The sequence below is a fragment of the Pseudonocardia kujensis genome, from assembly GCF_021283305.1.
Lineage (GTDB): Bacteria > Actinomycetota > Actinomycetes > Mycobacteriales > Pseudonocardiaceae > Pseudonocardia > Pseudonocardia kujensis.
Genome location: NZ_JAJSOK010000028.1, coordinates 1 through 86,181, shown reverse-complemented (window position 1 = coordinate 86,181; position 86,181 = coordinate 1). Strand labels below are relative to the sequence as shown.

The window sequence follows — 86,181 nt, the reverse complement described above, 5'->3', positions numbered from 1 at the left end:
GATGCCCGGCCACGGACTCGACATCGAGCAGCTCACGCTGCGGATCAGACCGACCCTGCACACGGGCATCGTCCCAGCGGCCCGAGATCGACTGGCGGTCCGACACCCGAGCTTTTCAGCAGTCTCCCAGAGAGGCTCCGCCTCGGACCGCCGAGGTGATGGCTCGTCAGGCGGATGAGCTGCGGTCACGCTGGTGGCCGTGGCCAAGCCGGTGACCGTGAATGACGTGCTCGACGGGCAGGTAGCGCTGGATCTGGAGTGCTTGGACCGGGTCTACCTCAACGCCTACGTGCCGAACCTGCAGGCGGGCGGGCAGGTGGTGAGTTTCCTGACCGCGCACCTGGGCTATCCGATCCCGTCGCCGGCGATCTTCAACAAGCTCGGGGCGGCATTCCGCAAGGCCGTCGCCCGGTTCGCCGCCGCCGAGCACGTCCCGGTGGTGCGCTTCGCCAAGACCGACCGCAAGATCGATCGGATGCGCCCGTATCTGGCCGCGCAGGCCGCCACCGGGCACTCCGGGGTGGCCGCGATCGGCACGGCGCAGGAGTTCGCGTCGGTGTTCGTCGGGGTGCAACGCGAGGGCTCGACCGGCGCGCCCTGGTACACCTTCCCCCGCACACAGCGGCGGGTGAGCTGCTTTTACTTCTACCTCTGGGACGACGAGTTCGGCCCGGCGTTCATCAAGATCTGCGCCTACTTCCCCTACCCGGCCAAAATCTGGATCAACGGACACGAGTGGGCCAAACGCCAGGCCGCCAAGGCCGGGATCGGGTACACCGAGCTGTCCAACGGGTTCGCCGCCACCGACGACCCCGCCGCGCTGCAAGCGATCTGCGATCGGCTCGGCCCGGCCACCATCGACGCCTTCGCCCAGCGCTGGCTGGCGGTGCTGCCGCGCCCGCTCACCGACGCCGATCGCGCCGGCGGGTACTGGTGGGAGCTGTCGATGCGCCAGGTCGAGGTCTCACGCACCCTGGTGTTCAGCGCGCCCCGCCATGCCCGCGGGTTCTTCGAGGCCCTGGTCGCCGACAACCTCGACATCGGCCGCCCCGAACACGTCGAGCTGATCTTCACCGGCAAGCACGAACGCCGGGGCCGCCCGCGCACCCACCCACTGACCTTCAACACCCAGGTCGTCACCCGCGGCGTCGAGGTCACCGTCAACGCCTTCTACAAGCACTCCCGAATCAAGCAGTACCTCAAAGACGGCCACGCGCTGCGCGTCGAGACCGTCGTCAACGACCCCTACGACCTGGGCTGTCAGCGCCGGCTGCACAACCTGCCCGCGCTGCAGGCCAAAGCCCGTGCCGTCAACCGGCGCCTGCTCGATACTGAACGCGTCGGCCAGGGCTGCATCCTCGCGAGTCCAGCCTTTGAGCGGATCGCGCACCCCACCCGCACCCGGGAGGGGCGGCGGGCCCCGGCCCTACGGTTCGGCGACCCTCGGGTCCAAGCCCTGGCCGGCGCCCTGAGCGTCTCCCTGCTCGCCGTCACCGGCATCACCAACAAGAGCCTGCGCGCCTTGATGACCGGACTGCTCGGCCAGCCCTACCCCACCAGCCGGGCCAGCTACGACCTGACCCGCCTACGCCGCAACGGCCTGATCACCCGCGTCGAAGGCCGCAACCTCTACCGGCTCACCGACGACGGCCTCGCCTTCGCCATCTTCTACACCAAGGTCCACAACCGCCTGCTCAGGCCGCTCATGGCCAGCGCACCACCCACCCCGCCGCCCCTTCGGGCCGCGCTGCGCACCATCGACCAGCACATCAACGCCCGCTTCGCCGAAGCCCGACTACCGTCGGCGGCCGCCTGAAACCCTGGACAACTGCCAAACCCCTAGCGACCAAGGATTGCTAGCGGGTCGTCGGCCATCGTTCCGCTCTTGCCGCCGTCGTACAGCTGGTCGACGATCAGGTCGGTCTCCGCGAGAGCCTCGAAAGGGACGACCTTCTCGTCATGTGGCACGTTCGGAGGCTATCGATCACCGACTGGGCGGAGCGGCGCAAGGGTAGTTCAGGAGGTTTTCAAGATCATATTCCGGGCCGTCTGTGGGCCGTCTGGGCCGTCGCTGGGCCGTGAGAGCACCCCCGACAACGAAAAACGACGCTGACCTACGAGGAGCTATCCCCGCTGGTCAGCGCCGCTTTCAGTGCCCGGATCAGGCAGCCTGCTTGGTCTCCCAGAAGATCTTGTCGATCTGGGCGATGTAGTCCAGCAGCTCCTGGCCGTCCTTCGGGTCGACCGAGGACTTGGTGCCACCGGGGCCGCCGCCGGCCTTCTTGGTGGCCTTGTTGAACAGCTCGTGCAGCTCCGGGTACTTCTCGAAGTGCGGCGGCTTGAAGTAGTCCGTCCACAGCACCCACAGGTGGTGCTTCACGAGGTCGGAGCGCTGCTCCTTGATCTCGATGGCCCGCTCCCGGAACACCGGGTCCTCGTTGCCCTGGTACTTCTCCTGGATGGCCTTGACCGACTCGGCCTCGATGCGCGCCTGGGCCGGGTCGTACACGCCGCAGGGGAGGTCGCAGTGCGCGGTGGCCTCCAGCCGCGGGCGGAGAATGCGGGACAGCCGCATGGGTCCTCCCTGGTGGTGATCGTTCTGGCGTGCCCGACCCTACTCCCGGGGGCGGGGGGCCAGCAGGCCGGAAGGTGTGGTCAACACGGTGTTTCGGACGCGGATCACAGGGCATCACCGCGGGTGGCGGGCGGTGACCGTCCGGGGCCCCTCCATGTCGACCACCCTCTCCGACGACGACGTCGTCCTGGTCCGGTTCGGCCGGTCCGCCCGGCCGGGTGACGTGGTCCTGGTGCGCTGGCCCGTCCGGCCCGCGCAGCTCTCGGTGAAGCGCGCGGTGCGGCCGGAGGGCGGGCTGTGGTGGGTGGAGGGCGACAACCCCTTCGGCTCCACCGACTCCCGCACGCTCGGCCCGGCCGAGGTGGTGGCCGTCGTCACGCGGCGGTTGTGGCCCCGACCCCGGCGCCTCTGAGGTACGGTCGTCACCCAGTACCCGACAGCCGATCCCTCGGCCCGCCCCGCCGCATCCCGCGGGGCCGGATCGAGGGGGCCGTCCGGCACCGACCCGGCGAGACCTGCCCCCGGTGCACGGCGAGTAGGGACGCCCGACGGCGTCCACCGCACCCGTACCGGAGTTCTTCCATGACCGTCTCCCCCGAGCGCACCCTGTCCTCGGACCTGTCCACGAGCACGCCCGCCCCCACCCGCGAGGAGATCTTCGCCTCGCACGAGGGCGGCAAGTTGGCCACCGGGCTGTCCACCCCGCTGCGCGACGCCCGTGACCTGGCCATCGCCTACACCCCCGGCGTGGCCGAGGTGAGCCGGGCGATCGCCGCCGAGCCCGCGCTGGCCCGCCGGTACACCTGGACCGACCGGCTGGTCGCGGTGGTCAGCGACGGCACCGCCGTCCTCGGCCTCGGCGACATCGGCCCGCGCGCGTCGCTGCCGGTGATGGAGGGCAAGTCGGCGCTGTTCAAGACCTTCGGCGGGCTCGACTCGATCCCGCTGGTCCTCGACACCACGAACGTCGACGAGATCGTCGAGACCCTGGTCCGGCTGCGGCCGAGCTTCGGTGCGGTCAACCTCGAGGACGTCGCCGCGCCGCGCTGCTTCGAGCTGGAGCGCCGGCTGGTCGAGGCGCTCGACTGCCCGGTCATGCACGACGACCAGCACGGCACCGCGATCGTGCTGCTCGCCGCTCTGCAGGGCGCCTGCGCCACCACCGGCCGGGCCCTGTCGTCGCTGCGCATCGTGGTCTCCGGCGCCGGTGCGGCGGGGGTGGCCTGCGCCCGGATCCTGGTCGCGGCCGGGGCCAGGGACGTCGTCGTCCTCGACTCCCGCGGGGTGATCGACGCCGCCCGTGGCGGGATCAAAGCCGAGCTCGCCGCCGAGACGAACCCGCGCGGGGTGACCGGCGGTCCGGCAGACGCGCTGCGCGGCGCCGACGTCTTCGTCGGGCTCTCCAGCGCCACCCTGCCCGAGGAGGTCCTGGCCACGATGGCGCCGGACCCCTTCGTGTTCGCGCTGTCCAACCCGGACCCGGAGGTCCACCCGGAGATCGCCGCGCGGTACGCCGCCGTCGTCGCCACCGGGCGCAGCGACTTCCCGAACCAGATCAACAACGTGCTTGCCTTCCCGGGGGTGTTCCGCGGGGCGCTCGACGTGGGCGCGCGCCGGATCACCGAGTCCATGAAGCTGGCCGCGGCGAACGCGATCTTCTCGGTGGCCACGGACGATCTCGCGGCCGACCGGATCGTCCCCAGCCCGTTCGACCCGCGGGTCGCGCCCGAGGTGGCGGCCGCCGTCGCCGAGGCGGCCCGGCAGGATCCGGCGGCGGGTGTCACGGAGGGTGACCGCTGACAGGCGTCTCACCTGGCGTTCTTCCGCCGCTCGGTGCACATGATCACCGAGCGTGCGGCACCGTGCGGTAACTCACTCGGGTCGGAGTAGTCCGTTCGAGCGGTATCCCCGGATCGAGTGGAGCAGTCGCTCGTTGTGCTCCGTGACGGGGCCCGACGCGGCCCCGGAACACACGGCGAGCACGTGGGGGGCACGGTGAGCGGCTTCGGAGGGCGCGGCGAGGCGGCGGACGAGCCTGCCCGGTCGGGCGTCCCCGACGCCTTCGCCGTCGACCCGGTCGACGAGGAGGACCTCGCCGACCTGTCCGCCGACCTGTCCGCCGGCCCGTCCGACGGCCCGTCCGACGGCGGGCCGGGCGGCCCGCCCGGCGGTCCGGGGGGCACGGGCCTGCCGGACTCGGTCCGTCGTGCCGACCGGCGCCGGGCGGACAACGTCCCGCCGCGCCCGGAGCAGGCCCGCTTCGCCGACCGCCTCGCCCGGGCGATCTCCGCGCCCTCCGGCGGCCAGGTGCCGGGCCAGACCCGGCGCCCGGCGTCGAGCTCCCTCGGCCGCCCGCTGCCGGAACGCGAGGAGCCGGGCGAGCCCGAGGTGCGCACCGATCCCGGCGCCGTGCAGCTCGCCGCGCCTCCGGAGCAGGTCAGCGGCCCGCACGCGCTCCCGCTCGACCAGGGAACGACCGACCCGGGCGGGCTTCCGGCGGTGCCGCCCACGCTGCGCGACGCCGCCTTCGGCACCGCGGCCCTGCCGCCGTCCGCCCTGTTCGGCGAGAGGATCGACGTCGTGCCGCTGCCGGCCGCACCCGCGGTGGTCTGCGACGGTGCCGACCGGATCCTCCGCGTCAACGACGCCTTCCTGCAGCTCGCCGGCCGCCCCGCGGAACCGTTGGGCGTGCGGCTGGGCGGGCTGCTCGCGGGGCCCGACGCCGACGCGCGCCTGCTGCGCGCCGACGGCACCACGGTCCGGGTGCGCGCGGTCCGCTGGGACCTGCCCGGCGACCTGCACACCGTCGTCCTCGTGGAGCTGGGCGAGCCGCAGCGCGTGGACCGGCGCTGGACCGCGGAGCTGGAGCGGCTCGCCCGGGTCGGCACCTGGACGTTCGAGCTGGCCACGGCCACCTTCCGGCGCAGCGCGTCGCTCCAGGAGCTCTACCGTGACGTCGGCGTGGTCCCCGACGGCCCGCACGGCCCGGTCGAGGGCGAGCAGGTGGCGGCGCTCTGCCGGGCGCTGCGCACCGGGTCGGGCCCGACCGACCACCACGTCGAGCTGCGGCTGCCCGGCGACCGGGTGCTCAGCTGCCGGGCGGGCGTCGAGCGCGGGCCCGACGGGGTCCCCGTGCGGCTCGCCGGCATGGTCCGCGACGTCACCGCGCAGCGGCTCGCCGAGGGCGGCCGGCACTCCGCGCGGCGCTTCGCCGACCTGCTGTCCACGGTGCCCGACGGGGTCGGGCTGTTCGACGCGGCGGGCCGGCTCGTCGACGCCAACGAGGCCTTCTGCACGCTCCTCGGCCGGCCGCTCGCGGAGCTGCGCGGGCGCACCGCGCTCGACCTGACCGCCGACGCCGAGCCGCAGCCCGACGCCGCACCGGCCGTCCTGCCGGGCTGGCTGCGCCGCATCCCCACGGGTGGCGGGCACGGGTACCGGCTCCAGGCCGTCACGCTGCTGCGCGGCGACGGCACCCGGGTCACGGTCGCGCTCGCCGTCACCGCCTCGACCACCGACGACGGCGACCCGTTCTGGCTGGTCGTGGCCACCGAGGTCGCGCCGCCCGCGCCGCAGCGCGACGCCGGTACCGCCGTCGACGTCCTGACCCGGCTGCCGAACCGCGCGGCCGCGCTCGACCTCGTCGCGGACCTGCTCGCGGGGCCCGACGGCGACCGGGTCGCGGTGGTCTGCGGCGACCTCGACGACTTCGCGCGGGTCAACTCCTCGCTCGGCCACGAGGCGGGCGACGAGCTCCTGGTCAGCACGGCCGCACGGCTGCGCCGGGAGCTGCCCGTCGGCTGCACGCCGGCCCGGCTGGCCGGCGACGAGTTCGTCGTGATCTGCGCCGACCACACTCTCACCGGTGGTCCCGAGGCCCTGGCCCGTACCGTCGCCCGGCTGATGGGCGGCACGGTGGGCGTGCACGGGCGGCCGGTCCAGCTCACCGCCACCGTCGGCGTCGCCACCCCGGACGTGCACCCGGACGCGCCCGTGGAGGCCGGCGACCTGCTGCGCTACGCCGAGGTGGCGATGCACGAGGCCAAGCGCACGGACCGGGGCGGGATCGCCACCGCGTCGCCCGCGGTGGTGGGGTCGGCCGACCGGCAGCTCGAGCTGGAGGGCGAGCTTCGTGCCGCGCTGGTCGAGGACCGGCTCGTGCTGCACTACCAGCCCGTCGTCGGGCCGGACGGCTCGGTGGTCTCCGCGGAGGCGCTGGTCCGCTGGCCGCACCCGGAGCGCGGGATGATCTCGCCGGGCGAGTTCCTGCCGGTCGCCGAGCGCGCCGGCATGCTGCGCGACCTCGACCTGTGGGTGCTGCGGACCGCCGTGAACGAGGCCGCGACCTGGCCCGGCCGCGCCGCGGTCGCCGTCAACCTCGCCGGCCTCCTGCCCAGCGAGCCCGGGTTCCTCGACGAGGTGACGCGGATCGTCGGCGCCTCCGGATTGCCCTGGGACCGGCTCATCCTCGAGCTGGTCGAGACCAGCCTCGTCGCCCTGCCGCGCGCGGCGCGCGCGGTCATGGCCGAGCTCACGGCGCGCGGGGTCCGGTTCGCCGTCGACGACTTCGGCACCGGCTACTCCTCGCTCGCCCGGCTCAAGGAGCTGCCCACCCAGACGGTCAAGGTGGACAGGGCGTTCGTCACCGGCGTCGGGACCGACCCGGCGGACTTCGCGGTCGCCCGGGCCGTCGTCGACATGGCCCGCGCGATGGGGCGGACCACGGTGGCCGAGGGGGTCGAGACGGCCGAGCAGTTCCACGTGCTGCGCGGCCTCGGCGTCGACGCCTACCAGGGCTGGCTGTTCTCCCGGCCGCTGCCGCCCGAGGATCTGCACCGGGTGCTCGCGGGCGGTCGGCTGCCCACGCCCGCCCGCGCCGCGGGAGCCTGACCCCCGAATGACCGGACGGGTCGCGAGGGGATCACACTTCATCATCCGGCTCGCTCCCGTCGGTGCCTCCGGATAGCCTCGTCGCACCATGGCGCCCGGAAGGCGGGCGCCGGGACGAGGGGAAACCCCGCGTGATCGAGTTCCGCGGCGTGACGAAGCGGTTCCCGGACGGGACCGTCGCGGTCGACGGGCTTGACCTGACCGTGGACGCCGGCAGGATCACCGTGTTCGTCGGGCCGTCCGGGTGCGGCAAGACCACGTCGCTCCGGATGATCAACAGGATGATCGCGCCGACCGAGGGCACGGTGACCGTCGACGGCCGGGACGTGATGTCCGGCGACGCGGCGGACCTGCGCCGCGGCATCGGCTACGTGATCCAGCAGGCCGGGCTGTTCCCGCACAAGACGATCCGCGACAACATCGCCACCGTCCCGCTGCTGCTCGGCTGGAGCAAGCGCAGGGCGCGGGCCCGGGCGGACGAGCTGATGGAGGTCGTGGGCCTGGCGCCGGAGATGGCGGCGCGCTATCCCGCGCAGCTCTCCGGCGGCCAGCAGCAGCGCGTCGGCGTCGCCCGGGCGCTCGCCGCGGACCCGCCCGTGCTGCTGATGGACGAGCCGTTCAGCGCCGTCGACCCGGTGGTGCGGGAGTCCCTGCAGGAGGAGCTGCTGCGGCTGCAGGGCGAGCTGGGCAAGACGATCGTGTTCGTCACGCACGACATCGACGAGGCCGTCAAGCTCGGCGACAAGGTCGCGGTGTTCCGCACCGGCGGCGTCCTCGCGCAGTACGACGAGCCGGGCGTGCTGCTCGACCGCCCGGCCGACGGGTTCGTCGACGGGTTCGTCGGACGCGACCGCGGTTACCGCAAGCTGGGCTTCCTCTCCGACGAGCTGCCGCTCGCCGAGCTGCCCACGGTGCGCGTGGGCGAGTCGGCGCCCGACGGGTGGTCGCTCGTCGTCGATCCCGAGGGCCGGCCGCTCGGCTGGGTGCAGGGCGGGGGCAGCGTCGAGGAGGCGACCGTCGTGCCCGGCGGGTCGCTCTACGAGGTCGGGTCCGGCTCGCTGCGCAGCGCGCTCGACGCGGCGCTGTCCTCGCCGTCCGGCCGCGGCGTCGCGGTCGACGGGGACGGTCGCGTCGCGGGCGCGCTGAGCGCCGACGACGTGCTGCGGGCGCTCGCCGCCTCCCGGGCGGACGAGGCGGCCTGATGGTCTGGGACTGGATCCCGCGCAACCTCGGCATGATCGGCGGGCTGCTGGGCGAGCACGTGGTCCTGGCGCTGGTCCCCGTCCTGATCGGACTGGTCCTCGCCGTCCCGATCGGGTGGGCCGCCGCCGGCAACCGCGCGCTGCGCGGGGTGCTCGTGCCGGCCGCCAGCGTGCTGTACACGATCCCGTCGCTGGCGCTGTTCATCGTGTTGCCGGCGATCATCGGCACCCGGATCCTCGACCCGCTCAACGTCGTCGTCGCGCTGACGATCTACACCGTCGCCCTGTTGGTCCGCTCGGTGGCCGACGCGCTCGGCGCCGTCCCGTCCATGGTCGTCGCCGCGGCCACGGCCATGGGGTACCGGCCCGGCCGCCGGTTCGTGTCGGTCGAGCTGCCGCTGGCCGTCCCCGTGTTGATCGCGGGGCTGCGGGTGGCCGCGGTGTCGAACATCAGCCTGGTCTCGGTCGGCGCGCTCATCGGCGTCGGCGGGCTGGGGCAGCTGTTCACGGACGGCTACCAGCGGAACTTCCCGCTCGAGATCCTCACGGGCATCGTGATGGTCCTGCTGCTGGCGCTCGTCGTCGACGGGCTGCTGGTGTTGATCGGGCGGTTCAGCACCCCCTGGACCCGCGTGGGAGCGAACGCGTGAACGCCCTGTTCTCCTGGCTCGCCGACCCCGCGCACTGGAGCGGCTCGGCCGGCATCCCCGCCCGGCTCGTCGAGCACCTCTGGTACTCGGTGCTGGCGCTCGCCCTCGGTGCGGTCGTGGCGCTGCCGATCGGCGCGCTCGTCGGGCACGGGCGCCGCGGCGGGTTCCTCATCGTGGGGTCGGCCAACGGCATGCGCGCGCTGCCCGAGCTCGGCCTGCTCACCCTGCTGGTGCTGCTGATGGGGATCGGGCTGCTCCCGGTCACCCTCGCCCTGGCCGTGCTGGCGATCCCGCCGCTGCTCGCCGGCACGTACTCGGGCGTGCGCAACGTCGACCCCGGCGCGGTCGACGCCGCCCGCGGCATGGGGATGCGCGAGTGGCAGGTGCTGTTCAAGGTCGAGCTTCCCAACGCGCTCCCGCTGATCCTCGGCGGCCTGCGCGGCGCGGCGCTGCAGGTCATCGCGACCGCCGCCGTCGCCGCCTACGTGAGCTTCGGCGGCCTCGGCCGCTTCCTGATCGACGGGCTGCGCACCCGCGACTACCCGCAGATGGCCGCCGGGGCGGTCCTCGTGGCCGTGCTCGCGCTCGTCGTCGAGGGGCTGCTCGCGCTGCTGCAGCGCGCGGTCGTCTCCCCCGGGCTGCGCGGCGGCGGCCGCCGCTCGCCCACCGCCACCGTCGGGCGTCCCGCCCCCGCGCCCGCGAACCCCGAACCCGTCCCCGTCCGAGAGCCCGCAGGAGCCGAACCGTGAAACTGATCCGTCCCCTCACCCTCGTCGCCGCCGGGGCGGCCCTGGTCCTCGGGCTCACCGCCTGCGGTGGCGGCGGGGGCTCGAACGACCCGCTGGCCTCCGGCAACAGCCAGGCCCCGGCCGCGGCGGACACCGTCCGCATCGGGTCGGCGGACTTCCCCGAGAACCAGGTGCTCGCCGAGATCTACGCCCAGGCCCTCGAGGCCAAGGGCGTGAAGGTCGAGCGGAACTTCAACATCGGCAGCCGCGAGGTCTACTTCCCGGCGCTCACCGACGGTTCCATCGACCTCATCCCGGACTACACCGGCGTGCTGCTGCAGTACATCAACAAGAACGCGACCGAGACCGAGGGCGACGCGGTCTACGCCGCCCTGCAGAAGGCCGTGCCGGCACCGCTCACGGTGCTCGACAAGGCGGCGGCCGAGAACAAGGACGCCGTCGTCGTCACGGGCCAGTACGCCCAGCAGAACAACCTGAAGAACATCGGCGACCTCGCCCCCATCGCCGGCCAGGCGTCGTTCGGCGGCCCGTCGGAGTTCCAGACCCGGCCGGACGGGATCCCCGGCATCGAGAAGACCTACGGGGTGAAGTTCAAGGAGTTCAAGGCCCTCGACACGGGCGGCCCGCTCACCGTCGCCGCCCTGAAGGACGGCACCATCCAGGCGGCCGACCTGTTCACCACCGACCCGACGATCGAGGACAGCGGGTTCGTGGTGCTCGGCGACCCGGACAACAACTTCGCCGCGCAGAACGTCGTGCCGCTGATCAACTCCAGCAAGGCGAACGACACCGTCAAGCAGGCGCTGAACGCGGTCCAGGCCAAGCTGACGACCGAAGGCCTCATCGAGCTCAACCGCACCCTCTCGGGCGCGGACAAGCCCGACGTCGGCACCGTCGCCAAGAACTGGCTCGCGCAGCAGGGGCTGTAGGGCGCCGTAGGTAGGCTCGGGCGATGACAGCAGGCACCGTCGCCGCCCTCTACCGCTACCCGGTCAAGTCGATGCTGGGCGAGCCGGTCGCGGAGATCGCGGTCGGCCCGCTCGGCGTCGCCGGGGACCGCCGGTTCGCGCTCCTCGACGAGGAGACCGGCCGGGTGGCCACGGCCAAGCACCCGCGGCGCTGGCGGCAGCTGCTGCAGTGCCGCTCCGCCACCGCGTCCGACGGCGTGCGCGTCACGCTGCCGGACGGGCGCTCGCTCGACGCGTCGGACGCGGACGAGGAGCTGTCCGCGCTGCTCGGGCGCCGGGTCCGGATGGCGGGGGAGCGTCCCGAGGGCGCCGAGGTCGAGCGGCCGGACCCGGTCGACGTGCTCGCCGAGGGCGTCGACGCCGAGGTGGACTACGCGATCCTGGAGATCGCGCAGGGCACCCCGGGCGGCGCGTTCGTCGACCACTCGCCGGTGCACCTGATCACCACCGCGACGCTCGACGCGATCGGCGTCGGCGCGGCAGAGGCGATCCGCTACCGGCCCAACGTCGTCGTCCGGACGCCCGAGGGCTACCCGCCGTTCTCGGAGAACGACTGGCCGGGCCGCGAGATCACCCTCGGTGAGGTACGGCTGCGCGCCACCCTGCCGACCCCGCGGTGCTCCGTCCCCACGCTGGAGCACGGCGCGCTCGGCCGCGCACCCGGCGCGGTCCGCCCGCTCCTCGAGCACCGGGTCGAGGTCCCCGGCTTCGGCGTCCTCCCCTGCGCGGGGGTGTACGCCGAGGTGGTCGCCGGCGGCACCGTGCGGGCGGGGGACGAGGTGCGGGTGGGGGAGTAGGTCCACCCGTCCCCGATCACGTCCGGCGGGGACGGGTGGCGGCCCCACCCCGAGACCCCGACCCGGGTGCTCAGGGAGGGGCCGGGGTTCGTCCCGGATCCCGCGGGTGCGGAGGATTCCTAGCGTCCCTCCCGTGGACACCACCCTCCCCGGCCCGGGGCACGCACCGGGTCCCGTACGCCCGCCCGACACCCGCCGGCCGCGCGCGACGCTGTGGATCCTGCGGGTGCTGCTGACCGTGCACGTGCTCGCCGTGCTGGGTCAGCCGGTGCTGGCCGGGCTGTACCTGTCCGGCGACGTCGACGCGATCACGGTGCACGGGATCGTCGGGTCAGCGCTGGCGGGGCTCGGGCTGGTGCTGATCGGGGGCGCGGCCGCCTACGTGCTGGTCGGCCGCGGGCGGTGGTGGGTGCTCGCCGCCGCGGTGCTGCTGTTCTTCGCGGAGGGTCTGCAGGTCGGGTTCGGGTACGCCCGGGAGCTCGACCTGCACGTCCCGCTCGGGGTGCTGATCGTGACGGTGTCGATCCTGCTGGCCGCCTGGATCTGGACCCCCGCCGCCCGCCGGGGCCGACGATGAGGCGCCCACCCACCCCGTACCTCTCCCGCCGCGCCTTCCTCGGCGCCCTCGCCACCACGGTGGGGGCGGCCGCGCTCACCGGCTGCGGAGCCCTCGGCATCGACACCCCGCCCGGTCAGACCGGCGACGCGCTCCGCACCGCCCGCCCCCTGCCCGCGCCGTTCCGGGTGCCGTTGCCGCGCCCGGTCGTCGCCCGACCGACCGGCACGACCACGCTCCCCGACGGCACCGCGGCCGACCTGTACGAGATCACCCAGCGCGCGGCCGACGTCGAGATCCTGCCGGGCGTCCGCACCACCGTCTGGGGCTACGAGGGCACCTTCCCCGGGCCGACGCTGGAGACGCGGACCGGCCGCCCCGTCGTCGTCCGGCACCGCAACGAGCTGCCGGTCCCGACCGTCACGCACCTGCACGGCGGCCACACCCCGGCCGACTCCGACGGCTGGCCGCTCGACCTGCTGCTCCCCGTCGAGGGTGGGCCGCCGGTGCACCACGGCATGCCCGGTGACCTGGCCGTCGGCACCCGCGACCACCACTACCCGATGACCCAGCGGGCCGCGACGCTCTGGTACCACGACCACCGCATGGACTTCACCGGCCCGGCCGTCTACCGCGGACTGTTGGGCCTGCACCTGGTGCGCGACCCCGTCGAGGACGACCTCCCGCTGCCGCGCGGCGACCGGGAGATCCCGCTCGTGCTCTGCGACCGCGCCTTCGACGCCGACGGCCAGTTCGCCTACCCCTCCCTCGACCGCAGCCTGCGCCGCGTCCCCGGCGTGGCGGCCGCATGGACGGAGGGGGTGCTGGGCGACGTCGTGCTGGTCAACGGCGCCCCGTGGCCCGTCGCGGAGGTCGACGCCGTCCGGCACCGGTTACGGGTCCTCAACGGCGCGAACGCCCGCCGCTTCTCCCTCGCCTTCCAGGTCCCGGGCGCGCCCGACCTCCCGGTCACCCAGATCGGTTCCGACGGCGGTCTGCTCGCCGCCCCGGTCGAGCGCCCGACCGTCGATCTCGCGCCGGGGGAGCGGTGCGACGTCGTCGTGGACCTCGGCCGCGTCCCGGTCGGTACCGAGGTCACGGTCGTCGACCTGCTGAGCGCGGGACCGACCAGGAACGTGCTGCGGTTCCGGGTCGTCCGCGCCGGGCGTGACGACAGCGCCGTCCCGGCCGTGCTGTCGGAGATCGAGCGCCTGGTCCCCGGCCCGGTGCGCCGTGAGTTCGTGTTCCGCCGCGGTGCGGTCGGCGGCCACTCCGGTTGGACGATCAACGACCGGTCCTTCGACCCCGACACCGCGCTGGCCGACGTCCCGCTCGGCGCGACGGAGACCTGGCGGTTCCGCACCGACGTCCACCACCCCGTGCACCTGCACCTCGATCCCGTGCAGGTCCTCGCGCGCGGCGGCCGCGGACCCGGACCGTCCGACGCCGGGTGGAAGGACACGGTCGACCTGCGGCCGGGCGAGATCGTGGACGTCGCCGTGCGCTTCACGGACTTCGCGGGCCGGTTCGTGCTGCACTGCCACAACCTCGAGCACGAGGACATGGCGATGATGGCGACGATCCGGACCGTCGCCGGCGCGAACGGAGCGTGAGACGCCCGGCCGGCGACACGAGGACGGTGGTCACCCCGAGTGGGTACCCGCCTACGGTATGGATTCCGTTGCTCCGATCTGCCTACGCTTCCGGGCGACCGACGAGTCCGCAGGAGCGAGGGAGTCGACCTTCACATGGCCTGGTTCAACGCCCTCCTCGCCTGTGTGTCGCTCGGCCTCGGGCTGGTTCACCTCGTCCGCCTCGCCACCGCGCGCCGTGACGGTCGTCCGGTCGCCGGGGAGGCCGCGCACGTCGTGATGGGGTTCGGCATGGCGGCGATGTTCTCGCCGGTCGGCGACCCCGTCCCGCCCGCGGTGTGGATCGCCGCCTTCGGCCTGAGCGCCGCCTGGTTCGCGGCCCTCGCCCTGCGCACCGGCCCCGCCTCCGACGACGCCGGGCACCACGTCGTGTGCGGCGTCGCGATGCTGTTCATGCTCTCCCTGGGCCTGGGGGAGCAGGCGGCGTCGGGCGGCGGGCACGCCCACCACGCGGCGGGAGCCGGCCCGGCCGCCTGGACCTCGGTCGTCGCGATCGTGCTCGCCGGCTACTTCGGCTGGCACGTCATGCGCTGCGGGGACCGCTTCGCCGCCGCCCGCCGGGCCCGGATCGCGCTCACCGACCCCGTGCCGGCCGGGGGGCCCGCCGAGATCGCCGTGCCCGTGGTCGACAGGGGCAGCTGCGGCCACGCCGCCGGCCGTGTCGAGGGGCGCCTCGCCGCCCTGCGCGCGCCGCAAGCGGCGGCCGTCGCGCACCTGGTCATGGCGTCGTCGATGGCCGTGATGCTGCTCGGGATGATCTAGAAGCGGTTGACGACGTCCGTCACGAGCAGCGCGAGGAACAGCACCGACGCGGCGCCGAGGAACAGGTTCGACAGCCAGCCCGAGCGGCCCTTCCCGGTGACCCGCTTCGAGTTGAGCAGCAGCATCAGGGTGAGGGCCAGGAACGGCATGAAGACCGAGCCCAGCACGCCGTAGACGAGCGTGAGGCCGAAGGGCTTGTCGATGAAGAGCAGGGCCATCGGCGGGATCGTCAGCCAGAGGAGGTAGCCGCGGAAGGGCAGCGACCGCTCGGTCTCGCCCGAGGCGAACCGCTCGACGGTGGAACCCGACTCCGCCGCCTTGCCGTGCGGCAGCCGGATCGCCCGGGTCCAGTCGGCGAACAGGAACGAGACGCCGTTCCACACCCCGAGCAGCGACGTCGAGGTCACGGCCAGGAACCCGACCAGGAAGAGGATCCGGGCCCAGGCGCCGTAGCGCTCGTCGAGCGCGGTGCCCAGCGTGAGCAGGCCGCTGTCGGACTCGGTGAGGTTCTGCCCGAACAGCAGGGTGGAGCCGACGATCAGCATCGCGATCACGAAGATGCCGGTCATGACGTAGCCGATGGCGTTGTCCAGCCGCATCATCGACAGCCAGCCGCTTCCCCGCCAGCCCTTGGCGAACATCCAGTAGCCGTAGGCGGCCATCGTGATGGTGCCGCCGACGCCGCCGATCAGGCCGAGGACGTAGATCGTCGAGCCCTCCGGCAGCCGCGGGGCCAGCCCGGACGCCAGGTTGCCGAGGTCCGGCGCGACCAGCACGGCGACCGCGACCACGGTGCAGAACTTGATCAGCACCAGCACGGTCATGAACTTCTCGAAGAAGGCGTAGCGCTGCGTCCACACCAGCACCAGCCCGACGACGCCGGCGATCATGGCCCAGTACCGCACGGACAGGCCGCCGAACAGGGCGTTGAGCGGCAGCCCGACCGCGGACATCGCCGTCGCGCCGTACACGAAGCCCCACACCACGATGTAGACGCCGAAGAAGCCGGTGGCCCACCGCCCGAGCCGGCGCCAGCCGTCGAGCAGGGTCGTGCCGGAGGCCAGGTGCCAGCGGCCGACGCCCTCGCCGAGCGCGAGCTTCAGCACGGTGCCGAGGATCGCCGCCCACAGCAGCACGGTGCCGAAGCGGGCGCCCGCGACCATCGTCGCCACGAGATCGCCCGCGCCGACGCCGGTCGCCGCGGCCAGGAGGCCGGGCCCAACCTGCCGGAGCTTCGCCCCGGCACCGACAGGGGCTGTGCGCTGCGCGGTCCGGTCCGCTCCCTGCTGCGTACTCACGGTGACCTCCCCGCTCCGGCGACTTCGTCGACTCCGTCCCGGAAACGGTAGGGATGTCCGCTCCGTCCCGCAGCGTCTGGCGTGCGACCGGCCTCACCGATCGTGCAGGGGTGCGGACTGTAGGTTTCCGCTTTACCGTCGTAGCGGGTTCAACGAGAGAGGCGAGAAGCGGCCGTGGCGAGCATCGAAGAGGTCAGGGACGGCATCGCGCAGGCCAACGACAAGGCGTCCGAGAGCATGGGGGCGCTGGACCAGGCGCGCTCCGGCATCGAGGAGGCCCAGCGTGCCCTGCAGCAGGTGACCGAGGGCAGCTCGCAGAGCGACGTCGAGCAGGCCAACGCGTACTACGCCGAGGCGGCCAGCAAGATCGACGACGTCCAGCAGGCCATCAACGCGGCGATCGAGGCGGCCGAGGGCGTCGCCGCCCGGCTGTAGGTGCGGGTGCGCCCCGACCGGAGGACACCGGAGTGAGCATCGCCGAGTTGCGCGCCGCGCTCGAGGGCGTCGGCGGCACCACCGGTGAGGCGCGCGCCCATGCGCAACGCGCCGCGGAACGGCTGGGCGAGGCCGCCGCCCTGCTGGCCGAGCTCACCGAGCGGAGCGGCGCCGACCTGCCGGTGGCGGCGCTGCAGAAGGCCCGGGAGGAGGTCGACCAGCTGGTGGCGACGGTGGCCCTGGCGGGCGACGCGATCGCCGACCTGGGCGGTCGGCTGTAGTCGTGGCACCGGGGAGGAAGGCGCGCCGGGATCGCATCACGGCGGCGTTCGACGCGTTCCACGCCGCAGCTGCGCGCGCCCTCGGCGCGGCCGCGCGGCAGCGGGAGTCGGCCGTCCGCGCGCAGGCCGAGGCCATGTTCGAGCTGTGGTTGCGGCGCGAGGGCGTCGCGGCCGTGCACGGCGACCCGTCGATGGCGCCGGCGTTCCGGTCGCCGGTCCTCGCCGCGGCCGTCGAACGGGCCGAGCGCGACCGGCTGGCCGGGCTCTCCGGCTGGCTGCCGGACGGGCCGCGCGCGCTCGCCGACGTCGTCGCCGAGGCTGCCCGCGGGCCGGCCGGGGCGCGCGGCACCGCGTGGCTCGACGAGGTGGTGCGCGCGGCCGACCCGGACGCGTCGGGCTCGGACCTGCTGCGCAACGAGGGCGTCAAGGACCACCCGGAGCTGTGGCGGATCGGCGCGGGGCACCTCGAGATCGGCGACGCGTTCCCCGTCGCCCTGCCCCTGCTCGACGAGTCCCACCTGCGGATCGACTCCGTGCCGGAGGCCCGTCCCGCCGCGGAGGCGCTGGTCGAGCAGCTGCTCATGCGCATGCTCGCGTGCTTCCGGCCGGGCATCCTGACCGTCGACGTCTGGGACGTCGGCCAGTACGGGCTGATGCCCGCGCTCTACCCGCTGGCCCGCACCGGCCTGGTCACCTCGCACGACCCCAACCGACTCGGCGACCTGCTCGACGAGCTGTCCGAGCGGATCCGCAAGGTGCACAGCCGGGTGCTCGTCGGCGGCTTCCCGTCGCTGCGGGCGCACGCCGCGCACGAGGGCCGGCGCAGCGAGCCGTGGGTCGTGGTGGTGCTGGCCGGCAACCGGACCGCGCTGCCCGAGGACCAGCAGCGGCAGCTGCAGCGGATCGCGCGCAGCGGTCTGGCCTGCGGCATCCACCTCGTGATGCTCGACGTGCCGGTGACCGTCGCCGCGCCCGTCGAGACCGTGCGGTTCACGAAACAGGGCGTGCGCTGCTCGATGACCGGCCCGCACGTGCGCGTGGAGCCGGACCCGCCGCTGCCCCGTCAGCAGGTCACGGACGCGTGCAGCGCGATCGTCCGCGCGCACGAGGCCTGGCGGGCCAAGGTCTCCACGTTCGCCGACCTCCTGCCCCAGGACCGGGACCGCCTGCTGACGTCGGAGGCCGGGATCGTGGCGCCGATCGGGTTCACCGACGGGATGCCGGTCGAGATGGCGCTCGACGACGCCTCCCCGCACGCGTTGATCGGCGGCCCGAGCGGCTCGGGCAAGACCAATCTGCTGCTGGCCATGATCGGGTCGATGGCGGCCCGGTACGACCCCGACGAGCTGCACTTCTACCTGCTGGACTTCAAGGAGGGCGTGTCCTTCGCCCAGTTCGCGCCCGGCCGCCGGGACGCCAGCTGGCTGCCGCACGCCCAGCTGATCGGGATCAACGTCAACACCGACCGCGAGTTCGGGCTGGCGTTGCTGCAGTTCCTCGCCGACGAGATGCGGCGCCGGGCCGAGGCGGCCAAGGCAGCCGAGGTGACGAAGCTGGAGGAGCTGCGGAAGGCCGAGGTCCCCGGTCCCTGGCCCCGGATCGTCGCGGTGGTCGACGAGTTCCAGTACCTGTTCGCCGAGAAGGACCAGGTCACGCGGCAGGCCACGGCCTTGCTGGAGGACGTCGCCCGGCGCGGCCGCTCGCAGGGCATCCACCTGGTCTTCGCCAGTCAGGACGTCTCCGGGATCGAGGCCTTCTGGGGCCGTCCGGCGATCTTCGAGCAGTTCGTGCTGCGGATCGCGCTGCCCCGCGCGCGGCGCGTGCTGGCCAACCTCAACGACGCCGCGCTCGCCCTGCCGCGCTGGCACGCGGTGGTCAACCACGAGTCCGGGATGAAGCACGGCAACGAGATCGCCCGGATCCCCGACGCCGGCGCGGGCTCGGACCTCGACGAGGTGCAGCGAGCCGCCCACGAGCGCTACGCCGGACCCCCGCCCCGGCTGTTCGACGGTGCCCGCTCACCCGCGGTGCGCGACCTGCTCGCCGCGGTGCCGGCCGGCGGCACCCCGCGTGCCCTGCTCGGCCAGGTGATCGACATGGCGGGCAGTGCGGCGGCCGTCGAGCTGCCCGACGCGCCGGGCCGCAACGTGGCCGTCCTCGCGTCGGCGTCGGTGGAGGCGCTCCGGGTGATGGGCGCCGCCACGGCGGGGCTGGCGCGGAGCGCCCCCGCGGAGGCCCGGTTCGTCGTCGCGCCGCTGGTGGGGGAGCTGCCCGCGGCCGCGCTGGCCGGTCGGGAGGTCGAGACCGTCGGGCTCGACGGGATCCGGGCGCGGGTCGAGGAGTTGGCGCGCGAGGTGAAGGAGCGGGTGGCGAGCGGCGACCGGCGGCCGGTGTTCGTGCTGCTCCTGGGCGCCGACGCCGCCGATCCGCTACTGGAGCGGTCCGGCACCGAGGCACTGCGCACGGTGCTGCGGTTCGGGCCGGAGGTCGGTCTCCACGTCGTCGGGTGGTGGCGCTCCGCGACGCGCCTGCGGCAGCTGCTGACCCTCTCCGCCGGGGTCGACGACGTCGGCGCGTGGATCGGGCTCGACGTCCAGGGCTCCGAGCTGGGCGCCCTCGCCCCGGGGCTGGGCACGACCTGGGCGCCGCGCCCGGGCCGCGGCCTGTTCTTCGACCGCGCCGTACACGCGCGGCCGGAGGTCGTGATCGTGCCGGGGCCGCTGGAGGAGGAGGCATGAGCACGCCCGACGAGCCGGAGTCGCCTGCTGCCGCGTACCGCCGCATCGCGAGCGGGATCGAGCAGGCGGTCGGGGCGGTCCGGCGCCAGGACGAGCAGCGCGCGACCCGCCTCGAGCAGGCGCTGGCCCGGATCGACGCGCGGATGCGGCGGGTGGGCGAGCGCGCCGCCCTGACCCGCTTCTCCGTGGAGCTGCACTGGGAGTCGGCGCTGGAGGCGCTGTGGGCGGAGCCGTGGATGACGGTCCGCCCCTTCCCACGCCCCGACGCCGAGGCCGACCCCGCGCAGCTGGAGCGCTACGAGCGCGAGGTCGACCGGACGTACACGGAGCTCATGGACCTCGTCGGCCGCCGCCGCTTCGGCTTCCGCCGCTGAGGTCGCGTCATGGATCCACAATGCTGCTCGGTCGGGGGATTTTTGAGCAGTATGGTTCCCTGACGCGCTCAGGTGGGATGGAGCGGCCGTGCGGCGGTCGTGGTGGCGGCGGTGGTGACGGCGGTCGTGATCGCACTATGGAACCATAATGCGCTGGTCGGCCGTCGATTTGCGCGTTATGGAACCATATTGCGCTGGCTGACTCTCAATCAACGCGTTATGGAACCATATTGCGCTGGCTGACCCTCAATCAACGCGTTATGGAACCATACTGCGCTTGTCGGAGCTCCCAACGCACACTGTGGATCCATAATGCAAGAGGTGGCCGAGAGCTGTGGACGGGCGGGGTGGGGTGTGGATCACGCGGCCCGAGCGTGCCGCGGCGGGGCGCTCACGACAGCCGGCTCGTCGATCGTGGCGTCATGCAGAGAACTCAGCGCGGCGGGATCGCCCACTTGGAGCTCTTCCGAGGGTCGGAGGCTGTCGGCGCCGGCTTCCTCACGGCTGCGGAGCTACGTGGTGACCGGGTGGTCAGGTTGTTCCGCGACGTCTACACCTGGGCAGGCATACCGCTCACCCACCAACTGCGGGCGATGGCGGCCGCACTGGCGCTCCCGGCCGGCGCCGTCGTCACGGGCCGGTCGGCTGCGACGGTCAGAGGCGCACAGATCTGCTGGACCGACGACCCGGTCCATGTCGTCGCCCCGCTCGAACTCCGTATCGGACGTCGCAGCGGCGTGCTGCTGAGACGGACCGCGCTCCGGCCCGACGACTACGCGCCCTGGGAACAGGGCCTGATCGCCTCGCCCCAGCGCATGGCCCTCGATCTGCTGCTCGGGCGGCCGTTGGTGGAGTCGGTCGCCGACCTCGACCAGGCGCTGAAGGCGGGGTTGATCGACCGGGACGAGCTCGTCGCCGTTCTCCGGGCGAGGCGCGACAACGGGATCGTCGTGGCGCGGCAGGCGGAGCGACTGGCAACCGGTGTCGCCGACTCCATTCCCGAGTCGCAGCTCCGCGTGCATCTCGTGCTGGCCGGGCTGGACCCCGTCGCGCAGCACTGGATCGAGGTCGACGGCGAACAGGTCGCACAGGTGGACTTCGCCTTCCCCGCCCGGAAGGTCGCGGTCGAGTACGACGGCGGGTGGCGCAACAACGAGATGTGGGCGTTGAACCACGACCGGGTCCGTCTCAACCGGATCCAGGCTGCCGGCTGGGACGTCGTGTTCGTGACGGCGGCGCTGCTCCGGCAGCCGCGGAAGCTGATCGCCGAGATCCGCGGCGCGCTGGCCCGGTGAGCCCCCACAGTATGGAACCATAATGCGCCCAGACGCCCCGGGACCGCACACTATGGAACCATAATGCGCCAAAACGTCGCCCTGGGCAGCAATATGGTTCCATAACGCGATCGAGTGCCGACCTGGACGGCGTTATGGTTCCATAATGCGATCAGGTGCCATTCCTCGGCGCGCGCGTTAGGCAACCATGCTGCGGTCAGTCGTCCTCGTCGTCGCGGGCGAGGAAGGTCGCCAGGCGTTCGACGGCGTCCTCGTAGGCGGGGTGGGAGTCGACGAAGGCCCGGAGCCGGGCGGCCAGCCACTCGACGCTGACCGCCTCGTCCCCGCGGCGTTCGACCAGTTCCTCGATGCCCCGGTCGGTGAAGTACACCTTCTTACGAGAAGGCCTTGTCGATCAGCTCGCGCTGCTCGACCTCGTGCACCTTCGACGAGCCGGCGGCGGGCGCGGCCATCCGGCGACGGCTGACCCGCTTGAGGCCCGAGAGCCGCTCCGGCAGCTTGTCCGGCAGCTCGAGGCCCATGTGCGGCCAGGCGCCCTGGTTGGCCGGCTCCTCCTGGACCCAGCGGATGTCCTGCGCGTTCGGGTAGCGCTCCAGGACCGAGGCCAGCTGGCGGTCCGGCACCGGGTAGAGCTGCTCGACGCGGACGATCGCGGTGTCCGTGATCTCGCGCTTCTGCCGCTGCTGGTGGAGCTCCCAGAAGATCTTGCCGCTGCACAGCAGGACCTTCTTGACCGACGAGGAGGGCCCGTCCGCGGAGCGGAACTCCGGGTCGTCGATCACCGGGCGGAACCGGCCGCCGGTGAAGTCCGAGATCTGGCTGACGACCGCCTTGTTCCGCAGCATCGACTTCGGGGTGAAGACGACGAGCGGGCGGCGGACGCCGTCGAGCGCGTGCCGGCGCAGCAGGTGGAAGTAGTTCGCCGGCTCCGACGGCAGCGCGACCGTCATCGAGCCCTCGGCGCACAGCTGCAGGAACCGCTCGATGCGGCCGGAGCTGTGGTCCGGGCCCTGGCCCTCGAGGCCGTGCGGCAGCAGCAGCACGACGTCGGAGAACTGGCCCCACTTCGCCTCACCGGACGAGATGAACTCGTCGATGATCGACTGGGCGCCGTTGACGAAGTCGCCGAACTGCGCCTCCCACATGACCAGCGCGTCCGGGTTGGCGACCGAGTAGCCGTACTCGAAGCCGACCGCCGCGAACTCCGAGAGCGCCGAGTCGTAGGGCAGGAACCGGCCCTGGCCCTCGGCCAGGTTGCGCAGCGGGTAGTACTCCTCGCCGGTCTTCCGGTCGATCAGCACCGAGTGCCGCTGCACGAACGTGCCGCGCCGGGAGTCCTGGCCGGAGAGCCGGACCAGCTTGCCGTCCATCGCCAGCGAGCCGAAGGCGAGCAGCTCGCCGAAGGCCCAGTCGATGTCGCCGTCGCGGGACATCTTCATGCGCTTGGCCAGCACCGGCTTGACGCGCTGGTGCGGGGTGAAGCCCTCGGGCAGCTGCTCGTGCACGTCGCCGACCCGGTGCACGACCTCGAGCGGGATCGAGGTGTCCAGGTCCATCGGCACGAGCTGTTCCTTCTCGACCGAGGCGGAGACGGCGGGCGGGGTCTTCTCCAGCTCGCGGACCTCGTTGAACACGTGCTCGAGCTGGTTGGAGAAGTCCTTGAGAGCGTGCTCGGCCTCTTCCATCGTGATGTCGCCGCGGCCGATCAGCGACTCGGTGTAGATCTTGCGCACCGAGCGCTTGGCGTCGATCACGTCGTACATCGCCGGCTGGGTCATCGAGGGGTCGTCGCCCTCGTTGTGGCCGCGGCGGCGGTAGCAGATCATGTCGATCACGACGTCGTTGTTCCACCGCTGCCGGTACTCGACGGCCAGCTTGGCCACCCAGACGCAGGCCTCGGGGTCGTCGCCGTTCACGTGGAAGACCGGCGCGCCGATCATCTTCGCCACGTCGGTGCAGTACTGCGACGAGCGCGAGTGCTCCGGCGCGGTGGTGAAGCCGACCTGGTTGTTGACGACGACGTGCACGGTGCCGCCGGTGCGGTAGCCGCGCAGCAGCGCCAGGTTCAGCGTCTCCGCGACCACACCCTGCCCGGCGAACGCCGCGTCGCCGTGCATCATCAGCGGCAGGACGGTGAAGCCGCCCTCGCCCTTGTCGAGCAGGTCCTGCTTGGCCCGGACGATGCCCTCGAGGACCGGGTCGACGGCCTCCAGGTGCGACGGGTTCGAGGCCAGCGACACGACCGTCTCGCCGTCGCCGAACATCCGGAAGTACTTGCCCTCGGCGCCCAGGTGGTACTTGACGTCGCCGGAGCCGTGCGCCTGGCCCGGGTCGAGGTTGCCCTCGAACTCGCGGAAGATCTGGCTGATCGGCTTGCCGACGATGTTGGCCAGCACGTTGAGCCGGCCGCGGTGCGGCATGCCGATGACGACCTCGTCGAGCTCGTTCTCGGCGGCCTTGTCCAGCACGGCGTCGAGCAGCGGGATGACGGTCTCGCCGCCCTCCAGCGAGAACCGCTTCTGCCCGACGTACTTGGTCTGCAGGAAGGTCTCGAACGCCTCGGCGGCGTTGAGCTTCGACAGGATGTACTTCTGCTCGACCACCGAGGGCTTCTGGTGCGGCACCTCGATGCGCTCCTGCAGCCAGGCGCGCTGCTCGGGGTCGGCGATGTGCATGTACTCCGTGCCGACGGTGCGGCAGTAGGAGTCGCGCAGCAGGCCGAGGACGTCGCGCAGCTTCATGTGCGCCTCGCCGCCGAACCCGCCGACGGCGAAGTCGCGGTCGAGGTCCCACAGGGTCAGGCCGTGGGACAGCACGTCGAGGTCGGGGTGGCGGCGCTGGCGGTAGTTCAGCGGGTCCGTGTCGGCCATCAGGTGGCCGCGGGTGCGGTAGGACTCGATCAGCTCGAGGACGCGCGCGGTCTTGTCGACCTCGCCCTCGGGGAAGTCCTGCACCCAGCGGACCGGCTCGTACGGCACCCGCAGCGAGGTGAAGATGTCGTCGTAGAAGCCGTCGTCGCCCAGCAGCAGGCGGTGCACGCGGCGCAGGAAGTCGCCGGACTCGGCGCCCTGGATGATCCGGTGGTCGTAGGTCGAGGTCAGCGTGATGATCTTGCTGACGCCGATCTGGGCGAGCCGCTCCTCGGACGCGCCCTGGAACTCCGCCGGGTACTCCATCGCACCGACGCCGACGATCGTGCCCTGGCCCTGCATCAGCCGCGGCACCGAGTGGTTGGTGCCGAGCGTGCCCGGGTTGGTCAGCGAGATCGTGGTGCCCTGGAAGTCCTCGGCGGTGAGCGAGCCGTTGCGCGCCTTGTGGACCATGCCCTCGTAGGCGGACCAGAACTGCGCGAACGTCATGCGCTCACAGCCCTTGATCGACACCACCACGAGCGAGCGCTGCCCGTTCTTGCCCGGCAGGTCGATGGCCAGGCCGAGGTTGACGTGCTCGGGCTGGACGACGGTGGGCTTGCCGTCCGTCTCGACGAAGTGGCGGTTCATCGTCGGGAAGTCGGCGAGGGCCTTCACCACGGCGTAGCCGATGAGGTGGGTGAAGGAGATCTTGCCGCCGCGCGTGCGCTTCAGCTGGTTGTTGATGACGATGCGGTTGTCCGCGAGCAGCTTCGCCGGGACCGCGCGCACGCTCGTCGCCGTGGGGACGGCGAGCGAGGCGTTCATGTTCTTGACGACGGCGTTGGCCGCGCCGCGGATCGGGAGGACCTGGTCCTGGCTCTCCGCGGCCGGCTTGGCGGCGGCCTTGGAGGTGCTGCCGGCGGCGGGCTTCGCCGCGGGCGGGGCGGCGCCGTTGCCGTTGGTCGCGGCGCGATCGCCCGCGCGGCGCACCTCGGTCGGCTCGGCGGGGCTGGTCGTGGGTGTGCTGGCGGGGGGCACGTCCTGCTTTCCGGTGCGAGAGGAGCCGTTGGTGGTGGCGGAGCGGTCGGGAGCGGTCTTCGTGGCGCTCTTCGCGTCGGCGCGCGCGGCGTCGGCGGAGCCGCGGCCGGCCTCCGCGCGCTCGGCCTCGCCCTGCGCGGTCGGGCTGTCCTCGGCGGGCGCGGCGCCGGACAGCGAACCGCCGGGCTTGTAGTCCTCGAAGAAGTCGTGCCAGGCCGGGTCGACCGCCTTCGGGTCCTCGAGGAAGCGCTGGTACATCTCCTCGACGAGCCACTCGTTCGGGCCGAACTGGTTGGCGCCGAACTCCCCGGTATGGCCGGTCGTACTACTGGTGGACACGCGCTCTCAACCGCCTTGGTTCGCTTGAAGCTTCTCAGTCGCCGATGACCGCCCTCCCAGGGTAGTCCTCCCGGGGACGGCGCCGGTATGTGCTCGGTCGCGTTGTGACCTCCGTCCGGCGGGTGCCCTTCCGGCCCCGTCGGAAAACCGTCAGAAGACCGGGAGGGCGCCGATCGCGGGCACCACGGCGGTGCGCACCGAGGCCTCGGCGATGACGGTGCCCTCGACCAGCCCGCACGAGGAGTCGCGCCGCAGGGTGTCCCGCTCGCCGGCGTACTGCCCGTCGACCGGGTCGACGAGGAGCTCGGTGCGGGTGGGGCCGGTGTCGTGAACCAGGGCGAGGCAGAGGTTGCCGTCGAGGTCCTTGACCTCGTCGACGAGCGTGACGGCCGGGAGCTCCAGCAGCGCCGCGTAGAGCGGCGCGCGCAGGTCGGCCGGGACCGAACAGGTGCGCAGCGCGTCGACGGCGCTGCGGAAGGGCCCGGTGTAGGTGCGCCCCTGCGGCGCGTCGGCCAGCAGCCGGGCGAGCAGCTCGCCGGGGTCGCGGGGCAGCAGGGCCAGGAACTCGGGGGTGGGCGTGGCCCAGCTCCCGGCGCGCCGGTGCGGGGCGGAGTCGTGCAGCTCGGCGTAGAAGTCGCCGTACTTCGCGCGGAACCGCCCCGTCGGCCACGCCTCCCGCAGGTCGAAGCCGGCGTCGTCCGCGGCCTCGCCGGAGCCGGCCAGCCAGGTGATCCGCCCGGTCAGCTCGCGGTCGAGCAGCCAGTCGGCGTCCTGCACCGCGGGCGTCCACTGCTGGAGCAGGTGCTCGGACAGGTGCACGTACACCGGCTCGGCCGGGTCGGGGCCCATGAACGTCCCCATCCACCACGCGTGCGTCGCGATGTACCGGTACTGGTCCGGTTCCATCGGTTCGTCGGACGTGCGCACGGGCAGGTCGGGCACCACGCAGCTCCCGGAGGTCGGCAGGTTCACCCGGCATTGTGGAACGGGCCCGACACGGCCCGTGACGCCACCCCCGGTTCGCGTGACCGAGCGCTGCTCAGGGCCGAGTTCCGCCCCGCGAGCGCCCTCGGTCGCGGCTCACGGCAGCCACTCCCGCACCTGGCCGAGGAGCTTGGGTGCGTCGTCGGTGACCGGGCTGACCTGCAGGTGCGTGACGCCGGCCTCGTGCAGCGCCGCGATCCGCTCCTTGACGAAGGAGGGCGGCCCGATGAGCGTCGAGGACTCGATGAACTCGTCGGGCAGCGCGGCCGCGGCCTCCTCCTTGCGGCCGTCGAGGTAGAGGTCCTGGACCGTCCTCGCCGCGTCGGCCCACCCCTGGCGCTGCATCACGGTGTTGTAGAAGTTCTTCCCACGCGCGCCCATGCCCCCGATGTAGAGCGCGAACATCGCCCGTGCCGCCTGCCGGGCCGGCTCCCACATCTCCTCCTCGATCGCGAGGAAGCCGCCGCCGGTGATCTGCAGCGGGCCGAGCTCGGGGGCCCGCTTGGCCAGGCCGGCGGCCAGCGGCGCGCCGAACGCCTCCTGCATCCGCTCGGGGACGACGACGTGCGGCAGCCAGCCCTCGGCCAGCTCGGCCGTCATCTCGACGTTCTTGTCGCCCAGCGCCGCGATCCAGATCGGGATGTCGGCCCGCCGCGGGTGGTTGATCAGCTTGAGCGGCTTGCCGAGCCCCGTGCCCCGGCCCTCCGGCACGGGGATCGTGTAGATGCCCTCGTGCTGGATGCGCTCGCGCCGCCAGACCGCGCGGCAGATCTCGATGACCTCGCGCGTGCGACCGATGGGCTTGTCGAACGGCACGCCGTGGAAGCCCTCGATCACCTGCGGCCCCGAGGTGCCGAGGCCGAGGATCGCCCGCCCACCGGACAGGGCGTCGAGGCCCGCGGCCGTCATCGCCGTGAGCGTGGGCGTGCGGCTGTAGATCGGCAGGATGCCGGAGCCGATCTCGATCCGCTCGGTGCGCGCGGCGAGGTAGCCCATGAGGGACACGGCGTCGTAGCTGTAGGCCTCGGCGACCCACACGACGTCGAGTCCGGCCTTCTCGAGCTCGACGATGCGGGTGGCGCCCGCCACCGGGTCGTCGCTGTACGGCAGCTGGGTCGAGAGCTTCACGACAGCGAGACTGTCACATGACCGGCCCCGATCACACCGTGCGCCGCTCCCGGTCCGCCCAGAAGGGGGCCCGCAGGTCCTTCTTGAGGATCTTGCCGGTGGGGTTGCGGGGCAGCTCGGCGACGACGTCCATGCCCTTCGGGCACTTGTACGAGGCAAGGTGCGCGCGGCAGTGGGCGAGCACGGCGGCCTCGTCGAGCTCGGTGCCGTCGGCCGGGACGACGATCGCGCGGGGCACCTCGCCCCACCGCTCGTCGGGCACGCCGATCACCGCCACGTCGGCGATCCCCGGGTACTCGGCCAGCACGCGCTCGATCTCCGCCGGGTACACGTTCTCCCCGCCGCTGACGATCATGTCCTTGACCCGGTCGGTCACGTAGACGTAGCCGTCGGGGTCGAGGTGCCCGCCGTCGCCGGAGCGCAGCCAGCCGTCGGGCGTGATCGCCGCGGCGGTCGCCTCGGGCTGCCGCCAGTACCCGGCCATGAGCTGTGCCGTGCGCACCCAGATCTCGCCCGGCTCGCCGGTCGGCACCGGCGCGCCCGTCGCCGGGTCGCGGACCTCGATCTCGACGCCGTGGATCGGCGTCCCGGCCGAGACCAGCCGGTGCGCCACCGCCGGGTCCTCGTGGTCGGCGGCGGACAGCGCGGTGACCACGCCGCACGCCTCGGTCATGCCGTAGACCTGGTGCATCCGCCCCGGGAAGAGGGGCAGGCAGGCCCGCATCACCGGCAGCGGCATCGGCGAGGCGCCGTAGGAGAGGACCTTGATCGCCGACAGGTCGCGGGACCCGACGTCCGGGACCTGCGCGATCGCGGCGAGCAACGCCGGCACCAGGAAGGTGTGGGTGATGCGCTCGGTCTCCAGCTGCTCGACGACCGCGGCCGGGTCGGGCACGCGCAGCATCACGATCCGGGCGCCGAAGTGGACCGCCAGCAGCGCGTAGCTGGTGCCGCCCACGTGGAACAGCGGCATCGCCACCTGGACGACGGCGTCGTGGTCCACCTCGAAGCTCTCGGCGACGTTGGCCGAGTGCGCCAGCATCGCCCGGTGGGTGAGCAGCACGCCCTTCGGGAGGCCGGTCGTGCCCGAGGTGTAGAGCTGCACGAAGCAGGCGTCGGGATCCACCTCGGCCGGACCGGTGTCGGGCTCGTGCGCGGCCAGCCAGGCCTCGTACTCGTCCGTGCCGGCGTCGTCCGCGTCCGCCCCACCGACCCGGACGAGCCGGCGCAGCGCCGGCGCCTTGTCCCGCAGCGCCTCGGCCGCCTGCGCGAACTCCGGTCCGACGAGCAGGAGCGCGGCGCCGGAGTCGTTGAGCACGTGGACGATCTCCGGCGGCGCCAGCCGGAAGTTGACGACGGCGTTGGCCGCCCCGATCCGCGCGCAGGCCAGGGTGAGCTCGAGGCAGGAGGGGTGGTTGAGGTCGAGCACGGCCACCCGGTCGCCGGGTCCGACCCCCTCGGCCCGCAGGGCCGTGGCGAGCCGGCGGACCCGCTCGTCGAGCTCGGCCCAGGTGCGCCGCACGCCGGCGAACCGCAGCGCCTCGGCGTCGGGGCGCTCGGCGGCCCAGCGGCCCAGCAGGCCGGACACGTCGGCGGGACGGTCGGGGGACAGCGTCATCGGTGCTCCCGGGGTGCGTGAGGGGGATCACGGGCCGCGTCACTCTAGCGTCGGGGAGAACCGGAATCGAGGGACGAACCAGGCGGGTGCACCCCCGGGCCCACGGCGTGCGGGACGGGGGCAGGATGGGGCCCGGCGAGCGTGAGGAGAGGTGTGGGACGCGAACCCGACGGCAGCGGCCGGATCGAGGTGTCCGGCCTGGCCAAGCGGTTCGGCACGGTCGAGGCCGTGCGCGGGCTGTCGTTCACGGTCGGGCCGGGCGCGGTCACGGGTTTCCTGGGGCCCAACGGCTCGGGCAAGACGACGACGCTGCGCGCGATCCTCGGCCTGGTCGCCCCGACCGCGGGGTCGGCCCTGGTCGAGGGCGCCCCGTACGCCGAGCTGACCGGGCCCGGCCGGGTCGTGGGCGCGCTGCTGGAGGCCCACGGCGCCCATCCGGCCCGCACCGCCCGCCGGCACCTGCAGAGCGGCGCCTCGGCGATCGGCGCGCCGGAGCAGCGGGTCGACGAGGTGCTGGGGCTCGTCGGGCTCACCGACGCCGCCGACCGGCCCGCCGGCGGCTACTCGCTCGGCATGGCCCAGCGGCTCGCGCTGGCGACCGCGCTGCTCGGCGACCCGCGGATCCTGGTGCTCGACGAGCCGGGCAACGGCCTCGACCCCCAGGGCATCGCCTGGCTGCGGGAGTTCCTGCGCGGCTTCGCCCGCTCCGGGCGGAGCGTGCTGGTGTCCAGCCACCAGCTCGCGGAGATCGCGCAGACCGCGGACCGGCTCGTCGTGATCTCGGCCGGGACCTGCGTGTACCAGGGCCCGGCCGACGGGCTGCACGGCCGGCCCGCCGTCCGGGTCCGCTGCTCCGATCCCGTCCGGCTGGCCGAGGCCCTCGCGGCGCGCGGCGTGCTGGAGATCGACCACGTCGCCGACGGCGGGCTCGCCGTGGCCGCCGACGCGGTGCTCGTCGGCGACACCGCGCTCGCCGCCGGCGTGGCGCTGTACGGGCTGGTCGAGGAGCGCGCGGACCTCGAGGCGATGTTCCTGCGGCTGACCGGCGGAGGTGTGGCGTGACGCCCGACCTGCTCCCCACCGCGGGCGTCCTGCGCGCCGAGGCCCTCAAGGCCCTGTCCGTGCGCACCTGGTGGGCGCTCGCGATCCCGGTGGGCCTGCTCGCGGTGATGGTGAACCTGTTCGGCGGGCTGTTCAGCTCGGCGGTCGCCGGGGTCGGCGACGGCCTGCCCGGGATCCTGCTCGCCTCGCTGGCCTACGCCCTGTCGCTGACCTCGGTGTTCGCGGCGCTGCACGGCGTGGTGCTGGCCACGGCGGAGTTCCGGCACCGCACCGTGGCCACCACCTACCTGCTGGCCGGCCGGGTGCCCACGCTGCTGGCGAAGGCCGCGGTGGCCGCCGGTGTCGGAGCGGCGTACGCCCTGCTGGCGATCGTGCTCGGCCTGCTGGCGGGCCTGCTCGGGCAGGGCGCGGCGCCGCTGCCGTCCGTCGGCGGCATCGTGGCGCTGAGCGTCATCGGGATCGTCGTGTCCGCGCTCTGGGCGGTCCTCGGCGTGGCGCTCGGGACGGTCCTCGTGAACCAGGCCGGCGCCGTCGTCGTGCTGCTGGTCTACGTGCTGGCGGCGGAGAACCTCGTCTCGCTGATCCTTCGCTCGGGCACCGAGGACGGCAGCGCACCCACGGCGATCGCCCGGCTCACCTCGTTCCTGCCCGCCAACGCCGGCGACGTCGCGCTCTACGGCCTGCCCGCGCAGGAGCTCGGCGGGCGGTTCGCGTCGTCGATCGTCGAGGGGCTGGCGGGGGTCGCCGGGCCGCCGCCGGTGTGGGGTGCGCTGCTCGTGCTCCTCGTCTGGACCGGGGCCGGGCTGGCCGTGGCGTGGGTCGTCGGCGGCCGCCGGGACGTGACCTGAGTGCGGCTGTGACCGGGGCCGGCGTCATCGGGCGGCGGAGTGTCGGACCCGCGTCCTAACCTGGATCCGTGCCCGACCCGCTCCCCACCACCTCGCCCGACCAGGGCACCCGGCCCGCCGGATGGCTGCGCCGGCTCACCCGTGAGTGCCTGCGGCACCGCGGGGTCACGATCGGCGCACTCGTCGCGTCGGTGTTCGGGGTGAGCCTCGACGCCGCGGGTCCGCTGCTCACCCGGGTCGCGGTCGACGACGCGGTGCAGGGCGTCACGGACGTGCTGCTGCCGATCGTGCTGGCCATCCTGGGTCTGGCAGTCGTCCGCTTCACCGCGTCCTTCCTGCGCCGCTACCTCGCCGGGCGGATGGCGCTCGACGTGCAGCACGACCTGCGCCGCCAGGTGTTCGCCTCGGTCCAGCGGCTGGACGGTCGCCGGCAGGACGCGCTGCGCACCGGCCAGGTCGCCTCGCGCGCGATCACCGACCTCCAGCAGGTCCAGTCGCTGCTGTCGATGGTGCCGCTGTCCGCGGGCACGGTCGCGCTCGTGATCGCGTCCGTCGCGGCGATGCTGTGGCTGTCCCCGCTGCTCACGGTGGTGTCGCTGGTCATGCTGCCGCTGGCGGCCTACATCACCGGCCGCACCCGGCGTTCGCTGTTCCCGGCCACCTGGTCGGCGCAGCAGCGCGCGGCGGACGTCGCGCAGCAGGTCGAGGAGACGGTCACCGGCGTCCGCGTGGTCAAGGGCTTCGGCCAGGAGACCCGCGAGGTCGGCCGGCTGGAGGGGCTGGCCCGGCGGCTGTTCGGCGAGCGGATGCGCGCCGCGCGGATGACCGCCCGGCTCAACCCGGTGCTGCTCGCGCTGCCCACGCTCGGCCAGGTCGCGGTGATCGGCATCGGCGGGCTGATGGCGCTGCACGGGTCGATCACGCTCGGCACCTTCCTGGCCTTCACCACCTACGTCGCGCAGCTCGTCGGGCCGGCCCGGCTGGTCGGGTCCCTGGTCGTGAGCGCGCAGCTGGCCCGCGCGGGCGTCGAGCGGGTCTACGACCTGGTCGACGCGGAGCCGGACGTGCAGGACCCGCCGTCCCCCCGGGCGTTGCCCGCCGGCCCGGTCGGGGTGGAGCTCGACGCGGTGCGCTTCGGCTACGAGCCCGGCCGGCCGGTGCTCGACGGGGTGTCCCTGCGCGCCGAGCCGGGGGAGACGCTCGCCGTGGTCGGCACCGCGGGGTCCGGCAAGTCCACGGTCGCGCTGCTCCTCCCGCGCTTCTACGACCCCTGGGACGGGGCCGTGCGGATCGGCGGCGTCGACGTCCGGGAGCTGCGGCTGCGGGACCTGCGCGCCGAGCTGGGCGTCGTGTTCGAGGAGGCCTTCCTCTTCTCCGACACCATCCGCGCCAACATCGCCTACGGCCGGCCCGACGCGAGCGAGGAGGAGATCCGCGCCGCCGCCGCAGCCGCGCAGGTCGCCACGTTCGTCGAGGCGCTGCCCGAGGGCTACGACACGGAGGTCGGCGAGCGCGGCCTCACGCTCTCGGGCGGGCAGCGGCAGCGGATCGCGCTGGCCCGGGCGCTGCTCACGGATCCCCGCGTCCTGGTGCTGGACGACGCGACCTCGGCCGTCGACACCGCCACCGAGTCCGCCATCCACGAGGCGCTGCGCGAGCTGACCGCCGGGCGGACCACGATCCTCGTCGCGCACCGGCGCTCCACCCTCGCCCTCGCCGACCGCATCGCGGTGCTCGACGCCGGCCGGCTCGTCGACGTCGGGACCGAGGACGAGCTGCGGGGGCGCTGCGCGCTGTTCCGCGAGCTGTTGGCCACGGGCGCGGAGTCGGCGGCCGACGGGGCGGATCCGGTCGAGGAGACCGGGCCGGCCCCGGAGCCCGAGGTCGCGCCGCTGCCGGCGGCCGCGCCGGCGGTGGCGGTGCCCGTCGGCGGTGTCACGCCGGCGCTGTGGCCCGAGGTCGAGGCGGCCGAGGCGGAGGCCGAGACGGGGTCGGACCGGGCGGTCCGGGCCGCGGCGGCGCAGGCGGGCACCGGTCGCGCCGCCGGTCCGCAGGCGCGCACCGGTCCCGGGGCCTCGGGGATGGTCGGCGGGATCGCCGCGACCCCGGAGCTGCTCGCCGCCGTGGCCAGGCTCGGGCCCGCGACCGAGACCCCGCGCCTGGGTGGGGTCGATCCCGCCGCGCCCGACCCGGGCTTCCGGCTCGCCCGGCTGCTGAGGCCGGTGCGGTGGACCCTCGCCCTCGGCATGTTCCTCGTGGCGCTCGACGCGCTGGCCACCCTGGCCTTCCCGACGGTCGCCCGGTACGCGGTCGACGGCGGCATCACCGCGGGGGTGCCGCGGGTCCTGCTGATCGCGACCCTGGTCGGGATCGGGATCGTGCTGGCCGACGCGCTGGTCGTCGCCGCGCAGACCGTGGTCACCGCGCGCGCCGGCGAGAGCCTGCTCTACCTGCTGCGCACCCGCAGCTACGCCCACCTGCAGCGGCTCGGGCTGGACTACTACGAGCGCGAGCTGTCCGGCCGGATCATGACCCGGATGACCACGGACGTCGACGCGTTGTCGACGTTCCTGCAGACCGGGCTCGCCCAGGCGGTCGTCAGCCTGCTCACCCTGGTCGGCGTCGCGGTCGCGCTGCTGGTCACCGACGCGCAGCTCGCCCTGGTGGCGCTCGCGGTGCTGCCGGTCCTGCTGGCAGCCACCGTGGTGTTCCGGCGGCTGTCGTCGCGGGCGTACGCGGAGGCGCGGGAGCGGGTCAGCGTCGTCAACGCGGACATGCAGGAGAACGTCACCGGCGTGCGGGTCGCGCAGGCGTTCGTCCGCGAGGAGCACAGCGCCGAGGCGTTCGGCGCCCGCAGCGACGCCTACCGACGCACCCGGATGCGGGCGCAGCGCTACATCGCGACCTACTTCCCGGGCGTCGCGTTCCTCTCCGACGTCGCACAGGCCGCGGTGCTCGGCGTCGGCGCCGCGCGGGTGGCCGCGGGCGACCTCACCCCCGGAGTGCTCACCGCGTTCCTGCTCTACCTCGGGCTGTTCTTCTCCCCGGTGCAGCAGCTCTCCCAGGTGTTCGACGGCTACCAGCAGGCGCGCATCGGCCTGCTGCGCATCGCGGACCTGCTGCGCACGCCGACCTCGGTACCCGCGGCGCCGGAGTCCGACGCCGCCGTCGTCCCGGAGCGGCTGCGCGGCGAGGTGGAGCTGCGCGGGATCACCTTCCGCTACCCCGGGGTCGAGCAGCCGGCGCTCGCCGACGTGAACCTGCGCGTGCGCCCCGGCGAGACGGTCGCGCTCGTCGGGGCCACGGGGGCGGGCAAGTCCACGATGGTGAAGCTGCTCGCCCGGTTCTACGACGCCGGCGAGGGCGAGCTGCTGATCGACGGCGTCGACGTCCGCCGCTACCCGCTCGAGGGCTACCGCCGCCGGCTCGGGTACGTGCCGCAGGAGCCGCACCTGTTCACCGGCGACGTCGCGGCCAACATCGCCTACGGGCGCCCCGGTGCCACGCAGGCGGAGATCGAGGCGGCGGCCCGGGCCGTCGGCGCCCTCGAGATGATCCGCGGCCTGGCAGGCGGGTTCCGGCACCCGGTGGGCGAGCGGGGGCAGGGGCTCTCCGCCGGGCAGCGCCAGCTCGTCGCGCTGGCCCGCGCCGAGCTCGTCGACCCGGACGTGCTGATCTTCGACGAGGCCACGGCGGCGCTCGACCCCGCCACGGAGGCGGCCGTGCTCGCCGCCGGCGACCGGCTCACGGCGAGGCGCACCGCGTTCGTCGTGGCGCACCGGCTGGCCACGGCCGCGGCGTCGGACCGGATCGTCGTGCTGCACGCCGGGCGGATCGCGGAGGAGGGCCCGCACGCGGAGCTGCTGGCGGCCGACGGGCGCTACGCCGCCCTGTGGCGGGCAGGCGAGCTGGAGCCCGCCGCCGACGCGGAGACCGAGGACCTCTCCGCCGCCCGCTCGGCCTGAGCCGCTCGGCCTGACCGGTTCGGCCCGTCCGAGCCGCCCCGGCCGAGCCGTTCCGCCGACCCGGCTCGCGGTCGCGGCGTAACGGGCGGCCCCTCGCCGTTCGATTTCCCCTGTGGAGGCCGCGCACTGCGCCGTCTGTCCGCAGTTCTTGCGATTTCCTGCCCGAAATCGGGCAGGGATTTGGCGTTCCGGGCCTCGATCGGGCACAGTTTCGCCCGTGCCTGCCGTTCCGGATTCCCCGACGCACCCCGATGCGATCGCCGGCCCGCACCCGGACCTCGTGCGTCACCTGGTCCGCAGTACCGCGCTCGACCCGGGCGAGGCCGCCCGTGTCGTCGACGAGGTGCTCGCCTACTTCGCGGAGCCGACCGAGGACTTCGTGCGGCGGCGGCACGCCGAGCTCCGCACCCGCGGGGTCCGCAACGACCGGATCTTCACCGTGATCCGGGACGAGCTCGACGCGCGACGCGTGGCGCCCCCGCCGCTGTCGGCGCGTCAGCTCCGGCGACTGGTGTACGGCTGAGCGGAGCTTGCGGAGCGAGCATCGGCACCGAGCGGAGCTTGCGGAGCGAGCACCGGGACCGAGCGGAGCTCGCGGAGCTCGCGGAGCGAGCAGCACCGACCGGCGCCGGCGAGAACGAGGAGGAACACCGATGTGCGGCATCGTGGGGTACGTGGGCGCGCAGGACGCGGCGCCCATCCTGATCGAGGGCCTGAACCGGCTCGAGTACCGCGGCTACGACTCGGCCGGGATCGCCGTGATCCAGCGCGGCCAGCTGAAGGTGCGCAAGGTCAGCGGTCGGGTCGCCGACCTGCAGGCGGACCTGCCCGCGCGGTTCAAGGGCGCCCCCGGCATCGGGCACACCCGCTGGGCGACGCACGGGGAGCCCACCGTCGACAACGCCCACCCGCACGTCGACAGCGCCGGCCGGATCGCCGTGGTGCACAACGGGATCATCGAGAACGCCGAGGAGCTGCGCGCCAAGCTGCAGGCCGACGGCGTCGAGTTCACCTCGCAGACCGACACCGAGACCGTCGCCCACCTCGTGGCCGCGGCCTTCAGGACCGGCGGCGCGGAGGACCTCGAGCAGGCCGTCCGCTACGCGCTGCGCCAGGTCGTCGGCGCGTACGGCATCGCCGTCGTCGACACCGAGCACCCCGACCGGATCGTCGTCGCGCGCAACGGCTCGCCCGTGCTCCTCGGCATCGGCGAGAAGGAGATGTTCGTCGCGAGCGACGTCGCGGCGCTGGTCGGGCACACCCGCCAGGTCGTCTACCTCGACGACGGCGAGCTCGCCACGATCACCGCCGGCGGTTACCGCACCTTCACCCTCGACGCCCGCTCCACGGCGAAGACGCCGTCGGAGGTGGACTGGGACGTCGTCGGCGCCGAGGTCGGCGACCACGCGCACTTCCTGGTCAAGGAGATCGCCGAGCAGCCGCGCTCGATCGAGCGGGCACTCCGCGGCCGCCTCGACGAGCGCTTCAACACCGCCCACCTCGGCGGCCTCAACCTGACCGTGCGCGAGGCGCGCGAGTTCCGCCGCGTGAAGATCCTCGGCTGCGGCTCCGCCTGCTACGCCGGAGACCTCGGCGCCCAGCTGATCGAGGACCTGGCCCGGATGCCCGCGACGTCGGAGTCGGCGTCGGAGTTCCGGTACCGCAACCCGGTCGTCGAGCCGGACACGCTCTACGTGGCGGTCAGCCAGTCCGGCGAGACCGTCGACACCCTGGCCGCGGTGCAGGAGCTGCAGCGCAAGGGCGGCAGGGTGATCGGCATCGTCAACGTCGTCGGGTCGACGATCGCGCGCCAGGTCGACGGCGGCATCTACATCCACGCCGGCCCGGAGATGTCCGTCGCGGCGACCAAGTCGTTCACGTCGACGGTCGTGGCGTTCGCGCTGCTCGCGGTGCACCTCGGGCGCATGCGTGACCTCGCGCCGACCGAGGGCCGCCGGATCCTCGACGGCCTCGTGGCGCTGCCCGGCCAGATCGAGCAGATCCTCGACGACGAGAAGCGCACCGGCACGATCGAGGCCGTCGCGCGGGAGATCGCGCAGCGGCCCAGCGTGCTGTTCATCGGCCGCCGCCGCGGCTGGCCGGTGGCCAAGGAGGGCGCGCAGAAGTTCAAGGAGGTCTCCTACGTGCACGCCGAGGCCTACGCCAGCGCCGAGCTCAAGCACGGCCCCCTCGCCCTGGTCAGCCCGGAGCTGCCGACGGTCGCGTGCGTGCCGGACGACGACCTCCACGAGAAGAACGTCTCGACCCTCGCCGAGATCCGCGCCCGCAAGGGCCCGGTGGTCGCGCTGGCGCACCGCGAGCTCTCCGCGGAGCTCGCCGACCGCACCATCGTGATCCCGCAGAGCGAGCCCGAGCTCGACCCGATCCTGATGTCGGTGCCGCTCCAGCTCCTCGCCTACCACGCCGCCGTGGCGCTGGAGCGCGACGTCGACCGACCGCGCAACCTCGCCAAGTCGGTGACGGTGGAGTAGACAGCCGTCCTCGGTGCGCCCCGTCCGGTCCCCGGGCGGGGCGCACTGCTGTCCGGGCTCAGGACGCGGTGCCGCGCTCCAGCCGGCCGAGGCGCGCACGATGTCCTCCAGCAGCAGGTGCTCGCAGCGCCAGGACGGCCGCGCCGTCGTGCGCGAACGACAGGGGCTTCGCCACCGGCGGGTTCACCAGCATCTGGGTGCCGCACCGGCTCGACCCACAGCGCATCGGCTGCCCGGCGTGCGGCGCGAAGACCCCGCTGCCGCCTGGGGACGCCGCCGCGACCTGCGCCTGCGGGCAGGAGCTGCGGGCGTCCTACCTCTGAACGGCGGCACCGACCCTCACGCGGCGCCCCGCGAGCCAGGGCGTCACCGGGCCCACGAGCGGGATGCTCATCGGGACGTGCGGGTGGCCGACGTAGGTCTCCACCGGGCCGTCGGTGGTCCAGCCGAGGCGGTGGAAGAAGCGCTCGTTGGGCAGCTGGACGTGGGCGCGCATGCGGCTCCCGTCGCGGGCGCCGGCCGTCTCGACGGCGAAGCGGACGAGCGGGCCGCCGATCGCGGCGGAGCGGAACCCGGGGAGCACGGCGAGGCGGTCGCCGAGCCACTCGCCCGGGCGGCCGGTCGGGTAGAGCCGGACGGTGCCGGCGGGGCGGCCGAGATGGGTGGCGAGGACGTGCACGACGTCCTCGCGGGCGTCGTGGGCGTCGAGGTCCGAGTCGGCGAACACGCCCTGCTCCTCGACGAACACCGCGTGCCGGATCGCGTGGTGCGCGGCGCGCGCGGCCGCGTCGGCGGCCGGGCGGCAGACGACCGGGTCCACGCCGACCAGCACGTTGACCGGCCGCACGGGTCGGATCCGCGACGGTGCCGCGCCCGGTCGCGCGGTGGCCGCCACCCGCCCCTCCCTGCCATCCACCGCGAGCCCGGCCCGCTCCGGCAGCACGGCGGTCATGCGCCCGGGCGCTTCCCGATCTGCAGCAGCGGCGCGCCGCCGCTCGACCCGCCCGATCCGCACGGCGTCGCCCCGCCCGACTGCTGGACCAGGTTGAGCGAGGAGCAGGCCTGGCACCGCGCGCAGCCGGCGACGGCGGTGTCCGCCCCCAGCCCGCGCTCGGCCAGAAAACCGGCGACCTTGCGGTAGATCGGCTCGGTGTACTCGCGCGCCGGCGCCGGCACCGCCTCCATCAGCGAGCCCGCCACCGGCCGCAACGGCACGACGAAGGGGTAGACGCCGAGATCGACGGCCCGCCGGCACATCTCCACCGTCAGATCCGGGTCCTCGCCCATGCCGAGGATCACGTACGTCGACACCCGGCCCTCGCCGAACAGCTGCACCGCCCGCTCCCAGGTGCGGAAGTAGGTGTCGATGCCGGTCCGGAACTTGCCCGGCGCGACGCGGGCCAGCACCGCCGGGTCGAAGGACTCGACGTGGATGCCCACCGAGTCGACGCCCCTGTCGTGGACCTGGTGCAGGACGTCGAGCGAGTGCGGCGGCTCGAACTGCACCTCCACGGGCAGGCCCGCGGCCTCCTTCACCGCCTGCCCGCACCGCGCGACGTACAACGCCCCGCGGTCCGGCGCGACCGACGAGCCGGTGGTCAGCGTGGCGTCGACGGCACCGTCGAGGTCGCGCGCCGCGACGGCGACCTCGGCCAGCATCTCGGGCGTCTTCTTCGCGATCGTGGCGCCGGCGGCGAGCGACACCCCGATGCCGCAGAACCCGCACTGGTCGGAGTTGCCCCAGTAGTTGCAGGCCTGCACCACGGTGGAGGCGAGCGAGTCGAGGTGGAGCAGCGCGATCTGGTGGTACGGCACCCCGTCGGCGGTCTCGAGGTCGTAGAAGCGCGGGCGCCGCGTCCCGGAGACCGAGGCGACCTTGACGCCGTCGCGGTAGATGCCCTGGCCCTCGTCCTCGGCGCGCAGCGCGTACGGGGAGGTCGCGTTCGGTGGGACCGTGACGGGCACGCCCTCGATCCACAGCATCCCGGAGTCCGACGGGCCGGCGCCGCCCGTGCGGGAGGTCTCGAGCGCGGTCTCGATCCGCAGCCCCACGCTCTGCAGGTCCATGATCAGTGCGGCCGTGCCGCTCGTGGGCGCCTCGACGACGTCGCCCGGGCTGCGCTCGTCGGTCACGGTCATGCGAGAGCTCCTCCACTATCGGACACGGTCGTCTCCCATCAGAGAATTCACTATGGTGGACGCGTGCGCAACATCGTCAACGCGACTGGGCCCGGGGTCACCAGGGTCGCCCTGCTGACCCACTCGACGTCGCCCCGCGGCGGGCACGTCCACACCCTCGGCCTGGGCGAGGCCCTGCACCGCGCCGGGCACCCGGTGCACCTGTTCGCGCTCGGCGACCCGGCGAAGGGCCTCTACCGGCCCGTCGACCTGCCGCACACGATCGTGCCGGGACCGCGCCGCGAGGGCACCACCCTCACCGAGCGGACCCTCGACGGCATCGAGCGGCTCGCGGCCGCGCTGGCCGCGCGGATCGGCGAGTTCGAGGTCCTGCACGCGCAGGACTGCATCGCCGCGCGGGCCGCGCTCGCCGCCCGGGACCGCACCGGCGCCGCGGTCACGGTGCTGCGCACCGCCCACCACGTCGACGACTTCACCACCCCGGCCCTCGTCGAGTGCCAGCGCCGGGCGATCACCGAACCGGATCGGGTGCTCGTGGTGTCGGAGCAGTGGCGGGGCATCCTCGCCCGCGACTTCGGGGTCGCGACGACGATCGTCCCGAACGGCGTGGACCGGCACCGGTTCGCCCGCCCGGTACCGGTGCCCGAACGCGACGACGGACGGTTCCTGCTGCTCGCGGTGGGGGGGATCGAGCCGCGCAAGGGCACGGTGCACGCCTTCCGCGCGCTCGCCCGGCTGCGCCGCGAGGGTCTCGACCCCGTCCTCGCCGTCGTCGGCGGGCACTCCTTCCAGGACTTCGCGCCGTACCGGGAGGCGGCCCTGGCGGAGCTTCCCGAGCTGGGGCTGGAGCCCGGTCGCGACGTCGTCGAGCTCGGCACGCTCACCGACGCCGAGCTCGCGGGCTGGTACGCCGCGGCCGACGCGCTCTGCTACCCGTCCACGGCGGAGGGGTTCGGGCTCGTCGCGATCGAGGCCATGGCGATGGGGCTGCCGGTGGTCGCGAGCGACCTGCCCGTCTTCCGCGAGCACCTCACCGACGGCGTGGACGCCCTGCTCCCACGGGTGGGCGACGAGGCCGCGCTCGCGGCGGCCCTCCGCCGGGTGATCACCGAGCCGTCGCTGCGGGCCGCCCTCGTGCGCGAGGGGGCCCGCACCGCGGCCCGGTTCACGTGGGAGCGCTCGGCCGAGGTCCACGCGGGGATCTACGCGCGGTCGACCCCGCTGGCGCGGGCCTGAGGAGCGCTACTCCGCGAGCAGCCGCGCGACCCGGGACACCGCGACCGCGCGCCGCGGGTCGCCCGCGGGCAGCATGTCGGCGAGCAGCTCGTGCGCCTCGAGATCGTCCCGCCCCAGGCGGTGGGTGGCGTAGCTGTGCACGAGCTCGACGTCGTCGGACTCGAGGACGGCCCGGCGCAGCCCGACCTCCAGCTCGTCCCGCGCGCCGCGGATCTCCGGGGCGTCGGAGCGGGGGAGGAGCGGGCCCGCGCAGCCGCGCAGCGCGTCGGCGACCCGGCCCTCGCGCAACGCCCGGCGAACGGTGCCGAAGTCCGTGTCGACCACCGCGTCGAGCCGGTACGGGCGGGTCTTGAGCACGTCCGTGCCGATCAGCGCGCGCAGCCGGTGGATCTCGCCGCGGACGGTGGTCTGGTTGCCGTCGTCGCCGTAGAGGAGGAAGGCGAGCCGCTCGGCGGTGAGCCCCTCCGGGTGCAGCGCGAGCGCGGTGAGGATCTCGGCCGGGCGCAGGGTGAGCCCGTGGCTCTCCCCGTCGAGCACCACGGTCGGGCTGCCGTCGCCCAGGAAGCGCAGCGACAGCGCGTGCCGGGGAGCGTCGGCGCTCGCGGTTCGGCCGGTGCGCCGGGCGGCTCGCAGCAGGTAGCCCTCGGCCAGCGGCTCGACGTGCATCTCGCGCCCGTCGGCCAGCCGGACCCGGTCCGCGCCGGCCGTGATCGGCTCCAGGTCGACCCGCTCGGGCCACTCGCCGAACGGCTCGCCCGCGATGATCCGGCCGGTGGGGGTGACGAGCGCGCCCGGCGTGCCGCGCAGGCTCTGCAGGTGCGGCTGGTTGCGCGCGCGCAGCCGCTCGTCGGCGATCGCGAGCTGCATCCGCATCTGGTTCTCGGCGAGCTGCGCGGTGGCCGTGACCAGCGCGAGCATCGCGGGATGGATCGTGCGCCGCGGGCCGGTGATGTCGATGGCGCCGACGATCCGGCCGGTGTCCGGGTCGGTGACGGGCGCGGCCACGCACGTCCAGGCGTGCACGGCGCGCACGAGGTGCTCCGTCGAGTGGATCTGCACGGGCTTGCCGACGGCGAGGGTCGTGCCCATCGCGTTGGTCCCGATGGCCTCCTCGGACCAGCAGGAGCCCTCGACAAGGCCCACCCGGTCCGCGGGCCGCAGGACCGCGTTGGCGCCCTCGCGCCACAGCACGATGCCCTGCTCGTCCGTGACCACGACGACGTGCATCGCCTCCTCGGCGATGCTCACCAGGTTGCTGCGCAGCAGCGGCATGACGTTGTGCAGCGGGTGCGCGGCCAGCCGGGCGGCGCTCTCGGACGGGTCGAACCGGAACGGGGGCAGGGCCGTGGCGGGGTCGATCGCGGCGGCGAGGCTGCGTTCCCAGGACTCGGAGACCAGCCGGCGGACGGTCGCGTCCCCCGTGTCGTCGAGGACCGCCTCGAACAGCTCGTCGATCGCGCGGGTCGGCGAGGCGGCGGGCAGGCCGGACCCCGGCTCGCGCTCGACCACCTTGTCGACTGGCATCGGCTCCCCGACTGTCCGCGTACTTCCGGCACCCATCATCGTTCACCTCCACCCGGATCAGCAAGGCGAGGTTGCGCCTGTCCGAGCGGGCAGCGTGGGCGTGCAACGAACGGGCAACGTGATTCACCTTACCGTCGCCGCGACAACGACCCGTCGACGTTCGAAAGGCTCAGCGATGACCGCAGAACTCGCCGATATCAGGGTCCTCGAAGCGCGCCCGGCGCAGCCCACGCGCATCCCCACGGTCACCGGCGCCTCGGCCACGGGCCGCGGGGACTCCCCGTTCGCCACCGTCCGCACCGGACGCATCCTGGTCGTCGACGGCGAGGGCATCGTCCGCCTCGGCCTGCGCCAGCTCTTCGCCGCCGAGCCCGACCTGCGGATCGTCGGCGAGGCCGCCACCCCGCGCGATGCGCTCGTCGCGGCGGACCGGCTGCGCCCGGACGTCGTGCTCCTCGACGTGGACCTCGGCCGGGGCGACTCGGCCGGTATCGACGTGGCCCGCGCGCTGCTGCAGCGCCACCGCGGCACCCGGATCCTGGTGCTGACGGCCTGCCGCGACCGGGAGACCATGCTCCGCACGGTGCGCCTCGGCGTGCACGGCTACCTGCGCAAGGGCGCCGACACCGCCGACATCGTGGCCGCCGTCCGCACGCTGCTGCGCGGCGACGCCGTGTTCGACTCGCGGATCACCACGATGATGATGGACGCGCTGCGCGACCCCCGCGAGCCGGCCGCCCCGACCGGGCCGCGCGGGCCGCTGCTCACCGAGCGCGAGAACCAGGTGCTCAAGCTGCTCGCCACGGGCATGTCGAACAAGGAGATCGCCGCCGAGCTGGTGATCAGCGAGGCGACGGTCAAGTTCCACGTCCGCAACCTGCGGGACAAGCTCGACGTCCGCCGGCGCACCGAGATCGTCTACACCGCGACCCGGCAGGGGATCGTCTGAGGACGGCGAAGGCCCGCGCGGCCGGCGTGCCGACGGGGCCGCCGGCCGCGTGACGCACCGTCGTGGGGGGGGGGGGGGGGGGGGGCCCCCCCCCCCCCCCCCCGCGCCCGGGCGTCAGCGCTGTCCGGCGGCCTCGGCCACGGTCCGGAAGAACAGGGCGATGCCCACGGCGCCGGGGTCGGGTTCGCCCTTCACCCGCTCGCCGACGTAGCTGGCCCGGCCCCTCCGTGCCCGCAGGTCGGCGGTGCGGTCCGCGCCCTCCTGCGCGGCGCGGGCGGCCGCGGCGAAGCCCTGCGGCACGGCCTCGACGGCGGGGGCCAGGGCGTCGACAAGGGTGCGGTCGCCGACCTGCGCCTCGCCGACGCGCTGGATCGCGGCCAGCCCGGCCTTCGCGCCCTCGCCGAACGCGGCCACCGCATCGGTGCCGGTGCCGTCCAGCGCGTGGGCGATCTCGGTGAACAGCAGTCCGAGCAGCGGGCCGCTGGTGCCGCCGACCTCGTCGAGGAACACCTCGCCGAGCGCGCCGAAGGCCGAGACGCCGCCGTCGCCCTTCTCGAACCGCAGCACCGCGTCGCGCAGCCCGCCGCGGAGGTTGTCGCCGAAGTCGCCGTCGCCGCTGCGCTGGTCGAGCTCGGTGAGCTCGGCGTGCGCGTCCTCCGCGGCCTGCGCGAAGCGGCGCAGCACGGCTTCCTGGTCGAACGCCATCAGGCGACCTCCTCGACGGTACGCGGGAAGGCCGGGGTGACCGCGGGGGCGGCCCACCAGGCCTTCCACTCCGGCTGCAGCCAGGTCAGGGTGAGCGAGAAGCCCGCCATGTCCAGCGCCGGGACGAACGTGCCGACCAGCTCGCCGGCCAGGGTGAGCCCGCGGCGCTCCAGCCCGGCCGCGACCAGGTCGTGGAGCCCGTACAGCTCGAGCAGGGTGGTGCCGCCCATCCCGTTGACGACGGCGAGGACCTCCTCCGGGCCCTCGGGCAGGCCGGCCACGAGCTCGTCGAGCATCCGGTCGACCAGCTCCTCGGTGCCGGGCCGGTCGATCGTCTTCTGCGCGCGCTCGCCGTGGATGCCCACGCCGTACTCCAGCTCGCCGGCCTCCAGGTCGAACGCCGGGCGTCCGGTGTGCATCGAGGTCTGCGCCCGCGAGGCCACGGCCAGGCTGCGCGAGGCCGCGGCGAACTCCGCGCCCAGGGCGGCGAGCTCGTCGAGCCCGAGCCCGGTGTCGGCGGCCGCGCCCAGCAGCTTCTCGACGACGACGGTGGCACCGGTCCCGCGCCGCCCGGTGGCGGTCTCGTCCGACTCGGTGGCGAGGTCGTCGTCGACGAGGACGCGGCGGACCTCGATCCCCTCCAGGCGCAGCCGCTCGGCCGCGATCCCGAAGTTGATCCGGTCGCCGGTGTAGTTCTTCACGACGTGGATCACGCCCGCCGGTCCGGCGGCCTTCCGCGAGGCCTCGAGGACCTGCTTGTTGTGCGGCGAGGCGAAGACCTTGCCGGGGGCGACGGCGTCGAGCATCCCGCGGCCGAGGAACCCGGCGTGCAGCGGCTCGTGGCCGGAACCCCCACCGGAGACCAGCCCGACGCGGCGGGCCGGGGCCCGGTGCCGCGCCACCAGGTGCGCGGGCTTCTCGTGCAGCTCCACGAGGTCGGCGTGGGCCCGCGCGAACCCGCGCAGCGCGGGTGGGACCGGGTCCCCGTCGGCGGGGTGGAAGGGTAGGGACATCAGGCGTTCTCCCGGGGACGCTCGTCGGTGCTGCTCTCGCTACCACGGTCGTCGGTGCTGCGCTCGACGCCGGTGCTCTCGACCTCCGGGGTACCCCCGGTGCGCGCCTCACCCCAGCTGAGCCGGCTCGCGGCGATCGACGAGATCAGCGCGATACCGATCGCGTAGACGACCAGCCAGCCCCAGTGCCCGCCGCCCAGGGCGAGCAGCGCGGTCCCGGCCAGCGGGGCGAGCCCGCCGCCCAGGGTCGCGCCGACCTGCTGGGTGACCGAGAGCCCGGTGTAGCGGACGGAGACGGGGTAGAGGTTGGCGAACAGCGCGGCCTGCGCGCCGTACATCGCGCCGTGCCCGACGGCGAGACCGAGCGTCATGCCCAGCACCGTCAGCCAGAAGTTCCCGGTCGAGACCATGAGGAAGAACGGGACGGCCAGCAGGATCTGGAACACGGCGCCACCGATGTAGACCTTGCGCCGCCCGATCCGGTCGGACAGGGCGCCGAACAGCGGCAGCGTGAGGCACTCCACCGCACACGCGATCAGCACCGCGAGCAGCACGGGCTCGCGGGGCAGTCCCAGCTCGGTGGTGACGTAGGCGATCGCGACGACGTAGTAGACGTTGAACAGCCCGGACTCGGCGATCTTCGCCAGGATCGACAGCACGACCCGGGCGGTGTTCGTGCGGAACAGCTCCTTCACGGGGAGCGCGTGCGCCTCCTTCTGGGCGCGCGCCTTCACGAACTCCGGACTCTCGCTGACGTGCGTGCGGATGTACACGCCCAGCGCGATCAGCACGATGCTGGCGAGGAACGGGATCCGCCAGGCCCAGGACTCGTAGGCGCCCTCGGGGAGCGTGGAGTCGAGGATCGTGACGATGCCGACCGGCAGCAGGACACCCGCCGGGGTGCCGATGTGCACGAGCGAGGTGAAGAAGCCCTGGCGCCGCTTCGGGCTGTACTCCAGCGCCATCAGCACGCCGCCGCCGTACTCGCCGCCCATGCCGAGTCCCTGCAGCAGGCGGATCAGGACGAGCAGGATCGGCGCCCAGATGCCGATCGTCTCGTACGAGGGCAGCAGGCCGACGGCGAACGTGCCGCCGCCCATCAGCACCATCGTGATGATCAGGATGGTCTTGCGGCCGAGCCGGTCGCCGTAGTGGCCGAAGATCACACCGCCGAGCGGGCGGGCGAGGTAGCCGACGAAGAACGTGGCGAACGCGGCCAGGGTGCCGACCAGCGCGTCGCCGGCGGGGAAGAAGATCTTGTTGAAGACGAGCGCGGCCGTGGTCGCGTAGAGGGTGAAGTCGTAGTACTCGACCGTCGTGCCCAGGGCGCTCGCCCACACGACCCTCTTGACCGGCGTCCCGCCGTCCTTCTGTGGAGCAGTCATCGGGCACTCCCTCGTACCTGCTGGTGTTCCTGCAATGTGGCCGCTAATGTATCAGACACCAGATGTGAGACAAGGCCTCGTGAGGCCGAGAAGGAGAACCATGAAGGACCTGGCCCTGCACGGGATGATCTCCACCGTCGTCACCCCGTTCGACGAGAACGACCAGGTCGACCTCGAGCTCCTGCGTGGCGAGGTGAAGTACCTGCTCGACCAGGGCGTCACCGCGATCTGCGCCTGCGGCAGCACCGGCGAGGGGCAGACCCTGTCGCTGGAGGAGAGCAAGGCGATCTGCGAGGTCGTCGTCGACGAGGTGGCCGGCCGCGTCCCGGTCATCGGCGGCGTCATCCAGAACTCGACCGCGCAGGCGATCCGCTACTCCCTGGCGCTCAAGGAGGCCGGGGTCGACGCCCTGCAGGTCACCCCGGTGCACTACGTCTTCTCGCCGTCCGAGGAGGAGACGATCGAGCACTACCGGCTCGTCGGCGAGGCCACCGACCTGCCGATCGTGCTCTACAACGTCGTGCCGTGGGCCCTGGTCCCCGTCGACACCATCGAGAAGATGTCGGTGGTGCCGCAGGTCGTGGCCGTCAAGCAGTCCGGCGGCGACATGCACCGGCTCGCCGACCTGCTGCACCGCGTCCGGGACCGCTACACGATCCTCGCGGCCCTCGACGACCTGCACTACCCGGCGTTCGTGATGGGCGCGCACGGTGCCCTGGCGGCGATCCCGACCGTCACGCCGAAGCTGTCGGTCGAGCTGTGGGACGCGGTCCAGGCCGGCGACCACGCGACCGCGCTGAAGCTGCACGAGCGCATCCTGACGGTGTGGCGCGCCATCGACGGGCCCAACCTCCCGGCCACGCTCAAGGCGGCGCTGCAGCTGCAGGGTCGCGAGGGCGGGCTGCCGCGCAAGCCGTTCGCCCCGGCCTCGGCGGAGGAGCGGGAGCGGATCGCCACCGCCCTCCGAGCCGCTAATCTGATCGACTAGACATCACGCACAGTGGGGGAGCCGTGACCGCACCAACGCCCGGGAAGGCCTCGCTGGTCGTCGAGTCGATCGCCGAGCAGCTCTACCGGATCCTGTGCGAGCGCATCGTCACCGGCGTGTTCGAGCCCGGCTCCCGGCTGGATCCGCAGGCCGTCGCGGACGAGTTCGGCGTCTCGCGCACCCCGGTGCGCGACGCGCTGGCCCGCCTCGAGCACGACCAGCTGATCGAGACCCGTCCGCGGTCGGGCACGTTCGTGGCCCGGCCCGGGGTGCGGGACGTGCGCGAGGTCTGCCAGCTGCGCAAGGGCATCGAGTGGGTCGCGACCGGGCTCGCGACCTCGCTGATGCCCGTGGGGCTCATCGCCGACCTGCGGGCCGAGGCGGTGGCGGCCGAGGCCGCGATCGAGAAGGGCGACTTCGAGCCCTTCTTCGCCAGCGACTTCCGCATCCACCGGGAGATCGTCGCGGCCACCGGCAACGAGCGGCTGGTCCGGGCCCGCGGGTCCGTCGAGCCGTTCGTCGCCTGGCTGCGGATCCTCGGCGCCACGGGCCCGCACCGCGCGAAGGGCTCGACCCGGCGGCACCTGCAGATCCTCGACGCGATGGCGGCGCGCGACGTCGCCGCCGCCCAGGACGCCGCGGCCGTCCACCTCGACGAGGTCGAGGAGTGGACGGTCGCCGACATGGATTCGAACGCCATCACGACCTAGCGCCACCCTTTTCGCATTATGGTTCCATAATGCGCGAAAACTGCCCCGGAATTCGCATCATGGTTCCATGATGCGCTCGGTTCCGGGGGAGGGGGGCGCGCGGAGAAGGACCTCACGTGATCTTGGAGAACGCCCTCGCGGGCGCGGCCGCCGCCGCGCGCGCGTTCGGGCGCACCACCCCTGCCGACCGCGCCGCGATGCTGCGCGCCGCGGCCGACGCGCTCGACGCCGCCGCGGGCGAGCTCGTCCCGTCGGCGATGACCGAGAGCCGCCTGCCGGAGGCACGGCTGACCGGCGAGCTGGCGCGCACCACCTTCCAGGCCCGGCTGTTCGCCGATCGGCTGGAACAGGGCCTGCTGCACGACGTCCGGGTCGACCATGCCGACCCGGACTGGCCGATGGGCCCGCGCCCGGACATCCGGCGCACCCAGGTCCCGATCGGGCCGGTGCTGGTCTTCGCGGCCAGCAACTTCCCGTTCGCCTTCTCGGTGTTCGGCGGGGACACGGTCTCCGCGCTGGCCGCCGGCTGCCCCGTCGTCGTCAAGGCGCACCCGGGGCACCCCGGGCTGTCCCGCCGGACCGCCGCGGTCGTCGCCCCGCACCTCCCCGACGGCGTGTTCGCGCTGATCGAGGGGGTGGACGCCGGCGCGGCGGCGGTGCAGGACCCGCGGATCAAGGCCGTCGGGTTCACCGGGTCAACGCGCGGCGGGCGCGCGCTGTTCGACCTCGCCGCATCGCGGCCGGAGCCGATCCCGTTCTACGGCGAGCTGGGCTCGACCAACCCCGTCGTCGTGACGCCGGCGGGCTGGGCCGCGCGGGCCGAGGAGATCGCGACCGGGTTCGCCGGGTCGGTCACGCTGGGCTCCGGGCAGTTCTGCACCAAGCCGGGGATCGTGCTCGTGCCCGACGCCGAGGCCTTCCTCGCCGCGGTGCCCGAGCTGAGTGCCGGTCCGATGCTCAACGAGCGCATCGAGGGCGGTTTCTGCACGGCGGCGCGGGAGATGGCCGCCGCCGTGACCGTGGCGCGCGGCGAGGTCGGCGGGGGCCCGGTGCTGTTCCGCAGCACGGCCGTCGAGGTGCTCAAGCGACCGGAGCTGCTGGAACTGGAGGTGTTCGGCCCGGCGGCACTGATCCTCGAGTACGCCGACGTGCCGGAGGCGCTGCAGGTGCTCGACGCGGTCGGTGGCCAGCTCACCGGGACGGTCCAGGGGGCCGACACCGACCCCGACGCGCCGGAGCTGGTCGCGCGGCTCGCCGAGCACGCCGGACGCGTGCTGTGGAACCAGTGGCCCACCGGCGTGACGGTGAGCGACGCGCAGCAGCACGGCGGCCCCTACCCGGCCACCACCGCGCCGACGACCACCTCGGTCGGCACCGCCGCGGCCGCCCGCTTCCTGCGGCCGGTGGCGTTCCAGAACATTCCGGAGGCCGCGCTGCCCGCAGAGCTGCGCGAGGGCGCACCCGGCCCTCGCCGCGTCGACGGGATCACCCGGGCCTGACCCCGCCGCATCCTGGAACCATAACGCTGAGAATCCGCTCCGATTTCGCATTATGGTTCCATAATGCGAACAAGAGGGCGGAAATCGAGCGTTATGGTTCCATGATGCGTGCAGGGGTCGGTCATCAGGTGAGGGCCGCGACCGCGGCCTCCGCGACCTGCGTGTCCTGCTCGACCGAGCCCGCGCTCACCCCGACGGCGCCGACGATCTCGCCGTCGCGCTCCACGGGGATCCCGCCGCCGAAGATGACCAGCCCGCCCGCGAGCTGCTCGAGCCCGTAGAGCTCCGCGCCGGGCTGGACCAGTGCGGTCAGCGCGCCGGTGGGGGCGGCCATGAGGATCGAGGTGACGGCCTTGCGCTGGGAGATGTCGATGCTCGCCCGGATCGCGCCGTCCTGGCGGGCGAACGCCAGCAGGTGCCCGCCGGCGTCGACGACGGCGATGTTCATCGGCTGGCCGATCTCGTCGGCCTTCTTCAGGCCGGCCGTCAGCGCCTTCTGCGCCTCGGCCAGGGTCAACCCGCTCATCCTCGAGTCCCTCCGGAAGTCCGTGCGGGCCCCGCCCGGTACGGCGGTGCCCCCTCCACCCAACCGGACGGGAGCGGCCGCCGACAGCTCCGCCTTGGGTCAGGTTCCTCCTCGCCACGCGGTGAGGTCCCACCCCCGCTGAGGGTGAGACTTCGCGGGCCGTTGTCGCCCAACCTCTTCCGTCACACGCGTAGCACTGTGGACCGTAACGCCCGGGCCGCGCAGGGCGGCCGGGACAGGGAGGTCCGCATGACAGCGGGATCGATCATCGTGTGGGAGGGCCTGGGCACGGCGGTGCTCATCCTCCTGGGTGTCGGCGTGGTGGCCAACGTGGTGCTGCGCCCGACGCTCGGCACCGGCGGCGGCTGGCTGATGATCACGTTCGGCTGGGGTTTCGCCGTGTTCGCCGGAGCGAGCATCGCCGCGCCCTCCGGGGCGCACCTGAACCCCGCGGTGACCATCGGCCTCGCGGTCGCCGGCTCGACGCCGTGGTCGGAGGTGCCCTTCTACCTGATCGGGCAGCTGGTGGGCGCGTTCGTCGGCGCCTGCGTCGGCTGGCTCGCCTACAAGGCGAACTTCGACAAGAACGTGGAGGAGGACCCCGAGGGCAACCGCGACACCCGGGGCATCTTCTGCACCGGCCCCGTCGTCGCCCGGTCCGGCTGGAACGTGATCACCGAAGCGGTCGCGACCTTCGTGCTCGTGTTCTGGGTCCTCAGCAACCCGGCGGCCCAGGCGCCCGACGGCGCGGGGGTGCCCCAGTTCGGCAACGGGGCGCTGGGCTACGCGGCGGTCGCCTTCGTCGTCATCGGCATCGGCTGCTCGCTCGGCGGGCCCACCGGCTATGCGATCAACCCGGCCCGCGACCTGGGCCCCCGGCTGGCCTACGCCCTCCTTCCGATCAGGGGCAAGGGCAGTGCCGAGTGGGGGTACGCGTGGGTGCCGATCGTCGGTCCGATCATCGGTGCGGTCCTCGCGGGCCTGCTCAGCGCGGGTGTGGCGTGACCTCACCGGCTGGAGAGGCGCCGTTCGGGTTGCCCACGGCCGTAGGGGTTTCCGCTACCTGCGCAGCTGCGCAACGGTGGGTGGGCGGCACGGGTGCCGCGGTCGGTCGACCGCGCCCCGTGGCCCCCGTCCCGGCGAACGACGAGAGGTGATGCGCGTGTCCGCTCCAGCTTCCGGGTCCGGCCCCGACCTCGGGGCCGCCGACTACCCGCTCTCGGTCAACCGTCAGGACCTGCTGCGCACCCCGACGGGCAAGCCGATCACGGCGCTGACGATGAACGCCGTCGTCGCCGGGGAGATCACCGCGGAGGACCTGCGGATCGCCCCCGAGACGCTCCAGCTGCAGGCCACCCTGGCCGAGTCGGTGCACCGCCGGCAGCTCGCCGCCAACTTCCGGCGGGCGGCCGAGCTCACCGCGGTGCCCGACGCCGAGGTCCTGGCGATGTACAACGCGCTCCGCCCGCGGGCCTCCAGCAAGGAGCAGCTGCTGGGGATCGCCGAGAACCTGGAGAACAAGTACCAGGCCACCGTGTGCGGTGCCCTGGTCCGCGAGGCGGCCGAGGTCTACGAGCGCCGCGACCTGCTGGCCCGCGACGAGGAGGACTGATGACGACCACGGAGAACCGCCGGTCGAGGCGCACCGAGATCCTCGAGGACCGGCCCGTCAACCTCGACGGGTTCGTGGAGGAGTGGCCCGAGAAGGGCCTCGTCGCCATGGAGTCGGACTTCGACCCGCAGCCGAGCGTGCGGGTCGAGGGCGGGAGGATCGTCGAGCTCGACGGCCGGGCCCGCGCCGACTTCGACTTCATGGACACCTTCATCGCCGACCACGCGATCGACGTGGAGACGGCGGAGGAGGTCAACGCGATCCCGTCCGTCGAGATCGCCCGGGCGCTGGTCGACCCGCGGGCCTCGCGGGACGAGCTGACCCGGATCGGGCGCGGGCTCACCCCCGCGAAGATCCTCGACGTCGTCAAGCTGATGAACGTCGTCGAGATCATGATGGCGATGCAGAAGATGCGGGCCCGCCGCACGCCCGCCAACCAGGCGCACTCCACCAGCGCCAAGGACAACCCGATCCAGGTCGCCGCCGACGCCGCGGAGGGCGCGCTGCGCGGGTTCGCCGAGCTGGAGACCACCCTCGGCGTCGTGCGCTACGCCCCGCTCGTGGCCATCGCCCTGCAGGTCGGCGGCCAGGTCGGACGGGGCGGCGTGCTCACCCAGTGCGCGCTGGAGGAGGCCACCGAGCTCGAGCTCGGCATGCGCGGCATCACCGCCTACGCCGAGACGATCTCGGTCTACGGCACCGAGTCCGTGTTCGTCGACGGCGACGACACCCCGTGGTCCAAGGCCTTCCTGGCCAGCGCGTACGCCTCGCGCGGGATCAAGATGCGGTTCACCTCGGGCACCGGCTCGGAGGTGCAGATGGGCAACGCCGAGGGGCGGTCCATGCTGTACCTGGAGATCCGCTGCATCCTCATGGCCAAGGGCGCGGGCGTGCAGGGCCTGCAGAACGGCTCCATCTCCTGCATCGGCGTCCCCGGTGCGGTCCCCGGCGGGATCCGCGCGGTGGCCGCCGAGAACCTGGTGGCCAGCTGGATGGACCTGGAGTGCGCCTCCGGCAACGACCAGTCCTTCTCGCACTCGGCCATGCGCCGCACCGCGCGCCTGCTGCCGCAGATGCTGCCGGGCACGGACTTCGTGTGCTCGGGCTACTCGGCGGTCCCCAACGCGGACAACATGTTCGCGGGCTCGAACCTCGACACCGAGGACTTCGACGACTGGAACACCATCCAGCGCGACCTGCAGGTCGACGGCGGTCTGCGGCACGTCCGGGAGCCGGAGATCCTGCAGGTCCGGGAGAAGGCGGCCCGGGCGCTGCAGGCCGTGTTCGCCGAGCTCGACCTGCCGCGGATCACCGACGAGGAGGTCGAGGCGGCCGTCTACGCCAACGGCAGCGGCGACTATCCCGAGCGGGACGTGCTCGAGGACCTCAAGGGCGCGCAGTCGGTCATGGACCGCGGGGTCACCGGCCTCGATCTGGTCAAGGCGCTCGAGCGCAGCGGCTTCCACGACGTGGCCGAGAACCTGCTGACGGTGCTGCGCCAGCGCGTCTCCGGCGACCTGCTGCAGACCTCGGCGATCCTCACCGACGACTTCGTGCCCCTCTCGGCCATCAACGACGCCAACGACTACGGCGGCCCGGGCTCCGGCTACCGCCTCCAGGGCGAGCGGTGGGAGCAGCTCAAGAAGCTGCGCCACGTGACGAGCGCCGAGGACCCCGAGACGGAGGTGTCGTGATGTCCGCCCCGACCGCCGCATCGACCTCGGAGCGCACGCTCACGCTGAAGGAGGTCGGCCCGGCCAAGCGGGCCTCCCGGCCCGACGAGGTGGTCGTCGCCGTCTCGCCGGCCTTCTCCGACCCGTTCACCAAGACCATCGTGGACGTGCCGCACGCCGAGGTGATCCGGCAGATCCTGGCCGGCATCGAGGAGCAGGGCGTGCACGCGCGGGTGATCAAGGTGTGGGACACCGCGGACCTCGCGGCCGTCGCGCACACCGGGGCACGGCTGTCCGGTTCCGGGATCTCGATCGGGCTGCTCTCCCGGGGCACGGCGATGATCCACCAGCGGGACCTCCCGCGGCTGAGCAACCTGGAGCTGTTCCCGCAGTCGCCGCTGCTCGACGCCGAGGTGTTCCGCCGGATCGGGTCCAACGCCGCCCAGTACGCCAAGGGCGAGTCGCCGGCCCCGGTACCCACCCGCAACGACCAGATGGCCCGGCCGCGCTGGCAGGCCAAGGCCGCGCTGCTGCACCTCAAGGAGTTCGAGTGCATCGTCGCGGGTCGCAAGCCGGTGGAGGTCGAGCCGGTGATCTCCCGCGCATGACGAGGCGGCTCGTCGTCGGCGTCGACATCGGCAACTCGACGACCGAGGCGTGCGTGGCGGCCGTGTCCGGGACCTCCGTGGAGTACCTGGGCACGGCGCTCACCCACACCACCGGGGTCAAGGGCACGCCGGACAACACCGACGGCGCGGTGGCGGCGGTCCGGCGGGCGCTCGACCGGGCCGGCCACACGGAGTCCGAGGTCGAGACCGTCCTGCTCAACGAGGCCACGCCCGTCATCTCCGGGCTGGCCATGGAGACGATCTCCGAGACGATCATCACCGAGTCGACGATGATCGGGCACAACCCCGCCACACCCGGCGGCGAGGGGCTCGGGGTCGGCACGACGGTGGCGATCGACGCGCTGTCCGGGGCGTCCGGCCCGACGATCGCGGTCGTCGGGCCGGGCTGGGACTTCGACGACGTCGCCACGGAGCTCAACGCGGCCACGGACCGCGGCCTGGAGGTCGTGGCCGCGGTCCTGGCGCACGACGACGCCGTGCTCGTGGTCAACCGGCTGCGTGCGCCGATCCCGGTCGTTGACGAGGTCGGTGCGGTGGAGAAGGTGCCGCTCGGCATGCGGGCGGCGGTGGAGGTGGCGCCCCCCGGGCGCACGATCCGCACGCTCTCGGACTCCTACGGCCTGGCCTCGGTGTTCGAGCTCGACCCGGACCAGACCAAGCACGTGTCGCCGGTGGCGCGGGCGCTGACCGGGAACCGGTCCGCCGTCGTCGTCCGGACCCCCAGCGGTGACGTGACCGACCGGCGGATCCCGGTCGGCACGCTCACCCTCCGCGGGGCGGGCAAGACCTTGCAGGTCGACGTCGACGCGGGCGCCGAGGCGATCATGGAGGTGCTCGGTCGGGTCCAGCCGCTCGACGACGCGACCGGCGAGGCGGGCACGCACGTCGGCGGGATGCTCGCGCAGGTCCGGGACACGATGACGGACGTGACCGGGCAGCCGGCGGCGGAGATCCGGATCCGGGACGTGCTCGCCGTCGACACCTTCGTGCCCAAGGAGGTGCGCGGCGGCCTGGCCGGCGAGGTGGCGCCGGAGAACGCCGTCGCGCTCGCCGCGATGGTGCGCACCAGCCGCAGCCGGATGCAGGTGGTGGCCGACGAGGTCGCCGCCGCGCTGGGCTGCCGGGCCGAGATCGGCGGCGTCGAGGGCGAGATGGCGGTGCGCGGGGCGCTGACGACGCCCGGCACGGCCATCCCGATCGCCGTGCTCGACCTCGGCGGCGGCTCCACCGACGCGGCGCTGCTCGACCGCGACGGCGTCAGCTCGGCCGTGCACGTGGCCGGGGCGGGGGAGCTGGTCACCAAACTGATCGGCTCCGAACTCGCGCTCGACGACCGGGAGCAGGCGGAGGCCGTCAAGCGGTACCCGCTGGCGAAGGTGGAGAGCTTCTTCCACGTCCGGCACGAGGACGGGACGGTGCAGTTCTTCCCCGAGCCGCTGCCGTCGCACGTGTTCGCGCGGGTGGTCACGATGACGCCCGAGGGCCCCGCGCCCGTCGCGACCCGGCACTCGGTCGACCACGTGCGGCGGGTGCGCCGGGAGGCCAAGCGGAAGGTGTTCGCGGTCAACGCCGTGCGGGCGCTCCAGCAGGTCGCGCCGGGCGGCAGCCTGCGGATGCTGGACTTCGTGGTGCTGCTCGGCGGCTCGGCGCTGGACTTCGAGATCCCCGACCTCATCGCCGACGCCCTCGCCGGGTACGGCGTGGTCTGCGGAATCGGCAACGTCCACGGCAGCGAGGGGCCGCGCAACGCCGTCGCGTCGGGGCTGGTCGACGCACACGTGGCGGGCGCGTGACCGAGAAGCCCGCGATCGTCCTGCGGCACACCGGGTACGTGGACCCGGCGGTGCTGCGGGAGGTCTGCGCGGGGGCGGAGGAGGAGGGCGTGCCGACGCGGGTGGAGCAGGTCCGGGACACCGACCTGCTCGCCCTCGCCCACGCCGCGGCGCTCGAGTCCTCGCTGGAGACGGGGATCGGGATCGACGGGTCCGGCGCGGTGGCGGTGCACCACGCGTCCCTGCCGGCGGACGAACCGGTGCAGCGGGTCGAGGCGGGCTCCCCGCGCCCCGACCTGCGCATCGCCGGCCGCACCGCCGCGCGGATCGTCAAGGTGCTGCCCCTGTCGTAGTGGTGGGCCGGAACGGCGCGCTCGCCCACCCGGTGGGCGGGAGCGCCGTTCGGTGTCGGACCGGGCCGGCGCTGCGGCTGTCCACCATAGGTGGACGCCGTCTAGGATGGTCAACGTGAGCCGGCCGAGTCCCGCGACCTGGGAGCCCATCGTCGACGCGATCGGTCCCAAGGTGCGCGCCGCCCGCACCCGGCTCGGGCTGTCCCTGCAACAGCTCGCCGCCCGGGCGGACGTGTCGGCCGCCGCGGTGCACAAGGTGGAGCGCGGCGACATGGTCCCGACGATCACCACGCTGCTCAAGTTGGCCGGCGCACTGGGCCAGCCCGTGTCGGCGTTCGTCGACGACAGCGGGCTCGAGCCGCCGGCAGCCGTGCACGTGCGGGCCGCGGAGCGGCTGCCCGCGCCGCGCGACTGGGCGCCCGGGGCGCTCGGCGTCGCGGTGGAGGGCCTCGCCGCGCCCACGGACGTGCTGCGCGCGGCGGCGGTGGAGGTCGTGGTCGAACCGGGTGGCGAGAGCGGCGACACCAGGCCGCGCCGGCCGGGCGAGGAAATGGTGCTGGTCCGGGAGGGCACGCTGTCGGTCGAGGTCGCGGGGGAGACGTACGAGGTGGAGGCCGGGGACGTGCTGCACTACCCGACGGACCGGGGGCACGGCTGGCGCAACGCCGGCGACGTCCCGGTGCGCGCGGTCTGGCTGGTCCTGCGATGAGCGCGGCGGTCACGGAGACGCTCGGCGAGATCGCCGCGGCCTGCCTCGCCAACCCGGGGCTCGCCGCCAAGGCCGAGATCGCGCTGGTCGGCGAGGTGCTGGGCGACACGGACTGGCAGGGCGGCCCGGGCGACGACGGCGCGGTGGTCACCGCGCACGGCGGCCCGGTCGTCGCGTGCGGGGAGGCCCTGTTCCCGCCGTTCGTGGCCGCCGACCCGCACGGCGCCGGCTTCGCGGCGGTGCTGACGAACGTCAACGACGTCGCGGCGATGGGCGGCGTGCCGCTCGGGATCGTCGACACGGTGGTGGCGTCGGAGGAGCTGGCGCGCAAGGCGCTGGCGGGGATGCGCGAGGCCGCGGAGCTCTACGACGTCCCGATCGTCGGCGGGCACCTCACCCTCCACGAGGGCGACCCGGCGATCTCGGCGTTCGCCGTCGGGGCCACCGCGGCGCCGCTGTCGGTGACGCGTGCGGCCGCCGGCCAGTCCCTGGTGGTGGCGGCGGCGCTCGACGGGCGGATGCGCGAGGACTTCCCGTTCTTCCCTGCCTTCGAGTCCCGCGGGCGCCGCAGCGCCGGCGACGTCCGGCTGCTCGGCACGCTCGCCGAGCGGGGTGTGGTGGTGGCGGCCAAGGACATCAGCATGGCCGGGCTCGTCGGGTCCCTGGCGATGCTGCTGGAGCCGGGGCGGCTGGGGGTGAGCGTCGACGTCGCGGCCGTCCCGGCGCCCGCCGGGGTGCCGCTGGTGCGCTGGTTCAACTGCTTCCCCAGCTTCGGCTTCCTGCTCTGCGTCCCGGCCGGCCGCGAGGAGGAGTGCCTCGCCGCCTTCGCCGAGCGCGACCTCGCCGCGGCGGTGGTCGGGACGCTCGACGACTCCGCCGTCCTCTCCTTGGTCCGGGGCGCGGAGCGGGTGGAGGTCCTGGACCTGACCACCACCGCGATCACCGGCCTCCCCCGCTGACCACACCTCCCGACTCGCGCTGCCGAACCTCCCGACTCGCGGGTGCGGACAGCGCGACTCGCGGGAGTGAGAGCTCTCCGTCCGCGAGTCGGGAGTTCTGGCAGCGCGAGTCGGGAGTTCTGGCAGCGCGAGTCGGGGTCTTGGCTTGGGGGAGTCGGGGTGTGGGCTTCGGGAAGTGGTCAGGGGGCGACGCGGAGATGGCGCGGCGGGCCGGCGGGCACGAGGGTGGGGCAGATCCCCTCGCCCGGCCCCGCCGTCGTGCCCGTGTCCATCCCCACCGCCCGACCCAGCGCGACCGGCGCCGCCGCGCGGGTGCCGCGCAGCGCGGCGTCGGCGGCCAGCGCGAAGATCCGCAGCGCGCGCTCCGGATCCCGCCAACGGTGCTTCTCCGCGAACTCCACCCAGCGCGCCGGCGGGATCGTGGTCTCCTCCGGGTACTCCAGCTCCGCCCAGGTCACCGCGGTCTCGAACAGCTCGACGATCGCGTCCGGGTCGGTCTCGACGTCGAGCAGCCGGTCGTGGTGCGCGCCCCACGAGCGGCCGGCGCGGCACTCGGCGGGACAGGCGAGCCGGGCCGGGACGGACCTCTGCTCACGGGCTGGCTGCTCGGGCACGGCGGGCCTCCGATCCGGCGGGCGCTGGGGCTCCCCAGTTCTAGATCGGCACCGGCACCGGGCGGTTTCCGGACTGTTTCATCCGGATGAAGGAGGCCGGCGGACCCGCTCCGCCTCGGGGCTCAGCCGAAGAACACCTCCGCCTCGGCGTACAGCGCGGGGTCGACCGTCTTGAGCTGCTTGGTCGCCTCGAGCAGCGGGACCATCCGGATCTCGGTGCCGCGCAGGGCGGTCATCATGCCCCACTCGCCGGAGGCGACGGCGTCGATCGCGTGGAGGCCGAAGCGGGTGGCGAGCCAGCGGTCGCGGGCCGTGGGCGTGCCGCCGCGCTGGACGTGCCCGAGCACGGTGGTCCGGGCCTCCTTGCCGGTGCGCCTCTCGATCTCCTGCGCCAGCCAGTCCCCGACGCCACCGAGCCGGGCGTGCCCGAACGCGTCCGTCTGCACGCTCTGCAGCACCTCGGCGCCGCCGACCGGCATCGCGCCCTCGGCGATGACGATGATCGACGCGTAGCGGTCCCGGAAGCGGCTCTCCACCCACGCCTCGACGCGGTCGACGTCGAAGGGCTGCTCGGGGATGAGGATCCCGTTGGCGCCGCCCGCCATGCCCGCGTGCAGCGCGATCCAGCCCGCGTGCCGGCCCATGACCTCGACGATCAGCACGCGGTGGTGCGACTCCGCCGTGGTGTGCAGTCGGTCGATCGCCTCCATGGCGATGGAGACGGCGGTGTCGAAGCCGAACGTGTAGTCCGTGCCGCCGAGGTCGTTGTCGATGGTCTTCGGGACGCCGACGACCCGCACCCCGTCGTCGTGCAGCCTGGCCGCGACCCCGAGCGTGTCCTCGCCACCGATCGCGATTAGGGCGTCGACGCCCTGCGCCTCGAGCGTGCCGCGGATCCGGGCCACGCCGTCCTCGGTCGCGAACGGATTGGTCCGCGAGGAGCCGAGGATGGTGCCGCCGCGGGGGAGCAGGCCGCGGACGTCGGGTATCCCGAGCGGGCGCGCCCAGTCGTCACCGCCCTCCAGGACCCCGCGCCAACCGTCGCGGAACCCGACGAACTCGTGCCCGTACGTCGTCGCCCCCTTGCGGACGATCGCCCGCAGCACGGCGTTCAGCCCGGGACAGTCGCCCCCGCCGGTCAGCACCCCGACTCGCATGGCGGGCCTCCGTTCTCCATCGATGCAGAAACGCACCGATGTTACCGTCGTCACAGGTCGGGGTCCGGGCGGGCCCGAGCACGGGAGAGCGCAGCGGTTCACGCCGGGGGGCCGCGGGTACCGAGGGGCATGAGCACGACGAACGCCGTCTCCTCCGACCCCGTCTCCCGGTCCGTCGACACCGCGCACTCGCGCCCGGAGGGCGCCTCCGACGAGCTGGTCGCGGCCGCCGGCAAGTTCTCCGAGATGCTCGAGCGGATCGAGCGCGCCCGCGGCGCGCTGTACGAGTTCCACCAGCTCATGGGCGGCGCCGACGCGATGCTCGACGACGTCGTGGAGAAGCTGCGCGAGTGCGGGCAGCAGGAGTGGGCCGAGCGCATCGAGACGGAGCTCATCGGGCGCAACGCGATCGAGGGCCGCTGGAGCTTCCAGATCGTCGAGGACTTCGACGACAACTACTACTCCCCGCTCAAGGACACCGAACGCGCGTTGCGCGACGACCTGATGGAGGGGCGCCGGCACGTCTTCGAGGCCGAGATGAAGCAGAGCCGCCGCACCCACGGCCATCCCCACCACACCGCCACCCCCGACTCCACGGACTGACGCACGCGGTCCCGTCGTCCGTAGTGGGGCCTTCACCACGCTCGCCGGCTATGTGACCTGCGGGTTCCGTGCCGTCCACGGCCGGCGAAGGAGCCGAACGAGGCCAACCGGTTCGGCCGGGTCGTCGAGGTCGACCCGCACGACCCGCAGGCCCGGCCGGTCGAGCACACCGCCCCGGGCCGGTTCAAGCGCGAGGGCGTCGCCGTGCGGCTGTCGAAGGGACAAGGACGCCGTCGTCCACCTCGGCGACGACGAGCGCTTCGCCCACGTCGACGAGTTCGTGTCGTCGGGGACGTTGCGGAACGCGCAGAGCCGGCGCGCTCGCGAGCACAACCTCTCGCTGCTCTCCGACGGCACCCTCTCCGTCGCGCGGTTCACCGGCGGCGGCCCCCAGGTCGACGGCCCGGGCACCCGGCCGCGGCCCGCGGTGGTGGACATCTGGCGGTTCTGCCCGGGCTCGAGCCGCGGTGTGGTTCCATGACGCGCTCCGGGCCGGGCCTGAGCCGCGTCATGGAACCACAACGCGCTCCGTTCTCGGGTCAGGTGCAGAGACCCGGGTCGGGGTCGCCGGAGCCGGCGGAGCCCTCGAACGACACGTGCACGTGGTCGAAGTGGTTCTCGGTCAGGCTGCCCCGGTTCTCCATGGGCTCCCAGCCGTCGCCGTAGTTGATCCGCTGCTCCCAGATCACGTACGCGATGCCGAGGGCCTCGCGGTTGGCGAGGGCGCAGGCGGCGATCCGGTCGCCGTGGGCGCCGGTCGTCATGAGGTCGAGCGCCTTGCCGGTGGGGTGGTCGGAGACGCGGCCGCGCCCGGCGACGCCGATGAGGTCCGGCTGGTCGTAGAGGCAGGACAGGAACCGGGCGGCGTCGCGGACCCACGGCTTGACCGCGCCCAGCTCGGAGAGGTCGACCCCGCAGTTCGTGCGGGCCTCGCGGGCCAGCCGCTCCTCCTCGGCCCGGCGGGCGGCGTCGTTGAGCCCCGCGGACTTCAGCAGGTTCTCGGCCGCGGCCAGGCCCGGCGGGTCGGCCTCGCGGCGGACCGGCAGGACGCTCGCCGCCAACGCCGCGCCGTCGGCGGCGAACAGCTCCTCGTCGACGACGTCCGACGACGCCAGGTCCACCCGGGCGGACTCCACCGCGGACGGGGGGTCGGTGCCCAGCAGCGACACCGCCGGCGCCACTGCGGCCAGGGCGCCTCCCGTCACCGCGGCGGCGGTGGCGCCGCGGCGCAGCGCCTGACGACGGCTGCGGGGCGGCGGGGCGCCGGCGCCCGCGAGCAGCCGGCGTACGTCGACCGTCCCGCGACCGGGCGCGCCCGCGGCGGGGGAGCGGTGCCGCGACACGTCCTGCCTTCTCGGTGCGAGGCCCGGGCGGACCGCCGGTGCTCCGGACACCGGGCGGAGGGTCTCCGGGTCCGTCGGGGGAGCCGGGCCGTCGCGTCGTGCCCAGAATGTAGCGGAGAGGTCACGAAACGTCGGGTATCGGTGACTCACCGTGAGTCGTGCGTGCCCGCGGACGCGGCGAGCGGTCGGCTCACCCGTCCAGCGCGACGATGTCCGCGAGCACCGACGACGCCGTCGGCCGCCGGTCCGGCCCGGGGCTGTCGTGCACCACGAGCAGCCTCGCAGGCCCGGTCCCGGGTAGCAGCGCGATGCCCTCGGCGTGATCCTCGCCCTGGCCGTGCGGGAGCTCGCCGAGCAGCGGGAGGCGGTCGCGGCGGACCGGCCCGCTGCGGTCCGACGCCGCCGCGTCGCGCCACCGGTACAGCCGCACCGGCCCGGACAGCGCCATGCTCGGCCCGGCGAGGACGAGCAGGTCGTCGCCGTGCGGGCAGAGGTCGCGCACCCCGAGCCCACCCAGGTCGAGCACGTGGGTGCGGTACCGCTCCCCGCCGGGGAAGGCGCCGAGGACCAACCGCCCGTCGTCGGCCGGGTCCGGTTGCGGGAGCAGCTCGAGGACCACCGCCCACCCGCGCAGCACCGGACCGCGCAGCCCGACGTAGACGGACTCGCCGTGCACGGCCAGCCCCTCGACGTCGAACCCGTTGTCCTTGCCGGGAATCGCCAGGAACGGGCCGAGCCGCGGGTCGTCGGCGAGCAGGTCCGTCAGCCCGGTGCTGCCGGGCGCGCCGACGAGGGCCGAGCAGACGCCCGCGGCGGTGCGCAGCCGCAGCTCGGGCGGCCCCTCGGTGTAGGCCTCGACGGCGAGCCGCGCGAGGACGTACCGGTTCTCCTCCCGACGGACCTTCGACAGCCGCTTGAGGGTCTTGGCCGCGTCGTCGTGCGGGCGGACCCGGCGGCGCTTGAGGCTGTGCGAGCCGATGGCCCACAGGAAGCCGCCGGACCGCGCGAGGCCCTCGATGTCCGCCTCCTGGTCCGGCGGCCCGGGCAGGCGGACGAGCTCGGCGAGCGGGAACGTGACGGGCTTGTCGGCGACGGCGAGCCCGTGGTCGAGCTCGAGCCGCTCGATCGTCGCGGTCTCGTCGCCGGCGAGCCACAGGGTGGACCCCTCGACCTGGACGGCCGAGAGGTTCACGTGGTTGCCCGTGCGCACGGTGTCGCCCGCGAACCGGAGCTCGACCTGCCGTTCGAGCCGGAGGAGACCTGCGTCCATCCCCCAGTTCTACCGGGGCGGCCGGGTCCGGGTCAGCAGGTCACGGGCCGCCCGGAGGGCGCCGACTTCGCGAACGACACGTGCACGTGGTCCTCGTGGTTGGCGGTGGGGCTGCCGCGGTCCTCCATGGCCTGCCACCCGCTGCCGTCGTTGATCCGCTGCTGCCAGATCACGTAGGAGACCCCGAGGGCCTGCATGTTCTGCAGCGCGCAGTCCGCGATCGCGTCGCCGCTCGCCCGGCCCACCATGAAGTCCGCCGCGAGGCCGGACGGGTGGTCCGAGGCGTTGCCGCGGCTGCCGACGCCGAGCGTCCGTGGTTCGCCGAACCGGCAGCCCAGGAACTCGACGGCGTCGGTCACCCAGGGCTTCACGGCGCCGAGGCTCGCGGTGCTCATCCCGCAGGAGGTGCTGCCGGAGCCGGTCTGCAGGGTCCGGCCGCCGAGCGCCTGCTTCGCGCGTTCCTCGGCCTGCGAGGCCCGCGCGGCCTCGGCCGCCTGCTCCTGCTGGCGCTCGGCCTCGGCGGTGGCGTGCTCGCCCGCGCTCCGGGCGGCGTCGGCCAACGCCGTCATCTCGACCGCGGGCGCCCCGCGCTGCGCCGGGATCACGGGCACGGGGACGGTGTCGGCGGCGAGCCGTGCCTCGGGGGACGTGCTCGTGGGGAGCGCGGCGCCGACGGAGCCCGAGAGCGGGGCGGCGGCCCCGAGGACGGCGACGACGCCGCCCGCGGCGAGCGCGAGCGCGGACCCGTGGCGGACGGGACCGGGGAGCGACCGGACCACGTCCCCCACCCGCGCGTGTCGACGCCGCGGGGAGCCCGGCGCCGGCTGCTGGTGGGGGATCGCGGTGCGGCCTCGTGGGGAGCGATGCCGGGCCACAACGACCTCTCGTGTTCAGCTGTCGGACGGCGACCGGGCCGCGGGCGGTCCGAAGGGGGTCCGGCCCTGCTGGGGAGGCGGGCGTTCGGGGCGCCCAGGGCCGTTCGTGATCGTTCCGTGATCCGGTCGCAACCGACGCTAGGGGCTTCCGGCCCGGGTCGTGCGGGGAGGTTGTGCCTGCTGAGCCGATCGGATCGAGCGGAGCGACGAACGGCCGTTCGGGTGGTGGCGGTCTCGTCGGGCGGTCGGCACGGTGGGCGCGTTCACAGGCGAGGTGCCGTTCGGCGCGCGGTTCGCGACGGTTGCGGGCGTTCTTCCGCCGGATGCCCGCTCGGACGAGGAGGGTGGTGCGTCCGTTCGGCGGAGCATCCTGAGTGGAGCCGAGGGAACGGGTAGCGGGGTCCGAGGAGCGTCCCGCCGCGGCGGGACGCTCCCGGGACGCGCGCTCAGGCGCTGCGGTGCCGACCGCGGAGCGTCCCGGGCAGCCCGCCGCGCTGGATGTACTCGGCCTCCTCGGCGACCTCGCGGGTGGCGCACGGCCACGCCGCGGCGATGCCCGACGCCTCGCGGCACTCCCGGCAGTACCCGTGCGGATCGGGGGTGTGCTGCGAGAGCGTGCGCTGCAACAGGTCGGGCATACCGGACAAGATCGACGCAAGCGCCACTGACTGTCACCTCCTGGAACTGTGGCCGCGAAAGTAGTGCTCCGACTACGCGAGGTGACAGCCAGGGTCGTTGCGAACCGGTTAACGGAGGCCTGCTATCGGCGTACGGCCGAGGCGTCCGACGGGCGATCCGTCAGCGGGCGAAACGGTCGCTCGGGACCCTTGCGAACGCGCGCCCCCCTTCCTCCGGACGCCCGACGGGACCACCCACCCGGGTCTCCGCACACCCGCCCGGGACGTCCTCCGCACCCCGTGGTGCCCGCCGTACACCCGGTCGACGGGCGGCGCCGTGCTCGAGTGGGTGTGCAGTGGATCGCCCTACCGGTACCGCTGCGCCTCGGCCTCGACCCGGGCGCGGTACGCCGCCCACCAGGCCGCGTCGCCGTCGGCGAGGTTGGAGTTGTCCGTCCGGAGGCCGGCGGCGCCGTCGATCGTCTCGCGGACGATGTCGGCGTGACCGGCGTGCCGGTGCACCTCGCCGACCACGTGGACCAGGATCCGGCTCAGCGTCACGGGCCCGGACCACCACGGGACGTAGCCGGGGGAGTCGAGGTCGAGGGCCTCGATGGTGGCGTCGGCGTGCGCGTTGGCGTCGTGGAACAGCGCGACGACCTGCGTGCGCGTCTCGCCCGGGAGGGCCCACATGTCGTCGTTGGGCGCGGCGGTGTCCTCGGCCCACGGCAGCGGCCGCGGGAAGGGCCGGTCGAAGACCTCGCCGAAGTACCCGGCGACCACGATCGCGGTGTGCTTCACGAGCCCGAGCAGGTTGGTGCCGGTCGGGGTGAGCGGGCGGCGGGCGTCGTACTCGGGGACGCCGTCGAGCTTCCACAGCAGCGCCTCGCGGCCTTGCCGGAAGTAGTCGTGCAGCTCGGACTTGACGGTCATACCGTCGTCCTACCGGCTCACGCGGGGACCGGCATCTTCTTTCCGCGCCGCAGGTTGGCGACCACCGCCAGCTCCTCGGAGAACCGGCCGCGCAGCAGCACCAGCACGCCCGCGGCCGCGACGACGCCCGCCAGACCGGAGGCGACCAGCGTGAGGACGTCCGACCCCACGGGGCGCACGGCCGACGCGACCGCCCAGCTCGCCAGCGCGACCGCCACGACGGCGGGCACGTGCTTGACGTACATCCGCAGCACCGCGCCCATCAGGCCCTCGGAGACGCGCGCGGAGAACCGCAACATCACCAGGAAGTGCGCCAGGATCGCGATCGACGCCCCCACAGCCACCCCGTCGACGCCCCACAGCCGCGCGCCGATCGAGCACAGCACCACGACCTCGGCCGCGTAGAGCCACTGCCGCCACGCCGCCCGGTACACCGCGCCGGTCGCCCGGGTGAGCGAGGTGCTGATCTTGTACGACGTGCGGGGCAGCAGGACCAGCGCGAACACCTGCACCGGCAGGATCACCGCGTCCCACTGGCCGCCGAGCAGGATGTGCACGACCTCGGGTGCGAGCACGAACAGCAGCACCGCGGCGGGCGCGGTCACCAGGGCGACGAGCGAGGACGTGCGGACGTAGGCGTGCCGCAGCCGGGCACCGTCGTCGCGCACCCGGGCCATGGCGGGGAACAGCGCCTTGTCCGCCGCGCCGCCGATCACGTTGGCGGGCTCGGACAGCAGGTTGTAGGCCCGGGTGTAGACGCCGAGCGGGCCGGTGCCCAGGACGTTGGCGACGACGAGGTTGTCGGCGTTGAGGGCGATCCAGTTGCCGAGCTGGGTGAGGGAGTACCCCGAGCCGAAGTTCAGCATCGGGCGCAGCCGCCCCCAGGCCGCGGACGGCGCCTCGACGGCCACGGAGGGTCGGGTGAGGGCCAGGTACCCCACGCACTTGACCAGTGCGGCCGCGATCTCCGCCCAGGCCAGCGCTGTGGCGCCGAAACCGAGCAGTGCCAGCACCACGGAGACGCCGATGATCCCGGGCCCGGCCGCGAGCAGGTCGACGACGGCCATCGGCCGGAACCGCAGGTCCCGCTGCAGCAGCCCGGTGGGCACCGCGGTGGCGCCCGCGAGCACGAGCGTGATCGAGAGCATCCGGAGCAGCCCGGAGTCCGCGGGCAGGCCGACCAGCCCGTTCAGCGCCGGCGCGAGGCCGAACAACAGCCCGGCGAACACCGCGGACAGCAGGATCGAGAACCAGAAGGCCGCGGCGACGTCCCGGTCGGTGAGCTCCCGCCGGTGCACCAGCGCCGCGGCCACCCCCAGCTGCGTGACGAGCTGGGTGAGCCCGACGACGAGCAGCGCGGCCGCGACCGAGCCGAACTCCTCCGGCGTGAGCAGCCGGGCGAGCACCACGGTCGCCGCGATCTGCAGCACGGCCTGTCCGACCGACCCCGTGAAGGACCAGGCGAACCCGCGCACCGTCCGGGCCGTGAGGCTCGGCTTCGCCGGGCGCCCGGGGTTCGGGATCGGCTCCGTGGGCGGTTCCGGCGGCAGGGCCGTCATCGGCGCATCGCGGGGTGCACGCGGCCGGCGACGGCGAGCCCGGCGTACCAGGCGAGCTGGGTGGCGGTGCGGCGCACGGTCTCGCCGCGGCGCGGCGGCGAGAACAGGCTCTCCGGCGACAGCCCGGACACGGCGGGATGGAACACCGAGTTCCCGACCCCCTTCGTCAGCACCAGGTCCGGCAGGCCGTCGCCCATGCGGCGGAGCTCGCGCGGGACCCCGTGCAGGCTCCAGCACTCCGCGAACGGCGGCACGGGGCCGGGGTAGTCGAGCACGAACTCGAGATCGAGCACCTTGAGGCCCGCGTGAGCGTCCCACAGGAGGTTGTGGGGGGAGAGGTCGAGGACGAACTTGCCGCGTTCGTGCAGGTCCCGGGCGAACCGGGCCAGCTGGCGGACGACGTCGGCCCGCAGCTGGTGCATCTCCTTCACCCCGGACAGCGGGCGCACGAGGTGCCGGCCGACGTCGGTGTAGAAGGGCGTGAGCAGCCAGTTCGGGCCGTGCTCGAGCAGCTCGGGCACCTCGGGCAGGTCGGCGAGCTCCTGGCGGGCCCGCAGCTCCCGCCCGAACGAGTCCAGTGCGCCCGGCCGGAAGATCTTGCACACGGTGCGGCCGTGCACCGGGTGGTCGACGAGCGCGACGCGCGCCCGGTAGCCGGGGGAGTCCGGCGCCAGCATCCGCACGAGCGGGAACGGCACGGAGCAGGCCTCGATCAGCGCGGTGACCCGCGGCAGCAGCCGGGCCTGGACGCCGAGGTCGCCGAGGACCTCCAGGAAGTCCAGCGCCTGCTGGGGCCCGCTCGAGACGTGCAGCGGCTCGTAGTGCTGCTGCGGCGGGAGCCGGTGCAGCAGGCGGTGCGTGGTGCGGGCGCGGACCTCGTCGATGCGGTCGGCCATGCTCCGCACGCCCTGCACGACGCCGACGGGCGGCGCGACGTCGCAGGCGACCACGAAGGTGTGCGGTCCGCCGCCCGGGACCGGCCTGCCGCCCGGTCCCCAGTCGGCGCCGGCCAGCCCGGTGCGGGCGGCCGCCCGCTGCGCGGCGTCGAGCTCGATCACGTCGAGGATCTCGAGGCCGCGGGCGATCCCGGCCACCGCCTCGTCGATCTGGTGGGCCGCGGCCTCGCGGACCACGAACACCACCAGTCCCCGCCACGCGGGGATCTCGGCGGCCGGCCGGGCCACGAGGCCTCTCGGCGGCGTGACCGCGTCGCGTGCGTCGTCGATCGTCATGGTCCCCCCATCGGCCCAACGGTCGGCCGGACGGGGCGAGCATACGGGTGAGGTGAACTCGCGGTGAAGGAGCCCTGACCGAGCGTCGACGTCCATGCGTTCGGGTCGCGACCAGGGGATGATCAATATACGTCGCGCACGTAACGCCCGTCGGCGACCAGCTGCTTCACGTAGGCCGCGGTGCGGTCGGCGTCCAGGCCCCCGTGCGCCGCGACCACGTCGCGCAGCGCGAGGTCCACGTCCTTGGCCATCCGCCCGGCGTCGCCGCAGACGTAGAAGTGCGCGCCGTCGGCGAGCCAGCGCCACAGCTGCGCGCCGTGCTCGCGCATCCGGTCCTGCACGTAGACCTTGTGCCGCTGGTCGCGGGAGAAGGCGACGTCGAGCCGGGCCAGCGTGCCGTCGGCCCGCATGCCCTCCAGCTCCTCCCGGTAGTAGAAGTCCGTCGCGCGGCGCTGCTCGCCGAAGAACAGCCAGTTCGGCGCCGTGTGCCCGCGCGCCCGCCGGTCCTCGAGGAAGCCGACGAACGGGGCCACCCCGGTCCCCGGCCCGACCATGATCATCGGGGTGGTCGGGTCGGCGGGCGGGCGGAACCGGGGTGACGACCGCACCAGCACCGGCGTGGGCACCTCGCCCGCCGCGTCGGCGAGGAACGTGGAGCACACGCCGCGGCGGGCGTGACCGTGCCGGCTGGTGAACCGGACCACCGACACGGTCAGCGAGACGGCGTCGGGGCTGGTCAGCGGGCTGGAGGAGATCGAGTACTGACGCGGCTGCAGGGCGGTCAGGGTGTCCGCCCACTCCTGCGCCGAGGCCCGCACCGGGAACTCGGTGAGGACGTCCGGGGCCTGCCGGTCCCACGTCCAGCGCGCGAGGTCGGTGCCGTGGCCGGCCCGCAGCAGCTCCTTGAGCACACGGTCACCCGTGCGCTCGGCGACGAACCCGAGCAGGGCCGGGGAGATCCGCGTGATGTCGAGGTGCCGGCCCAGCGCCTCGGCGAACGCCATGTCCTCGCCGCGCACGGTCACCGCGTCGTCGGCGGGCAGGCCGGTCAGCTCCAGCCACTCCTCGACCAGGTCGGGGTGGTTGACGGGCCGGACGCTGAGCGCGTCGCCCGCTTCGTAGGCGAAGCCCCGGTCCCCGGCCAGGGTGAAGCGGCGGATCTCCTTCGCCGAGCCGGGCAGGCTCAGCAGCCGGGTCTCGCGCAGGGTGGCGTCGACGGTCGCGGGTGCCGGCTCGGCGGCCGGTGCCGGCGGTGCGACCGGCCGGGTGGTCGCCGGGGCCCGATCGGGACCGTCGTCGGCGGTCAGCAGCCCCACGACCTGCTCGGTCCACGCGGCTGCGGGGGCCTCGAAGTCGGGGTCGCAGTCCACGCGGTCGAGCAGCCGGGTGCCGCCCAGCTCGGCCAGCCGCGCGTCGACCCGGCGGCCGTGCCCGCAGAACTCCGAGTAGCTCGGGTCGCCGAGCGCGAGGACCGCGAACCGGACGTCCGGCAGGCGCGGACGCTCGGCCGCGAGCTCCGCCCAGAAGTCCGTCCCCACGTCCGGGGAGTCGCCGTCGCCGAACGTGCTGGTGACCACGAGGAGGTCGGCGTTCGGGGGGAGGGCGTCCGGACAGGTGTCACCCATGCAGACCAGTCGTGGACGCCGCCCCGCGGCGGTGAGTCGCGCGGCGACCGTGGCGGCCACGGCCTCGGCGTTGCCCGTCTGGGAGGCCCAGAGGACGAGCAGGGGCCGCCCGTCGTCCGCCGCCTCGCCCACCGGCTCCGCGGGCTCCCCGGACCCCGTGGGCTCGCCGGCCGCCAGCCGTGAGAACGTGCCGGCGAGCATCCCGTTGATCCACGCCGCCGTGTCGGTCCCCACCGGTGCCCCGGACGGCAGGACCGGCACGCCCGGCGCACCGCCCCGCTCGACGCCGGCGAGGAAGCCGGCGAGGTAGCGCCGTTCGGCCCCGGTCAGCACCGGCGGGGTGAGGTCGAGCCCGAGGGCCGCCCCGACCCCTCGCGGGCCCTCGTCCGCGGGCGCAGGGGGCTCGGCGGTCGCGACCCTCTCCAGCGCGACCGCGCACGCCTTGAGCTCGGGCTGCAAGGAGGCGGGGTCGACGGCGTCGTTGGTCACCGCGTTCACCGCGAGGTCCTCGCCGAACAGGTCGCTCCAGTGGAAGGGCGCCCAGCACGTGCCGGGCCGCATGCGGTCGGTCACCACGGCGGGCAGCACCGCACGGCCGCGCCGCGACACGACGGCGACCCGGTCCCCGTCGGCGATGCCCGCGGCCTCGGCGTCGGCCGGGTAGATCTCGACGAACGGGCCGGGGTCGAGCCTGTTCAGCGTCGGGACCTTGCCGGTCTTGGTCAGCGTGTGCCACTGGTGCTGCAGCCGGCCGGTGGTGAGGACGAGCGGGTGCTCGTCGTCGGGCAGCTCGGCCTGCGGCATGTGCGGGCGGGGCAGGAACTGCGCCCGGCCCGACGGCGTGGCGAAGGACAGCCGGCCCTCGCCCCGCCGGTGCTGGCTGACCCCGTCGTTGAGATAGCGGACCGGGTTGCGGTCCGGCCCGTCCGGTGCGGCCGGCCACTGCACGGGGGTGGCGCGCAGCCGCTCGTAGGTCACGCCCCGGACGTCGTACCCGGTGGCGGGGTTCCAGGCCTGCTTGAGCTCCTCGAAGACCTCCTCGGCCGAGGAGTAGGTGAAGTGCTCCGCGTAGCCCATCGCGCAGGCGACCCGCGCGATGATCTGCCAGTCCGGGAGCGCCTCGCCCGGAGGCGTGACCGCGGGCCGCAGCAGCGTCAGGTTCCGCTCGGAATTGATCATCACGCCCTCGACCTCGGCCCACATGGCCGCGGGGAGCACGACGTCGGCGTAGGGGTTGGTCTCGGTGGCCTCGAAGACGTCCTGGGTCACCACGAAGTCGCAGCGCTCGAGCGCGTCGATCACCACCCCGCGGTTCGGCACGCTCGCGACCGGGTTCGTGCAGACGATCCAGCAGGCCTTGATCTCGCCCGCGGCCATCCGCGCGAACATGTCGATCGTGCCGGTGCCGACGTCGGCGCGGATCGTCCCCTCCGGCACGGCCCACAGCTCCTCGACGAAGCGGCGGTCGCCGGCCGAGAGCACGGCGCGCTGGCCGGGCAGGCCGGGGCCCATGTAGCCCATCTCGCGCCCGCCCATGGCGTTGGGCTGGCCGGTGAGCGAGAACGGCCCGGAGCCGGTGCGGCAGATCGCGCCGGTGGCGAGGTGCAGGTTGACCAGGGCGTTCGTGTTCCAGGTGCCGTGCGTGCTCTGGTTGAGCCCCATCGTCCAGCAGCTCGTCCAGTTGGCGGCGCCGCCGATCAGCCGGGCCGCCTCGCGCAGGTCGGCCTCGGGCACGCCGGTGATCCCGGCGACGGCCGCGGGCCCGTAGTCGGCGAGGAACTCCGGCATCGCCTCCCAGCCCTCGGTGAACTCGGCGACGAACTCCTCGTCGACCGCGCCCTGCTCGACGAGCAGGTGCAGGAGCCCGTTGAGCAAGGCGAGGTCGGTGCCCGGCTCCAGCTGCAGGAACAGGTCGGCCTTCGCCGCGGTCGCGGTCCGGCGGGGGTCGACGACGATGAGCTTCGCGCCCTGCTTGACCCGGTCCATCATGCGCAGGAAGAGGATCGGGTGGCAGTCGGCCATGTTCGCGCCGACCACCAGGAAGACGTCGGCGTGGTCGAGGTCGGCGTACGAGCCGGGCGGGCCGTCGGAGCCCAGGGACTGCTTGTAGCCGGTGCCGGCGCTGGCCATGCAGAGCCGGGAGTTCGACTCGATCCACTTCGTGCGCCAGAAGCCCTTGGCGAGCTTCGTGGCGAGGTACTGGGCCTCGAGGGTCATCTGGCCGGAGACGTAGAGCGACAGCGCGTCGGGTCCGTGCTCGTCGAGGATCTCGCGCAGCCGGCGGGCGGTCTCGGCGATGGCGGCGTCGAGCGGGGTGGGCTCGGCCTCGGCGCCGCGCTCGGGCCGGCGCAGGGCGGTCCGCAGCCGGCCGTCGGCGACGAGCATCTCGGCGCTGTGCGCGCCCTTGGTGCACAGCCGGCCGGCGTTGGCGGGGTGCGCGGCGTCGCCGCGGACCTTGCGGATCCGGGTGGCCCCGTCCGGGCCGGGTTCGAGGTCCAGCACCATGCCGCAGCCGACGCCGCAGTAGGAGCAGACCGTCCGAACGCTGGTGAGCGGGCCGGGGTCCGGTGTGCCCACGCCTGAAGTCCTCCGTGCCGTCGCGCCTGACCTGCGCGGGTTCTCGTCACCCGCCCGGTCGACGCTAGGAACGGCGGATTGCCGTCAGGTCAGCGGGATCGGTCCGCCGTGTCACATCCCCCTCACCGTGGCGGGGGCCGGGGTGTGCGGGGGTGGGCCGGGTCACGCCCGAGCGGTGCGGCAGGGGACGGGGCTGCGGCAACGAGAACGGCCCCTCACCCAGTTCTGGGCTGGTGAGGGGCCGGTGTCGACTGTGGCACGGGTGGGTGCCCCCGGCAGGATTCGAACCTGCGCTCCCGCCTCCGGAGGGCGGTGCTCTATCCCCTGAGCTACGGGGGCGACTCCCGCTCGCCGCGTTCCCGCGGCGTGCAGGAGAACCCTACAACACCCTCCCGATCAGTTCTGCGGGAGGGGCTGCGCGCCGCGGGCGGCGAGCAGCTGCCGCATGAGGTCGACCTCGGAGGTCTGCGCGGAGAGCGCCTGCGCGGCCAGGTTGCGGACCTCCGGCAGGGCCGCGTGGCCGGCCGCGTACTGCAGCATGTCCGCGCCGCCGAGGTGGTGGCGCAGCATCAGCTGCAGGAACAGTGTGTCGAGCTGCGTGCCGCTCGCGGCCCGCAGGTTCTTCAGGTCCTCGTCGGTCGCCATGCCGGGCATCCGGGAGGCGCCGCCGGAGGACCCGCCGGACATGGCGTGCCCGTGCCCCGCGTCCCCGGGCTCCGCCATCCACGTCATGTACTGCCGGCCGGTGGGGAACGCCGGGGCGCCCCAGAGCCCGAGCCAGCCCTGCATGCGCCCGATCTGCTGCAGCTGTGTGGTCTCGATGTCGAACGCCAGCTGCTTGACCTGCGGGTCCGTCGTGTGGTCCCGGGCCCACGAGGCCATCTCGACGGCCTGCTCGTGGTGCACCGTCATGTCCTGTGCGAACCCGACGTCGACGGAGTCCGCCGACGGCGTGGTGGTCCCCGCGGAGCCCGGCAGGCCGACCAGCATCCCGGCGGCCCCGCCGATCAGCAACAGTGCCACGGCCGCCGCGATCACGACGAGCGGGCGGACCCACCCCGGCTCGCGGCGGCCGGGTCCGGCCACCACGTCCGGCTCGAGGTCCGTGGCCACCGGGCTCACCGGCCGCCCGGCACGGTGCTCGGGTCGGCCATCGTGCCGCCGGTCGTGCCGGCGCCGCGCTCGGCCACGATCGTGCCGCCGTTGATCTCCGAGACGGCCGGGGTCGGCTCGAACGGCGGCGGGGCGTCCTGGTCGAACGCGCCCGGGCCGAGGGCCTGACAGGTCGCGCCGATCTCCGGGTAGTTGTACTGGTTGCGGCGCAGCGCGGTGATGAACTGGTCGACCCGCGGGTCGTTCGCGTCGCTCAGCTTGAGCTGGTGGTTCCACGCCTGCAGCGAGATCGGCTGGTCGAGGCCCGGGTAGGGGGACATCACGGTGTAGGGCTGGCCGTCGACCTTCGCCGCCAGGGTGTCGAGCGCGGCCCCGCTGACCTGGTCGGGGTTGTAGGCGATCCACACGGCGCCGTGCTCGAGCGAGTGCACGAGGTTCTCCTGGCGCACCGGCGTCTTGTAGACGACGCCGGTGCACGCGGCCCAGTACTGGTCGTGGTCGCCGCCCATCGGCGGCGTGTGGGTGTAGGCGACCCGCGTCGGGCCGACGACGTGGCCCTGGCCGGCCCCGGTGTAGTTGTCCGTGATCACGCCGGCGATCTGCGCGGACGGGTCCTTGTTCGTGTCGCTCGGCGTGTAGGCGGCGAGGGCGTCCTGGGCGGCGCTGTTCTCGTTGCTGCGGTAGACCGCGTAGCCGAAGATCGCGCCGGCGAACAGCACGACGACCAGTACGCCCGCGATCAGGCCCCACGGCGTCGACCGCTGGGTGACGACCGAGTTGCGGGCCTTGTTCCGACTCGCCTTGCTGCTCTTGCCGCTGGCCATGAACCGTCCAGTTGATCGGGGGTCGAGGGCGACCTCACCCAATTGGCGGTCGCGGCCCCGCAGTCTAGGAGCGCCGCCTGAGAAACCGCCGAGTGCCACCTCCTATCCTCGTGGGGTGACTCCCGACGTGCTCGCCGACCTGGTCCGTGTCGCCGCGCTGGACGTGCTGGCCGCGCGCGGTCTGGCCGCGGACGCGCTGCCCGCCGACGTGGGCGTCGAGCGACCCCGCAACCCCGAGCACGGCGACTACGCGACCAACGTCGCGCTGCGCACGGCGAAGAAGGCCGGCGTCGCCCCGCGGGACCTCGCGGGCTGGCTGGCCGAGGACCTCGCGGGCCGCGCGGGGATCGCCTCGGCCGAGGTCGCCGGGCCGGGCTTCCTCAACCTGCGGCTGGCGGCCGACGCGCAGGGCGCGCTGGTCGGCGAGGTGCTGGCGGCGGGGGAGTCCTACGGCACCGGCGACGAGTACGCCGGGCGCAACGTGAACCTCGAGTTCGTCTCCGCCAACCCCACGGGCCCGCTGCACCTGGGCGGTACCCGCTGGGCCGCGGTCGGCGACGCGCTGGGCCGGGTGCTCACCGCGCGGGGCGCCAAGGTCACCCGCGAGTACTACTTCAACGACGCCGGCGCGCAGATCGACCGGTTCGTCGCCTCCCTGGTCGCCGCGGCGAAGGGCGAGCCCGCGCCGGAGAACGGCTACGGCGGCGCCTACATCGCCGACATCGCGAAGCGGGTCGTCGAGGCCGAGCCGGGGGCGCTCGACTCGCCGGAGCGGGACGAGATCTTCCGGCGCGTCGGCGTCGGGCTCATGTTCGCCGAGATCAAGCAGGACCTGCACGAGTTCGGCACGGACTTCGACGTCTGGTTCCACGAGAACGCGCTGCACGAGTCCGGCGCGGTCGACACCGTCGTCCAGCAGCTCAAGGACTCCGGCGCGCTGTACGAGGCGGACGGCGCCTGGTGGCTGCGGTCGAAGGACTACGGCGACGACAAGGACCGCGTCGTGATCAAGAGCGACGGCCGCCCCGCCTACATCGCCGGCGACCTCGCCTACCTGCGGGACAAGCGGGCGCGCGGCTTCGACCTGTGCATCTACATGCTCGGCGCCGACCACCACGGCTACATCGCCCGACTCAAGGCGGCGGCCGCCGCGTTCGGCGACGACCCCGCGGTCGTCGAGGTGCTCATCGGCCAGCTGGTGAACCTCGTCAAGGACGGGCAGCCGGTCCGGATGAGCAAGCGGGCGGGCACCGTCGTCACGATGGAGGACCTGGTCGAGGCCGTGGGCGTCGACGCCGCGCGGTACTCGCTGATCCGCTCGTCGGTCGACTCCGCCCTGGACATCGACCTCGACCTGCTGGTCAAGCGCAGCAACGACAACCCGGTCTTCTACGTGCAGTACGCGCACGCCCGGCTGGCCTCGCTCGCCCGCAACGCCGCGGACCTCGGCGTCGAGCCGGGCACGGAGTACGGGCTCCTCGAGCACCCGCGCGAGGGCGACCTGATCCGCACGCTGGGCGAGTTCCCGGAGATCGTGCGCGCCGCCGCCGAGCTGCGCGAGCCGCACCGGGTCGCGCGCTACCTCGAGGCCCTGGCCAGCGCGTACCACAAGTTCTACGACAGCTGCCGCGTCCTGCCGATGGGCGACGAGGAGGTCACCGAGCTGCACCGCGCCCGGCTCGGCCTCTGCGTCGCCGCCCGGCAGGTGCTGGCGAACGGACTCGGGCTGCTCGGCGTGAGCGCACCGGAACGGATGTGAGGACGGACCCGTGAGAGCGCACCCCGCCGGCCCGCTGCACGGCGGCATCCAGGCGCCGCCCGAGACCGCCGGCCCCCGCCCGACCGGCGCCGCCGAGCTCGACCACCTCGCCCCGGCCGTGTGGCCGCGCAACGCCTCCCGCGGCGCCGACGGGGCCCTGCGCGTCGCCGGCGTCGACGTCCGCGAGCTGGCCGAGCAGTTCGGCACCCCGCTGTTCGTGGTGGACGAGGGGGACTTCCGGTCCCGCGCGGCCGAGTTCGCCGCCGCGTTCGGCGCGGAGTCCGTGCACTACGCGGCCAAGGCCTTCCTGAGCACCGAGATCGCGCGCTGGGTGGCCGACGAGGGCCTGTCGATGGACGTCGCCAGCGGCGGCGAGCTGGCCGTGGCCCTGCGGGCCGGCTTCCCGCCCGAGCGGATCGCGATGCACGGCAACAACAAGTCCGTCGCCGAGCTGACCGCCGCCGTGGAGAGCGGGGTCGGGCGCGTCGTGCTCGACTCCTTCCACGAGATCGTCCGGCTCGACGCGGTGGCGGCCGAGCGGGACGTCGTCCAGCCGGTGATGATCCGGGTGACCGTGGGCGTCGAGGCGCACACCCACGAGTTCATCGCGACGGCGCACGAGGACCAGAAGTTCGGGTTCTCCCTGGCCGGCGGCCCCGAGTCCGACGCCGCCGAGGCGGCCCGCCGCGTGCTCAAGGCCGGCAACCTGCGCCTCGTCGGGCTGCACAGCCACATCGGCAGCCAGATCTTCGACACCGAGGGCTTCGAGGTGGCGGCGCACCGCGTCGTCCGGCTGCTGGCCGACCTGCACCGCGAGCACGGCGCCGACGCCCTCGCCGACCTCACCACCCTCGACCTGGGCGGCGGCATCGGCATCGCCTACCGGCCGGACGAGGACCCGCTGTCGATCCCGGCGCTGGCGAAGGAGCTGCGCGGGATCGTCGAGCGCGAGTGCGAGGCCGCGGGGCTCGACCTGCCGGAGGTCGCCGTGGAGCCCGGGCGCGCCATCGCCGGCCCCGGCGGGATCACGCTCTACGAGGTCGGCACGCTCAAGGAGGTCCCGCTCGGCGTCGGCGCCCGGCGCTACGTCAGCGTCGACGGCGGGATGAGCGACAACATCCGCACGGCCCTCTACGACGCGCTCTACGACTGCCGGCTCGTGTCGCGGGCGTCGGCCGTCGACTCGCTGCCCGGCGGCGACCGGCCCGCGCTCTCGCGGGTGGTCGGCAAGCACTGCGAGTCCGGCGACATCGTGGTGCGGGACTGCTGGCTGCCCGCGGACCTCGCGCCGGGCGACCTGCTGGCCGTGGCCGCGACCGGCGCCTACTGCTACTCGATGGCCAGCTCGTACAACCGGCTGCCGCGGCCGGCCGTCGTCGCGGTCCGCGACGGCGAGGCGCGGGTGATCCTGCGCCGGGAGACCGACGAGGACCTGTTCCGGCTCGAGGTCGGCCCGTGAGGGTGGGCACCCCGGACTGTCGCGCGGGGCGCCGAGCAGGGATGATCCCCGGTCGGGCCCGGGCCGTCGCGCCCGCCGGGACCGCCCGCACCACCGTGTCAGGAGGATCGTCGTGACGTCAGACGCGCCCGTGCGGGTCGCGCTGCTGGGCTGCGGGACCGTCGGGTCCGAGGTCGTCCGGCTGCTCGAGGACCAGGCGGGGGACCTCGCGGCCCGCGTCGGCGCGCCCGTCGAGCTCGCCGGGGTGGCCGTGCGCCGCCCGCACCGGCACCCGACGCTGAACCCCGGCCTGGTGACCACGGACGCCTCCGCGCTGGTCACCCGGGACGACGTGGACGTCGTCGTCGAGGTCGTCGGCGGGATCGAGCCCGCGCGCACCCTGCTGCTGCAGGCGATCAAGGCGGGCAAGTCCGTGGTCACCGCGAACAAGGCGCTGCTCGCCGAGGACGGGGCCACGCTCGCCGAGGCCGCGGACGGCGCGGGCGTCGACCTCTACTACGAGGCCTCCGTGGCCGGCGCGATCCCGCTGCTCCGCCCGCTGCGCGAGTCGCTGGCCGGCGACCGGATCACCCGCGTGGCCGGGATCGTCAACGGCACCACCAACTTCATCCTCTCCGCGATGAGCGCCTCGGGTGCCGGCTACGCCGAGGCCCTCGAGGAGGCCACCCGGCTCGGGTACGCCGAGGCCGACCCGAGCGCCGACGTCGACGGCTACGACGCCGCCTCCAAGGCCGCGATCCTCGCGACGATCGCCTTCCACACCCGGGTCACCGCGGCCGACGTGCACTGCGAGGGCATCCGCCGGGTCACCGCGGCGGACATCGCCGCCGCCCGCGGGCTCGGCTGCGCGATCAAGCTGCTCGCGATCTGCGAGCGCGTCCCCGGCTCGGGCGGCGCGCCGGAGTCGGTGTCCGCGCGCGTCTACCCGGCGATGATCCCGCTCAGCCACCCGCTGGCGGGGGTGAACGAGGCGTTCAACGCCGTGTTCGTCGAGGCCGACGCCGCCGGTCAGCTCATGTTCTACGGCCAGGGCGCGGGCGGCGCGCCCACCGCCAGCGCCGTGCTGGGCGACCTGGTCGCCGTGGCCCGCAACCGGGTCGGCGGCGGGCGCGGGCCGCGCGAGTCCGCCTACGCGAGCCTGCCCGTGCTGCCGATCGGCGACGTGCACACCCGGTACCACGTGAGCCTCGAGGTCGCCGACCGCGCGGGCGTGCTGTCCGCGGTCGCGGGGGAGTTCGCGCGGCGCGGGGTGAGCATCGCCGCGGTGCGCCAGACCGGCGGCCGCGAGGACGGGGACGTGCCGGAGGCCGAGGCCGCGGAGACGGCGCAGGCCGCGCGCCTGGTCGTCGTGACGCACGGGGCGCCGGACTCCGCGCTGCACGCGACGGTCGAGGCGCTGGCCGGGCTCGACGTGGTCCGCGGCGTGGAGAGCGTGCTGCGCGTGGAGGGGCTGGGCCGTCCGGTCAGCACCCTCGGCGTGGCCGGATGAACGCGCGGGCGAGCGTCGCGCGATGACGGGAGAGACTGTGAGCACCGCCGTGAACCGGCTGGCCCCCTGGCCGGGCGTGATCGAGGCCTACCGCGACCGGATGCCCGTCGGGCCGGACTGGGAGATCGTCACCCTGGCCGAGGGCGGCACCCCGCTGCTGCCGGCGCCGGTGCTGTCCGAGCGCACCGGCTGCGAGGTGTACCTGAAGGTCGACGGCCTCAACCCCACCGGGTCCTTCAAGGACCGCGGGATGACCATGGCCGTGACCGCGGCGCTCGCCGAGGGCAAGCAGAGCGTGCTCTGCGCGTCGACCGGCAACACCTCCGCCTCCGCCGCCGCGTACGCCGCCCGCGCCCGGATGACCAGCGCCGTGCTGGTGCCGCGGGGCAAGATCGCGCTGGGCAAGCTGGCCCAGGCCGTCGCGCACGGGGCCCGGATCCTGCAGATCGACGGCAACTTCGACGACTGCCTCGAGCTCGCCCGCAAGACCACCGCGGACTACCCGGCGATCGCGCTGGTCAACTCGGTGAACCCGACCCGGATCGCGGGCCAGGCCAGCGCGGCCTACGAGATCTGCGACGCCCTGGGCCGCGCTCCCGACGTGCACTGCCTGCCGGTGGGCAACGCGGGCAACATCACCGCGTACTGGAAGGGCTACCGCGGCTACCACGCCGACGGGTTGATCTCCGCGCTGCCGCGCATGTTCGGCTTCCAGGCCGCCGGCGCCGCGCCGCTGGTCGAGGGCGCGCCGGTGAAGAACCCCGAGACCATCGCCACGGCGATCCGGATCGGCGCGCCGGCCTCGTGGAACGGCGCCGAGACCGCCCGCGAGGAGTCCGACGGCCGGTTCGCCGCCGTCACGGACGACGAGATCCTGGCCGCGCACCGGCTGCTGTCCACGCGCGAGGCGGTGTTCGTGGAGCCGGCCTCGGCGGCGAGCGTCGCCGGGCTGCTGCAGGCCTCGGCCAACGGCTGGCTCGACCGGGGGCAGCTGGTCGTGTGCACCGTCACCGGCAACGGGCTCAAGGACCCGGACAGCGTGCTGGCCACCGCGCCGGCGCCGGAGATCGTGCCGATCGACCCGAGCGCCGTGGCCGCGGCCCTGGAGCTGGCCTGATGGGGCGCCCCACCGAGGTGCGGGTGCGGGTCCCGGCGTCGTCGGCCAACCTCGGGCCCGGCTTCGACTCGCTCGGGCTCGCGCTCGGCCTCTACGACGACGTCGAGGTCTGCGCCACCGCGGAGCCAGGCGTGCACGTCGAGGTCGAGGGCGAGGGCGCCGCCCAGGTGCCCTGTGACGAGACGCACCTCGTGGTGCGCGCCATGCGCACCGCGTGGGCGCTGTTCGGCGATGAGCCGGCGGGCCTGCGGATGCGGTGCCGCAACGCGATCCCGCACTCGCGCGGGCTGGGCAGCTCGGCCGCCGCCGCGGTGGCCGGCGCCGTCGCCGCCTGCGTGCTCTCCGGGCGCGACCCGAAGCTCGAGCAGGAGGCGTTGCTGCAGGTCACGGCCGGGATGGAGGGTCACGCGGACAACGCCGCGGCCAGCCTGCTCGGCGGGTTCGTGGTGGCCTGGGAGCAGGTCCAGGTCGTTCCGGGGGGTCGTCGGGGGGCGGAGACCCCCGACTGTGGGAACACCTCCGCCCGGTTCCACGCCGTCCGCCTCGACGTGCACGCCGGCATCGCGCCGGTCGCGCTCGTCGCCGGGGTCGAGTCCTCCACCAAGACGACCCGTGGCCTCCTCCCCGAGCTGGTCCCGCTGCCCGACGCGGCGTTCACCGGGAGCCGGACCGCGCTCTCCGTCCTCGCCTTCACCCAGCGGCCCGAGCTGCTGATGGCGGCCACGGAGGACCGGCTGCACCAGGGCTACCGCCGCCCGGCCTATCCGGAGTCCGCGGACCTCGTCGACGCGCTGCGCGCGCGCGGCGTGCCGGCCGCGATCTCCGGAGCCGGACCGACCGTCCTCGCGCTGACCTCGGCGGGAACGCTGCCCGAGGAGCTGGACACGACCGGGTTCACGGCGCTGCCGCTGCCCGTCGACACGCTCGGCGCGCAGGTCGAGATCGGCTGAGGTTTTTCCGGCCGACACGCCGGCCCCGACCGGGGGTGTTGTTGCCGCGGAACCGCCGACGGTCTACCCTCGGCTCCGCACGGCGATCCACGCGTCATCCGCGTGGCCTCTCGAGCCGGAACCCACTCACTGCAGTCCATGCGGTCGGAATCCGGACCGGACCGAGCGGCCTCTTCCCCGCGACCGTCGCACTGGTCGCCGCCCCTGCACATCGCCGACGGCGGCTCTCTTCATGCCGCCCCGGCGTCGTTGTCCGGCGGAGGAGCCGGACGTGACGTGTGGAATCCGCTGGTCCCGGCACCGCCCGCGGGCCGGTCAGGAAGGAACTTCGTGAGCGAGACCGATCTCGTCAGCACCCCGGCAACGGCAGAGGGTGCTGCCCCCAAGAGGCGGGGCGGACTGTCCGGAATGGTCCTCGCCGACCTTCGCCAGCTCGCCGGGGAGCTCGACATCCCGGGCATCGCCGGGATGCGGAAGGGCGACCTCATCGCCGCCATCAAGGAGAAGCAGGGCGCCGCGCCGGCGCGTCGGACCTCGAAGAAGGCCGCCGACGCCGACCAGCTCCCGCTCGACGGCGGCGAGGCCTCCGCGCCCGCCAAGCCGCGCCGCGCCCGCGCGGCCAAGGCCACCGCGGCCGAGGCGCCCGAGATGCCCGCGGCGCCTGCGGCGGACGCCGCCGCCGACACCGCCACCCCGGCCGAGAAGCCCGCCGAGGCCCCGGCCGAGCAGGCCGCCGAGGCCCCCGCCCCGACCCGGCGCCGCCGCGCGGCGAGCCGGCCCGCGGGCGCCCCGGACCCCAAGCCGACCCCCGGCGTCAACGGGGTCACCCCGGCCGCCGAGGTGACCGAACAGGTCAACGGGCACGCGCCCGAGCAGACCGCCAACGGTGCCGCCCCGGCCGCCGACCAGCCCGGCGAGACCGCCGCCACGGAGGGCGAGGAGGGCGGCCGCCGCCGGCAGACCCGCCGCCGCTCCGGTGTCGAGCCGCAGTCGGACACCCTCGAGGCGGTGGCCGCGAGCGTCGGCGCGCCCGAGAAGGAGAAGACCGACCGCGGCGAGCGGTCCGACCGCGACGGCGAGGGCGGCAACCGCAACCGCAACCGCAACCGCAACGAGCGGAACGAGGGCGGCGGACGCAACCGCAACGACCGGGCCGACCGCAACGACCGGGCCGACCGCAACGACCGGCCCGACCGGAACGACCGGGCCGACCGCAACGACCGGCCCGACCGGAACGACCGCGCCGACAACCGTGGCGACGGCCGGAACGAGCCGCGGGACTCCCGGGTCGACGACGACGGCGACGACGACGGCGACGGCCGCGGCCGCCGCGGCCGCCGGTTCCGGGACCGCCGGCGGGGCCGCGACCGCGACACGCGCGGCGGCGGTGACCGCACCGTCGACACCGAGGTGCGCGACGACGACGTCCTCCTCCCGGTGGCCGGCATCGTCGACATCCTGGACAACTACGCGTTCGTCCGGACCACCGGCTACCTGTCCGGCCCGAACGACGTCTACGTGTCGCTGTCGATGGTCCGCAAGCACGGCCTGCGCCGCGGCGACGCGATCACCGGCGCCGTCCGGCAGCCCCGTGAGGGCGAGCAGCAGCGGCAGAAGTTCAACCCGCTGGTGCGCATCGACACCATCAACGGGCGGGACCCGGAGTCGGGCAAGCAGCGGCCGGAGTTCACCAAGCTCACCCCGCTCTACCCGAACGAGCGGCTGCGCCTGGAGACCGAGCCGTCGAAGCTCACCACCCGGGTCATCGACCTGGTCATGCCGGTCGGCAAGGGCCAGCGCGCGCTGATCGTCTCGCCGCCGAAGGCGGGCAAGACGATGGTGCTGCAGTCGATCGCCAACGCGATCACCACCAACAACCCCGAGTGCCACCTCATGGTCGTCCTCGTCGACGAGCGGCCGGAGGAGGTCACCGACATGCAGCGGTCGGTGAAGGGCGAGGTCATCGCCTCGACCTTCGACCGCCCGCCGTCGGACCACACGGCCGTCGCCGAGCTCGCCATCGAGCGCGCCAAGCGGCTGGTGGAGCTGGGGCACGACGTCGTCGTCCTGCTGGACTCGATCACCCGGCTGGGCCGTGCCTACAACCTGGCCGCCCCCGCGTCGGGCCGGATCCTGTCCGGTGGTGTCGACTCGACCGCGCTCTACCCGCCCAAGCGGTTCCTGGGCGCGGCGCGCAACATCGAGGACGGCGGTTCGCTGACCATCTTCGCCACCGCGCTGGTCGAGACCGGCTCGACGATGGACACGGTGATCTTCGAGGAGTTCAAGGGCACCGGCAACGCCGAGCTCAAGCTGGACCGCAAGCTCGCGGACAAGCGGATCTTCCCGGCGATCGACGTCGACGCCTCCGGCACCCGGAAGGAGGAGCTGCTGATGTCCGCGGACGAGTTCGCGATCAGCGTCAAGCTCCGCCGGGTGCTGTCCGCCCTGGACCACCAGGCGGCGATCGACCTGGTCCTGGGCCAGCTCCGCAAGACCCGCACCAACATCGAGTTCCTCATGCAGGTCCAGAAGACCACGCCGGGGAACTTCGGCAACGAGGACTGACCCGCGTCGACGCACCCGGCCCCGGTGGGAATCCCCGCCGGGGCCGGGTGGTTGAATGGGTTCGTACGCATCCGGCTCCGGTTCACCCACATCCGGGGGCTCCGCCCCCGGAAACCCCCGAACAGCGAGGGGTGTGAGACCCGGCGGCCGATCTTCGAGAGGAACATCCCCATGCGTGAGGGCATTCACCCCCAGTACGTCGAGACCCAGGTCACCTGCGGCTGCGGCAACTCGTTCACCACCCGCAGCACCAAGACCAGCGGCGTGATGACCGTCGAGACCTGCTCCGCCTGCCACCCCTTCTACACGGGCAAGCAGCGGATCCTGGACTCCGGTGGCCGTGTCGCCCGCTTCGAGGCGCGCTACGGCAAGCGCAAGGCCGCCAAGTAGCTTCTCCGCCCGGCGCCCGTCCCCGTCTCCGGGGCCGGGCGCCGTTCGCATGTCAAGGGGTGACGACGAGGGAGAACGGGAGCACGTGGTGGCGGTGAGCAGCAGCGCGGCAGGTGTGGACGCGCTGATCGACGAGTACGCCGAGCTGGAGGCCCGGCTGGCCGACCCGGCCGTGCACGCCGACGCGGCCACGGCCCGCAAGCTCGGCCGGCGCTACGCCGAGCTCGGCCCGGTCGTCGCCGTGGCCCGCGAGCTGGCCGGGGCGCGGTCGGACGAGGCCGCCGCCCGCGAGCTGGCCGCCGAGGACCGGGCGTTCGCCGAGGAGGCGGACGAGATCGCGGCGCGGATCCCGGCCCTGGAGGCGCGGCTCGCCGAGCTGCTGGTCCCGCGCGACCCGCACGACGGCGACGACGTCGTCATGGAGGTCAAGTCCGGCGAGGGCGGCGAGGAGTCGGCGCTGTTCGCGGGTGACCTCGTGCGGATGTACACGCGCTTCGCCGAGCGCCACGGGTGGAAGGTCGAGGTGCTCGACGCCGTCACCTCCGACCTCGGCGGGTACAAGGACATCACCCTGATCCTGCGGTCCCGCACACCCACCGCCGACGGGGTGTGGTCGGCGCTGAAGTTCGAGGGCGGGGTGCACCGTGTGCAGCGCGTCCCGGTCACCGAGTCGCAGGGGCGCATCCACACCTCCGCGGCCGGCGTGCTCGTCTACCCCGACACCGGGGAGGACGCCGAAGTCGAGATCGACGAGAACGACCTCCGGGTCGACGTCTTCCGCTCGTCCGGGCACGGCGGGCAGAGCGTCAACACCACGGACTCCGCGGTGCGGATCACGCACCTGCCCACCGGGATCGTCGTGAGCTGCCAGAACGAGCGCTCGCAGCTGCAGAACCGGGCCCGCGCCATGGAGGTGCTGCGCTCGCGGCTGCAGGCGCTGCACGAGGCCGAGCAGGCGGCGGCGGCGTCGGCGGAGCGGAAGTCGCAGGTCAGGACGGTCGACCGGTCCGAGCGCATCCGGACCTACAACTTCCCGGAGAACCGGATCTCCGACCACCGGGTCGGCTACAAGGCGCACAACCTCTCCGCGGTGCTCGACGGGGACCTCGACGACGTCGTCGCCGCCCTGTCCCGGGCCGACCGGGCCGAGGCGATCGCCGCCGCCGAGGAGGGTGCGTGAGGCGGGTGCGTCCCGGGGCCGTCCTGCGCGCGGGGTGCGCGTGAGCCGGCAGTCGCTGCGCGTGGCGATCGCGGAGGCCGAACGGGCGCTGGCGGGCGCGGGCATCGAGTCACCCCGGGCGGAGGCGGAGTTCCTGGCCTCGTACGTCGTCGGCGTGCCCCGCGGGCGGCTGATGCTGCACCCGCTCGTCGACCCGCCGCAGGTGGAGGAGCTGCGCCGGCTCGTCGCCCGACGCACCACCCGGGAGCCGCTGCAGCACGTCCTGGGCACGGCGGTGCTCGGACCGGTCGAGGTCGCCGTCGGGCGCGGGGTCTTCACGCCGCGCCCGGAGACCGAGCTGCTCCTCGAGTGGGGCCTGCGCGAGCTGCGCGCGGTGGAGAACCCGCTGGTCGTGGACCTGTGCACCGGCTCGGGGGCGCTCGCCCTCGCCTTTGCCGAGAGCCGGCCCGACGCGCGGGTGCACGCCGTCGACATCGATCCCGGCGCCCTGAGCTGGGCGCGGCGCAACATCGCGGCGCACGGCGACCGCGTGACGCTGCACGCCGCCGACGTCCGCTGGCGGGACCCGCTGCCCGAGCTCGAGGCCCGCGTCGACCTCGTGGTGTGCAACCCGCCGTACGTGCCGGAGGGCACCCCGGTGCCGCCCGAGGTCGCCGACTGGGACCCGGCCGTCGCCGTCTTCGGCGGAGCCGACGGGCTCGCCCTCATCCCCGCGGTGATCTCCCTGGCCGCGACCCTGCTGCGCTACGGCGGCGGGCTCGCGATCGAACACGACGACACCCACGGCGAGGCCGTCCCGGCCCTGCTCCGGCGCCGCAAGGTGCTCACGGACGTCCAGGAGCACCGCGACCTGGGCGGCCGCCCCCGCTTCGCCACCGCCCGCCGCACCACCCCCGCCTGACCCCGCCGGCCGGCCCCGCCCCCCCGCGAGTCGCGAGTTCTAGCAGCGCGAGTCGGGACTTCCGGGCTGCCGAGTCGCGCGCTCACCACCGCCGAGG

72 protein-coding genes, 1 tRNA gene and 2 pseudogenes are annotated in these 86,181 nt (G+C 74.0%); 47 read left to right on the top strand and 28 right to left on the bottom strand.

The annotated features are described in order from the left end of the window. The first annotated feature begins 199 nt into the window (after window positions 1-199). Entirely contained in the window at window positions 200-1,816 is a 1,617-nt protein-coding gene (locus LWC35_RS20460; RefSeq protein WP_232871775.1) for a hypothetical protein, read from the top strand. A 23-nt stretch (window positions 1,817-1,839) separates the two neighbouring features. Here LWC35_RS20460 and LWC35_RS39410 read toward each other — a convergent pair whose 3' ends face one another. Together LWC35_RS39410 and sodN are read right to left on the bottom strand one after the other, a co-directional pair. Then, entirely contained in the window at window positions 1,840-1,968 is a 129-nt protein-coding gene (locus LWC35_RS39410) for a hypothetical protein (protein ID WP_269804488.1), read from the bottom strand. Between the two features lie 193 nt (window positions 1,969-2,161). Continuing rightward, on the bottom strand, window positions 2,162-2,575 hold the full coding sequence (sodN, locus tag LWC35_RS20455) for a superoxide dismutase, Ni (protein WP_232871774.1): 414 nt from the start codon (window positions 2,573-2,575) through the stop codon (window positions 2,162-2,164). Window positions 2,576-2,651: 76 nt separating this feature from the next. Between sodN and LWC35_RS20450 the strand changes: the two genes are divergently transcribed. The 11 genes from LWC35_RS20450 to LWC35_RS20400 all read left to right on the top strand — a co-directional run bounded on the left by LWC35_RS20450 (window position 2,652) and on the right by LWC35_RS20400 (window position 14,801). Continuing rightward, on the top strand, window positions 2,652-2,987 hold the full coding sequence (locus LWC35_RS20450; protein WP_308194610.1) for a S24/S26 family peptidase: 336 nt from the start codon (window positions 2,652-2,654) through the stop codon (window positions 2,985-2,987). Window positions 2,988-3,157: 170 nt separating this feature from the next. Then, complete coding sequence (locus tag LWC35_RS20445) at window positions 3,158-4,375, top strand: NAD(P)-dependent malic enzyme (RefSeq protein WP_232871772.1); 1,218 nt, start codon at window positions 3,158-3,160, stop codon at window positions 4,373-4,375. A 195-nt stretch (window positions 4,376-4,570) separates the two neighbouring features. Further along, on the top strand, window positions 4,571-7,465 hold the full coding sequence (locus tag LWC35_RS20440; RefSeq protein ID WP_232871771.1) for a putative bifunctional diguanylate cyclase/phosphodiesterase: 2,895 nt from the start codon (window positions 4,571-4,573) through the stop codon (window positions 7,463-7,465). Window positions 7,466-7,596: 131 nt separating this feature from the next. Further along, the gene (locus LWC35_RS20435; protein ID WP_232871770.1) at window positions 7,597-8,667 is read left to right on the top strand and encodes an ABC transporter ATP-binding protein; all 1,071 of its coding nucleotides are present in this window, start codon (window positions 7,597-7,599) and stop codon (window positions 8,665-8,667) included. Continuing rightward, window positions 8,667-9,317, top strand: coding sequence for an ABC transporter permease (locus LWC35_RS20430; RefSeq protein ID WP_232871769.1), 651 nt, complete (start codon window positions 8,667-8,669; stop codon window positions 9,315-9,317). The genes LWC35_RS20435 and LWC35_RS20430 overlap by 1 nt, the downstream gene beginning before the upstream one ends. Continuing rightward, complete coding sequence (locus tag LWC35_RS20425) at window positions 9,314-10,066, top strand: ABC transporter permease (protein WP_232871768.1); 753 nt, start codon at window positions 9,314-9,316, stop codon at window positions 10,064-10,066. The genes LWC35_RS20430 and LWC35_RS20425 overlap by 4 nt, the downstream gene beginning before the upstream one ends. Beyond that, a complete protein-coding gene (locus tag LWC35_RS20420) occupies window positions 10,063-10,995 on the top strand; it encodes an ABC transporter substrate-binding protein (RefSeq protein ID WP_232871767.1) in 933 nt (310 codons plus the stop codon). The genes LWC35_RS20425 and LWC35_RS20420 overlap by 4 nt, the downstream gene beginning before the upstream one ends. 23 nt (window positions 10,996-11,018) lie before the next feature. Then, window positions 11,019-11,831, top strand: coding sequence for an MOSC domain-containing protein (locus LWC35_RS20415; RefSeq protein ID WP_232871766.1), 813 nt, complete (start codon window positions 11,019-11,021; stop codon window positions 11,829-11,831). Window positions 11,832-11,964: 133 nt separating this feature from the next. Further along, on the top strand, window positions 11,965-12,408 hold the full coding sequence (locus LWC35_RS20410) for a hypothetical protein (protein ID WP_232871765.1): 444 nt from the start codon (window positions 11,965-11,967) through the stop codon (window positions 12,406-12,408). Further along, on the top strand, window positions 12,405-14,000 hold the full coding sequence (locus LWC35_RS20405; RefSeq protein ID WP_232871764.1) for a multicopper oxidase family protein: 1,596 nt from the start codon (window positions 12,405-12,407) through the stop codon (window positions 13,998-14,000). The genes LWC35_RS20410 and LWC35_RS20405 overlap by 4 nt, the downstream gene beginning before the upstream one ends. A 135-nt stretch (window positions 14,001-14,135) precedes the next feature. Further along, complete coding sequence (locus LWC35_RS20400) at window positions 14,136-14,801, top strand: DUF5134 domain-containing protein (RefSeq protein ID WP_232871763.1); 666 nt, start codon at window positions 14,136-14,138, stop codon at window positions 14,799-14,801. On the opposite strand, the gene LWC35_RS20395 is transcribed toward LWC35_RS20400, so the two are convergent. Beyond that, entirely contained in the window at window positions 14,798-16,099 is a 1,302-nt protein-coding gene (locus LWC35_RS20395) for an Nramp family divalent metal transporter (RefSeq protein ID WP_232871762.1), read from the bottom strand. The two genes, LWC35_RS20400 and LWC35_RS20395, sit on opposite strands and share 4 nt — an antisense overlap. Before the next feature lie 174 nt (window positions 16,100-16,273). Here LWC35_RS20395 and LWC35_RS20390 point away from each other — a divergent pair, with 174 nt between their 5' ends. From LWC35_RS20390 to LWC35_RS20370, 5 genes are all read left to right on the top strand, one after another. Beyond that, a complete protein-coding gene (locus LWC35_RS20390; RefSeq protein WP_232871761.1) occupies window positions 16,274-16,534 on the top strand; it encodes a hypothetical protein in 261 nt (86 codons plus the stop codon). Between the two features lie 32 nt (window positions 16,535-16,566). Further along, entirely contained in the window at window positions 16,567-16,815 is a 249-nt protein-coding gene (locus LWC35_RS20385; protein ID WP_232871760.1) for a hypothetical protein, read from the top strand. Window positions 16,816-16,817: 2 nt separating this feature from the next. After that, a complete protein-coding gene (locus LWC35_RS40380) occupies window positions 16,818-19,553 on the top strand; it encodes an FtsK/SpoIIIE domain-containing protein (protein ID WP_232871759.1) in 2,736 nt (911 codons plus the stop codon). Then, window positions 19,550-19,927: a hypothetical protein gene (locus LWC35_RS20375; protein WP_232871758.1), complete on the top strand. Its 378-nt coding sequence runs from the start codon at window positions 19,550-19,552 to the stop codon at window positions 19,925-19,927. Before LWC35_RS40380 ends, LWC35_RS20375 begins: the two co-directional genes overlap by 4 nt. A gap of 422 nt (window positions 19,928-20,349) precedes the next feature. Next, window positions 20,350-21,222, top strand: a complete 873-nt coding sequence (locus LWC35_RS20370) for a type IV toxin-antitoxin system AbiEi family antitoxin (RefSeq protein ID WP_232871757.1) — start codon at window positions 20,350-20,352, stop codon at window positions 21,220-21,222. 196 nt (window positions 21,223-21,418) lie between these two features. Here LWC35_RS20370 and LWC35_RS20365 read toward each other — a convergent pair whose 3' ends face one another. The 5 genes from LWC35_RS20365 to LWC35_RS20345 all read right to left on the bottom strand — a co-directional run bounded on the left by LWC35_RS20365 (window position 21,419) and on the right by LWC35_RS20345 (window position 29,181). Next, window positions 21,419-21,592 (bottom strand): DUF6104 family protein, encoded by a 174-nt coding sequence (locus LWC35_RS20365; protein ID WP_197040876.1) that lies wholly within the window; start codon window positions 21,590-21,592, stop codon window positions 21,419-21,421. A gap of 4 nt (window positions 21,593-21,596) precedes the next feature. Further along, the gene (locus LWC35_RS20360; RefSeq protein ID WP_232871777.1) at window positions 21,597-25,370 is read right to left on the bottom strand and encodes a multifunctional oxoglutarate decarboxylase/oxoglutarate dehydrogenase thiamine pyrophosphate-binding subunit/dihydrolipoyllysine-residue succinyltransferase subunit; all 3,774 of its coding nucleotides are present in this window, start codon (window positions 25,368-25,370) and stop codon (window positions 21,597-21,599) included. 231 nt (window positions 25,371-25,601) lie between these two features. Then, window positions 25,602-26,423 (bottom strand): hypothetical protein, encoded by an 822-nt coding sequence (locus tag LWC35_RS20355; protein ID WP_232871756.1) that lies wholly within the window; start codon window positions 26,421-26,423, stop codon window positions 25,602-25,604. A gap of 108 nt (window positions 26,424-26,531) precedes the next feature. Then, entirely contained in the window at window positions 26,532-27,563 is a 1,032-nt protein-coding gene (locus LWC35_RS20350) for an LLM class F420-dependent oxidoreductase (RefSeq protein WP_232871755.1), read from the bottom strand. A 31-nt stretch (window positions 27,564-27,594) separates the two neighbouring features. Then, window positions 27,595-29,181 carry a long-chain-fatty-acid--CoA ligase gene (locus tag LWC35_RS20345; protein ID WP_232871754.1) on the bottom strand — a complete coding sequence of 529 codons (1,587 nt, stop codon included), beginning with the start codon at window positions 29,179-29,181 and terminating at the stop codon, window positions 27,595-27,597. A gap of 153 nt (window positions 29,182-29,334) precedes the next feature. Between LWC35_RS20345 and LWC35_RS20340 the strand changes: the two genes are divergently transcribed. From LWC35_RS20340 to glmS, 5 genes are all read left to right on the top strand, one after another. Then, on the top strand, window positions 29,335-30,243 hold the full coding sequence (locus tag LWC35_RS20340) for an ATP-binding cassette domain-containing protein (RefSeq protein WP_232871753.1): 909 nt from the start codon (window positions 29,335-29,337) through the stop codon (window positions 30,241-30,243). Continuing rightward, window positions 30,240-31,091, top strand: a complete 852-nt coding sequence (locus tag LWC35_RS20335) for a hypothetical protein (protein WP_232871752.1) — start codon at window positions 30,240-30,242, stop codon at window positions 31,089-31,091. Before LWC35_RS20340 ends, LWC35_RS20335 begins: the two co-directional genes overlap by 4 nt. A gap of 68 nt (window positions 31,092-31,159) precedes the next feature. Then, on the top strand, window positions 31,160-35,056 hold the full coding sequence (locus LWC35_RS20330) for an ABC transporter ATP-binding protein (protein WP_232871751.1): 3,897 nt from the start codon (window positions 31,160-31,162) through the stop codon (window positions 35,054-35,056). Window positions 35,057-35,273: 217 nt separating this feature from the next. Next, window positions 35,274-35,579: a hypothetical protein gene (locus LWC35_RS20325; protein WP_232871750.1), complete on the top strand. Its 306-nt coding sequence runs from the start codon at window positions 35,274-35,276 to the stop codon at window positions 35,577-35,579. A 130-nt stretch (window positions 35,580-35,709) separates the two neighbouring features. Next, window positions 35,710-37,548: a glutamine--fructose-6-phosphate transaminase (isomerizing) gene (glmS, locus tag LWC35_RS20320; RefSeq protein ID WP_232871749.1), complete on the top strand. Its 1,839-nt coding sequence runs from the start codon at window positions 35,710-35,712 to the stop codon at window positions 37,546-37,548. A 313-nt stretch (window positions 37,549-37,861) separates the two neighbouring features. Here the strand turns inward: glmS and LWC35_RS20315 are convergent, their stop codons facing one another. Together LWC35_RS20315 and LWC35_RS20310 are read right to left on the bottom strand one after the other, a co-directional pair. Beyond that, window positions 37,862-38,500 (bottom strand): MSMEG_0567/Sll0786 family nitrogen starvation N-acetyltransferase, encoded by a 639-nt coding sequence (locus tag LWC35_RS20315; RefSeq protein ID WP_232871748.1) that lies wholly within the window; start codon window positions 38,498-38,500, stop codon window positions 37,862-37,864. Further along, window positions 38,497-39,687 (bottom strand): MSMEG_0568 family radical SAM protein, encoded by a 1,191-nt coding sequence (locus tag LWC35_RS20310; protein ID WP_232871747.1) that lies wholly within the window; start codon window positions 39,685-39,687, stop codon window positions 38,497-38,499. The genes LWC35_RS20315 and LWC35_RS20310 overlap by 4 nt, the downstream gene beginning before the upstream one ends. A gap of 63 nt (window positions 39,688-39,750) precedes the next feature. Here LWC35_RS20310 and LWC35_RS20305 point away from each other — a divergent pair, with 63 nt between their 5' ends. Continuing rightward, window positions 39,751-40,923 carry an MSMEG_0565 family glycosyltransferase gene (locus LWC35_RS20305; RefSeq protein ID WP_232871746.1) on the top strand — a complete coding sequence of 391 codons (1,173 nt, stop codon included), beginning with the start codon at window positions 39,751-39,753 and terminating at the stop codon, window positions 40,921-40,923. A 6-nt stretch (window positions 40,924-40,929) separates the two neighbouring features. Here the strand turns inward: LWC35_RS20305 and LWC35_RS20300 are convergent, their stop codons facing one another. Continuing rightward, the gene (locus LWC35_RS20300) at window positions 40,930-42,447 is read right to left on the bottom strand and encodes a helix-turn-helix domain-containing protein (protein ID WP_232871745.1); all 1,518 of its coding nucleotides are present in this window, start codon (window positions 42,445-42,447) and stop codon (window positions 40,930-40,932) included. A gap of 175 nt (window positions 42,448-42,622) precedes the next feature. Between LWC35_RS20300 and LWC35_RS20295 the strand changes: the two genes are divergently transcribed. Next, the gene (locus tag LWC35_RS20295; protein ID WP_232871744.1) at window positions 42,623-43,396 is read left to right on the top strand and encodes a LuxR C-terminal-related transcriptional regulator; all 774 of its coding nucleotides are present in this window, start codon (window positions 42,623-42,625) and stop codon (window positions 43,394-43,396) included. 114 nt (window positions 43,397-43,510) lie between these two features. Here the strand turns inward: LWC35_RS20295 and LWC35_RS20290 are convergent, their stop codons facing one another. The 3 genes from LWC35_RS20290 to LWC35_RS20280 are packed head-to-tail and all read right to left on the bottom strand — an operon-like array spanning window position 43,511 to window position 46,499. Next, window positions 43,511-44,101, bottom strand: coding sequence for a DAK2 domain-containing protein (locus tag LWC35_RS20290; RefSeq protein ID WP_232871743.1), 591 nt, complete (start codon window positions 44,099-44,101; stop codon window positions 43,511-43,513). Then, a complete protein-coding gene (locus LWC35_RS20285) occupies window positions 44,101-45,114 on the bottom strand; it encodes a dihydroxyacetone kinase subunit DhaK (protein WP_232871742.1) in 1,014 nt (337 codons plus the stop codon). Before LWC35_RS20285 ends, LWC35_RS20290 begins: the two co-directional genes overlap by 1 nt. Next, window positions 45,114-46,499: an MFS transporter gene (locus LWC35_RS20280; protein WP_232871741.1), complete on the bottom strand. Its 1,386-nt coding sequence runs from the start codon at window positions 46,497-46,499 to the stop codon at window positions 45,114-45,116. Before LWC35_RS20280 ends, LWC35_RS20285 begins: the two co-directional genes overlap by 1 nt. Before the next feature lie 100 nt (window positions 46,500-46,599). On the opposite strand from LWC35_RS20280, the gene LWC35_RS20275 reads away from it, so the two are divergent. From LWC35_RS20275 to LWC35_RS20265, 3 genes are all read left to right on the top strand, one after another. Further along, window positions 46,600-47,487 carry a dihydrodipicolinate synthase family protein gene (locus tag LWC35_RS20275; RefSeq protein WP_232871740.1) on the top strand — a complete coding sequence of 296 codons (888 nt, stop codon included), beginning with the start codon at window positions 46,600-46,602 and terminating at the stop codon, window positions 47,485-47,487. A 23-nt stretch (window positions 47,488-47,510) separates the two neighbouring features. Beyond that, window positions 47,511-48,197, top strand: a complete 687-nt coding sequence (locus LWC35_RS20270) for a GntR family transcriptional regulator (RefSeq protein ID WP_232871739.1) — start codon at window positions 47,511-47,513, stop codon at window positions 48,195-48,197. Between the two features lie 116 nt (window positions 48,198-48,313). Next, a complete protein-coding gene (locus tag LWC35_RS20265; protein ID WP_232871738.1) occupies window positions 48,314-49,696 on the top strand; it encodes an aldehyde dehydrogenase (NADP(+)) in 1,383 nt (460 codons plus the stop codon). A 124-nt stretch (window positions 49,697-49,820) separates the two neighbouring features. Here LWC35_RS20265 and LWC35_RS20260 read toward each other — a convergent pair whose 3' ends face one another. Beyond that, a complete protein-coding gene (locus LWC35_RS20260) occupies window positions 49,821-50,222 on the bottom strand; it encodes a GlcG/HbpS family heme-binding protein (protein WP_232871737.1) in 402 nt (133 codons plus the stop codon). Window positions 50,223-50,471: 249 nt separating this feature from the next. Here LWC35_RS20260 and LWC35_RS20255 point away from each other — a divergent pair, with 249 nt between their 5' ends. From LWC35_RS20255 to LWC35_RS20220, 8 genes are all read left to right on the top strand, one after another. Further along, a complete protein-coding gene (locus tag LWC35_RS20255; protein ID WP_232871736.1) occupies window positions 50,472-51,227 on the top strand; it encodes an MIP/aquaporin family protein in 756 nt (251 codons plus the stop codon). A gap of 157 nt (window positions 51,228-51,384) precedes the next feature. Continuing rightward, on the top strand, window positions 51,385-51,834 hold the full coding sequence (locus LWC35_RS20250) for a diol dehydratase small subunit (protein WP_232871735.1): 450 nt from the start codon (window positions 51,385-51,387) through the stop codon (window positions 51,832-51,834). Further along, entirely contained in the window at window positions 51,834-53,528 is a 1,695-nt protein-coding gene (locus LWC35_RS20245) for a propanediol/glycerol family dehydratase large subunit (protein ID WP_232871734.1), read from the top strand. Before LWC35_RS20250 ends, LWC35_RS20245 begins: the two co-directional genes overlap by 1 nt. Further along, window positions 53,528-54,115: a propanediol/glycerol family dehydratase medium subunit gene (locus LWC35_RS20240; protein ID WP_232871733.1), complete on the top strand. Its 588-nt coding sequence runs from the start codon at window positions 53,528-53,530 to the stop codon at window positions 54,113-54,115. The genes LWC35_RS20245 and LWC35_RS20240 overlap by 1 nt, the downstream gene beginning before the upstream one ends. Beyond that, complete coding sequence (locus LWC35_RS20235; protein ID WP_232871732.1) at window positions 54,112-55,929, top strand: diol dehydratase reactivase subunit alpha; 1,818 nt, start codon at window positions 54,112-54,114, stop codon at window positions 55,927-55,929. The genes LWC35_RS20240 and LWC35_RS20235 overlap by 4 nt, the downstream gene beginning before the upstream one ends. Continuing rightward, window positions 55,926-56,261, top strand: coding sequence for a glycerol dehydratase reactivase beta/small subunit family protein (locus LWC35_RS20230; protein ID WP_232871731.1), 336 nt, complete (start codon window positions 55,926-55,928; stop codon window positions 56,259-56,261). The genes LWC35_RS20235 and LWC35_RS20230 overlap by 4 nt, the downstream gene beginning before the upstream one ends. Window positions 56,262-56,376: 115 nt before the next feature. After that, window positions 56,377-56,970, top strand: coding sequence for a helix-turn-helix domain-containing protein (locus tag LWC35_RS20225; protein ID WP_232871730.1), 594 nt, complete (start codon window positions 56,377-56,379; stop codon window positions 56,968-56,970). After that, window positions 56,967-57,929 (top strand): AIR synthase related protein, encoded by a 963-nt coding sequence (locus LWC35_RS20220; RefSeq protein WP_232871729.1) that lies wholly within the window; start codon window positions 56,967-56,969, stop codon window positions 57,927-57,929. The genes LWC35_RS20225 and LWC35_RS20220 overlap by 4 nt, the downstream gene beginning before the upstream one ends. A gap of 179 nt (window positions 57,930-58,108) precedes the next feature. On the opposite strand, the gene LWC35_RS20215 is transcribed toward LWC35_RS20220, so the two are convergent. Together LWC35_RS20215 and LWC35_RS20210 are read right to left on the bottom strand one after the other, a co-directional pair. Then, complete coding sequence (locus tag LWC35_RS20215) at window positions 58,109-58,543, bottom strand: hypothetical protein (protein ID WP_232871728.1); 435 nt, start codon at window positions 58,541-58,543, stop codon at window positions 58,109-58,111. A 122-nt stretch (window positions 58,544-58,665) separates the two neighbouring features. Next, entirely contained in the window at window positions 58,666-59,700 is a 1,035-nt protein-coding gene (locus LWC35_RS20210) for a 6-phosphofructokinase (RefSeq protein WP_232871727.1), read from the bottom strand. 129 nt (window positions 59,701-59,829) lie between these two features. Here LWC35_RS20210 and LWC35_RS20205 point away from each other — a divergent pair, with 129 nt between their 5' ends. The 3 genes and pseudogenes from LWC35_RS20205 to LWC35_RS41010 form a co-directional block, all read left to right on the top strand. Further along, window positions 59,830-60,303 (top strand): hypothetical protein, encoded by a 474-nt coding sequence (locus tag LWC35_RS20205; protein ID WP_232871726.1) that lies wholly within the window; start codon window positions 59,830-59,832, stop codon window positions 60,301-60,303. Between the two features lie 57 nt (window positions 60,304-60,360). Continuing rightward, window positions 60,361-60,510, top strand: a pseudogene (locus LWC35_RS41015) (alkaline phosphatase PhoX); the annotation flags it as partial. A 25-nt stretch (window positions 60,511-60,535) separates the two neighbouring features. Continuing rightward, window positions 60,536-60,784, top strand: a pseudogene (locus tag LWC35_RS41010) (phosphatase); the annotation flags it as partial. Window positions 60,785-60,842: 58 nt separating this feature from the next. Here LWC35_RS41010 and LWC35_RS20195 read toward each other — a convergent pair. From LWC35_RS20195 to LWC35_RS20145, 11 genes are all read right to left on the bottom strand, one after another. Then, on the bottom strand, window positions 60,843-61,697 hold the full coding sequence (locus LWC35_RS20195; RefSeq protein ID WP_232871724.1) for a VldE C-terminal domain-containing protein: 855 nt from the start codon (window positions 61,695-61,697) through the stop codon (window positions 60,843-60,845). A gap of 139 nt (window positions 61,698-61,836) precedes the next feature. Continuing rightward, window positions 61,837-62,916 (bottom strand): DUF3616 domain-containing protein, encoded by a 1,080-nt coding sequence (locus tag LWC35_RS20190; protein WP_232871723.1) that lies wholly within the window; start codon window positions 62,914-62,916, stop codon window positions 61,837-61,839. 32 nt (window positions 62,917-62,948) lie between these two features. Further along, window positions 62,949-63,695 (bottom strand): VldE C-terminal domain-containing protein, encoded by a 747-nt coding sequence (locus tag LWC35_RS40370; RefSeq protein ID WP_232871722.1) that lies wholly within the window; start codon window positions 63,693-63,695, stop codon window positions 62,949-62,951. A 542-nt stretch (window positions 63,696-64,237) separates the two neighbouring features. After that, a complete protein-coding gene (locus LWC35_RS20180; protein ID WP_232871721.1) occupies window positions 64,238-64,429 on the bottom strand; it encodes a hypothetical protein in 192 nt (63 codons plus the stop codon). Between the two features lie 345 nt (window positions 64,430-64,774). Continuing rightward, window positions 64,775-65,341, bottom strand: coding sequence for a DinB family protein (locus LWC35_RS20175; RefSeq protein WP_232871720.1), 567 nt, complete (start codon window positions 65,339-65,341; stop codon window positions 64,775-64,777). A 17-nt stretch (window positions 65,342-65,358) separates the two neighbouring features. Further along, window positions 65,359-66,900: a lipopolysaccharide biosynthesis protein gene (locus tag LWC35_RS20170; RefSeq protein ID WP_232871719.1), complete on the bottom strand. Its 1,542-nt coding sequence runs from the start codon at window positions 66,898-66,900 to the stop codon at window positions 65,359-65,361. Beyond that, window positions 66,897-68,132, bottom strand: a complete 1,236-nt coding sequence (locus LWC35_RS20165; RefSeq protein ID WP_232871718.1) for a phosphotransferase — start codon at window positions 68,130-68,132, stop codon at window positions 66,897-66,899. Before LWC35_RS20165 ends, LWC35_RS20170 begins: the two co-directional genes overlap by 4 nt. A 122-nt stretch (window positions 68,133-68,254) precedes the next feature. Further along, a complete protein-coding gene (locus LWC35_RS20160; protein ID WP_232871717.1) occupies window positions 68,255-72,334 on the bottom strand; it encodes a bifunctional nitrate reductase/sulfite reductase flavoprotein subunit alpha in 4,080 nt (1,359 codons plus the stop codon). A 267-nt stretch (window positions 72,335-72,601) separates the two neighbouring features. After that, window positions 72,602-72,673, bottom strand: a tRNA-Arg gene (locus LWC35_RS20155). A 57-nt stretch (window positions 72,674-72,730) separates the two neighbouring features. Beyond that, a complete protein-coding gene (locus LWC35_RS20150) occupies window positions 72,731-73,447 on the bottom strand; it encodes a DUF305 domain-containing protein (protein WP_232871716.1) in 717 nt (238 codons plus the stop codon). Between the two features lie 5 nt (window positions 73,448-73,452). Further along, window positions 73,453-74,271 (bottom strand): thioredoxin-like domain-containing protein, encoded by an 819-nt coding sequence (locus LWC35_RS20145; protein WP_232871715.1) that lies wholly within the window; start codon window positions 74,269-74,271, stop codon window positions 73,453-73,455. Between the two features lie 115 nt (window positions 74,272-74,386). Here LWC35_RS20145 and argS point away from each other — a divergent pair, with 115 nt between their 5' ends. From argS to prmC, 9 genes are all read left to right on the top strand, one after another. Next, window positions 74,387-76,030 (top strand): arginine--tRNA ligase, encoded by a 1,644-nt coding sequence (gene argS, locus LWC35_RS20140; protein ID WP_232871714.1) that lies wholly within the window; start codon window positions 74,387-74,389, stop codon window positions 76,028-76,030. A 10-nt stretch (window positions 76,031-76,040) separates the two neighbouring features. Continuing rightward, window positions 76,041-77,489, top strand: a complete 1,449-nt coding sequence (gene lysA / locus LWC35_RS20135; protein WP_232871713.1) for a diaminopimelate decarboxylase — start codon at window positions 76,041-76,043, stop codon at window positions 77,487-77,489. A 112-nt stretch (window positions 77,490-77,601) separates the two neighbouring features. Then, window positions 77,602-78,978: a homoserine dehydrogenase gene (locus LWC35_RS20130; protein ID WP_232871712.1), complete on the top strand. Its 1,377-nt coding sequence runs from the start codon at window positions 77,602-77,604 to the stop codon at window positions 78,976-78,978. A 22-nt stretch (window positions 78,979-79,000) separates the two neighbouring features. After that, on the top strand, window positions 79,001-80,095 hold the full coding sequence (thrC, locus tag LWC35_RS20125; RefSeq protein ID WP_232871711.1) for a threonine synthase: 1,095 nt from the start codon (window positions 79,001-79,003) through the stop codon (window positions 80,093-80,095). Beyond that, the gene (gene thrB, locus LWC35_RS20120) at window positions 80,095-81,045 is read left to right on the top strand and encodes a homoserine kinase (protein WP_232871710.1); all 951 of its coding nucleotides are present in this window, start codon (window positions 80,095-80,097) and stop codon (window positions 81,043-81,045) included. The genes thrC and thrB overlap by 1 nt, the downstream gene beginning before the upstream one ends. Before the next feature lie 330 nt (window positions 81,046-81,375). After that, window positions 81,376-83,613: a transcription termination factor Rho gene (gene rho, locus LWC35_RS20115; RefSeq protein ID WP_372463072.1), complete on the top strand. Its 2,238-nt coding sequence runs from the start codon at window positions 81,376-81,378 to the stop codon at window positions 83,611-83,613. 171 nt (window positions 83,614-83,784) lie between these two features. Then, a complete protein-coding gene (rpmE, locus tag LWC35_RS20110; protein ID WP_232871709.1) occupies window positions 83,785-84,003 on the top strand; it encodes a 50S ribosomal protein L31 in 219 nt (72 codons plus the stop codon). Between the two features lie 94 nt (window positions 84,004-84,097). Then, on the top strand, window positions 84,098-85,183 hold the full coding sequence (gene prfA, locus LWC35_RS20105; protein WP_372463071.1) for a peptide chain release factor 1: 1,086 nt from the start codon (window positions 84,098-84,100) through the stop codon (window positions 85,181-85,183). 40 nt (window positions 85,184-85,223) lie between these two features. Next, window positions 85,224-86,084 (top strand): peptide chain release factor N(5)-glutamine methyltransferase, encoded by an 861-nt coding sequence (gene prmC / locus LWC35_RS20100; RefSeq protein WP_232871707.1) that lies wholly within the window; start codon window positions 85,224-85,226, stop codon window positions 86,082-86,084. Window positions 86,085-86,181: the final 97 nt, after the last annotated feature.

Coding starts and splice junctions, on each gene's coding strand:
- LWC35_RS20405 (WP_232871764.1), top strand. CDS start 12,405: ATGAGGCGCCCACCCACCCCGTACCTCTCCCGCCGCGCCTTCCTCGGC.
- LWC35_RS20375 (WP_232871758.1), top strand. CDS start 19,550: ATGAGCACGCCCGACGAGCCGGAGTCGCCTGCTGCCGCGTACCGCCGC.
- LWC35_RS20360 (WP_232871777.1), bottom strand. CDS start 25,370: ATGTACCAGCGCTTCCTCGAGGACCCGAAGGCGGTCGACCCGGCCTGG.
- LWC35_RS20370 (WP_232871757.1), top strand. CDS start 20,350: ATGCAGAGAACTCAGCGCGGCGGGATCGCCCACTTGGAGCTCTTCCGA.
- rpmE (WP_232871709.1), top strand. CDS start 83,785: ATGCGTGAGGGCATTCACCCCCAGTACGTCGAGACCCAGGTCACCTGC.
- LWC35_RS20175 (WP_232871720.1), bottom strand. CDS start 65,341: ATGACCGTCAAGTCCGAGCTGCACGACTACTTCCGGCAAGGCCGCGAG.
- LWC35_RS20260 (WP_232871737.1), bottom strand. CDS start 50,222: ATGAGCGGGTTGACCCTGGCCGAGGCGCAGAAGGCGCTGACGGCCGGC.
- LWC35_RS20445 (WP_232871772.1), top strand. CDS start 3,158: ATGACCGTCTCCCCCGAGCGCACCCTGTCCTCGGACCTGTCCACGAGC.
- LWC35_RS20145 (WP_232871715.1), bottom strand. CDS start 74,271: ATGGCCAGCGGCAAGAGCAGCAAGGCGAGTCGGAACAAGGCCCGCAAC.
- LWC35_RS20345 (WP_232871754.1), bottom strand. CDS start 29,181: ATGACGCTGTCCCCCGACCGTCCCGCCGACGTGTCCGGCCTGCTGGGC.
- LWC35_RS20190 (WP_232871723.1), bottom strand. CDS start 62,916: ATGGACGCAGGTCTCCTCCGGCTCGAACGGCAGGTCGAGCTCCGGTTC.
- LWC35_RS20170 (WP_232871719.1), bottom strand. CDS start 66,900: ATGACGGCCCTGCCGCCGGAACCGCCCACGGAGCCGATCCCGAACCCC.
- LWC35_RS20255 (WP_232871736.1), top strand. CDS start 50,472: ATGACAGCGGGATCGATCATCGTGTGGGAGGGCCTGGGCACGGCGGTG.
- LWC35_RS20310 (WP_232871747.1), bottom strand. CDS start 39,687: ATGACCGTGACCGACGAGCGCAGCCCGGGCGACGTCGTCGAGGCGCCC.
- LWC35_RS20165 (WP_232871718.1), bottom strand. CDS start 68,132: ATGACGATCGACGACGCACGCGACGCGGTCACGCCGCCGAGAGGCCTC.
- LWC35_RS20290 (WP_232871743.1), bottom strand. CDS start 44,101: ATGGCGTTCGACCAGGAAGCCGTGCTGCGCCGCTTCGCGCAGGCCGCG.
- LWC35_RS20430 (WP_232871769.1), top strand. CDS start 8,667: ATGGTCTGGGACTGGATCCCGCGCAACCTCGGCATGATCGGCGGGCTG.
- LWC35_RS20235 (WP_232871732.1), top strand. CDS start 54,112: ATGACGAGGCGGCTCGTCGTCGGCGTCGACATCGGCAACTCGACGACC.
- sodN (WP_232871774.1), bottom strand. CDS start 2,575: ATGCGGCTGTCCCGCATTCTCCGCCCGCGGCTGGAGGCCACCGCGCAC.
- LWC35_RS20220 (WP_232871729.1), top strand. CDS start 56,967: ATGAGCGCGGCGGTCACGGAGACGCTCGGCGAGATCGCCGCGGCCTGC.
- LWC35_RS20400 (WP_232871763.1), top strand. CDS start 14,136: ATGGCCTGGTTCAACGCCCTCCTCGCCTGTGTGTCGCTCGGCCTCGGG.
- LWC35_RS20300 (WP_232871745.1), bottom strand. CDS start 42,447: ATGCCAGTCGACAAGGTGGTCGAGCGCGAGCCGGGGTCCGGCCTGCCC.
- LWC35_RS20205 (WP_232871726.1), top strand. CDS start 59,830: ATGAGCACGACGAACGCCGTCTCCTCCGACCCCGTCTCCCGGTCCGTC.
- thrC (WP_232871711.1), top strand. CDS start 79,001: ATGACGGGAGAGACTGTGAGCACCGCCGTGAACCGGCTGGCCCCCTGG.
- thrB (WP_232871710.1), top strand. CDS start 80,095: ATGGGGCGCCCCACCGAGGTGCGGGTGCGGGTCCCGGCGTCGTCGGCC.
- LWC35_RS20245 (WP_232871734.1), top strand. CDS start 51,834: ATGACGACCACGGAGAACCGCCGGTCGAGGCGCACCGAGATCCTCGAG.
- LWC35_RS20280 (WP_232871741.1), bottom strand. CDS start 46,499: ATGACTGCTCCACAGAAGGACGGCGGGACGCCGGTCAAGAGGGTCGTG.
- LWC35_RS20295 (WP_232871744.1), top strand. CDS start 42,623: ATGACCGCAGAACTCGCCGATATCAGGGTCCTCGAAGCGCGCCCGGCG.
- LWC35_RS20240 (WP_232871733.1), top strand. CDS start 53,528: ATGTCCGCCCCGACCGCCGCATCGACCTCGGAGCGCACGCTCACGCTG.
- LWC35_RS20210 (WP_232871727.1), bottom strand. CDS start 59,700: ATGCGAGTCGGGGTGCTGACCGGCGGGGGCGACTGTCCCGGGCTGAAC.
- LWC35_RS20415 (WP_232871766.1), top strand. CDS start 11,019: ATGACAGCAGGCACCGTCGCCGCCCTCTACCGCTACCCGGTCAAGTCG.
- LWC35_RS20315 (WP_232871748.1), bottom strand. CDS start 38,500: ATGACCGCCGTGCTGCCGGAGCGGGCCGGGCTCGCGGTGGATGGCAGG.
- LWC35_RS20275 (WP_232871740.1), top strand. CDS start 46,600: ATGAAGGACCTGGCCCTGCACGGGATGATCTCCACCGTCGTCACCCCG.
- glmS (WP_232871749.1), top strand. CDS start 35,710: ATGTGCGGCATCGTGGGGTACGTGGGCGCGCAGGACGCGGCGCCCATC.
- LWC35_RS20180 (WP_232871721.1), bottom strand. CDS start 64,429: ATGCCCGACCTGTTGCAGCGCACGCTCTCGCAGCACACCCCCGATCCG.
- LWC35_RS20285 (WP_232871742.1), bottom strand. CDS start 45,114: ATGTCCCTACCCTTCCACCCCGCCGACGGGGACCCGGTCCCACCCGCG.